Raw genomic sequence first — 101,143 nt, 5'->3', positions numbered from 1 at the left:
ACCGTGCCCGCTTTAGATTTTGATTTTGCTCTTCAACACTCAAGCCGGCCGGTAGGCCGCTGTGCTCTTGCTGTTGATCTTGCTTTTGATCTTGATCTTAGGCGCCCCATTAAACCACGCTGGCCGAACGCAGGCTTTGGAGCGTGGGTAACCCGGCAGGACGCCGGGTTAGCCGTCCTGGGCCAAGGATGGCCCATGACGGCGGCCCACGGTCCAAAGCCGGAGTGAGGGCACACCGAGCCTAGGCGAGGTGCCGAGTGGTGGGGCAAGAGCGTTTTGCTTACTTTTGCGCTGTTCAAAAGTGAGCCGCTGTAAGAGCGGAACCATAAGCAGCCGTTACCTAAATAACGGATATACACGCCTCAAGGACTGTAATACCCCACAGCCACCATGAGATGCCCGGTTTTGCGCAAATACGCATGCTTGTTCTCAACCTTCCCCGTCACCGGATTTTTCCAGCGGTATCGATATTCCCCCTGATCCTGCTCGGCCATGACCGCCAGGATCGGCTCGCCCACCGGCTTCCCGTCGGGGTCCTTGATCTTGCTGAAATCCGTATTCACCAACCGCGGAGTCGTGCCATGGGCCACGTAGCGGTGGGTATCGAGGTCAACCACAAACACATACAGATCATCCTGCAAAAAGCCGCCCTGCATGGCGTTGATCGCCTTGAGCGTCCCCGCCTGATCCTTCTCCAACGCCTTGACCGCCTTGTCCCGCAAAGACTTCGCATGTTCCGGCGTGGCCCTTGGCAAGTAGTAGCCAACGGCCAAAATCCGCTGCCCAACACGCTGGTAATACACATGCTTGCGCTCCACCTTACCGTCATTCCAGTTCTGCCAACGGTAATCGGCCTGCTGAATGCCACTGCCTTCAGGCACCGCCAGCGCGTCCTTGAACGACTTGTTCAAATCCGGCCCCAGCACCTCGGAAACATTGCGCCCGATCAACGCAGAAGAGGGCCCGCCACTTGCCAGCAGCACGCCCTTGGTGTTGACCACGAACACATAACGGTCCTGATCGACGAATTCACCCTGTCGGCTGAACGCCGCAAAGGCTTTGTCGCCATTGCTCTGGTAATACGCCAAGGCCTTTTCCAACAAGGCCTTGGCGGCTTGGGCATCCGCCTCCTCAGCGGTGGCGGCGTGCACCTGGCCAAAACACAACAGCAGCAGCCAGGTGGCTCGGAGCATTGCCTTCATTACCCGTCCCTCGTTCTTGTTGGTGTGCCAAGAGCGTAGACGGTTTACCGGCAAATCAGAACGGTTTGGTCGGTAGGTATTTGCCATCCAGGGTGATCACCGCGCGCGAGCCGCCGTCCGGGTCTTCGACCTTCTTGATGTCCAGCTTGAAGTTAATCGCGCTGATGATGCCGTCGCCAAACTGCTCGTGCACCAGGGCCTTGAGGGTCGAACCGTAGACCTGCAGCATTTCATAGAAGCGGTACATGGTCGGGTCCGTCGGCACACCGCCGGGGAAGCTGCCACGCAGGGGCACGGTTTGCAGCAGGCGGCTGGCGTCCTGGTCGAGACCGAGCTTGTCGCAGACCACATCGGCAGCGTCTTTCGGCAGTGGATGCTGGCCGAGCAGGGCGGCGGTGACGAACGCCAGGCTCAGGCCGGTGCCGTCGGTGAGGTCCTGCCACGACAGATTCTTGCGCGCCTTGATGTCGATGACGGTGTCGGCCAGGGCCAGGCGTGGGGATTGGGCGAATTGGGATTGCAACATGATGATTTCCTCTTGGGGTTGAATAAGGTTCAGGCGGCGTGGGCGCGGGTGGTGGGGTGGTCGAGCAGGGACACGAAGCGCCCGCTGCGGCCATCCAAGGCGTCGATGCCGCCGCTTTCGATGTCGTAGACCCAGCCGTGCAGGCTCAGCCGGCCTTGTTCCAGGGCCAGGGCCACGGAAGGGTGGGTCTTGAGGTTGGCCAGTTGGGCGACCACGTTTTCCCGCACCAGTGAGTTCAGCCGGTCGGCATCGGAGGCGTGAGTACGGGCGGCGTTGATCACCTTGGCCGACTCGGCATGGCGCAGCCAGTTGGCCACGGCGGGCAAGTGATCAAGGCATTTGCAGGTGGAAATGGCGGTCATGGCGCCGCAGTCGGAGTGGCCGCAGATCACAATGTCGCTGACGCCGAGAACGGCTACCGCGTATTCGACGGTGGCCGACACGCCTCCGGGCTCTGGTCCGTAGGACGGCACGATGTTGCCGGCATTGCGGATCACAAACAGATCCCCGGGTTCCTGCTGGGTCAACAGCTCCGGGACTACGCGGCTGTCGGAACAGGACACGAACAGCGTGCCGGGGTTCTGTGTGGTCGCCAGGTGTTTGAACAGATCGCTGCGTTGGGTGAAGGCTTCACCCTGGAACTTGCGGAAGCCGTCGATGAGGTCTTGCATGGTGGTTCTCCTTGCGTCGCTGATGGGGCAAGGATGGAAGTTTTCAGCTATAGCGTCCAAGACCGGCTTATTATGGTTTCTATAAGCAAAACCTATAGTTGGAGCGCCACCCATGTTGCTGCGTCATATCCGCTACCTGTTGGCCGTCGCCGAGCACCGCAATTTCACCCGGGCGGCCGAGGCGCTGCATGTGTCGCAGCCGACCTTGTCGCAGCAGATCAAGCAACTGGAAGAAACCTTGGGCGCACCGCTGCTGGATCGCTCCGGTAGAAGCGTCAGCCTCACCGACGCGGGTGAGGCCTATGTGCGGTTTGCGCGCCTGGCGTTGCAGGATTTGCAGGCCGGCACCCGCGCCATGCATGACGTGCAGGACTTGAGCCGTGGCAGTCTGCGCCTGGCCATGACGCCGACGTTTACCGCTTACCTCATCGGGCCGTTGCTGGCGCGTTTTAACGGTTTGTATCCGGGCATAACGGTGAGCGTCGAGGAGCTGACCCAGGACCGCATGGAGGCAGCGCTGACGGAGGATTTACTGGATATCGGCATCGGTTTTACCGGCGAGCATTTGCCGGATATCGAGTGTGAAGGGGTGTTTGTCGAGGCGTTGAGTGTGGTGGTGAGTGCTGGCCATGCTGATATCGGCCAACAGTCGTGGCTTCAGCAACCGCTGGTGTTGCTGAACTCAGGCTTCGCCACGCGCCGCTATATCGACGAGTATTTTCGCAGTCAGGCGGTGAAACCGCTGATTGCCATGGAGGCCAATTCCATCAGCGCGATTATCGAAATCGTACGGAACACCCGGCTGGCGACCATCCTGCCCAGCGCAATTGCCCAGGTACAGCCGGGGTTGCAGGCGGTGCCGCTAAGCCCGGCGTTGCCGCAACGCACGGCGGCGTTGCTCAGTCGCAAGGGGGCATACCGTAGTGCCGCGTGCAGGGCATTTGTTGAATTGGTCAGGGCGCAGCCAACCACTGATTGATGATGCCGTCATACACGCCCGTCACCGTGCTCAAGTGCAGCCACTGGTCCACATAACTCTTCCAGGCCACATCATCGCGAGGCAGTAAAAACGCTTTCTCGCTGTACTGCATGTACCGCTCGGGGTTCACCGCGCACAGCCCCGGCTTGAGTTTTTGCTGATACCGGGCTTCGCTGGCGTCGGTGATCATCACATCGGCCTTGTTGGCCAGCAGCTCTTCGAAAATCGTCACGTTGTCCGGGAACAACGTCAGCTTTGCCTTACCCAAGTGCGCCCGTGCGAACACCTCATTGGTGCCGCCCGCAGGCTCGATCACCCGAACCTGCGGCTGGTTGATCTGCTCCACCGTCTGATAGCGCTGCACATCGGCGCAACGCACCAGCGGGATCTTGCCGTCGACGCCCAATGGCTGGCTGAAAAATGCCTTTTTCTGCCGCTCGAGGGACACCGAAATACCGCCCACCGCAATATCACAGCGCTGGGCCAGGAAGTCCGGCATCAGGGTTTTCCAGGTGGTCGGCACCCACTTCACCTGCACCCCAAGGCTCTTGGCCAGGGATTGGGCCATGGCGATGTCGATGCCTTCGTAGCTGCCGTCCGGGCGCAGATAGGTGTAGGGCTTGTAGTCGCCGGTGGTGCAGACGGTCATTTCACCGCGCTGGAGCACTTCATCCAGGTGCGACACGGGGCCGTCGGCCAGGGCCTGGGCGGACAGGCCAGCCAGCAGGGAAAGGGTCAGCAAAGCTTTCATGCGGTCGGGTCCTTGGGCATGGGCAGGGCCGCCATTATTTGCAAATGTTTAGCCATGGCACAACCAAACTCCGTCAAGACTGGATTTAACGGCTTAACCTCGCGTGTGAGGCTGCCCGGCATCTCTTCACTGTGATTTGCGCATGGACGGTTCCCCCGACACACACCCTGAGACATCGCCAGGCGCTGCTGCGTCCAGCCGTCCGGATCGTCGTCGGATCACCGCTGATGCGCTTCCCTCCGAGCTCGCCTTCTGGGCGCTGTGGCACTGCCGCCACGCACGCCCACCGGACACCTTTCTCCTACGTTGATTTGCCCCATGGATGCCCCGCGCATCTGCCCGGCAGCGCCTGTGCGCCTGCCTGACGCGAACGTATGAGAATGCCCATGAGCACGCCCTTTGCCACCTTGCACGAAGCCCACTCCTTTCTTGAACAGAACCCGGATATCGAGATGTTCGAGCTGTTCATCCTCGATAACAACGGGGTGCCCCGGGGCAAGCTGTTGCACCGCGATGAACTGCTGGCGGTGTATGAAAGTGGCCGGCCGCTGCCGAGTACCATCCTCGGCCTGACCATCAATGGCGACGACGTGGAGAACTCCGGGCTGGTCTGGGAAGTCGGCGATATCGACTGCCGTGCCTACCCGGTCAGCGGCAGTTTGCAGCGCATGCCGTGGCGGCTGATTCCGACGGCGGCGGTGCAAGTCAGCATGCACCCCACCGAAGGCATGCCCGCCACCGTGGCCGATCCCCGGCACTTGCTGGCCAAGGTGATCGACGACCTCAAGGCCGACGGCTATTACCCGGTGATGGCGGCGGAGCTGGAGTTCTACTTGCTCGACCAGAAGCCCGACAGCAACGGCCGCCCGCAACCGGCGCGGGATGTCGATGGCGGCCGCCCACGCTCGACCCAGGTCTACGGCCTGCGAGAACTGGAGCAGATCGAACCGTTCCTCGCCGACCTCTACAGCGCCTGCAAACTCCAGGGCATCCCGGCGCGCACGGCGATTTCCGAATACGCCCCGGGCCAGGTGGAAATCACCCTGGAGCATCGCAGCGATGCCCTGCAAGCCATGGACGAGGCGGTCCGTTACAAGCGCCTGGTCAAGGGCGTGGCCCACAAGCACGGGATGACCGCGTGTTTCATGGCCAAGCCTTTCGATGACCTGGCCGGTACCGGCATGCACATGCACGTCAGCCTGGCGGACCGCGACGGCAATAACCTGTTTGCCAGCGAAGCGCCCGACGGTACGCCGCTGTTGCGCCATGCGGTGGGCGGCATGCTCAGTACGTTGCTCGACTCGTTGCTGATGTTCTGCCCGAACGCCAACTCTTATCGGCGCTTCCAGACCAACAGCTACGCGCCGCTGGCCGCCACTTGGGGCGTGGACAACCGCACCGTCACGCTGCGAGTACCCGGCGGGCCGGCGTTTTCCCGGCATATCGAGCACCGTATCTGCGGTGCCGACGCCAACCCGTACCTCGCGGCAGCCGCGATTCTGGCCGGTATTCACCGGGGCATCCGCGAACAGCGCGACCCCGGCGCGCCGGTGGAGGGCAACGGTTACGCCCAGGCCAAGGAATTGCTGCCGACCGATTGGCTGACCACCTTGCGTGCGCTTGAAGGCTCGGCTTGGGCGCGGGAGGCGTTTGGCCGCGAATTCCTTGGCGTGTACCTGGCGGTCAAGCGGGCCGAGTACCGCCAGTTCATGGGCGAGGTGGGCGAGCAGGACTGGCGCTGGTATTTGCACCAGGCCTGAAGATGAAGGCGTTGATCACAGACAGTTAACAGACAGGCTGCGCGCTGGATACTGGATCGGTATGAACGGTGAACAATCCTTCGACCTTTTTTTCACGAGCCAGTGGTTAAGCTGCGAATGTCTGATCCATTAACAGAGTCGTGTGATGCCGTCGCAACCGCCGTCTTCCATCGAGATTGAATTTGCCGAACGCACAGGCCAGGAGCATGCCCGGGTCTGCGCGGACACACGTCCGCCGGGTCTGCTGCGGCGCCTGGGGTTATGGCGCGATGAGCGGTTGGTGCGCCGCGCGCTGAAAATCGCCGGCGAGCCGGGGCTGATCCTCGACCTGGCATGCGGTACCGGGCGGTTTTGGCCAGTGCTGGCCGAGCACAGCAACCGGGTGATCCTCGCGTCGGACAACTCCCAGGACATGCTCGACCACGCCCGCACTCACCACGCGCCGGGCTTGCTCAAGCGGATCAAGACCTTCCAGGGCTCGGCGTTTTCCATCGGCCTGTCGGCCAACGCGGTGGATTGCATTTTTTGCCTGGAGTTGTTTCGCCATGTGCCCACGCCAGAAGGGCGCCTGGCCCTGCTCGGGGAGTTTCACCGGGTGAGCCGTGACACGGTGATCGTCTCGGTCAACAGTGACAGCGGCTACCGGGCTGTGCAGCCCGCACTGGCGGCAGTTGCCAGCCATCGGGCGCAGGTGGAAGCGGAGTTTCGCCAGGCCGGTTTCAAGGTCCTCAATCAGCAGGAATTCCTGCCCGGCTCGGCCATGTGGCGCGTGTACGTCCTGCGCAAGAGAGGATAAGCACCGGCTGTCGGACTATTCTTCAGCTCCTGTAAGAGTTTTCATGGCGGATGCTGTACTGCGAATGCTCGCAACTCCCTTTCGCGATATATACTGCGCGCCATTCTTCAAGGGAGAGCCGTGTGGCCATCGATATTCACTGGATCTGCGACAACGATAGCCTCGGCCAGCACTGCGCCGAATGGCAGCAGTTGCCATTCGTCGCCCTCGACACCGAATTCATGCGGGTCGACACCTTTTATCCCATTGCCGGGCTGATCCAGATTGGTGATGGCGTTCGCGCTTACCTGATCGACCCCCTGACCATCGACAACTGGCAACCCTTGGCCGCCTTGCTGGAAAACCCGGCGGTGATCAAGGTGGTGCACGCCTGCAGCGAAGACCTGGAAGTGTTGCTGCGCCTGACTGGTAGCCTGCCGGTGCCGTTGTTCGACACGCAACTGGCGGCGGCCTACCTGAACCTCGGTTTTTCCATGGGCTATTCGCGGTTGGTGCAAGCCGTCCTCGATATCGACCTGCCCAAGGGTGAAACCCGCTCGGACTGGCTACAGCGGCCGTTGTCCGAGACGCAAATCAGCTACGCCGCTGAAGACGCGGTGCACCTGGCGGAGGTCTACACACGCCTGCGCCCTAAACTGTCCGACGACAAATACGCCTGGGTCCTGGAAGACGGTGCCGAACTGGTGGCCAACCTGCGCCGCGAAGTCGACCCGTATGAGGTCTACCGCGACGCCAAACTGGCCTGGAAACTGTCTCGTGCCCAACTCGCGGTATTGCGCGAACTGTGCGCCTGGCGTGAACAGCAAGCCCGCGCCCGGGACCTGCCGCGCAACCGGATCATTCGTGAACACTCGTTATGGCCCCTGGCCAAATCCCAGCCGGATAACCTCGCCGCGTTGGGCAAGATCGAAGACATGCACCCGCGCACCGTGCGCCAGGACGGCGAGTTCCTGCTGGGCCTGATCAAGCGTGCCGGTAGCGTCCCCATGGACCAATGGCCACCGGCGGTTGCCGAGCCATTGCCGGTGGACGCCGCCACGCTGATCAAGCAACTGCGCGCCCTGGGCCAGGCCGAGGCTGAACGCCTGGACATGGCGCCGGAACTGATGCTGCGCAAGAAAACCCTCGAAGCCCTGGTCAAGAGCGGCTACCCCGAGGGGCCATACCAATTGCCAGATTCGCTGCGTGGCTGGCGCCGCGAATTGATGGGCCAGGCGCTGCTGGACAGCCTGGCCACTGCCGGAGAACAGCCTTGAAACGTATTTGCTCCATCTATCGCAGCCTCAAACGAAACGAGATGTACCTCTACGTGCTGAAAAGCGATGCACTGGAGCGCGTGCCGGAAAGTCTGCTGGCTGCCTTCGGCAAGCCGCACCATGCCTTTGACCTGGTACTGAGCCCGGAGCGCAAGCTGTCCCGCGAGGACATTACCGTGGTTCTGGAGAACCTCGAAAAGCAGGGTTACCACCTGCAAATGCCGCCGGCCGAGGACGAGTACATCGAACACTTGCCCGAAGAGCTGCTGCGACGTAATGACCCGATGTGATCGGTCAGTGCCCCTTCCGGGGCACATCATCAATGGAATTCAATTTTTGGCGGTGGCCGCAACGGACAGCGAACTGCGCCGGCGGCCGCCTGCAGTGTTTTTGAAAGGTTTGAACCATGCGCGTTCTGATTGCTGAACACGATCACCCGCTGTACGCCCGGCTGCTGCGCGAAGCGGCGCCGGACCTTGAGGTCATGACCAGCGGCGACTCCGCGGAATTGTCGCGCCTGGCGGCCGATTGCCCGGTGTGGCTGGGCCAGCCGGACCTGCTGGCCACCTTGCTGCGCCAGGGCCACCAGCCACAATGGCTGCAGTCCACCTGGGCCGGCATCACGCCGCTGCTGGCCGAAGGCCTGCCCCGGGATTATCGCCTGACCCGCGCCGTAGGCATTTTTGGCCAGGTGATGGCCGAATACGTGCTGACTTACATGCTCGGCCATGAGCGTGAAGTGCTGGCGCGGCTGGTCAGCCAGGTTGAGCGCAAGTGGGATAACCGCATGGGCCAGAGCCTGGCGGGGCGCAAGGTGCTGATCGTCGGTACCGGCGATATCGGCCGTAGCGTTGCGCAATTCCTGCTGCCGTTTGGTGTTGAGTTGTATGGCATCGCCAGCGAAGCCCGCGAGCAGGCGCCGTTTATCGAAGTCGCCGGGCTCGAAGAGTTACCGCGCCTGGTGGGCGAGGTGGACTATGTGGTCAACCTGCTGCCCAACACGCCGAACACCCATGATTTGTACGACGCCGCGTTGTTCAAGCAATTCAAGCCGACCGGGTTGTTTATCAACGTCGGGCGCGGTGTAGCGGTGGTCGATGCGGACCTGGTGGAAGCGTTGAAGGAAGGCCATCTGGCCGGCGCGGTGATTGACGTTTGCCGTCAGGAGCCATTGCCCCAACGCCATCCGTTCTGGACCGCCTGGGGCTTGCTGCTCACCGGCCACAGCTCGGCGCCGACTTCGCCGGGGATGATGGTGCAGTTGTTTGTCGAGAATTTGCGGGCGTATCAGGCGCAGGAAACGTTGCGCGGGGAAGTGAGTTTCGAGCGCGGTTACTGATAGTGCGCTAGCCCGGCAGGCATGTTGCCGGGCGTTTACAAATTTCTGCAAACACTAATCAGATGTCGGTTTTACAGGTCGTATGTGAGTCTCGTACCCCTCTTTAGATGGGTACATTCTCATGTTGAATGCTGGCACTGTGTCTCTCCCTCCACGGGTCACTCCGCAACTTTCCCTTCTTTCCACCGAGCCGGCGGCGCTCCCTCTATTGCCCTCTGCTCTGGTCGCCGCGGCCGATTTCAACGCGCAGTCCCGCGCCCCAGTCCCCCGGCAATCCGGTCTCACCGCGGCGTTGGGCGACCGCGAGAATCTGCGGACACTGGGCCAGAAGCTCAACGAAATCGCCAGCCGTCTTGGCGTGAATGCCAGCCCTCAAGCGGTGCTGGCCGCGCTGCAAACGACACCGATGCAAATACACCCCGACTCGTCCTACCCGATCCGGGCGGGTAAAGCGGCGACGGTAGAGACCTTTCTCAGAAGTATCGGCTTGGGGTTGCCCACCAATCATTTTCAACTGACCGGTCATGCCCACGCGGTGAGTGACAGGGCACTGGAGCATCCGCTCGGCAATTTTGGCGGCGGGTTGTCCTGGCCTGTTCCCATGAGCGCCGGTGAACAGCGCAGGGTGCTGGCGGCGGCTACCGACCATGGCAGCCAGAACCCCAATGCACCGCACATCGGCGCAAGCGTGGGTATACTGGAATATCTGAACGCGAACCGGCCGTTGTCGGACGAGGCATTGGCTGATCCTGCCAAGGCACTCGAAACCCTCGTCAGCTCCACCCGCGGGCAGGCACTGGGGCAAGCCATCCAGGATCAGCTCGGGGGCGTCGCAACCGATACCAGCGTGAACGAATACGCACTGAGCGCAATCCACCTGCTGCTGGACCCCGAGTCCATTACGGCGCCGCACCGAAACCATGTGGCAGGTTTCGACCTCGCGCAACACGCCCACTGGGGCAGGCCGGCTTCGACAGTGCTCGAGCGCCTGAGCACTTACCTGCACGAAAATTACAAGACCAGTCCCGAGATGGCCAAGGCCGGCGCCTATTTGTTACTGGCACGAAAGGCCCCCGAGTTTTTGATCAAGGGCATTCCCGACCGCGTGACTTACGGCAGCCCGGCCTGGGTAAGCCTCGCGGTCGCAGCTGCGGCCATAGAAGCGCAGTTCCCCGGGAAGGTGGCGCACATGAACTTTGCCCAGGTCATGTCCAGCGCTGAAAACGCGATCGTGACGAATCGAGCGGCCGCCGAACACGCACAGAAGGCGGCATTGGTGGATTGGGGCGTGGCCAACGGGATTGTCACTCGGCAGCCCAGTGACAGTTACAGCGACGTCGAGATAGACCGTGCAAGGACGGCATTCAACGCACAACTGAAGTTGACGCTTGCGGCTACCGGGTTATTGGAAGCCGATATCCCAAGCCGTAAAGACATTGCACTGGTCCACCTGAAAGAGCGGTTTGGCGAGCATGTACCCTTTGAAGAGAAACGACTGAAGGTCGTTGACTCGAAACAACCGTCAGCCCAACCGCTTTACGATCCGAACCGGGCACCCGCAGGGCTTTACTCGTTGCTGGACATCGCCATGAGCGGACTTGGCCACTACACATGGGAAAGCAGGGACCCGCACATTGCAGAGGCGATCAAAGGCAAGCGCCTTGATTTCGGCGTGAACAAAGTCTTCAACGAACAGTTCGAGCAAGCGATCGCCTCTCGCAAGCAAGGGGTTCGCAGCGCTATCAGGCACCTTGTCGCAACACTTCCATTGGCCGACAGAGAAAACCTTGAGTTTGGAAAACTCGAGTTTTTTCAGAAAAACACCTATGAACTTGGCGTCGACTTCACCTCAAAAAAAAGGCGGGGGGCGGACAATAAGTTGTGGGTCAAGGCGACCGGAAGAAATGGCGACACCGTTTATGAAATTGACTTGAAAGCAGCTGCTATCAGCGCGGTGCCAGCTTCTGAATTAACAACAAAACGAGAGCGGCAAGCCAACAAAACGTTCAAGACGGAACACTTCAATCCCAAGGCCGTGAATGAGGCTGCCCTTGGCCCGAAAAACCAGGCGGGCTTATCGACGCCGCCCATCAGTTTTTCCAGTACGCGAACGCAGCACATCGCCGACGCTTTTGTTGAGCACCTCGATCTCGACAGTGATGACGTCAAGGCTTATGCCCGGGGCGTGACCTCGTTCGATAAGCAGATGGCAACCGAGTGGAACGTCACCAACTTTTTTCTCGACCTGATTCCGCTTAGGTCAGCCATTGCGAACTTTTCCAAGGGCAACCACCTGGAAGGTGCCAGTGACCTGGCGCTGGATGTGTTTGGTTTCGTCACGGCGGGCGCGGGTGTGGCGGCGAAAGTGACGAAGGCGGGGGCCAAGGTCGCCAGCGCTGCCGCCAAGGCCATTCAAGTGGCAAAGGTCGTCGGTGTGGCGGCCATTCAGGCATTCAACCCGTTGGATGGCTTCAGCGATCTGGTCGCCGGCGGTGCCCGGCTGCTGGGCAAAGGCGCCAACCTTGTACGCGCGACGGGTGCAGAGGTGGTCAACAAGCTCAAGGGCGCGAGTGGCAGCTATGACCTGTTGAAAGCGGCCAGCAAACACCATGACGCAGCGGCGACGGGTACTTTCAAGGTCGCGGGGCAAAACGTTGATGGAGGTGCGGTACTCCAGAACGGTCGATGGTATGCGTTTGATGTGGATAGGATGCGGCCGTACGGCAGCCCGCTTGAAGGTTTCACCGCAAAAACGAGTGCGATGGATGGCGCGATTATCACGACGCCTGCCGAGTCAGGCAGCGCCCTGAACAACCGGTTGTTTGGCGACTACGGCGTGGCTGAATCGAACATTTCCGGGCTTGCGCGCGACAGTCAGGGGATCTATGCGGCGGCAGACGGTCACGTGTCTCATATCCGCCATACCGATACCGCCGGCAACACGGCGGTCTACGAAGTACGGCAAGTGACTCGCACCGCCGACGGTGCCGTGCAGGCACGGATTTATCACAATAATCGGCAAACGCCGCTGTTGGTGCAGCACCTTCAGGGCGACCAATGGCAGCGCCTGGGTGCCCGCGGCGGCAACCCGCCTTCGGTGGCATCGGACCTGGGCCCAAAAATTGGCGGGGGCGGCGAGGGGACGATCTACGAAAGTCTCGACGGTAAAAGTGTTTATAAGGACTATGGCCCTTCATCCATGACGGCTGCCGACGACTTTGTCGATAACGAGACCCTGTGCCTGAACAGCTATTACGGTGACGGCTTTGCAACGACGATATTTGAGGATGGTCGTCGTTATTTGAAAATGGGCAAACTGGACGGGGTGGATGTTAATACCCTGGCGAGGGGAAGTTTGCCCCCAGAGGCGCGGCTTTTACTGGATGACGCGTTTCGGCGTATGGAGCAGAAAAATCTTTACCACAACGATCTGCAGCTGAGCAATTTCCTGTATTCGGCGAGGGATAATAAAATTTATCCAGTGGACTTGAACGCCAACGGGCTTGAAGACATGACACCGTTTCTCGCCAGTTTGTACAAGCGTGATAGAGACGAGCTGCGCAGGGCCTATTACGCGCTGATCGCCAAGGCGTAGCTACACTTGTGGCGGGTGCACCCTGCTGTGATGGCAGCAGGGTTTTGAAGCGACCGTCAAGGGTTGTCAGAGCGTGTCAGTCCTGGTGATTGAAGTCGCCTTCGGACACCAGCTCGTTCAATGGACGACGCGGGCTCGGGGTTTCCCGGGCTTGCAGGTAGTCGGGCAGGGTCGACTTGTCCCCCAACTTGCCAATCGCCACGGCTGCGTGCAGGGCGTAACCTTCAGGAATCTTCAGTTCCTTGCGGGTCAGCTCTTGGTCGAAACCGGCCATGCCGTGGGTGTGCCAGCCGCTGAGGCTGGCTTGCAGCGCCAGGTGGCCCCAGGCCGAGCCGGTGTCAAAGGTGTGCCACAGCGCCGGGGTTTCTTCGGTGGCGCCGGGGACGGTGAAGGTCGTCTTCGACGCGACGATTACCAGGGCCGAGGCATGCTGCGCCCAGCCACGGTTGAATTCGTTCAGCAGGCCCAGGAAACGCTCCCAGTTTGGCGTGTCGCGACGGGCGTAGAGAAAACGCCATGGCTGAGAGTTGTAGGCCGAAGGGGACCAGCGCGCGGCTTCGAAGAAGCTCAACAGGGTCTCCACCGGGATGCTTTCGCCGGTGAAGGCGCGCGGCGACCAGCGGTCGGTGAATTGTGGGTGGATCGGGTAGTCGGCGACGCGAGGGTTGCTGCTCATTGGGCTGATCCTGATGAAAAACGGGGTTCAAAACTACTTCGCCACCGGGTGGCTGACAAGTCTTGTTGTACCGACAGTCGTAAGCGCTTGGCCCCGGGAGCCATGGGCACTAGACTGGCGGCCTTTTAACATACCGATATTGATGTAGAGCCATGGCCGCCAAAGTCGAACCTTTCTGGATCCGCAAAACCCTCGAACAACTCGACCAGGATGAGTGGGAGTCGTTGTGCGACGGCTGCGGCCTGTGCTGCCTGCAAAAGCTCGAGGATGAAGACGACAACAGCGTCTACTACACGCGTATCGCCTGCAAACTGCTGGACCTGAAAACCTGCCAGTGCACCGATTACCCCAACCGTCGCGACTCGGTGCCCGATTGCATCCAGCTCACTCCGGGGCAGGCCGATCAGTTCAAATGGCTGCCGCCTACCTGCGGTTACCGGTTGGTGAGTGAGCGCAAGGACTTGCCGCTGTGGCATCACCTCGTCTGCGGCGATCGCGACGCCGTGCACCAGGAACGCATTTCCCAGTCCGGACGCATGCTCAGCGAAGGCAGCGTGCCCGAGGATGACTGGGAGGATTACCTGATTTTTCGCGCGGGCTGAGAAGGAGTGTGTATGACGGTTGGAGCCAGGCTGGCGGCAAGCCTGCTGTTATTGGCATTGAGTACGTCGGCTTGGGCGAAGAAAGTCGACCTGGACTACCACGTCAAGCTGCTGCCCCAAAGTGATCAGGCAGAGGTGCGCCTGAGCCTGTCCCAGGGCTCGGCGGTGCGCAGCCTCAACTTCGACCTGGGCCGCGACGGCGACTACAGCGATTTCAAGGCCGATGGCCAGTGGCAAGTGATGCCGGGCAATACGCCGGGCGCCAGCCGTGGTCTGTGGCAACCCAGTGCCGACAAGGCCAGCCTGACCTACCGCGTTCGCCTGACCCACGCCCGCAAGAAGGGCGTTTACGAAGCACGCATGACCCCTGGCTGGGCGCTGTTTCGTGGCGAAGACCTGGTGCCCACCGCGCGCCTGGATCAGCAGGACGGCATTGAACTGGTGTCGCGCCTGGTGTTTGAACTGCCCGCCGGCTGGAAAAGCGTCGAGACGTCCTGGCCGCGCATCGGCAAGAACAAATTCCGCATCGATAATGTTTCCCGCCTGTTTGACCGGCCCACCGGCTGGATGCTCGCGGGTACGTTGGGCAGCCGCAGGATGCGCCTGGGGGAAACCGAAATCACCGTGGCGTCGCCCAAAGGGCAGGGCATGCATCGCATGGATGTGCTGACCTTGCTGACGTTTGTCTGGCCGCAAGTGCAAGCGGCATTCCCGCGGCACCCGGCGAAACTCCTGGTGGTGGGCGCCAGTGACCCGATGCGGCGCGGTGCGTACTCGGCGCGGGACTCGATCTACCTCAACAGCCGAACACCGCTGGTCAGCGAAAACGGCAGCAGCCCGTTTATCCGCGAAGTGGTGCAGGCCATCGGTCGCTTCAACGACCAGCAGGGCAGCGACTGGATCAGCGAAGGTTTGGCGCAGTACTACGCCATTGAATTGATGCGCCGTGCGGGCGGCATCAGTGACGACCGCTATGCCGCGCTCCAGACCCGGCTGGCCAAGGAAGGCAGGGACGTGACCACCCTGCGGGTCGAGCACGCCAGTGGCGCGACGGTGTCACGGGCAGTGGTGTTGTTGCAGGAGCTGGACCGCGAGATTCGTGTGAAAACCCACAACAAGCGTTCGCTGGATGATTTGACCCAGGCGGTGATGCGCATGAACAGCATCAGCACAAAGGAGTTTGTGCAGCTGGGGGAGAGCATTATTGGCGAGTCGTCGGTAGTACTCGATACTAAACTGCTGCACTGAAACCAAGGTGGGAGCGGGCTTGCTCGCGAATACGATGTATCAGAAACACATTCAGTGACTGACACTCCGCTTTCGCGAGCAAGCCCGCTCCCACATTTGATCGAGGTTAACCCACAGTTTTGCTGGCGTTTTCAGCCGCCACTTCAGCCTTGGTCTTGAGGTTTTTCAATTCCTCACCGGCGCGTTCAATCTTGGTCCGCACGGTGTTCATTTCCTGGCGGCTGCGCTCCAGCAACTCTTTCGCCGAGCTGTGCCCGCTGATCCCGCGTGCCAGGGCCACGCCGCCAATCGCCACCTGGATCAAACCGAAAAAGCCACCACGGCGCAGGCCTTTGCCCATCATCACCACGCCGCCGGCCAGGGAGCCGATGCGTTCCCAGCCCTGGACGTTTTGCGTGGGTTGGCGCTCGAACGGTGTGGACCGGATAACGGGTCGCAGGGTTTTGCTGTCGCTCATGATCTGTCTCCAACAAGGGCTTATTGATATGCAGCTGACTGCACACAGGCCGTGGATGTTCCCGGAAAATCAGTATTTGGGGCCTGAGCGGGTGTTGTTGCCCTTGGCCAGGCGGTCGTAAAGCACCACGTTGACGGTGGCGGCGAGGTTCATGCAACCGGTGGTCGGGATGTAGACCACGTCTTCACACCAGTCACGAATCTCCTTGTCCAGGGAGCCGTCTTCCGGGCCGAAGATATACAGCGCGCGGTCGGGGTGGGTGTATTCGGGGAGAGGGCGGGCGCCTTCCACCAGCTCGACGGCGACGGGGATGCAGCCCAGAGGCAGGATCTTTTTCAGGTCGTCGATACCGATCAGCGGAATGTCGTGGTGGACCTTCTTGGTGTCGGTAATAAAGTCCCGGGCCCGCTCATAGCGCTTGCCGGTGTAGAACACCGAGGCCACGCCGTAGCAGCCGGCGGCGCGCATCACCGAACCGACGTTTTCGGGGGATTTGGGGTTATACAGACCGATGCAGCTGTAGCGTTTATTGCCCACGGGAAAGGGTGCCTTCGAGAAAAGCGGCGATTATACGGCCTCGGGCTAATGTATTGCTTGGGCGATCGCTATCACGGGCGAGCCCGGCTCCCACATTTGGAATGCAATCCCCTGTGGGAGCCGGGCTTACCCGCGATGAGGCCGTCACATTCAGCGAAGATACTCAGTCGTCTTTCTTCATCAACCCGGCCAACGCCGCAAACGGGTTATGCGTCGCCTTGGCAATCGTCGGGCTGCTGGTGGAGCCTTCGCCGAAATACTGCTGGTCGGTATAGCGCGAGTGTTCGTTGTCGTGGCAATACAGGCACAGCAACTCCCAGTTGGAGCCGTCCTGGGGATTGTCATCATGGTTGTGGTTGCGGTGGTGCACGGTCAGTTCGCTCAGGCGCTTGCCGGCGAATTCACGGGCGCAGCGGCCGCACACGTGGGGGTACATCTTCAGGGCTTTGTCGCGGTAGCCCATTTCCCGGTCGCGCTGGGCATCGGCGAGGATGCGATCCAGCTTGGCGGTGTGGGAGGGCGGATTGGTCGAGCTCATCATGGCTCCTGTCTTTTAGTGGATCACGGATAGTGTTGATTCTAGCTGCTTGCGGGGTAATAAACCTCCGGCTTTTTCAGCTGCAGTACGCGCAGGTGGTGGGGATTGTTTGTAGTATCGGCGAACTGAATTCATAAGGAGCGGTACTCATGCGGATGCATACAGGATGGTGGGCGTTGCTGTTATTCGCCGTCAGCGTCCAAGCCCAGGCGTTTTCCACGCCCCAGCCGGGCCAGGTGATTGATGTGGCGCTGGAGCAGCTCCACCCTACCCAGGCGGTGATCGGCTTTGATCAGATCCATTACAAGCTGGGGGTGTTTGCCGAATCACCCAAGAAGGTGTTCGACGAATACTGTGAAACCAATGGCCAGGGTGAAGCCAGCAAGGTGCCTAAAGATGCCGACCTGCATAAACCAGGCAGCTTTACCTGCAAAGACCCGGTGGGGACTCACCCGGCGGACATGAAAACCGTGGTGGTCGGCCCTGCTGGCCAGCTGTACCTCACTGACGGCCACCATTCGTTCAGCACGTTGTGGGAGCAGCCAGGGGCCGGCGCCAGACTGAAAATGTGGGTGCGGGTCACTGATAACTTCAGTGACAGCCCTGACCTGGCTACGTTCTGGAAGCGCATGGAGCAGGGGCGCAAGGTCTGGCTCAAGGACGGCCAGGGCAAAACCATCACCCCTGAGCAGATTCCGGCGCACCTGGGTTTCAAGGATCTGGGCGACGATATGTTCCGCAGCCTGGTGTATTTCTCCCGCAAGGCATCCTACGGCAAGCCGACCTCTGGCGCGGTGGTGCCGGAATTCCTGGAGTTTTACTGGGGAGGGTGGTTGCGCACGCAGATTGACCTGAGCGCGTTCAACCTGAACAAGCAGGGCGGGTATGAAAAGGCCATTGAAGCGCTAGCCAAGCGCATGGTCAGTCTGGCGCCCGATGCGCCGGTAGGGGACAGCGGCTTCAACGCCGGGCAGTTAGGGGGATTTACTTCACTCAACCGCAAAGAGCTGGATGACACCTTCAAGAAGAAAGTGCCCTACGTTATCGACAGCAGGAGCAAGTAAGTGACGAACCGACAGGGGCGGCCTGGCGCCGTTTCTGTCGGGCGTATAACGGCTGAATATACAGTAATGGTCGGGCAAATATCGATTTAAATGCCCTCGGGGATTTAAATAGGATTTGGGTAATAAAGTGTTGGAGTAACGTTGCCGGTTTCTTTAATGTGGCGCCTCTTGGCCAGCTGCCGTTAGTGTGTTCTGCAGTAGCGCCAGATGTTCAATGCCTCAGGTCTTTCCTGACGACTTTTAGTTTCCCGTCAACCGGGTTCCCCTTCACGATATCAACCCCATGTGGCGGATGTTGTGGCGTTTCAAATCAGAGTCGCTCGTCCAGAGCGCGCTGCTTCAAATAACCGAAGTCGGGTAGGTTGAAGTGTCTGATGATCGTCGTACGAACAATAAAAAATTCGACGAGTTGCCCTGCTTATATAACTTGCAGGTTCAGGCTCATTGTCCTGCGTAAGTTATGAAGTTATGGCGCTCGTTAATAAACTTCTGATGTTCATCTCGCTGATATTCGCGCTACGTGAATACAACTGCCTGCTTCAATCAAACATATGCAATTTTTTGTAGAGGCTGTTGTGTCTAAAGGTGTTGTTCTGGCGGTTTCCGCTTCCTTCCTGTTTGGCGTGCTGTATTTCTTTACCTCCCTTCTTGAACCCTTGGATGGTCAGCAGATATTTGGCTGGCGAATGCTCATTTCGCTGCCCTTCATGACGTTGCTGCTGTGCCTCTCCGGAGACTGGAAGTGGGTGCCGTTGATCTACAAGCGGCTGCGGGAGAAACCCGCGCTGCTGCCCTGTGTCGTGGTCACCAGTGCGCTGGTGGGGGTGCAGTTGTGGATCTTCATGTGGGCGCCACTCAATGATCACGGCCTGGATGTGTCGCTGGGCTATTTCCTGTTACCGCTGAGCATGGTCATCACCGGCCGCATCGTTTACGGCGAACGCCTTTCACATCTGCAAAAGATTGCCGCAGCGCTGGCGGCGGTGGGTGTGGCCAATGAGTTGTATCGCACGGGCGGGTTCTCCTGGACCACCCTGGTCGTGTGCGTGGGTTATCCGCTGTATTTCGTACTGCGTCGGCGCTGTGGCACCGATAACCTCGGCGGACTGTGGCTGGACATGGTGCTGATGATCCCGGTCGCGCTGTGGTTTGTCCTCGGTGGCGAACCCATCGGCGAGACCCTGGCGCAACGCCCGGCGCTCTATTGGCTGGTGCCACTCATGGGATTGGTCAGTGCGGCGGCGGGTTATTCCTACATCCGGGCCAGCCGGCTGTTGCCGTTCAGCCTGTTCGGTTTGCTCAGTTACGCGGAGCCGGTGCTGCTGGTGGCCGTGTCGTTGATGCTGGGAGACAGCCTCAAGCCGGGACAATGGATGACCTACCTGCCGATCTGGCTGGCGGTGGTGGTGTTGGTGCTGGAAGGCTTGAGGCATTTGAATCGACTGCGCCGGTCGATCTGACGGCAACCCGCGCAGTGAATGTTTAGCCCTTGAGCTTCTCGGCAATCCAGATGGTATGCCGCGTGCCCTTGTTGCCATGGGCAAACACCTGCACTTCCTCGGCCTTGAAGCCGGCCTTGCGCAGTTTGTCGCTGAACTGCTTGTCGGCGCTGGCCGACCACACCGCCAGCACGCCCTTGGGCCGCAGGGCCTTGGCGCAGGCGCTGAGGCCACCGGCGGAATACAGCCAGCTGTTGGCTTTTTGCGTCAGGCCTTCGGGGCCGTTGTCCACATCCAGCATGATCGCGTCAAAGCCCTGGGGCTCGGCCTGCAGCACCTTGGCCACGTCTTCCATACGGATCACGGTGCGCGGGTCCAGCAGCGGGCGGCCGGACTTTTCCCCCAGGGGCCCACGATTCCACTCGACCACGCCGGGCACCAGCTCGGCAACCACCACCTCGGCAGTCTTGCCCAAATGCTTGAGCGCTGCCGCCAGGGTAAAACCCATGCCCAGGCCGCCAATCAACACCCTGGAGCCGGGCCGACCGGCAACCTTGCGGCACGGAATCTCCGCCAGCGCATCCTCGGAACCGTGCATGCGCGTGTTCATCAACTGGCCACCGTCACCGCCCTGAATCTTGATGACAAAATCCTCACCGTATTCGAACAGGCACAAGGCACCGCCGTTGTCGGGGATCGGAGTGGTGTCCAGCAGAACGAAACGTTTCATGGAAATCTCATTGGGAAGGGCATTCTTGCGCGGTTGGGAGTAGCCTTACGACTTTACGGTCAGGCCATGGAGCCATCGATGAAGTGCAGCATTCTAACGGTCATTGTGTGGAGCGCGCTCGCCCTTGGCGGTGTGGCCCAGGCTCAGGAGTCGCAAACCGTACCGATTACCCCGGCGCCGACGGCGGGTTCGCCGGGTACTGCAACGCCCACACCTTACCCGCAAGTCACGCCACCGGCGACGCCAAAGGCGGCCGGCAGCGGTGAGCCATTGTTGACGCCGATCGTGCTGCCCACGCCGCCGAAGGACCAGACGATCCCGGGCTTGCAGCAAAACGATATCAAGCCCAAGACCCCAGGCGGCTAAAACTGCTGGGACAGCAATTGCCCGTCCGCCATGCGCAGGCGCCTGGACAGGGCGATAGCAATCGCACGAATGATCTTGGCCGCGATTTTCGGTGCGTCGTTGAGCATCTTTTCCAGGGAATCCTTGCCCAGGTTCAACAGCACGCAATCGCTGGCCGCCACACAACTGGCAGAACGGCGCTCGCCATCGAGCACGGCCATCTCGCCAAACGCCCGCCCACTGCGCAAGGTGGCGATGGTCAGCCGCTGGCCTTCATGGTTGGTCTTTTGCACCGCCACCTGGCCTGAGTGGATGATGCACATGAAGGTGCCGGCGTCGCCCTCGAGGAATATCGCTTCACCGCGGGCGATGCTGCTGATGTTGAAATAGCCCGCCGCCACATGGAAATCTTCCGGCAGCAACGGGTCGAACAGGCCGCAATCCATCAGCATGTCGCGGATTTCGTTATTGAGTAAGGTCGGTTCTGGCATGAGGCTTACAGTCTTTGTCCATAAATCGTGCAGGGCGCGCCCGGCGGTCAGGTGTTCAGACCCGCCCGCCAGGCGGAGTTCCTTAAATCAGCCCCAGCGCCTTGAAAACAAATGCATATTCGAGTGCTACGTCACGTAATCCCTGATAACGCCCACTCATGCCGCCGTGGCCCGCACCCAACTCGGTCTTGAGCAGCAGCAGGTTATCGTCGGTCTTGGTGTCGCGCAGCTTGGCCACCCACTTGGCCGCTTCCCAATATTGCACGCGGCTGTCGTTGTAGCCGGCGATCACCAGCGTGGCCGGGTAGGCCTGGGCGCTGACGTTTTCGTACGGCGCGTAAGCCTTGATCCGCTCATACACCTCCGGCTCTTCAGGGTTGCCCCATTCGTCGTACTCGGTGATGGTCAGCGGCAACTCCGGGTCGAGCATGGTGTTGAGCACGTCGACGAACGGCACTTCGGCAATCGCCGCCTGGAACAGCTCCGGGCGTTGATTGAGCACCGCGCCGATCAACAGGCCGCCGGCGCTGCCGCCGCTGATAGCCAGTTGCTTGGAGGTGGTCAGGCCTTGGGCGATCAGGTGTTCGGCGCAGGCGATAAAGTCGCTGAAGGTATTTTGCTTGTACTCCTGCTTGCCGGCGCGGTACCAGGCTTCGCCCAGTTCGCCGCCGCCGCGTACATGGGCAATGGCAAAGGCCACGCCACGGTCCAGCAGGCTCAGGCGGGCGTGGGAGAACCACGGGTCGAGGCTCTGGCCATACGCGCCGTAGCCGTATAGGTACAGCGGCGTCGGCTTACCCAACTGGTCGCGGCGGACGACAAGACTGATCGGCACCTGAGTGCCATCGGCCGACGTCGCCCACAACCGTTGGCTGACGTAGTCGTCGGCGTTGAACACACCGAGCACCGGGGTTTCCTTGAGCACCTGTTGCGCGCCGCTGGCCAGTTCCAACTGGCGCACCTGGGCCGGACGGTTCAGGGCCTCATAGCGCAGGCGGATCTTGTCGCTGGCAAATTCCAGGCTGTTCTGCACATAGAGGCTGTAGGCCGCGTCCGGCAATTCCACCCGATAAGGTGCTTGGCCTTGTGGGTGCACTTCGATGATCGGCAAACCACCGATGCGCAGGCTCAGGGTCATGGCCCGGGCGTTGAGGCTCACGCCATCCAGCATCACTGCGTCGTCGTGGGGGATCAGGTTCTGCCAGTCGTCCTGGGTCGGCACGCTGCCGGTGTCGGCGGCCTGGAACAGGGCGAAGTTGATGCCGTCGCGGTTGCTGCGGATAAACCAGGTCCATTGGTCGTCCAGCTTGCCGTGGTCGACGTCGTATTCATGGCCTTCGACCCGTGGCGCCAGGCAGGTAAAGGCCTGCTGCGGCTGCTCGGCGTCCAGGGCCCAGATCTCGCTGGTGGTCTTGCTGCCCAGGGCCAGCAGCAACTGGCGCTCGGAACTTGAGCGGTAGCAATGCAGGAAGAAACGGCCGTCGGGCTCGTGGAACACTTCTTCGGCGGCGGTGCCGTCCAGGCGATAGCGATACAGTTTGTGCGGGCGGTGGGTGTCGTCCAGTTCAGTGAAAAACAAGGTCAGGCTGTCGTTGGCCCAGGTCATGCTGCCGTCGCAGTCTTCGAACTCCAGTTCGCTGACCTTGCCGGTGGCCAATTCCTTCACGTAGAGGGTGTAAATCTCTTCGCCGTTGGTGTCCAGGCTGTAGGCCAGGCGCTGGTGGTCGGGGCTGATGCTGAAGGCACCAAGGGAGAAAAAGCCGCCATTGGCAAGCACGTTCGGGTCCAGCAGCAGCTCTTCCGCGCTTTCGTCGACCTGTTGGCTGTCATCCGCCGGGCGCGGGCAGCGGTAGTGGCGGGCATATTCGTCACCGGCGGTGGTGCGGGTGTAATACAGGTACGGGCCCCAAGGCGAGGGCAGGGACAGGTCGGTTTCGAGGATGCGGCCCTTGATCTCTTCGAACAGGGTTTCGCGCAGCGCCTGTTGGTCGGACAGTTGAGCTTCTTGCCAGGCAATTTCCGCCTTGAGGTAATCGAGCACCTCGGCGCTGTCCCGCGCTTGCAGCCAGGCGTACGGGTCGGTGCCGGGGGCCTTGCGGGCGATCGGGGCGGCAGTGATGTGGGTCGCTGGGGGCATGGATCACTCTCTGTCTGGCGGTTGGCCGACGGCATTGCAGCCTCGGCACTGAAAAGCCGTTATCATAGCGGCCTGTTTGCCTACCTTGCCATGGACACCATGACCGAGAACGACTATCTGATCGCTTGGGGCCTCTACGCCTTCGCAGCCCTGGGTTGCCTGTTGGTGTGGTTTGCCATGACCCGCTGGATGTGGCGCTGGCTGCGCGAACCGCTGCGGCTGCTGATGGCGGTGCTGCTGTTCAGCCCGACCATTGTCGACCCGGTGAAGACCCAGTTCGCCCCGGCCGTGGCCATCACCGCCCTGGACCTGGTGCTCAAGGTCGGCAACAACGCCTGGCGGGCGATTTCCGATCTGTTCATGTATTCCATGATCGCGTTTGGCGTGTACCTGGTGTTTGTGCTGATCCGCTGGCCCATCGAGCGTGCCTCCAGGGCCCGCCGTGAGCAGAAGGCCGCCGCTGCGGCAGCCGCTGCCGCCGAGCCGGAGGATGACGACGAACCCTTCGCCGATGAGCGTTACGGTCGCCCGGCACCTGTCAGCGGTATGCGGGTCGAACCGCGCCTTTAACGTTGTACGCCCTGTATCGAGAAGCCTGGCATGTGTGAATTATTGGGCATGAGTGCCAACGTACCGACCGATATCGTGTTCAGCTTTACCGGGCTGATGCAACGCGGCGGACGGACCGGCCCCCACCGCGACGGTTGGGGCATCGCCTTCTACGAGGGCCGTGGCCTGCGGTTGTTCCAGGACCCGGCGGCCAGCAGCGAATCGGAAGTCGCGCTGCTGGTGCAGCGTTATCCCATCAAGAGTGAAGTGGTGATTGGCCATATCCGCCAGGCCAATGTGGGCAAGGTGTGCCTGTCCAATACCCACCCGTTCGTGCGTGAACTGTGGGGCCGCAACTGGTGCTTCGCGCATAACGGCCAACTGGCGGACTTCAACCCCCGCGCCACGTTCTACCGCCCGGTGGGTGATACCGACAGCGAGGCGGCGTTCTGCGATTTGCTCAACCGAGTCCGTGAAGCGTTTCCGGAACCGGTGGACATCGAACAGGTGCTGCCTGACCTGATCGCCGCCTGCAGCGAATACCGCAGCAAGGGCGTGTTCAACTGCCTGCTCAGCGACGGTGACTGGCTGTTCTGCTATTGCTCGACCAAACTGGCACAGATCACCCGACGCGCGCCGTTTGGCCCCGCACGGTTGAAAGATGTCGACGTGATCGTCGATTTTCAGGCCGAAACTACCCCCAATGACGTGGTGACGGTGATTGCCACCGAACCCCTGACCGAAAACGAGACCTGGACCCGCTACGAACCGGGCCAGTGGAGCCTGTGGCGACGCGGCGAATGTGTCAGCCAAGGCAAAACGGAATAAGGACGTCGAATATGTTGCTCAGCTATTTGCGACTGGTGTTGTTTGCCGTGGGTCTGTTGGTCGGTGTGCAGGTACCGGGATTCATCAGTGACTACGCCAAGCGCGTCGAAGCCCATCTGATCGAGGCCCAGACCGGCCTGCGCGGCTTTGATGCTACGGCGCAGCAGTTCTTCAACGGCGATTTGCAGGCGCTGGTGGCTCATTACCGTGCCAGTGACGACCCGGTGTTTCGCAGCGATGCCAACAGCCTGGGCACGTTGCTCGACCGCCAGGTAGCGCTGGATAAACAGTTCCAGGCGATGCAAGGCCCGTGGTACATCCGCGCGCTGCAAGTGGCCGTGGCTGCCGACCCGGCAATTCGCCAGGAAACCTGGAACGGCTACAGCTACATGCTGTTACTGACCCCGGAAGCCATGGGCTGGGGCCTGGGTGGGGCGATGCTGTTGTCGTTTGGCCTGGAATGCCTGTTCCGCCTGATCGACTGGGTGGTGTTGGGCGGCAAGCGCCTGCGCCAGAGCCGGCCGATTGAAGAGCGGGACCTCAAGGGGCTTTAAAGGCTGACGCGGTCAAATTGTGGGAGCGGGCTTGCTCGCGAATGCAGTGCGTCAGTGACATATAGGTTGGCTGGTACACCGCATTCGCGAGCAAGCCCGCTCCCACAGTTTTAAATCGGTTCCTTCAGTGGCATGGGTTTGCTCAGCACCATCAAACTCTCGCCGACCTTCTGCGCATACCGCTCCACCACGCTCTGGCACAGCGCCACAATCTCCTCCACCAACTCCACGCCTATTCGCCACGACACCACCACCTGCAAGTTCGGTGGTCGTTGCTCCATGGGCAGCATGGTCAATTCTCCTCGTGCCAACTCTTCGCTGACCAATACGGGCGGAAACGCACCAATCCCGAACCCGTCCCGCAGCAGGCGGGTGATCGCCGACACCGAGTTCACACAGCTCATTCGTGGCGCGGCTACGCCGTTCGCCTGCATCAGGCTGAGCACGTCCTGGTGCGGACAAGAGTTTTTCGAGTAGGTGATGATGCGCTCCTGGGCCAGTTCGGAGAGGGACGCGTAGTCGCGGTTGTAGATCGAGTGGCTGGCAACGATCCAGCCCATGGGATGGCTGGCCAGTTCCAGGCTGCGCACGGTTTCCTGGCGCAGCAGGTCGGTTTGCAGGATCAGGTCGAGAAAGCCTTTTTGCAACTGATCGCTGAGGTTCAGCGCGGTATCGGCGACCAACTCGATTTCCACCCGTGGGAAGTGGTCCGTCAGTTCTGCCACCAGCGCGCTTAGCCAAGTGTGGATCACCGTGTCCATCACCCCGATGCGGATACGCCCGACCTTGCTGCTGGTGGTTTCCAGGGACTGCTTGAGCCCTTGCATGGTCGCCATCATCTGCTCGGCATAATCGAGCACCTTCAAGCCCTCCGGCGTCAGGCTCACCCCCCGGGAGTCGCGCAGGAACAGCTTCACCCCCAGCTCGCTTTCCAGCACGGCGATGCGACTGGAGATCGAGGCCTGGGTCGTGAACAGCTTCTCCGCCGTCAGGCGAAAGCTCTTGAGCTTGGCCACCCAGACGAAGGTTTCGAGGAACTTCAAATTCATGGGATCAACTTTTCTTATGCATGGATCGGTTTTTATTAGTTGGACGCAGCGTGTCGCAAACGCCAAAAATCGAGCTGTCTCACGATAAGCGTCGTTGGGGTTCAGGACAACATCGTTGCGAGATCTTGGTAAAAGATCCCACACTACAAAAAAACAAAGCCTACAGGAGCCCTACCGTGAGCCGCCTGCTATTGAACTGCGACATCGGCGAAAGCTTTGGCAACTGGACCTTGGGTCTGGATGCCGAGGTCATGCCTTTCATTGATTGCGCCAACGTTGCCTGCGGCTTCCACGCCGGCGACCCGAGCATCATGCGCAAGACCGTCAGCCTGGCCTTCAAGCATGGCGTGCAGGTGGGCGCACACCCGGCGTACCAGGACCTGCAGGGTTTCGGCCGCCGCTCCATGGCCTACACCCCGCAGGAAATCCAGGACCTGTTGCACTACCAGATCGGCGCCCTCGACGGTATTTGCCGGGCCCAGGGTGGGCGGGTCAGCTACGTTAAACCTCACGGCGCGATGTACAACGACATGATGGCCAAGCCGGCGCAATTGCGTGCGGTGATCCAGGCCGTGGCGGCCTACGACGCCAGTCTGCCGTTGATGCTGATGGCCACCCGCGACAACAGCGCTGCCCAGGCCCTGGGCGACGAATATGGCGTGACCCTGTGGTTCGAAGCCTTCGCCGATCGTGCTTATGACAGCGCTGGCCATCTGGTCTCCCGCCAGTTGCCGGGGGCGGTGCACCACGATCCGGAAAAGATCATCCAGCAGGCCTTGATCATCGCCCGGGGTGAGCATCTGGTCGCCAGCGACGGCAGCCCGTTGCACCTGCAGGCCAATACCTTGTGTGTACACGGCGATAACGCCAGCTCGGTGGCCGCCGTGCAGCGCATCCGCGAGGCGTTGACCCCAGCATGAAACCACGGATTGAAGTCGTAGCCATCGACAGCCTGATGGTGCGCCTGTTTGATGTGATCGCCGAAGACAACATGCCCTGGATGCTCGCCGCCACCCGCCGTTTGCGGGAAGGTTTTGGCCCGGCGCTGGTGGACCTGGTGCCGTCCTACACGACCCTGATGGTGCATTACGACCTGATGGCGCTGAGCCCGGCCCAGGCGCGGGAGTTGATCGATCAGGCGCTTGAAGCGCTGCAGCCAGAGCCCAAGGGCAGCGGGCAATGCCATGTGTTGCCAGTCTGGTATGACCTGAGCGTCGGCCCCGAACTGCCGTTGCTCGCGCAGCGCAGTGGGCTGGCGGTGGAGGAGGTGATCCGTCGCCACAGCCAGCACGAATATCAGGTGTTCGCGTTGGGCTTTGCGCCGGGGTTTGCCTTTATGGGCCTGGTGGACGAACTGCTCGCAGCTCCACGACTCAATACGCCGCGCAAGCGGGTGGCGGCCGGCAGCGTGGGGATCGCCGAGCGGCAGACGGCGGCCTATCCGGTGGTATCGCCGGGTGGCTGGAACCTGATCGGCCGCACACCGGCCAAGCTGTTTGATCGAGAGCGCGAGGGCTACAGCCTCATGCAGCCGGGGGACACCGTGCGTTACGAAGCGGTCAGCCATAGCGAATTCATCAACCTGGGTGGCGATGACACACCGTTGGAGGCCCAGGCATGAGCCGCTTGTTGATCGAGGCCAGCACCCCGCTGTGCTTGTTGCAGGACGCTGGACGTTTTGGTGTGAGGCATTTGGGCGTGACCCAGGGCGGCGCGCTGGATTGGGTGTCGATGTCGTGGGCCAATTGGTTGCTGGGCAATGCCCTGGATGCGCCGGTGGTAGAAATCACCTTGGGTGGCTTCACCGTGCAGGCCGAGGACTATTGTCTGCTGGCGTTGGCCGGGGCGGATTTGGGCGCTTATGTCGATGAAAGAGCGATCAGCCCGGGGCGCAGTTTTATTCTGCAAAAAGGCCAGCGTTTGCGGTTTACCCAGCCGTTCAGCGGCGCGCGGGCTTACCTGGCAGCGCCGGGCGGGTTTGATGCGCCGCACGTGCTGGGCAGTTGCGCTACGGTGGCGCGTGAAGAACTGGGCGGGCTGGATGGCTTTGGCCGAGCGCTGGCTGAAGGTGCGCAGTTGAGCTATTCAGGTGTGGGCGGTGCGATGCGGGTGTTGTCTGCGGAGCAATTGCCGAAACTGGATTCGAAGGCGCCACTGGAGGTGATCCTCGGGGCGCAGATCGGCCAGTTCGGCGGGCAGAGTCTGTTTGACGTGTTCAACAGTGAATGGACCCTCGACAGCCGTGCCGACCGCATGGGCATGCGCTTGCTCGGCACACCGCTGGAATATCAGGGACCGTCGCTGATTTCGGAAGGCATCCCGCTGGGCGCGATCCAGGTGCCACCGGATGGGCAGCCGATTGTATTGCTCAATGATCGGCAGACCATTGGCGGTTATCCGCGACTGGGTGCGTTGACGCCATTGGCGCTGGCGCGGCTGGCGCAGTGTTTGCCGGGGGAGAAGGTGAGGTTGGCGCCGGTGATGCAGGAGACCGCGCATCGGCAGCAGGTGGAGTACTTGCAGCGCTTTATGAACCGCTAAAAGCATCGCAGGCAAGCCAGCTCCCACAGGGAAATGCATTCCAAATTGTGGGAGCTGGCTTGCCTGCGATTGCGTAAGTGGGTTCACCCATTATTTGGAGAGAAAGCGCATCCCTTCCTCAAGCCCGCGCAACGTCAACGGAAACATCTGGTCCTCGATCAAGTCTCGGACTATCCCGGTGGACGCCGTATAGCCCCAAGTGTCTTTCGGGTACGGATTAATCCAGATCAGCTTCTTGTACTTCTCCATGAACCGCTGCATCCACACATACCCGGGCTCTTCATTCCAGTGCTCGACGCTGCCGCCGGCCTGGGTGATTTCATACGGCGCCATGGCCGCATCGCCGATAAAGATCACTTTGTAGTCGGCGCCGTACTTGTGCAGCAGGTCCTGTGTCGAGGTGCGTTCCGAACCCCGGCGCATGTTGTTCTTCCACACCGATTCATAAATGAAGTTGTGGAAGTAGAAATACTCCAGGTGCTTGAACTCGGTCTTGCACGCGGAGAACAGCTCTTCGCAGGTCTTCACATGGGCATCCATCGAGCCGCCGATGTCGAACAGCAACAGCAGCTTGATGGTGTTACGCCGCTCCGGGCGCATCTGGATATTCAGCAACCCGGCATCGCGTGCCGTATGGTCGATGGTGCCGTCGATGTCCAGCTCTTCCGCCGCCCCCTGACGCGCGAACTTGCGCAGGCGGCGCAGGGCGATCTTGATGTTGCGGGTGCCCAGTTCCACCGAATCATCGAGGTTCTTGTACTCGCGCTGGTCCCAGACCTTGACCGCTTTGCCCTGGCGCTTGCCGGCATCACCCACGCGAATGCCTTCGGGGTTGAAACCGCCGGAGCCGAACGGGCTGGTGCCGCCGGTGCCGATCCATTTGTTGCCGCCGGCGTGGCGTTCCTTCTGTTCTTCTAGACGCTTCTTGAACTCCTCGATGAGCTTGTCGAGACCGCCGAGGGACTGGATCTGCGCGCGCTCTTCGTCGGTCAGCGAGCGTTCAAATTCCTTGCGCAGCCAGTCTTCGGGAATCAGTGCTTGCAGGTGATCGTCGAGTTTTTCCAGGCCATTGAAGTAGGCGCCGAAGGCCCGGTCGAACTTGTCGAAATGCCGTTCGTCCTTCACCAAAATCGCCCGGGCCAAGTAGTAAAACTCGTCCATGTCGGCGAAGGTCACGCGCTGTTTCAGCGCGTTGATCAGGTCCAGCAGCTCACGCACCGAGACCGGCACCTTGGCTGCACGCATTTCATTGAACAGGTTGAGCAGCATGGCAATCGCCCTTATCGGTTACCGCGACGGCTCATGAACGCCAGGCGCTCCAGCAACTGCACGTCCTGCTCGTTTTTCACCAGGGCACCGGCCAGGGGCGGGATGGCCTTGGTGGGGTCGCGCTCGCGCAGTACCGCTTCGCCGATGTTGTCGGCCATCAGCAGTTTCAGCCAGTCCACCAGTTCGGAAGTGGACGGTTTTTTCTTCAGGCCCGGTACCTTGCGCACGTCGAAGAACACATCGAGTGCCTCGCTGACCAGGTCCTTCTTGATGTCCGGGTAGTGCACGTCGACGATCTTTTGCAGGGTGGTGCGGTCCGGGAAGGCGATGTAGTGGAAGAAGCAGCGGCGCAGGAACGCGTCCGGCAGCTCTTTTTCGTTGTTGGAGGTAATGATGATGATCGGGCGTTTCTTGGCCTTGATGGTCTCGTCGATTTCGTAGACGTAGAACTCCATCTTGTCGAGTTCTTGCAGCAGGTCGTTGGGGAATTCGATGTCGGCCTTGTCGATTTCATCGATCAGCAAGATGACCCGTTCCTCGGACTCGAAGGCTTCCCAGAGCTTGCCCTTTTTCAGGTAGTTGCGTACGTCATGCACCTTGTCCACGCCCAGCTGCGAGTCACGCAGGCGGCTCACCGCGTCGTACTCGTACAGGCCCTGATGGGCCTTGGTGGTGGACTTGATGTGCCAGGTGATCAGCTTGGCGCCAAAGGATTCGGCCAGTTGCTCGGCGAGCATGGTCTTGCCGGTGCCCGGTTCGCCCTTGACCAGCAGTGGCCGCTCCAGTGTGATGGCGGCGTTGACGGCCAGTTTCAGGTCATCGGTGGCAACGTAGGCCTGGGTGCCTTCGAACTTCATCTATCAATCCTCGAACGTGACGCCGAACGGTCGGGGACCGAAGCGGGCGAGTAATCAGCTTTGCCCGACTATACCGCGCAGCCCCGGCGACTGTGAACGCAGACGGGCTATTCAGTCTCTGAATGGGCAGTCACGTTGAAGATCAATCTGTCGAGGGCTTGGGCTGTTCATAGCGGGCGTTGAAAGCCTGGACGAAACCGTTGCGCAAAATCTGCAAAAACGCCTGGAACGCGCTGATATCTTGCTGGTGCACGTTGCCGCTCAGCTCCACGCGGGTGGCAAACTGGTTTTTGTTCTGGTTTTTCAACACGGTCTCGCTGGCGCCCACCACGGCCTCCCAGATTGAGCGGAAGATGCTCTTGTCCTTGTTCTCGACATCCTGTTGCCAGTTGAACACCTCGACGTTGCGCAGCAAAGGCTTGATGTAGCCGGTCAATTGGCCTTTTTCGGCCTGGGCTTCGACCACCAGATCGCCGGTGCCCGCGTTGAAGTCGAATTTGCCGTAGGCCGAGGCGAAGTCATTCATGCGCTTGAGTTGGATATCCCGGGCCCGGAAGCGGAATTCGAAGTTTTCGAAATTGCTCAAGGGGTCAAACGTCGCGGTGGCTTCCAGCGGCGCCTGGCCCAAAAACAGTGCCTTGCCATCGAAACGCGCGTCGCGCTGGCCTTTGACGTCCACCACGTTGGTCAGGTTGTAGAAGGTCGCGTTGACCTGAGTGGCATACATGTTCACCGGCGGTTTCGAGCTGAAGTTATGGAAGGCGATTTTCCCATCGTTGATGTGCACCTCATTGAGGGTGATCGGCAACAGTTTGCTCAGTTGTTCCCGCCAGTCGGTGCCCTGACCGGTCTGGGATGCCTGCTTGTTGGTGCCGCCGTCGACGAAATTCAGTTCCGGCTTGATGAACTGCGCCTCGGCCACCACCGCGTGGTCGTACCACAGCGAATGCCAGCTGACCGACAGGTCGATCACCGGCGCCTTGACGAACGGTACCGGCACCTTGCCGTCGACCTTGACGATCTGCAACCCGTTGATTCGATAGGCGCCGCGCCACAGTGCCAGGTCGACATCGGTGACTTGGCCGCGGTAATCGCCCATGTCGGCGAGTTTGTCATTCAGGTAGTTGCGCACCAGATAGGGCAGGGCGATATCCAGGACGACCAGCAGTACCACGACCCCGGCGAGGGTCCAGAGGGGCCAACTGTAGCGACGTTTCATGGGAATTTTCTCCATCCGTGTAGGCGATTGACTGCTGCCGTCGCCGGACGTTCGCTTGACTGGACGCCTCGCAACACGAGGCATACCCTTGGGGCCTTCCTGAAATTGCCTTAAGGACCCGTCATGAGCCGCATTTTTGCAGACAACGCGCACTCCATCGGTAACACGCCCCTGGTTCAGATCAACCGCATCGCCCCGCGTGGCGTGACTATCCTGGCCAAGATCGAAGGGCGTAACCCGGGGTATTCGGTGAAATGCCGGATTGGCGCAAACATGATCTGGGACGCCGAAGGCAGCGGCAAACTCAAGCCGGGCATGACCATTGTCGAGCCGACGTCCGGCAATACCGGCATCGGCCTGGCGTTTGTTGCCGCCGCTCGTGGTTACAAGTTGTTGCTGACCATGCCCGCTTCCATGAGCATCGAGCGCCGCAAAGTGCTCAAGGCCCTCGGCGCCGAACTGGTGTTGACCGAGCCGGCCAAGGGCATGAAGGGCGCGATCGAAAAGGCAGGCGAAATCCTCGCCAGCGACCCGGCCAAGTATTTTATGCCGGCCCAGTTCGAAAACCCGGCCAACCCGGCGATCCACGAGAAAACCACCGGTCCGGAAATCTGGAATGACACCGATGGTGCCGTGGACGTGCTGGTGGCAGGCGTAGGCACCGGCGGCACCATCACTGGGGTGTCGCGCTATATCAAGAACACCCAGGGCAAGCCTATCTTGTCGGTGGCGGTGGAGCCCATCAGCTCGCCGGTGATTACCCAGGCGCTGGCCGGTGAAGAGATCAAGCCCAGCCCTCACAAGATCCAAGGCATTGGCGCCGGCTTTGTGCCGAAGAACCTCGACCTGTCGATGGTCGACCGAGTCGAACTGGTCAGCGATGAAGAGTCCAAGGCCATGGCTTTGCGCCTGATGCAAGAGGAGGGGATTCTCTGCGGTATCTCCTGTGGCGCGGCAATGGCCGTGGCGGTGCGCCTGGCGGAGAAGCCGGAAATGCAGGGCAAGACCATCGTCGTGGTGCTGCCGGACTCCGGCGAACGCTACCTGTCGAGCATGTTGTTCGCCGATTTGTTTACCGATCAGGAAAACCAGGCTTGATTCAAATCAGCGCGATGGCGCGGCCCTTATGCATAATTGGCCCGTTATCGCGCACCGCTAGATGCTGATTGTTGGAGTGCGCGGGTTTTTCCCGAGGCCCGGAGTGTTTATCATGGCCGGCTGCTACGTCTGGTTTCCCGATAACGGGAGGCTAATGGCCAGACGCCTATTTCCAGGAGTTGCTGCATGACCTTTTCTTTGGCCGCCAAACTGTCGGTGTTGCTGCTGTTTATCGGCAGTACGCTGTACGTGCATTTGCGTGGCAAGGCCCGCTTGCCGATGTTGCGTCAGTTCGTCAACCATTCGGCGCTGTTCGCCCCGTATAACGCCTTGATGTACATCTTCTCCGCAGTGCCGTCCAAGCCGTACCTGGACCGCAGCAAGTTTCCGGAGCTGGACGTGCTCAAGGACAACTGGGAAGTGATTCGCGAAGAGGCCATGCACCTGTTCGACGAGGGTTACATCCGCGCCGCCGAGAAGAACAACGATGCCGGTTTCGGCTCGTTCTTCAAGAAGGGCTGGAAGCGGTTCTACCTCAAGTGGTACGACAAGCCGTTGCCGTCGGCTGAACTGCTGTGCCCGAAAACCGTGGCCCTGGTAAGCAGCATTCCCAACGTCAAGGGCGCGATGTTTGCGCTGTTGCCCGGTGGCAGCCACCTCAACCCGCACCGTGACCCGTTTGCCGGTTCCCTGCGTTACCACCTGGGTCTGTCCACGCCGAACTCCGACGACTGCCGCATCTTCGTCGACGGCCAGGTGTATGCCTGGCGTGACGGTGAAGACGTGATGTTCGACGAGACCTACGTGCACTGGGTGAAGAACGAAACCGAGCACACCCGGGTGATCCTGTTCTGCGACATCGAACGCCCGCTGAGCAGCCGCCTGATGACGCGCATCAACCGTTGGGTCAGTGCCCAACTGGGCCGCGCTACCGCGCCGCAGAACCTGGATGACGAACGCGTTGGCGGGATCAACCAGGCGTATGCCTGGAGCAAGCGCTTCAGCGACAGCTTCAGCGGCGTGGTCAAGCAGTGGAAGCGCAAGCATCCGAAGGCTTATCGCATCCTGCGGCCGGTGCTGGCAGTGGTAGTGCTGACGGCGTTGGGGTATTGGTTGTTTGGTTAAGGCTTTTGCAGGCATAAAAAAACCGCTCGATTGAGCGGTTTTTTTATGCTTTTGATTTGTTGGGGTTGCCCGCTAAAAGGCTGGGCTCATCAACGTTGGTCGTCATGGCTGCACTGAGAAAACGGCGCTGATTGGCGGTGACTGCTAGTGCTGGTGCTCCAAGCTCTTTTATCAGCTTCGATGATGACTTCTGGGTGACGGAGTTTTTAGGAGCTGCTCCCATATTAGCCTCCACTGTTGATCATTAATTGAGCATGGTTAGGATGCTAAGCCCGCCTTTGAGCGGTATAACTGATAGCGCAGAGAATCGCGTTTTTTTGGCATTGGTCATCATGAGTTAAAAGCCCCCCGGATTCGGAGCGGATTGGTTTTTCCCAAGGCTAGTGGTGTTGACCCAAGCTGTCCTTACTGGCCTTTTGGCGAAGTCATTGCAAAGCATGTCCCCAGCTGGTTATAGTCGGCCCCAGATGTTTTCAGACACCTTGTCCATCCCCTCAAAAAAGATCAGCACATGCCAGCTTCCTTGCGCATAGCGGTAGTCGATTCAGCGGTCAACGCTGTGGTCCTGCCGTGCGGGAGCCAGCAGCCAGTGCAGATCAGTCACTACCCCCCACCTGTCAGTAGCACGCCGGTGTACGCAGTCGTATCACCGCCGGGTGTTGGCATTTCGGGCTGATCAGCTGATGGCTGTTCCCCTGTGCCCGCCTGAAAAAAACCTACTGAATTTCAGCCTTTGCTGAGTTGGCTTTTTGCCTGATTACAGGTGGTATCCATGTCTGTTCTTTCGAAACAATCCGTGGCCGCGGCGGCCTCGACGAGCCTGTTTGTCTTGCTGTGGAGCAGCGGGGCGATTTTCTCCAAATGGGGCCTGGCCCATGCTTCGCCCTTTGCGTTTTTGCTGATCCGTTTTGCCATCGCCCTGGCGGGGCTGGTGATACTGGTCCCGATCCTCAAGTTGAAGTTGCCGCGCCCCGGCAAGCCGATGCTCTACGCGGCGGCCACCGGGCTGGTGTTGTTGGGGGCTTACCAGATTTTCTATCTGCTGGCCCTGGACCTCAAAGTCACGCCCGGCATGATGGCAACCATCATGGGCGTGCAACCGATCCTGACCGTGGTGTTGATGGAGCGTCAGCGCTCCTGGAGCCGGATGTTCGGCCTGGCGCTGGGGTTGGCGGGGTTGATCATGGTGGTGTACCAGGGCATCGGCATGTCCGGGATGTCCCTGGCGGGTATGCTCTTTGGCCTGTTGGCCCTGGCCAGCATGACCTTTGGCTCGATCATGCAGAAGCGCATCACCGATAACCCGCTGGGTACGCTGCCGGTGCAGTACTTCGCTGGCTTGTTGTTGTGCTCGGTGTTTGTGCCGTTCCAGCCGTTCCACTTTGAACACAGCAGCGGCTTTTTCGTGCCGGTGCTGTGGATGGGCTTGGTGGTGTCGCTGCTGGCGACGCTGTTGCTGTACCGGCTGATCGCTCGAGGCAACCTGGTGAATGTCACCAGCCTGTTCTACTTGGTGCCCGCGGTGACGGCGGTGATGGATTACCTGATCTTCGGCAACAAGCTGGCAATCCTGAGCTTGCTGGGGATGGGGCTGATCATTGTCGGATTGGCTTTTGTGTTCCGTAGGAGCTGATCAACCTCAGCTGTAGGAGCCGAAACGCTCCTACAGCTTCCCGGCCAATTTCCCTGGCCGAAGCACTAGCCACAACGCCCCCGCAATCAACAACCCGCCATACAGATGCGCCATGGACAGCGGCTCATCCAGCAGCAACGCACCCCACAACACCCCGAACGGCGGAATCATGAAGGTCACGGTCATCGACTTCACCGGGCCGATGGAGGTCAGCAAGCGGAAGTACAGGATGTAGGCAAACGCCGTACATACCAGCCCCAATCCCAGCAACGACAACCACACAGGCCAGCCACCCCAACTGGCCGGTGGATGGCTGATGGCACTCCAGGCAAACAGCGGCAGCAGGAACAGCGTGGCCCCGAGCATGCTGCCCAAGGCTGCGAGACGACTGTCCAGCCCGCCCCGTTGATCGAGCCAGCGCCTTGCCAGGAAGCCCGCAAAGCCATAACAGGTAGTCGCCAACAAGCACGCCAGAGCCCCCATCAGCAGTTCCATGTCGAAGGCCACCGGCCCGGCGCGGGTCAGGATGCCAACGCCGAACAGCCCCAGGCACACGCCGGCAATTTTCGACGGCGTCAGACGCTCACTGAAAAACAGCCCGCCAATCAGCACGCCCATCAGCGGCGTCGTGGCATTGAAGATCGCCGAGTAACCGGCCGGCAGCACTTGGGCCGCCACCGAATACATGGTCGCGGGAATGCCCGAGTTGATGACGCCCAGCAACAGGACCGTCTTGAACTTGCCCTGGAAATCCCAGCTCACCCGCATCATGGCGAGGATCACCAGCAGGCCGGTGGCGGCAATCGACACCCGGAAAAATGCCGTAGGAATGGTGCCGATTTCCGGCGCGATAATTCGCATGAACAAAAAACTCGCGCCCCAGATAGCGGCCAGCACCAACAGGTGGAGGGTGTCGACAGGTCTCACGGAAAAACTCCTGTTTGATAAGGGCGGAAGTGTTGCCCACGGACCTGTCTGACACAATCGCTAATACATGTTTTACAGCACGAAGCGCGTTACCAAGCCATTGAGGTCCACCGCCAGCCGCGACAGTTCCTGGCTGGCCGCCGAAGTCTGGGTGGCACCGGCGGCGGTTTGTGTCGACAGATCCCGAATGTTCACCAGGCTGCGGTCCACCTCTCGGGCCACCAGTGCCTGCTGCTCGGCGGCGCTGGCGATCACCAGGTTGCGCTGGCTGATCTGCGAGATCGCCGCAGTGATTTTCTCCAGCGCACTGCCGGCGCTGTTGGCCCGCTGCAAGGTCTGGCCGGCGTGTTCGGCGCTGCTGTTCAAGGCCCCGACGGTGTCCTGGGTACCTTGCTGGATGCCGTTGATCATCTGCTCGATTTCTTCGGTGGAGTCCTGGGTGCGCTGCGCCAGGGAGCGCACTTCGTCCGCCACCACGGCAAAACCGCGACCGGCCTCGCCTGCGCGGGCCGCCTCAATTGCCGCATTAAGTGCCAGCAGGTTGGTCTGCCCGGCAATCCCGCGAATCACTTCCAGCACCTTGCTGATGTCCTGGGCCTGCACGGCCAGGCCTTCGGCCTTGGTAGAGGCCCCGAGCACCTCGTCCACCAGGTTCTGGATCGAGCTGATGGTTTCGCTGATCTGGTAGTGGCCGTGTTTGCTGTCTTCGTCGGAGGCCTTGGACGCTTCGGCGCTGGACACCGCATTGCCCGCCACTTCATCCACTGCCGCGCTCATTTGCGTCACGGCAGTGGCGGCCTGTTCGATTTCATCGTTCTGCGCTTGCAGGCCGCGGGTGCTTTGTTCCATCACCGAACTCATCTCTTCCGCCGCCGAGGCCAACTGCTGCGACGACTCACTGATGCCACGGATGGTGTCTTGCAGGTTGGTCTGCATGGTGGCCAGGGCCGTCAACAGTTGCGCCGGCTCATCCTTGCCTTCCACAACGATCGGCCGGCTCAGGTCGCCGGAGGCGATGGTGCGGGCCACCGTCAGTGCCTGGCCAATCGGTGCGGTGATGCTGCGGGTCAGCAGCCAGGCCAGCAACAAGGTGGCGAGCAGGGCGGTGACGATGATGCTGCCGACCACCCATTGGGCGCTGGTGTACATCTGGGCTGCCGACTCTGCGGCGTCTTCCACACCTTTTTGATTGAAGGTGATCATGTCTTCCAGGCTTTTATTGAGGACCATGCCTTGAGGCGCCAGCCGGCTGTTGAGCAGGTCCATGGCGTTTTGCTGTTGGTCCTGGTCGACCAGTTGAATCATCTGGGCGACGATCGTCATGTAGGTCACAACGTTGGCTTTCAACTGCTTGAGCAGGTCGCGTTCTTGCTCGTTGCTCAGCAGGGTTTCGTGACGGTTCAGCAGTTCTTCAAGGTCGCCACGCTGGCGGGTGATAAGGTTTTTGCTGTTGTCACGCACCCGGGACTCATCGGTGGTGAGCAAGCGCAACGCTTCCAGGCGGATGCTGGCGACATAGGCGGCGCTGTCGTGAATGTTTTCAATACTCGGCATCCACGACTCTTCAATGATCAGCGCGCTTTCCCGCAGCTTGGCCATCTGTCCCAGGCCAAACAGGCCGACCACTATCAACAGGCTGGCCAACACCCCAAAACTCAGACTGGCGCGCAGACCGATCCCCATATTCCTCAATGACATCTCAATGCTCCTTGGGCGATTAGAACCTGTTCCCGGACCGGTCTTCTGACCTTGTTAGGTGGGAGAGGGCGCGCTATATAGCAAAGAGCCATCATGTAGGGTAATCAGGGTTTCCCTTACGTTGGATCCAATGCTCTTAAGGAAAGTGAGGTCCAGCGTGCTAGAGCAAATACTCGGGTTTTCCAAGGGGCACCCGAGGGAGGCCCGTGGTTAGAGGCCTTCAGATGAAACGTTTAACTTGGCAAGGATGACTTCGAGGTTTTTTATTGACCGAATGGTCGAATTAATAAAATTGAAAATAAATGTACAAAATGAACAAACCTGTACAAGTCTGAACGGAAAATGTCCCTTCTCCTGTCCCTGCACACTGGCTAAGCTCAGCTCATTCCAAATGCCCGCAGAGGTTTCCCAAATGCCGCAGCAAACGCCCGCCCTCGACATTGCGCAGATGATCCTCGACGGCTTCGACGACTACCGCGAGCACTTCCGCCAGATCACCGATGGCGCCCGGGAGCGTTTCGAAAAGGCGCAGTGGCAGCAAGGGCAGGCGGCTTCGGCAGCGCGCATCAACCTGTATGAAGACAAGGTCAGCGAAGTCACGGCGCGACTGCGGGCGGCCTTCGAAGAGGCCGTGTTGCTCGACATTGCCGCTTGGCCGCTGGTGAAAAGCGCCTACATCAGCCTGATCGACCTGCGGTTTGACGATGAGCTGTCCGAGACCTGGTACAACTCGACGTTTTGCGGTCTGTTCAGCCATGACCTGATCAGCGACGGCTGCATGTTCATTCACACCACCCGGCCCAGCCTGCGCCGCGCCCGGGCGGCGCAAACCCGCACCTACAAGCCGGGGGGCAAGCTGGCGGGCATGCTGGAACAGATTTTCGCCGACTACCGTTTCAGCGAACCCTACGCCGACTTGCCCGCCGACCTGCGCCGCCTGGAAGCGCAATTGCGCGAAAACCTGCCGGACTGGGTGTGCAAAGACCCGGACCTCAACGTCGAACTGTTTTCCTCGGTGCTGTACCGCAACAAAGGCGCTTACCTCGTCGGACGCATCTACACCCGCGACGAACAGTGGCCGCTGGTAATCCCGCTGCTGCATCGGGAAGGGCGCGGCATCCAGATCGACGCGCTGATCACCGACGAAGCGGATGTGTCGATCATCTTCTCGTTCACCCGCTCCTATTTCATGGTGGATGTGCCGGTGCCGGCGGAGTTTATCGGCTTCCTCAAGCGCATCCTGCCGGGCAAGCACATCGCCGAGCTGTACACCTCCATCGGCTTCTACAAACACGGCAAATCCGAATTCTACCGGGCGCTGATCAACCACCTCGCCACCACCGACGACCAGTTCATCATGGCCCCGGGCGTGCGCGGCATGGTCATGAGCGTGTTTACCCTGCCGGGCTTCAATACCGTGTTCAAGATCATCAAGGACCGGTTTTCGCCGTCGAAGAACGTCAATCGCGCCACGGTGATCGAGAAGTACCGGCTGGTGAAAAGTGTCGACCGGGTAGGGCGCATGGCAGACACCCAGGAGTTCGCCGACTTCCGTTTTCCGTTGAGCAAGTTCGAGCCCGAATGCCTGGCCGAGCTGCTTGAAGTCGCCGCCGGCACCGTCGAAGTGGAAGGCGATACGGTACTGATCCGCCACTGTTGGACCGAGCGGCGCATGACCCCGCTCAACCTCTATCTCGAAAACGCCAACGAAGCCCAGGTGCGTGAGGCGCTGGAAGACTACGGCCTGGCGATCAAGCAACTGGCGGCGGCGAATATTTTCCCTGGCGATATGTTGCTGAAGAATTTTGGCGTCACCCGCCATGGTCGCGTGGTGTTCTACGACTATGACGAAATCTGTTTCCTGACCGAGGCCAACTTCCGCCACATCCCGGCGCCGCGTACCCCGGAAGATGAAATGGCCTCCGAGCCCTGGTATTCCATCGGCCCGCTGGATGTGTTTCCGGAGGAATTCCCGCCGTTCCTGTTTGCCGATGCTGGCCAGCGCCGGCTGTTCGACGAACTGCACGGCGAGTTGTACAACGCCGACTACTGGAAAGGTCTGCAAGACGCGATTCGCGCCGGCAAGGTGATCGATGTGTTTCCTTACCGGCGCAAGGGCCTGGACAATGAATGAGGGGAGCGCGTGGCGGCGCTTTTCTGCGACAATCCGCCCCCTGCCTACATAGACGACCTTTGCGTACCTGATGACTGACCAAGCGCCCGCTATCGACCAACTGCTGAAAAACCTCGATCACGCCATGCTCGCCGACCGCCACCGCTTGCGGCGGCAACTGCTTGAGCTGCGCAAGAAACCCGATGAGGAAAAACTTGCGCAGTGGGTGACGCGGATGCAGGCCTCCTGCGCCCAGGTGACGGCGCGGCGTGCCAGCCTGCCGGTGATTCGCTATGACGACAGCCTGCCGATCGCCGCCAAGCGTGACGAGATCAAGGAAGCGTTGCTCAAGCATCAGGTGCTGATCATTGCCGGTGAGACCGGCTCGGGTAAAACCACCCAGTTGCCGAAAATCTGCCTGGAAATCGGTCGCGGCCAATACGGCCTGATCGGCCACACCCAGCCGCGGCGGATTGCAGCGCGCAGCGTGGCCAGCCGGGTTGCGGAAGAGTTGGCGACGCCGCTGGGCTCGCTGGTGGGTTACCAGGTGCGGTTTGAAGATCAGAGTGATTCCAACACCCTGATCAAGCTGATGACCGACGGCATCCTGCTGGCCGAAACCCAGAACGACCGCTACCTCGAACGCTACGACACGATCATCGTCGACGAAGCCCACGAGCGCAGCCTGAACATCGACTTCCTGCTGGGCTACCTGAAAACCCTGCTGCCGCGTCGTCCGGACCTCAAGGTCATCATTACTTCGGCGACCATCGACCTGGAGCGCTTTTCCAAGCACTTCGACGATGCGCCGATTGTCGAAGTGTCGGGCCGCACCTTCCCAGTGGAAACCTGGTATCGCCCGCTGACCCTGGAGCAGGACGAAGAGGGCAACCGCGTCGAGGACGACCTGACCGTCGACCAGGCGATTCTCGCCACCCTTGATGAGATCGCCGCCTTTGAACGCAGCGAACGCAAGAGCCCCGGCGATGTGCTGGTGTTCCTGCCCGGCGAGCGCGAGATTCGCGACGCCGCCGACATGCTGCGCAAGGCCCAGCTCAAGCACACTGAAATCTTGCCGCTGTATGCGCGCCTGTCGCCGGCGGAGCAGCAGCGGATTTTCCAGTCCCATCCGGGCCGACGCGTGGTGCTGGCGACCAACGTCGCGGAGACCTCACTGACCGTGCCGGGCATTCGTTATGTAATCGACAGCGGCACCGCGCGCATCAGCCGCTACAGCTACCGGGCCAAGGTCCAGCGCTTGCCGATCGAGGCGATTTCCCAGGCCAGCGCCAACCAGCGTAAAGGCCGGTGCGGGCGGGTTGAGCCTGGGATTTGCGTACGCCTGTACAGCGAAGAAGACTTTATCGGGCGTCCGGAATTTACCGACCCGGAAATCCTGCGCACCAACCTCGCGGCCGTGATCCTGCAGATGCTGCATCTGCGCCTGGGCGAGATCACCGATTTCCCGTTTATCGAGCCGCCGGATGGCAAGGCCATCAGCGACGGTTTCAACCTGCTGCAAGAGTTGTCCGCCGTCGACCGTAACAGCCAGCTCACCGCGATGGGCCGCCAGTTGGCGCGTTTGCCGGTGGACCCGCGCATGGGCCGCATGTTGCTGGAAGCTGCCAAGCTCGGCAGCTTGCAGGAAGTGCTGATCGTCGCCAGCGCCATGTCGATCCAGGACCCGCGCGAGCGTCCGCCGGAACGCCAGCAAGCCGCCGACCAGGCTCACGCACAGTGGAAGGACCCGGATTCGGACTTCGCCGGGTTGGTGAATCTGTGGCGTGGTTTTGAAGAGCAGCGCCAGGAATTGACCGCCAGCCCGTTGCGTAACTGGTGCCGCAAGAACTTCCTGAATTACCTGCGCCTGCGGGAGTGGCGTGATTCCCACCGCCAGTTGAGCCTGATCTGCCGCGACATGCAGCTGACCGTCAACAAGGAGCCGGCGGATTTCCCGAAACTGCACAAGGCGGTGCTGTCCGGCCTGCTGAGTCAGATCGGCCAGAAGACCGAAGACGGCGATTACCTCGGCGCGCGTCAGCGGCGTTTCTGGATTCACCCTTCCTCGGGCATCGGCAAGAAGCGCCCGCAGTGGCTGATGACCGCCGAACTGGTGGAAACCACCAAGCTGTATGCACGGATGGTGGCCAAGATCGACGCCGACTGGATCGAGCCATTGGCTGGGCACCTGATCAAGAAAAACCACTTCGAACCCCATTGGGAGAAGAAGCGCGGCCAAGTGGTGGCGTTTGAGCAGATCACGTTGTTCGGGTTGATCATCGTCGGGCGCCGGCCAGTGCATTACGGGCCGATTGATCCGGTGACGTCCCGCGAGCTGTTTATCCGTGAAGGCCTGGTGCGCGGCGAGATTCAGTCCCGGGCCCGCTGCCTGACGGCCAACCAGCAACTGCTGGAACAGCTCGACGAGCTGGAAGCCAAGGCCCGCCGGCGCGATATCCTGGCGGACGAGGAAACGCTGTACGCCTTCTACGATGCGCGCCTGCCCGCCGAGATCCACCAGACCGCGACCTTCGACAGTTGGTACAAGGTCAACAGCCAGAAAGACCCGCAGCTGTTGATCATGCGCGAAGAAGACGTACTGGCCCGCGAGGCCAGTGAAGTCACTGCCGCCCATTACCCGGACACCTTGCACCTGGGCGACCTGGCCCTGGCCTTGAGTTATCACTTCGAGCCCAACCATCCCCGGGACGGCGTAACTTTGCGCGTGCCGGCGCCGCTGTTGCCGGCCTTGCCGCCCGAGCGCCTGGAGTGGCTGGTGCCGGGTGTGATCGAGGCCAAGTGCATTGCCCTGGTGCGCAACTTGCCCAAGGCCCTGCGCAAGAACTTCGTGCCGGTGCCGGACTTCGTCAAGGCCGCCCTGCAACGCATCGAATTTGGCCAAGGCTCGTTGCCCCAGGCATTGGGGCGCGAGTTGCTGCGCATGACCGGGGCACGGGTCAGCGATGAAGCCTGGGCCGAGGCCGCACAACAGGTGGAAAACCACCTGAAAATGAACCTGGAAGTGGTCGACGGCCAGGGCAAGTTCCTCGGTGAAGGCCGCGACCTGGCCGAGCTGACTGCACGTTTCGCTGAAGCCAGCCAGGCCGCATTGGCCGTACCGCAGACCGCGAAAAGCCAGCAGCCGGTGGAAGCCAAGGTCTTCGCGGCGGTGGCTGAGAAAACCCAGCAAAACATCGCCGGCCTGTCGATGACGGTGTATCCGGCATTGGTGGAAGAAAACGGCACGGTCAAGGAAGGACGTTTCTCCACCGCCGCCGAGGCGGAGTTCCAGCACCGTCGGGCCTTGCAGCGTTTGCTGCTGCAGCAACTGGCCGAGCCGGCAAAATTCCTGCGGGGCAAGTTGCCCGGCCTGACCGAGTTGGGGCTGATGTACCGCGAGCTGGGGCGTATCGAGGCCCTGGTGGAAGACATTCTGTTGGCCAGCCTCGACAGCTGCGTGCTGGAAGGCGAAGCCAGCCTGCCACGTGACGGCGCCGGCCTGGCCGCCTTGGCCGAGCGCAAGCGTGGCAGTTGGGCCGAACATGCCGAGCGCCAGGCGCGCTTGACCCTCGACATCCTGAAACTGTGGCATGGCCTGCAAAAACGCTTCAAAGGCAAGATTGACCTGGCCCAGGCCGTGGCTCTCAATGACATCAAGCAGCAATTGAGCAACCTGGTGTATCCCGGTTTCGTGCGGGAAACCTCGGCGCAATGGTTCAAGGAGCTGCCGCGTTTCCTCAAGGCTATCGAGTTGCGCCTGGAGAAACTGCCGAGCCAGGTGCAGAAGGATCGGGTCTGGAGTACCGAACTGAGTGGGTTGTGGAGCCAGTATCAGAATCGCCTCAACAAGCACGCCCAGGAAGGCAAGCGCGACCCTCAGTTGGAGCTGTATCGCTGGTGGCTGGAGGAATACCGGGTATCGCTGTTTGCCCAGCAGTTGGGCACCAAGGTACCGATTTCCGACAAGCGCCTGAGCAAGCAATGGAGCCTGGTCGAAGCGTGACCACAATCCCGGGGACAGGCGCCCGTCGAGCAAATGGCGCCAAACCCCAGGCTTTATGGCAAACTTCGCGGTTATAAATGCCGGGATCGTCGAATTGGGCTGGCGCAGCCATGGCGCGATGGAATAAAGCGTTACCAGTTTGAAGGCCGCTGGGCGGCATAAAACTACTTACGGTTTGGTACGACGGTACCAATACCCTTCTGCCTGAACAGATTTAGAGGAACGACCGTGCATAACGTCGTCATCAGCGGCACAGGCCTGTACACCCCGGCCAACAGCATCTCCAACGAAGAGCTGGTGCAGTCTTTCAATGCTTACGTGCAACAGTTCAACCTGGATAACGCCGCAGCCATCGAACGCGGTGACGTCGAGCCGCTGACCGAATCCAGCGCCGCCTTCATCGAAAAGGCCTCGGGCATCAAGAGCCGCTTTGTCATGGACAAGGCCGGCATTCTCGACCCACAGCGCATGGCGCCACGCCTGCCGGAGCGCTCCAACGACGAGTGGTCGATCCTCTGCCAGATGGCCGTCAGTGCTGCCGAGCAAGCCTTGCAGCGCGCCGGCAGGACCGCCGCCGACATCGATGGTGTGATCGTCGCCTGTTCCAACCTGCAGCGGGCGTATCCAGCGATTGCCATTGAAGTCCAGGAAGCGCTGGGTATCCAGGGTTTCGGCTTTGACATGAACGTGGCCTGTTCCTCGGCGACCTTCGGCATCCAGAATGCCGCCAACAGCATCCAGCTGGGCCAGGCCCGGGCGATCCTGATGGTCAACCCGGAGATCTGCACCGGCCACCTGAACTTCCGTGACCGCGACAGCCATTTCATCTTTGGCGATGCCGCCACCGCCGTGATTCTCGAGCGGGCCGACCTGGCCACTTCCGAGCACCAGTTCGACGTAGTGAGCACCAAGCTGCTGACCAAGTTCTCCAACAACATCCGCAACAACTTCGGTTTCCTCAACCGCGCGGCGGAAGAGGGCATCGGTGCCCCCGACAAGCTGTTCGTGCAAGAAGGCCGCAAAGTCTTCCGTGATGTCTGCCCGATGGTCGCCGAGTTGATCGGCAAGCACCTGTCGGAAAACCAGCTGAATGTCGGCGACGTGAAGCGCTTCTGGCTGCATCAGGCCAACCTCAGCATGAACCACCTGATCGTCAAGAAACTGCTGGGCCGTGAGGCTTCGGTGGAAGAAGCGCCGGTGATCCTCGATACTTACGCCAACACCAGCTCCGCGGGTTCGGTGATTGCGTTTCACACCTACCAGGACGACTTGCCCAAGGGCGCTGTGGCCGTGCTCAGCTCGTTTGGCGCCGGGTATTCGATTGGTAGCGTGATTCTGCGCAAACGCTGATCATGTTTTGAAATCGAGGTCTTGAATGGCAGCAGCGGACGACGCGCACCTGCTTGAACGATTGCTCAAGGGTGAGCAGCGGGCCTACAAGGAGTTGGTCACCACCTACCAAAGCGCGATGCGTGCCGTGGCCTATGCCATCGTTGGCCAGCGCCATGCCGATGAGGTGGTCCAGGACGCCTGGCTGTCGGTGGTGCGCAACCTGGCGAAGTTCGAGGGGCGCTCCAGCCTCAAGACCTGGCTGCTGACCATCACGGCCAACTCGGCCAAAGGCCGCTACAAGCAGAATCGCCGGGAAGTGCTGCTCGATGACCTGCCATCGCCCCACGGCACCATCGGCGATGACCGCTTTGTGCCTGACGATGGCCACTGGGCCGTCGCGCCGTTTGCCTGGCATCAGGACACTCCCGAAGCGCTGCTCACCGAAGACGAGCTGCGCAAATGCCTGGAACACACGCTGGCCAGTCTTTCCGAGCTGCAAAGCAGCGTACTGCTGCTGCGCGAACGTCAGGGGCTGGAGTTGGAGGAGATTTGTAATCTTCTGACACTATCGCTCTCCAATGTTCGTGTGCTGCTGCATCGAGCACGGCTTAAAGTCTTCGCCACGGTGGAGCATTTTGAGGAAACCGGCGAATGTTGACCTGTAAAGAACAAGTGGCGCGTTCCAGTGACTATCTCGATGGGCAACTGACCTTTCGCGAACGTCTGCTGGTGCGTCATCACCTGATGTTCTGCCCCAACTGCCGGCGCTTTATCCGGCAGATGCGCTTGATGCAGGCGACGCTGAAGATCCTGCCCGAGCCGCCCATCGACGATGTTGATGCGTTGGCCGAACGCCTGGCCGCCGAGCGTTCCCGCGACCAGTAATACCCGTCACTTTTCACACAAAAACGAAGCCCGCATCGATAAATGATGTGGGCTTTTTTTTGCTCAAAAAATAAACAACATGAAAAAATATTCATTTTTCTCGATTGTTTTTACATTTCGCAACATCTGGCATTTTTACCATTTTTATAGGCTGAAGCCTTGATTTACGTAGGCTTCGTCTTATTTCGAATGGCTATTAAAAAGTTCCCGAGTAACAAAATCTTTATGTTCCAGCAACCCGGCTGAAATATCCCCTCGCCAAGATCGCCCCCCAACACCAGCGGCTCTAAACCGCGTTTTTTACCAATGCACAAGACCATCAATTAGGGGAATTCTTCGATGATCCGTAAGCACTTCGCCGGTTTCTCGGCCAGCGCCTTGGCCCTGGCTGTCACCGCCCAGGCTTTCGCCGGTACTGTCACAACTGACGGCGCCGATATCGTTGTCAAAACCAAGGGCGGCCTTGAGGTTGCAACCACCGACCAGAATTTCAGCTTCAAGCTGGGTGGTCGTTTGCAGGCCGATTACGGCACGTTTGATGGCTATTACACCAAGAACGGTGACTCGGCTGACGCGGCCTATTTCCGCCGCGCCTACATCGAGTTTGGCGGCACCGTCTACAAGGACTGGAAGTACCAGGTCAACTACGACCTGTCCCACAACTCCGGCAACGCCGATGATGGTTACTTCGACGAAGCGTCCCTGTCCTACACCGGCTTCAAGCCTGTCGTGATCCGTGCCGGCCGCTTCGACGAAGACTTCGGCCTGGAAAAAGCCACCAGCTCCAAGTGGGTGACCGGCATCGACCGCAACGCGGCGTATGAAGTCGCTGACTGGATTCACTCCCACGCCAACGGCATGGGTATCCAGGCCAGTTCGGTCGTCGGTGACATGGCTTACCTGTCGGCCAGCGTTTCCTCCAAGGACATCAACGACAAGAACGGCAAAGGCGTGAAGCAATTCAACGCCCGTGCGGTGTTCGCACCGATGCATGACACCGGCAACGTGCTGCACTTGGGCCTGGATTATGCGGTACGTGACCTGAAAGACACGGCCTTCGACTCGCGTATTCGTCCACGTCTTGGGGTTCGTGGCGTTTCCACCAACGGCGGCAACGATGCCGGTGCCAACGGCAACCGAGCGACCTTTGGTGGCGGTGTGGGCCTGGATTCCGGCAGCCTGACGGCGAACGACGCCTACGACACCGACACCGTGTTCGGCGGCGAATTTGCATTCGCCCGTGGTCCGTTGTCCCTGCAGGGCGAATACCTGAACCGCAAGCTGAAGGCCGACAGCAGTGCCTATCAGGACGTGAAAGCCAGCGGCTTCTACGGCCAGGTGGCGTACACCCTGACCGGCGAATCCCGTGTCTACAAACTCGACGGGGCCAAGTTCGACACCATCAAGCCCGAGAACAAGCAGTACGGCGCGTGGGAAGTGTTCTACCGCTACGACAACATCACCGTGGATGACAAAAACGTGGTGCGCAACACCGCCACTCGGGAAGTGGGCGATGCCAAGGCCAACCTGAACATCATTGGGGTGAACTGGTACGCCAACGAAGCGGTGAAAATCTCTGCCAACTACATCAAGGCCAAGACCGACAAAATCGTCAACGCCGCCGGTGACGACAGCGGTGACGCCATCGTGGCCCGCGTGCAGTACGTGTTCTAAGCAACCCGCAATACCGCTCCAAAGCGCTTTTTCTTCATCCGTCAAAGCGCTCCTCATTTGGTTTGCCCCGCCGTTTGGCGGGGCTTTTTTTTTGCGTCGAGTCTTGTAGGCGCGAGCTTGCTCGCAAAGAACCAGAGATCACCGCGTTCTGTCAGAATGCTCGCGTTATCGTTAACGACCATCGCGAGCAAGCTCGCTCCTACACAAAGCCGTGACCGTCGGGGAATGGGATGCCGTTACAACGTTTGAATAACCTGTCCGAGATTGCGCCCGATGAATGGAATGGGTTGGTCCCCGCTGATCAGCCGTTTCTGCGCCATGCATTCCTCAGTGCCCTGGAAGACAGCGCCAGCATCGGCCCGCACTCCGGGTGGCAGCCGGAGCATTTGCTGCACTATGAAGGTGGCCGGCTGATTGCCGCGTTGCCCAGCTATCGCAAATGGCATTCGTACGGCGAATACGTGTTCGACCACGGCTGGGCCGATGCCTGCGAGCGGGCGGGCATCGACTATTACCCGAAATTGCTGACGGCCGTGCCCTTCAGCCCGGTCAGCGGCCCGCGCCTGTTGGCCGCCCGCGCCGAGGACGGCTTCGAACTGCTTAAAAGCCTGCCCGGTTACCTGGAAATCGAAGGCCTTTCCAGTGCCCATATCAACTTTACCGACGCCCTGACGGATACCGCGCTGGCTCAACAGCCAGGCTGGCTGCAACGCCTGGGCTGCCAGTTTCACTGGCAGAGCCGGGGTTACCGTGACTTTCAGGATTTCCTCGATGCCCTGAGTTCACGCAAGCGTAAACAGATGCGCAAAGAGCGCGAACAGGTAGCGGGGCAGGGCATTGAGTTCGAATGGTTGCAAGGCCATGAGTTGAGCGAGGCGCAGTGGGATTTTGTCTACGCCTGTTACGCCAACACCTACGCCATACGCCGACAATCGCCGTACCTGACCCGGGCGTTTTTCAGCCTGCTGGCCGAGCGCATGCCCGAGGCGATTCGCGTGGTGCTGGCCAAGCAAGGTTCACGGCCGGTGGCCATGGCCTTCAGCCTGATCGGCGGCGACAGCTTTTATGGGCGTTACTGGGGCTGCCTGGCCGAGTTCGACCGGCTGCATTTCGAGACGTGTTTCTATCAGGGCATGGACTACGCGATTGCCCATGGCCTGCAGCGCTTTGACGCGGGTGCCCAGGGCGAGCACAAGTTGATTCGCGGGTTTGAGCCGGTGATCACGCATTCCTGGCATTACCTGCGACATCCGGGTTTGAAGACCGCGGTGGCGGATTTCCTGGAGCGCGAAAGCGTGGGGATCCTGGCGTATGCCGAGGAGGCGAGGGCAGCCCTGCCTTACCGGCAGGGCTGAACCCGTTTGGCTCAGGCGGGTTTTTCCGTGCCCAGCCATCGATAGGTAATGCCGCCGACCACTGCACCGAGGATCGGCGCCAGCCAGAACATCCACAACTGCTGGAGCGCCCAACCGCCGACAATCAGCGCCGGGCCGGTACTGCGCGCCGGGTTGACCGAGGTGTTGGTGACCGGGATCGAGATCAGGTGGATCAGCGTCAACGCGAGGCCGATGGCGATCGGCGCGAAACCCGCCGGCACGCGGCGGTCGGTGGCGCCGAGGATGATCAGCACGAACATCGCCGTCATCACCAGCTCACACACAAAGCCTGCCGTCATTGAATAACCACCGGGTGAATGCTCGCCGTAGCCGTTGCTCGCCAGGCCTGAGGCCAGTTCGAACCCTGGCTTGCCGCTGGCTATGAAGTACAACAACGCAGCGGCGACGATGCCACCAAATACCTGAGAGATGATGTACGCCGGTAACTCCCTGGCCGGAAATCTTCCGCCCACTACCAGCCCCACTGACACTGCCGGGTTTAGGTGGCAACCGCTGATGTGCCCGATGGCAAATGCCATGGTCAGTACCGTGAGCCCGAACGCCAGGGCCACACCGAGCACCCCGATCCCGACGGGCGACGATGCGGCCAGTACCGCACTGCCGCAGCCACCCAACACCAGCCAAAACGTACCCAGTCCTTCCGTAACGGAACGCTTGAACAGTGACATGAACACATCCTTAGTAGATTGCTCTATCTGATTAACGGGTCTGTGACGCTTCCCTGCTGCCTTAAATCAGGGCCCTCCTGGGGCCTGATTGGAGTACAGCAGGATTGTGTCGCAAGACCAGTGAGATAGAGAAAACTGTCAGAATTGTTCGGAATTGAGGGTACAGTTAACCAACGGAATCAGTCTATTCCGACGAACCCCCCGGTCTGGTGTTGCCACAATCGCGCATACAAACCGCCCTGTGCGAGCAATTCGGCATGGCTGCCGCTTTCGGCAATCTGGCCTTTTTCCAGCACCACCAGCCTGTCCATTCTGGCAATGGTGGAAAGCCGGTGGGCGATGGCGATTACCGTCTTGCCCTGCATCAGGGTTTCCAGGCTTTCCTGGATTGCCGCTTCCACTTCCGAATCCAGCGCGGAGGTGGCTTCGTCCATGATCAGGATCGGCGCGTCCTTGAGCAGCACCCGCGCGATAGCGATCCGCTGGCGTTGCCCGCCGGAGAGTTTGACCCCGCGTTCACCGACGTGGGCGTCCAGGCCGGTACGGCCCTCGGCGTCCGACAGTAACGGGATGAACTCGTCGGCGCGAGCCTTGTGCACCGCGGCCCAAAGCTCTTCATCGGTGGCGTCCGGCTTGCCATACAGCAGGTTGTCGCGGATCGAGCGGTGCAGCAGCGAGGTGTCCTGGGTGATCATGCCGATCTGTTCGCGCAGGGTTTCCTGGGCGACTTCGGCGATGTTCTGGCCGTCGATCAGGATGCGTCCGCCTTGCAGGTCGTACAGGCGCAACAGCAGGTTGACCAGGGTAGATTTACCCGCGCCGGACGGACCGATCAGGCCGATTTTTTCACCCGGTTTAATGTCCAGGTTCAGACCGCTGATGATTCCGCTCTTCTTGCCGTAGTGGAAGTCCACCTGATCGAACCGCACCTCGCCATGGGGCACTTCCAGGCGCGGGGCATTCTCGCGGTCGGTCACTGCCAGCGGTTGGGCGATGGTTTTCAGGCCGTCCTGAACCATGCCGATGTTTTCGAAAATGCCGTTGACCACCCACATGATCCAGCCGGACATGTTCACGATACGAATCACCAGTCCGGTGGCCAGGGCAATGGCGCCCACTGAAATCAGGGATTGGGTCCACAGCCACAGGGCAAGGCCGGTGGTAAAGACAATCAACAGGCCGTTCATGGTGGTGATCACGATGTCCATGCTGGTCACGACGCGGCTGGCCAGCTGGGTTTTCTCGGTTTGCTCGACGATGGCTTCCTTGGCGTAGTTCTGCTCGTAATTCGTATGAGCGAACAGCTTCAAGGTGGTGATGTTGGTGTAGCCGTCGACAATCCGTCCCATCAATTTGGAACGTGCCTCGGAGGAAATCACCGAGCGTTCCTTGACCCGTGGCACGAAGTACCGCAGGGCCAGGCTGTAGGCGATGATCCAGGTGATCAGCGGGATCATCAGGCGCCAGTCGGCTTCGGCGAACAGCACCAGGGCGCTGATGGCGTAGATCGCCACGTGCCAGATCGCGTCCACGGCGGCCACTGCGGAGTCGCGCAGGGAGTTGCCGGTTTGCATGATGCGCTGGGCAATGCGCCCGGCGAAGTCGTTCTGGAAGAAGTTCAGGCTCTGCTTGAGCACGTAGCTGTGGTTCTGCCAGCGGATCAGGCTGGTCATGCCCGGGCTGATGGTCTGGTGCACCAACAGGTCATGCAGGGCGCCGAAGATCGGGCGCAGCAGCAGGGCGACCACGGCCATCCAGATCAGCTCATTGGCGTGGATCTGGAAGAAGTTGGCGGGCGGCGTGCCCTGAGCCAGGTCGATGATGCGGCTCAGGTAGCTGAACAGCGCCACTTCGATCAGCGCGCCGATCAGGCCCACCACCAGCAAGGCGGCAAAGCACGGCCATACCTGGCGCAGGTAATAGATGTAGAAGGGCAGGACTTTATCGGGAGGGGCCGCGCTGGGAGCGTCGCGGAAGATGTCGATCAGTTGTTCAAAACGACGATAGAGCATTAGGTATGACGCCCGCGCGGCGGGCTCTCCTGTTCAAATGTGCGCGGTGCCTTGGGGGCACCGCGCGAAACTCCCTGTAGCCTTCAGTCGATGCGCTTGGCCGACTTGATCAGGACAGGATCGATTGGCACGTTCTGCATGCCCTGTTTGGTGGTGGTTTGCGAGTTGACGATGATGTCGACCACGTCCATGCCCTTGACCACTTTGGCAAATACCGCGTAACCCGCATCACGGCCCGGGTCGAGGAAGGCATTGTCTGCAACGTTGATGAAGAATTGGCTGGTGGCGGAGTTCGGGTCGTTGGTACGCGCCATCGACAGGGTGCCGCGCACGTTATGCAGGCCGTTGCTGGCTTCGTTCTTGATCGGTGCTTCGGTCGGCTTTTGCGACATTTGCGACGTGAACCCACCGCCCTGCACCATGAACCCCGGGATTACCCGGTGAAAAATGGTGTTGGTGTAGAAGCCTTTGTCGACATAGGCCAGGAAGTTCTTGGTACTGATCGGGGCCTTGACCGGGTCCAGTTCGATTTCAATGTCGCCATTGGTGGTGGTGATCAAGACGTGAGGTGCCTTGGCGGGTTCGGCCGCCATCAGGTTGGCAGCGAACAGTACGGAACCGGCAAAGAAGGCGATTTTTTTCAGCATGGGTCAGTGATCCTGGGTTGTGGTTTCGACTGTCTTGAGAAAATCGAGCAGGGTGTTATTGAAGTGTTCGGGTTGATCCAGCGGCGTGGCATGGCGTGAATCTTCGATCACCACCAGCCGCGCATCGGGCAGCAGTTTTACATAGATTTCTTTCTGCGCCACGGGGGTGTAGTCGTGGTCGGCGCTGATGACCAGGGTTGGACAGGAGATTTTCGAAAGTTGTTCCTGTACGCCCCAGCCAACAATTGCATCGAAGCTGGCGAGGTAAGCACGTTTGTCGTTTTTTGCCCAGCGTTCAGCCATCTTGCGCCGCAGTTCGGCTTGTTCGGGCTTGGGAAACAGCATGTTGCCCAGGGCTTTGCCGATGGTGCTCAGGCTTAGGGCGCGTGCCAGGCTCCAGCGCTTGGCCCACTGCCAGTAATCGCCGGCCGTGCGAACCTTGACCTGAGGCGCACTGTTGACGATGCACAGGCTCTTGAGCATTTGCGGTTCATCCACCGCCAGTTGAAAGGCAATCATGCCACCCATGGACAAGCCGACCACGTGGGCCGGGGGCAGTTGCAGGTGTTCGATCAAGGCCACCAGGTCGGCGGTGAAGCCGGCGATGCTGTAGCGCTCCCGGGGTTTGTCGGAGCGTCCGTGACCACGCACATCCACCACGATCAACCAGTAGTGCTGTGACAGTACCGGCACTTGCAGCTCCCAATCTAGGCAACTGGAGCCCAGGCCGTGGATCAGGATCAGCGGAGCGCCATGGCCATATTCCTCGTAATGCAGGGTGCAACCTTCATGTTCGAAATAGGCCATGGGAACTCCTTGTTCAGGCTTGCTGCGGTGCGGCGAACGGCGCGTCCAGTGGGGCAGTGTCGAAGGTGCGCAGCAACTCGACAAGAATCTGCGTGGCCGGGCCCAGGGGTTTGTCCTTGTTCGAGTAAAGATAGAAGGTCGGGTTGCGGCTGCCACCTCGTTCCAGGGGGAGTAGCTTGAGCAGGCCTTCCTTGAGTTCGCGTTCGATCAGGTGCCGGGGCAACCAGGCGAAGCCCAGGCCGCTGCTGACAAAGGTCGCTGCGGTGGGCAGGCTGCCGACGGTCCAGCGTTGCTCGGCGCCGAGCCAGCCGACGTCCCGTGGCTGCTGGCGGCCGGAGTCGCGGATCACCACCTGCATATGGCTTTCCAGGTCCTGGAAGCTCAGTTCGCGGTGCAGTTGGTGCAGCGGGTGTTCGGGGTGGGCCACGGCGACAAATTCGACGTCGCTCATTTCCGTCCCCAGGTAACCCGGAATGATGAACCCGCTGATGGCGAGGTCGGCCATGCCGTCCATCAACAGTTCCTCGACACCGGACAACACCTCCTCGCGCAGGCGTACCCGACAGCCACGGCTTTGCGGCATAAAGGCGGTGAGGGCGCGCACCAGGCGGGCGTTGGGGTAGGCCGCGTCGACCACCAGCCGCACCTCGGCCTCCCAGCCTTGTTCCATATGGTGGGCCAGGTCTTCAAGCTGGCTGGCGTTTTTCACCAGTTGCCGGGAGCGGCGCAGCAGCACTTCACCCGCTTCGGTGAGCACCGCCTTGCGCCCGTCGATGCGCAGCAGCGGCACGCCGAGTTGGTCCTGCATACGGGCCACGGTGTAGCTCACCGAGGATTGCGAGCGGTGCAGCGCTTCGGCCGCCTGGGCGAAGCCGCCATGGTCGACCACGGCTTGCAGGGTGCGCCATTGATCAAGGGTAACGCGGGGCGCTTTCAAGATGAGCTCCTCTTGTCCTAAGCTGGCGGTCCTTATTGGAGACTGCCGAATGAGAAAATTCTGTTGTGTGCTGCTGACGCTGCTGCCGTTGAGTGCGTTTGCATTCAGTACCGATGTGACGAAAGACATTCAGGGCGTGAAGATCGATTACAGCGCGTCGGACGTCGACAGCAACATCAGTTCGATCCAACTCACCAACTACGGCCCCAATGACGCGGAGTGCAAGGTACGCTTTACCAATGGTCCGGAAGCGCCGCGTACCCGCAAGGTCACGGTCGCAGCAGGGAAAACTACCAACACCACGGTCAATTTCAGCCGTGCCATTATCAAGATGCGTATCCAACTGACCTGCGCACCGAAATAAGGCAAAAGCGGAGGACGCCTACAGCAATACTCCGCTTATAAACAAATTTCTAGATGGGTTATAGCAATTTTTTACGCTTTTTAATCGAACGGGCTCTGATTAACCTTCACTCCATCGCCTTACAGCATTCACCGATGGAGCTTACATAATCATGGCCCGTGTTCTGATCATCGAAAGCAGCGCCCGTCAGCAGGACTCAATCTCCCGCCAACTGACCCAACAATTCATCAGTCAATGGAAAGTCGCTCACCCGGCTGATCAGATCACCGTACGTGACCTCGCCATCAACCCCGTGCCGCACCTGGACGCCAACCTGCTGGGTGGCTGGATGAAACCTGCCGAACAGCGCAGCACGATCGAACAGGCTTCCCTGGATCGCTCCAACGAACTGACCGATGAGCTGCTGGCCGCCGATGTGTTGGTGATGGCCGCACCGATGTACAACTTCGCGATTCCCAGCACTCTAAAGGCCTGGCTGGACCATGTGCTGCGTGCCGGTGTGACCTTCAAGTACACCGCCACCGGCCCCCAGGGCCTGCTGACCGACAAGCGCGCCTTTGTACTGACCGCCCGCGGCGGCATTCATGCCGGCGGCAGCACCGACCACCAGGAACCGTACCTGCGTCAGGTCATGGGCTTTATCGGCATCCACGACGTCACGTTCATTCACGCCGAAGGGGTGAACCTGGGCGGTGACTTCCAGGAAAAGGGCGTGAACCAGGCCAAGGCACTGCTCGCCCAAGTGGCGTGAGATGTTAATCGTCAGATAATCGCCCGCTGTTTAGATAGCTCCACGCAACCCTTCAAGTACGCGTATCGAACCTCCCTTTGCACTTTTTGCTCCTGAGTGCTCCCGCCCGACTGACGCTTTTAGCGAGGTCGGGTTTTTTTTGCCTTGAGTTTCGTAAAGCCCCGAAAACCGCTAATGTCGCGCCCATTCAAAATGAGGCGAGCATGGGCTATCTACTTGTTGTGACGCTGATCCAGGCGTTTTCCTTCAGCTTGATCGGCGAATACCTGGCCGGTCACGTCGACAGTTACTTTGCGGTGCTGGTGCGCGTGCTGTTGGCCGGGCTGGTGTTTATCCCACTGACCCGCTGGCGCTCGGTAGAACCGGCGTTCATGCGCGGCATGCTGTTGATCGGCGCGCTGCAGTTTGGCGTGACTTACGTATGTCTGTATTTGAGCTTCAGAGTACTGACGGTGCCGGAGGTGTTGCTGTTCACCATCCTCACGCCGTTGCACGTGACCCTGATCGAAGACGCCCTGAACCGCCGCTTCAATCCGTGGGCGCTGGTGGCCGCATTGGTAGCGGTGACGGGAGCGGCGGTGATCCGCTTTGACCAGATCACCCCGAACTTCTTCGTGGGCTTCCTGCTGCTGCAACTGGCGAACTTCACCTACGCTGCCGGGCAGGTGCTTTATAAGCACTTGGTGGCCCGCCATCCGAGCGATCTACCGCACTATCGGCGCTTTGGTTACTTCTACCTCGGCGCGTTGGCGGTGGCATTGCCGGCGTTCCTGATGTTCGGCAAGGCCAATTTCCTGCCGGAAGCACCGTTGCAATGGGGCGTTTTGGTGTTCCTCGGGCTGGTCAGTACGGCACTGGGCATGTACTGGTGGAACAAGGGCGCGTGCATGGTCAATGGCGGCACATTGGCGGTGATGAATAACCTGCATGTGCCGGTGGGGTTGTTGCTGAACTTGCTGATCTGGAATCAGCATGAGCCGCTCGGCAGGCTGTTCCTGGGTGGCTCGGTGATCCTGGCGGCGGTGTGGATCAGCCGGTTGGGCCTGCGGTCGTCGGCGCCAACTGCGTCACCAAAAAATCAATGAACGTGCGGGTCTTTTGCGGCACGCGTCGCGCTGACGAGTAAACCGCGTTGATGGTGATTGCCGGCGCCTGCCATTCGCAGAGCACCGGCACCAGGCGTCCGGCGTTCAGGGCGTCTTCGACGATAAAGTCCGGCAACAGGGCGATGCCCATCCCGGCTTCTGCCGCCTGGGCCAGCAGGTCGCCATTGTTGGCGTGTAGAGGGCCGGTAACGTTGACCCGCTGGGTTTCCTGGCCCTTGCTCAGTTGCAGGCTGACGCCGCTTTGCAGATAGCCATAATTGAGGCATTGGTGCTGGCGCAGGTCTTGCGGGGTTTGCGGTGTGCCCGCGCGTGCCAGGTAGGCTGGCGCTGCCACCATGATTCGTGGTGCCGGCGCCAGTTGGCGAGCGATCATCGTTGAGTCTGGCATGCTGGCGATACGGATGGTCACATCGAACCCGCCGCGTACCGGGTCCACCTGCTGGTCGCTGAGCACCAGTTGCAGCTCGATATGCGGATGCTGTTCATGGAACAGCGGAATCAATCTTCCCAGGCGGTGCAGCCCGAACGACATCGGCGCATTGACCCGCAACACTCCCCGTAGCTCCCCTATGCCGTCTCTGGCTCTCTGTTCGGCCTCATCCAGGGCGGCCAGTACTTCACGTGCCGCTTCAAAATACTCGGCCCCGGCCTCTGTCAAATGCAGGCTGCGGGTGGTGCGCTGAAGCAGTTGCACGCCTATGGCTTCTTCCAGAGCCTGAATCTGTTTGCTGACTTTTGAGCGCGGTACGTCCATGGCGCGCGCGGCGGCCGCAAAGCCGTTCTCGCCGACGGTGACGACAAACGCGCGCATGCATTCAATGCGATCCATGATTGTCCCTTTTTTAGAATCAATGATTCTCAATTTTAGGTAATTGTCTCGATTTTATCCAGCCCGTAAAGTTACTTCCAAGCCGCCAGCAAAGCTTCAAAGCGGCGCTGAACGCACCCCTTACCGAATCGAAAACATTAAAAGGAAGTCACCATGTCTATTCGCGAATTGCTCAACCCAACCAACTCCACCCTGATCTTGATCGACCACCAGCCACAGATGGCCTTTGGCGTGCAGTCGATCGATCGCCAGACCCTGAAGAACAACACGGTGGCGCTGGCCAAGGCCGCCAAGATCTTCAACGTGCCGACCATCCTGACCTCGGTTGAGACCAAGAGCTTCAGCGGCTACATCTGGCCGGAGCTGTTGAACGTGTTCCCGGACCAGCAGCCGATCGAGCGCACTTCGATGAACTCCTGGGAAGACAAGGCACTGGTGGCCGCGGTGAAGGCCACCGGCCGCAAGAAGCTGATCATGGCGGCCCTGTGGACCGAGGTTTGCCTGAACTTCCCGGCCCTGGAAGCCCTGGCCGAAGGCTACGAGGTGTACATCGTCACCGATGCCTCCGGCGGCACCAGCAAAGAAGCGCACGACATGTCGGTGCAGCGGATGATTCAGGCCGGCGCGGTACCGGTCACCTGGCAGCAAGTGCTGCTGGAGTACCAGCGTGACTGGGCTCACAAAGAGACTTACGACGCGGTGATGGGCCTGGTCCTGGAGCACAGCGGTGCTTACGGCATGGGCGTGGATTACGCCTACACCATGGTGCACGGTGCGCCGCAGCGTCAGGTCAAGTAAGGCTGAACGCAAAAAAAAACGGCACAACGCAGGTTGTGCCGTTTTTTGTTGTTACATCACTGCCTTTTCCGCCGGGGGCAGGTGACTGGCCCCCAGCACCGCCGGCAACATCCCCGCCCGCAAGTCACCGCCACTCGGCTGCTGGTACAGGCTCAAGCCAAACTCCGGCAGTACTGCCAGCAGGTAATCGAAGATATCGCCTTGGATCCGCTCGTAGTCAGCCCATGCGGTGGTGCGGGTGAAGCAGTAGATCTCCAGCGGAATGCCCTGGGCCGTGGTCTGCATCTGCCGCACCATGCAGGTCATGTTCGGCTGGATTTCCGGATGGCTTTTCAAATAGGCCAAGGCATACGCGCGGAAGGTGCCGATATTGGTCATGCGCCGACGGTTGGCCGACATCGCGGCGACATTTCCCTGGGCTTCGTTCCAGGCCTTGAGCTCGGCCTTCTTGCGGCTCATGTAGTCGGTCAGCAGGTGTACCTGGGAAAGCCTCAGCTCTTCGTCGTCGCGGATGAAACGCACGCCGCTGGCATCGATGTACAGGCTGCGCTTGATTCGCCGGCCACCGGAAGCCTGCATGCCGCGCCAGTTCTTGAACGACTCGGACATCAGGCGCCAGGTGGGAATCGAGACGATGGTCTTGTCGAAGTTCTGCACCTTCACGGTGTGCAGGGTGATGTCCACCACGTCACCGTCCGCGCCGACCTGGGGCATTTCGATCCAGTCGCCGACCCGCAGCATGTCGTTGCTGGTCAACTGCACGCTGGCGACGAACGACAGCAGGGTGTCCTTGTAGACCAACAGGATCACTGCCGACATCGCACCCAAACCGGAAAGCAGCAAGAGCGGCGAGCGGTCGATCAAGGTGGCGACGATGATGATGGCGCCAAACACGAACAGCACCATTTTCGCCAACTGCACGTAGCCCTTGATCGAGCGGGTGCGGGCGTGTTCGGTGCGGGCGTAGATATCCAGCAGGGCGTTGAGCAGTGCACTGATCGCCAGCACCATGAACAGAATGGTGAACGCCAGGGCGACATTGCCGATGAACAGGGTGGCGGTCTTGCTCAAGTCCGGCACCAGGTACAGGCCGAACTGGATCACCAGCGACGGCGTCATCTGCGCCAGGCGGTGGAAGACTTTGTTGTGCCGCAGGTCGTTGAGCCAGTGCAGCGCGGGTTGCCGGCCCAGCAACTTGACGGCGTGCAGGATGAGGTACCGAGCCACTCGTCCGAGCAGCAATGCCACCACCAGCAACACCACCAGCGCCAGGCTGGAGTGCAGCAGCGGATGTTCGTCGAGGGTGCCCCAAAGGTCTTTGACGTTGAGCCAGAGCTGTTTGATATCCATGGGTAAACGCGATTCTTCTGTAGGACGTGACGGGGCGATTAGAGCATTTAAGCAAGTCAAAGTTGTCGTTGTGGACAAATTCTCTGACAAAAAAGCGGCTGATTAACGCAGTTCGCGTAAAGAAACTCGGCCTGAGCGCCCGAAACCGTTACCCTATGCAGCTGTTTTTTTGTATTTCTTCGAGGTAGCACCCGTGTTTTCCCAATTCGCCCTGCACGAACGCCTGCTCAAAGCCGTGGCCGAGCTTAAATTTGTCGAGCCAACGCCTGTGCAAGCAGCGGCCATCCCGCTCGCGCTCGAAGGGCGTGACCTGCGGGTGACGGCTCAAACCGGGAGTGGCAAGACCGCCGCTTTCGTCCTGCCGATTCTTAACCGTCTGATCGGCCCGGCGAAAGTCCGTGTCAGCATCAAGACCCTGATCCTGCTGCCGACCCGCGAACTGGCCCAGCAGACCTTGAAGGAAGTGGAGCGCTTCTCGCAGTTCACCTTCATCAAGTCCGGCCTGATCACCGGCGGTGAAGACTTCAAGGTCCAGGCTGCCATGCTGCGCAAGGTGCCGGACATCCTGATCGGCACCCCGGGCCGGATGATCGAACAACTGAACGCCGGCAACCTGGACCTCAAGGAAGTTGAAGTCCTGGTGCTCGACGAAGCCGACCGCATGCTCGACATGGGCTTTGCCGACGACGTGCAGCGCCTGGTGCAAGAGTGCGTGAACCGCCAGCAGACCATGCTGTTCTCGGCCACCACCGGTGGTTCGACCCTGCGTGACATGGTTGCCAAGGTCCTGAACAACCCTGAGCACTTGCAGGTCAACAATGTCAGCGACCTGAACTCGACCACCCGTCAGCAGATCATCACCGCTGACCACAACGTGCACAAAGAGCAGATCCTCAACTGGTTGCTGGCCAACGAGACCTATCAGAAGGCCATCGTGTTCACCAACACCCGGGCCATGGCCGACCGTATATACGGTCGCCTGGTGGCTCAGGAGTACAAGGCGTTCGTCCTGCACGGTGAAAAAGACCAGAAGGACCGCAAGCTGGCCATCGACCGCCTCAAGCAAGGCGGCGTGAAGATCCTGGTGGCCACCGACGTTGCCGCCCGCGGCCTGGACGTGGATGGCCTGGACATGGTGATCAACTTCGACATGCCCCGCAGCGGCGACGAATACGTACACCGTATCGGTCGTACCGGGCGTGCTGGCAACGATGGCCTGGCGATCTCGCTGATCTGCCATGGCGACTGGAACCTGATGTCGAGCATCGAGCGCTACTTGAAGCAGTCGTTCGAGCGCCGCACCATCAAGGAAGTCAAAGGCACCTACGGCGGGCCGAAGAAGGTCAAGGCGTCGGGCAAGGCTGTTGGCGTGAAGAAGAAAAAGGTCGACGCCAAGGGCGACAAGAAGAAGGCCGGTGCCAAGTCGCCGACCAAACGCAAGATTGCCAACCGTCCAAAGACCGACAACCTGTCGTTGGTCAGCAAGGATGGCATGGCGCCTCTGAAGCGCCGCAAGCCGGAAGCACCGGCTGCCGAGTAAGGCTTGAGCCATAAAAAAACCGGACAATGTCCGGTTTTTTTTCGCCTCAGTTTTTGGCTTTTGCAGCGGCCTCGTCCATTTCCTTGAGGCGCTGTTCGATCAGTTGGCACTTGTCGGGCAGGTCTGCGCTGGCGGTTTCCAGCTTCATGTTCTGCAGCTCTTCGTTGATCTCCTTGGCCTTCTCCGGGTTCTGTTGGGTGAGCTTGGTCACCTCCTTGGCCAGTTGTTCACGCTTGGCGGTGGCTTCTTCCAGCGTGCAGGCCCAGGCGGGCAGGGCGGCGAGCAGCGTGGCCGCGACGGCCATATTCAGCAGGGTTTTCATGATTCGGACCTCCATGGCGATGATGTTCGGTTGAGGGTTGCGAACGCTTAAAAGTTCAGCGAAATCGCGCCTGTCCGCTAGGCTGAACGGACGATGGGTCCGGCATGTCACACCTTTGAAGGGCCTATTTCGTGTGCCTTCAGGAGGAATCAGGATGACGACTTACGATTGGGATTTGATCGAACGATTGCTGCATGAGGTACAGAACGGTGGCGCCAACTTCGCCCCGCGCAAATATGCCGAAGAGGAAGCGACTAGAAGGGCTGCTGCCGGAGAGCACATCGGTAATCTCGATGAGTTTAAAAAGCTCGCAGCGGATTACGAGGCGTTATTGTTCAAGCACGGCTTTATTGAGTCGAGGTCAGAGGAAGAGTGCGGCAATGGTGAGAATTTCAAATTGACCCTGCGCGGCTCTCAGCTGCTGAGCCTGATCGACAGCAGCATCCCCGGCGATAATCACCCGCGGCAGGTGCTGGACGAGCAGGCGGATGCGCTGGATCCGGCGACGTTTGACGAAGTGTCGTCGAAAGCACAGATTGCCTGATGTCTACGGGGTGCCAGCCTTTAGGCATTTAAGGGCCTTGAAGTCGCTGCGCACCTTGTCGATCTTCTGCGTGAGCTTCTGGCGTTGCTGTACGGTGCTTTGCGCCATCAGGTCGACGATCAAACTACGGGCTGCGGTTTCGGTCTGGGCGTAGGCCTGGCGGTACTCCGGGGTCCACAGGCTTTCGCGGTCCACCAGCAGTTGCTCGATCTTCTGTGGGAAATCGCTGCTATGGCGGTCTTTGACCGCTGCGATAAATAGCGTTTGCCAGTGGGCGCGGTTGCCAATCCATTGTTGGTTCTGCTCACCCAAGGCGATCGACCAGGCGGTGACGCGATTCTGCTGGCTGACGCTTAACGGCCCGAGCCACGCATCGAGGCGCTTGTTCATACGCTCGGCGCGCTCCTTGATCTGCTGCTCGAGGGGCGGTTTCAGGTATTCGTCCTGACGCTTGCGCAGGTCCTTGGCGAATGCCTGCTCCATATCCTGTACTTGCTGGTCGTCCAGCCCCTGCAATAGCTCGACGGCGGACGGCGTGATCGCCCGGGCGCTTTCGGCAATGGCTTGCTTGGCCTCGGTAGTCCGGGTTTGCAGGGCTGCGTCGGTCACCTGGTTGTTGTCGACCATCTGTTGCAGGCGGTCGAGCCAGTCCAGGTAGCCCGGCAATTGAGTGGTGCAATGCCAAGCCAGGTGTTCCTTGAGTTTGTCGTTGAACCTGCTCTTCTGCCCGGCATTCATCTCCAGGTAGTCGCTGAGGGTCCAGGGGATGATCACATCCAGATTGCGATAGGCCAGGCCTACCCGATTGCAGCCGGCGAGTACCAGGCTGAGGGTCAGCAACATCACCAGAAGTTTTAACCGGCGCAGCATGAGCGAGTCCTTGCGCAGACGAGAGTATTGCATCTGAACCCGTCAGTGCAGCGACAGTTCAGCCCATCAATAAAACGCCCGCTCTGCTTTCAGGGTCAATAGTCCGTCGCATTGCGAGTTGTGTCCGGAGTAGGCTGAGCAATCGCCGCCGCTGAGGCTGGAGTCGCTGTAGATCAGGTTCAGGTCGACGCCCATCCACGGCCGGGAGAATTGCACTGACCAATCGCTGAAACTGCGGATGGAGCTGCCATCGGCGACTGAGACCGGAGTGCCCAGTTGGTGGGTGGTGTACTTCATGCTGACGCCGATGCCAAAAGGCTTGGTGCCGCCGAGGTCGGCAAACAAGGTGCTGTCCTGGCGGTCCGGGTCGTTGCTGAAGGAGGCGCCGAAGCGGTTGCCCAGCACGGTCAGGCCGCCGTAGAACTCCTGGCTGTCGAGGGGGCTCAGCTTGGGATAGCTGTAGTGAATCATCCCCAGTTCGTAGCCCAGGGTCTGGTCAAAAGGGCGCTTGAAGCCCAGGTAGGAATCGACTTCCAGATTGCTGGTAGGGGAAATCCCCATACTCGGTGAGAATTGGCCGAGGTACAGGCCGCTGCCGTGGCTCAGGTCCAGACCGCCGTGGAACGAGTCGCTCCCGGGTGCGGTGGGTTTTACCAGGCCTTGGGCCATGCTTCGGCTGGGTGTCGTGCCCAATTTCAGGTCGAAATCACCCAATTCACGCTGGAAAACCTGCGCTTCGGCAAGGGGGCAGGCCAACAGGGCACCGGCCAGGAAAATGCAGGATTTGAGCATGCTTCACTCCATGAAAAGCGAGGAGCAGTAACGGGAAAAATCAGGCAAATGCCCGATCTAGACGTGTGCAAGCATACCGGCGATGGTTCGCAGATGAAGCCCGTTCGTCGATTGGTGTAAAAGGGGGTGGATCAGAGGGTGTTGCGGGCTCTAGTCCTAGCGCCTTGAAAGGCAAAGCGCTTAGGGACCAGGTGTGATGCGCCAGTATTACTTTTTACCCAGGGTGATCTGCTTGGACGGGCCGAAAGTCTGGCCGCTTACGCCTTTGGCAATCTGCTGGATTTCGCCGCCCTGCTTGAGGAATGCAGCGATTTGGCTGTTGATCGATTCGCTGGTTTCAACGGCGGGAGCTGGCTTTGCTTTGCTGTTGGATGCTTTTACGCGCATGGCGGCCACTAACCTGTAGAAAATTAACTTGGCCATGTATCGTACATGAAATGCTTGACAATTGCTTGGCAAATATCCCCCTGAAATATACGGCGGGCTTATGAATTGTCTGCAATGAATGATTGAAATAGTCACCTAACTTGCTGTTTTAAATCGAAACCGAGCAAGAAAACATGCCCGGGGCGCCTGCAGAATTCAGGCTGATGATCTGACGAGCGGAGCGCCGTCCGGCAAACCCATGATTTTTCAGGGCTGTACGCCGCTACACGGGACCGCCGCCGTCAACTCGGGTAGAATGCCGCCCACGCAATGAGGGTATTTGAGATGGCTTTAGTCGGGCGCTACAACAGCTTGCAAGTGGTTAAACACACTAACTTTGGTTTGTACCTGGATGGTGATCAAGAGGGCGAAATCCTCTTGCCCAACCGTTATATCCCCAAAGATATTCCCAGTGAAGATGAAGACTGGCTCAACGTTTTCATTTATCTGGACAGCGATGACAAACTTATCGCGACCACCGAAAAACCAAAAGTACAGGTGGGTGAATTTGCCAGTCTGAAAGTGGTTGAAGTCAACAGCATCGGTGTATTCCTCGATTGGGGCCTGCCGAAGGATTTGCTGCTGCCTTACTCCGAAGAAAAGCGCCAGCTGACCGCGGGTGAATATTGCGTGGTGCATGTCTACCTCGACAAACACACCAAGCGCATCACCGCCACTGCGCGCCTTGACCGCTACCTGGACAAGACCCCGGCCACCTACAAGGTCGGCCAGGAAGTTGATTTGTTGGTGGCCGAGGCCACCGACATGGGCTTCAAGGCCATTATCAACAACAAGCACTGGGGCCTGATCCACAAGAACGAAGTGTTCAAGTTCCTGCGCCCGGGCAAGGAAGAGAAAGGCTTCATCAAGGAAATCCGCGCCGATGGCAATATCAGCCTGAGCCTGCAGCCGGTCGGTGAAGAAGCGGCCTCCAGCCTGAACTCGAAGATCCTCGCCAAGCTGCGTGACAACAACGGCACCTTGCCGGTCAGCGATAAAAGCGATCCGGCAGTGATCAGCAGTTTGTTCGGTGTCAGCAAAGGCAACTTCAAGAAGGCCATCGGTGCCCTCTACAAACAGGGTCACATCGTGATCCATGCGGATCGCATTGAACTAAGCTGATCCGGGTTTGCTCTTTTGTAGGAGCACGTTCGCTCCTACAAAAGGCCCGCCAGGATGTCCAGGAAAACACTCTTCGCCTACATCGGCACCTTGCTTGCTTTTCTGATCCTCGACGGTCTTTGGCTCGGCGTCCTGATGGGGCCGACCTACAAAGCGCTGCTCGGCCCACTGATGCTCGACCAGCCGCGCCTGTTCCCGGCCGCGGCGTTCTATCTCCTCTACGTATTCGGTTGTGTGGTGTTTGTCGTCCTTCCGGCTTTGGCGAGCGGCGGCTGGCAGCGTGCCGCGCGGCTGGGCGCATTCCTGGGGTTGGTGGCTTATGGCACTTATGATCTGAGCAATTGGGCGACTTTGCAGGGCTGGTCCGCCGGGCTAGCCATCATGGATATTGCGTGGGGTACCTTCCTCAGCGCCGTTTGCTGCACCGTCGGCTATCAATGTGCACGCAGGGTGCGCAATTGATTGTGTACAGGATTGGTCTGCACCATTCCTGAGCGAGCCTGCAGCGTCTAATCATCCCTGCTCCATTGTGTAACCTTCTGAAGACCGTTGTTTCAGAGGGATTGTGCCGAGTTTTAATTCATTGGCACGCATTCTGCTCATCAACTCGTATACAAACGATGCCGCCTCCCGTACGCACTCCCGTCGCGGGTGGCAGGCCGGTATTTACGAGGAGCCCTGCGATGACCGAACAATTACCCAAAGGCTACAGCCCGCGCCTGTACAACCAGGACCTGGGGCCGCTGCCGCAAAAATGGAACTGGTACAACATCTTCGCCTTCTGGATGAGCGACGTGCACAGCGTCGGCGGCTACGTATTCGCCGCCAGCCTCTTCGCCCTGGGGCTGGCCAGTTGGCAAGTGTTGATTGGCTTGCTCGCCGGGATTTGCATTGTGCAATTGATCGCCAATCTGGTGGCCAAGCCGAGCCAACAGGCGGCGGTGCCTTACCCGGTGATCTGCCGGCTGGCCTTTGGGGTTTTTGGGGCGAACATCCCGGCAGTGATTCGCGGCTTGATCGCGGTGGCCTGGTACGGGATCCAGACGTACCTGGCGTCCAGCGCACTGATCATTGTGGTGCTGCGCTTTTTCCCACAGATGGCGGCATACGCAGAGCCGCATTTTGCCGGTCTGTCGTACTTGGGCTGGTTTGGTTTTCTCAGCCTGTGGACGCTCCAGGCGCTGGTGTTCTGGGCCGGCATGGAATCCATCCGTCGTTTTATCGACTGGGCGGGGCCCATCGTCTATGCGGTGATGTTTGCCCTGGCCGGCTGGATAGTCTGGAAGGCGGGCTGGGCGAATATCAATTTCACCCTGGCGGAAAAGTCCCTGTCAGGCTGGCAAGCGTTTGGCCAAATCATCGTGGCGACCGCCTTGGTGGTGTCGTACTTCTCCGGGCCAACCCTGAATTTCGGTGATTTCAGCCGCTACTGCCGGACGATGAAGGACGTACGTCGCGGCAACTTCTGGGGCCTTCCGGTAAATTTCCTGGCGTTCTCCTTGGTCACCGTGGTGATCGTCTCGGGCACCTTGCCGGTGTTTGGTGAAATGCTCCACGACCCAATCGCTACCGTTTCGCGCATCGACAATGACATGGCCGTGCTGCTGGGGGCGTTCGCCTTCGTTACCGCGACCATCGGCATCAACATCGTGGCCAACTTCGTCTCGCCGGCCTTTGATTTTGCCAACGTGGCACCGAGCAAAATCAGCTGGCGTGCCGGTGGAATGATTGCGGCGGTGGCGTCGATCTTCATCACTCCATGGAACCTGTTCAACAACCCGTTGATGATCCACTACACCCTCGACATCCTTGCCGCGTTTATCGGGCCGTTGTTCGGGATTCTGCTGGTGGATTTCTACCTGATCAAAAAACAGAAGATCGACGTGGATGCGCTGTTCGATGACAGCCCGAGCGGACGCTACTACTTTGACGGCGGCGTAAACTGGACGGCGGTCAAGGCACTGGTGCCCGCGACGCTGGTGGGCGTCGCGATCACCTTTACCCCGGCGCTACAGGGCATGGCCAACTTCGCCTGGTTTACCGGCTGCTTCCTGGGTGGGCTGTTTTTCCTGGTGCTGGCGCGGCGTGAACAGGTTCGCGCGCCTGTGCCGATGATTGCCGGCTGACCAGTACCGATCCGGCCACTAGCAATCCGGCGCCGGCGACCACCAGCGCCGGTTGCAGGCCACCGCTGAGGTGGCTGCTCACCGACGCCAGCAACGGCCCGCTCAATTGGCCGATTGCAAAGCTGGCGGTCAGCAACCCGGTGCTGCGCTGGTAGCCGTGGGGGGCGACCTCACGCAAGCGCGCCATCACCAGTTGCATGCACGCCAGGAATGGCCCGCCGCACAGCAACACTCCCAGCGCCAGGCCCCAACCGTTGCCCAGCAGGCAGGCAAACACCCCGGCCGCTTGCAGCCAAAGGGTGGTCATCAGCCAGCGACGGGTGGTGTGCGGGTCCTTGCGGCGCAAGCTCGCGACCACCACGCCAATCGCAGCAGCCAGGCCAAAGCAGGGCCAGAACAGGTCCGCCTGCCAGGCGCCTTTGAATTGCGCGCTGGCCATCTGTGACAGGAACGTCGCCGGGATGATGTAGCCAAGGCCATACAACACGTAGATCCAGCACAGGTGAGTGATGCTGCCGTTGCTGGCCACGTCGGTGTGGCTGGCAACGGGGGAGCTGGTGGCGGAAGGCTTGGGCAGGAACGGCAGGATTGCCAGCAGCATGACCAGCGCGACCACGCCATACACCAGCCACAAGGTCGCAGAATCTTGCCCCAGCAGGTTGGAGCCCAGCGCCAGCAGCCCGGTCAACAGAATCCCCAGCCCCGGCCCGGCAAATACCAGTGCACCCAAGCGTGGGCGCCCGGCGGCAATGGCCAGTGGCTGGCTGAGGCTAGTGATCATCACCAACGCCCAGGCGCTCGCCACGCCGGTACCGAAGCGCAACAGCAGATGCGGCCAGAACCCATGGGCCCAGTACGACGCTAGGGTCAGCAGCACACATAACCACAGCCCACCGTACAAACGTCCGCGTACATGGTGATGGCTGCGGGCGAATATCGAATCCACCGCGCCGACGAAATAGCCCAGGTAGTTGGCCGCCGCAATCAGGCCAGCGCCGGTCAGGTCGATCTGGCCTTCGCTGAGCAAATGCGGCATTTGCGGGGTGAGTGCGAAGCGGCCAATGCCCATGGCCATCATCAAGGCGATAAAGCTGGCTAGTAAGCGGATCAGCGGTGACATGATGTTTTTTCCTGGGAGCAGCGAGTGACCATCAGGCTAAAGCGGATTGACTTTCTGTAAAAATGAATAATAGTGAGTAACTTGTTCAGTTTTGGAGAAAGGTGATGGAGTTTAGTCAATTGCGGATTTTCCAGGCCGTGGCCGAGGAGGGCTCCATCACCCGTGCCGCCGAGCGTTTGCACCGGGTGCCGTCCAACTTGTCGACCCGGCTTAAACAAATGGAAGAACAGCTCGGCGTCGAACTGTTCGTGCGCGAGCGTCAGCGTTTGCAGCTTTCTCCCGCAGGCAAAGTATTGCTGGACTACAGCGCGCGCCTGCTGGCCCTGCATGACGAAGCCCATGGCGCGGTGCAGGGCGGGCAACCGGCCGGCGACTTTGTGCTCGGCAGTATGTACAGCACGGCGGCGATTCATTTGCCCAAGCTGCTGGCGCGTTACCACAAGGCCTATCCGATGGTGAACCTGCAGGTGCAGTCGGCCCCCAGTGGTGAACTGCTGGAAGGATTGATCACCGGGCGCCTGGACGCCGCGCTGGTGGACGGGCCGTTGACCCTCGCCACCCTCGATGGCGTGCCGCTGTGCGAAGAGCGCCTGCTGCTGATCTGCGAGGCGGATCACCCGCCCGTGCGTGGGCCGCAGGATGTTGCCGGCCGCTCGGTGTTCACTTTCCGACGCAGTTGCTCCTACCGGGCGCGCCTGGAAGCCTGGTTTTCCCACGACCGCGTGGCTATGGGCCGGGCTATCGAGATCGAGTCCTACCAGGGCATGCTGGCCTGTGTGATCGCCGGATCCGGGGTGGCGCTGATGTCGGAATCGATGCTCGACAGCTTGCCGGGCAAGGACAGCGTGTCCATTCATCCGTTGGCGGAGCCATTTGCCAGCGCCACCACTTGGTTAATGTGGCGCAAGGGCATGCTCGGCGCTAACCTCAATGCGTGGATTGATCTGCAACACGAGGGCAAGGTGCTACCGGAAACCGAAACCAGAGCGATCGCTTGAACGATCCGTCAGGATTTTGATCAATTCAGTAATAGTTCGTTGTGGTTTCGTTCAAGCAATACGTAGGACTTAAGACTACTATCTGTAGGAAGCGGCCACAGAATTCCAGCCGCTCGGCATTACCCCAAGGGGGCACCATGAAAGAGAAACTGCAAAACTGGCTGCACGACCTCGGCGTCGCACTCGGCTTGATCGAGCCACCGCTGCAACCGGTGCCAATCCGCACCGATGACGAGCAGCGTCGCCCACGTCGCAGGTAAGTCCTGGAAAGCGCTCAAGCACGTTTGTTTGGGCGCGGTCAGGTGGTCTTCCCACGTATTGAAGTCATGATTGATCATGACCTGTCCCTGTGTACTTCTATTCTTCGTCTGGCCTTGGCCGGACGTTTTCGTTTCTGGGGGTTGGTGAGTTTCTCAAAAGCGCCTGCTTTCAGAAACCCTTCAAGAACCCTTCAAGGATTTTGTTTAATCACGCCACGGTGATACGGATAAGTCGTCCGAACTTGTAAGCGTCAATCAGACCTCGGTGTTAAGCGTCGGAAGTGGACTACCTGTTTATCAGAGTTGACTGGCTTATTGGATTCTAAAGATAAGCGTAGGTTGAGTTTCATCACGAAAAGATTTGTATCGTTTGTAGTTCTACAAACTCCCAACTTTATTGAATTCCGATCTCCGGGGCATGAGTCAGTCAGAATTGTTGGAGACAAAACTATGATGTTCTCTTCCGTTCCGCCAGTCGCCGCTTCACTTATCGCCACTACCGAAAATATTTTGCATATCGCACCTGCGTCGAGAGGCTGGAAGGCTGACGCACCCAGCAACGTAGTGTTTTTCCCTCCGACATTAACCAAGCAAGCTCTGCTTATACAGATTGGACTTCTGCGACCATCAACGATCATTATCGCGGACCAAGTTATCGATGCCGACGTCATCGGCCAATGGCGTATATCTCATCCATTTGGAAACCTCCACTTGGTCCGTCGTGGTGCGAGTCTGGATAAGGTGCGTCTTGATCTTTGCGAGTCCAACGATATTCAAGTAATCAATACACCAGGCATTAACGCGCCGCATGTCGCCGCCTATATTGCGCACTGGTTGACACTGGCGGATGGCTCCATGCCCCGTGATATCTGTGTGCTGGGATACGGCAATGTAGGGAAAGAGCTTGTTAAGTTACTACTTGATCAAGATCCGGGTGTTCGGATCAAGGTGTTGGATCGACGTGATGGAGTAGCGGGCAATATCGGGAAAGCCTCTTCCGATTGTAGAGTCTCATTTGCCGCTAACTGGCTCGACGCGCTGGAGGGTGCCTATGCGGTCGCCATATGCGTGTCCTTGAATGATGAATCCGCGCATCGCATTGATCGGACCCTCATTCAACGTCTGCACAGACAAGCTCGCCTGGTCTGTGTCTCCAAGCCGGATGTCTTTAGCGATGATGCTTTGCAGACCCTGGCAATGGCTGAAGACATCCAGCTGGTATTGGACTACGGCCCCCGGACATTGGATGCGTTTCGGATGCGCGCACAAGCGCTCGGCTGCTGTGTCTCCACGTGGCGCAAGCCGGCGACGCTGACGACACAGGCGGCCACCACCGAAGCCTGCCATTGCGACCTCGACTATGCGGTCTCTGTGCAACTGAGCTTGATGGCCTTGCGCGGCCTTGTCAGGCGCAAGCTTGCACACTCATTGACGATCCCCTCTCAGCAGGCCGATGCCGGTGCGCCGCGCGTGTCGATCATCGGCAGAGGTATCAACGGCCTGCTCCAGGCTGTGACGTTCCGCCTGGCGAATTATCAGGTCATGGTTTACGGAGGAAATCAGGAGCGCGATGGCGCCAGTCACAAGCAGGTGAACATGCGTCATCTGTCAGCAACGGAGACGACTGCAAAGCCGCTGCATAACGATTATCTGACTCCCGGAAATCAGTACTTGGCCGTTGAGTGCAATCGAGCAGGCATCGAGCTGTTTGAAAAGCTCCTGGCCGACAACCCGTCGTTGGCGCGATTCGCGCGGTCGCGGATTGTGCGCGCCTATGTAGACGGCGCCAGTGGCGTAGAGGCCGCGATCAGCGAGCAACGCGATATCGAAAACAGGCCTTGGCCGAGTGGCAAGCCGGGACGTGAACTTGCAGAGATCGGTCAACTGCAATTCCAGGCAACGTATGGCGTCCCTGGGGTCTGTCGGGCGATTGAGGTGTCGGGCTACGATCTGGAGTTCAGCCATCTTATGGAGGAGATGGCGTCGCTTTTGCAGGGCTCCGGGGTCCAGTTCATGCCCCAGCGCCTAAGCCCGATCCAAATTGCTGACCTGAGTAGAGAGCACTTCGTCGTCACCGCCATGGGGGTAGAGGAGCCGGAGGTAGTTGCGATTATTGGCTGGTTTTTCAAGCTTCGCGCCGTTGGTAATGAAGGTGTCGAAATGCGCGGACTCAAGCTGCAGTACGATCTGCCAATCGGCGTCATGAATTGCCGGTTGGACGGGGACTGCATTCTTGTCTCAGGCGGGCAGGTTCCGCCCGATTCGACGCCGCAGTACAAGGAGCAGATACGGGCGGCGTGCCTGGCTGCTGTTTCTCGGCACTTTCCACAGTCCTACGCCAGGGCGATCGAACGTGGCGACTTGCAGCTTATCGAATGTGCCAGGCCCGGCACCGCAGATGGACTTTCAATCGTCCATTGGTCCGCCTACAACCGAATTGTGGCGGGGGCAACTTACGCCGCAGGTACAACCCAGGGATTGGTTTGGGCCTCTTTGGTGCAGGCCGTCATCCAGGCAAGAGCGCCGGCGGTTTCGGCAATGTGGGAATAAAAAAAACGGGTGCGACATCCGACGTCGCACCCGCTGAAGAAAGCTTCTTTCAAATGTTTTTTCAGATCGCCCGAGCGGCTACGGCCTCCGGACGACGCGACAGCAAGCTCACCACCACAAAACTCACAAGACCCACACCCAGGCTGTAGTAGATCGGCGTGTTGGCATCCAACCCATCCTTAATCATGAACACCAGTGCGGTCACAAAGCCCAGGGTCATGGAGGTGATCGCTCCGGACGTCGTCGCACGTTTCCAGAAAATCGCGCCGATCAGCGGAATCAACATACCGCCCACCAACAGGTTGTAAGCCAGGGTCAGCGCGCTGATCACATCGCTCACCACCAGTGCGATACCCAGTACGGCGATACCGGTCAGCAAGGTAAACAGGCGGTTGATCTTCAGGCTCGACTGTTTACCGCCCCGCAGGCGCGGCAGCAGGTCTTCGGTCAATACGGTGGACGCGGCGAGCAAGCCGGCACTGGCGGTGGACATCATCGCGGCCAGTGCGGCGGCGATCACCAGGCCGCGGATACCGTCCGGCAACGAGACTTTGACGATGGCGGCAAACGCGTTGTTGACGTTGTCCAGGTCCGGGATCAGTACATGGGCGGCCATGCCGATCAGCGCACAGGCCAGGCCGTAAAGGATGCAGTAGAAACCGGCGAATGTACCTGCGTACTTGGCGACCTTTTCGTCACGGGCGGTGAACACCCGTTGCCAGATGTCCTGGCCGATCAGGATGCCGAAGAAGTAGATCATGAAGTAGGTGATGATGGTGTCCCAGCCGATTTCAGTGAAGCTGAAATTCGACGCGGGCAGCTTGGCCACCAATTCATCCCAGCCGCCGACGCGGTACAGGCAGATTGGCAGCAGGATAAACATCAGGCCGACGGTCTTGATCACGAACTGCACGATGTCGGTCAGGGTCAGCGACCACATGCCGCCGATGGTCGAGTACACCACCACCACACCACCGCCCACCAATACCGAAATCCAGAACGGCAGGTCGAACAGCACTTGCAGCACGGTGCCTATGGCGAGGATCGAGGTCACGCCGATCATCAGCGCGTAGGCCAGCATGATCACTGCGCTGGCCTGGCGGGCCATGGGGTTGTAGCGTTTTTCCAGGACCTGGGTCACGGTGAAGATTTTCAGCTTCAGCAGCGGCTTGGCCAGGAACAGGTTCAGCGCAATGATCCCGGCACCCAGCGCGGCGCATAGCCAGAAACCGGAAATGCCATGGACATAGCCCAAGCGTACGGTGCCGACGGTGGACGCACCGCCCAACACCGTGGCGGCCATGGTACCCATGTACAGCGTCGGGCCGAGGTTGCGGCCGGCCACCAGGTAATCTTCATGGGTCTTGGCGCGGCGCATGCCGTAGTAGCCGAGCACCAGCATGCCGGCGGCGTAGATGAGGACGACGAATAGATCTAAAGCCATGACGGCGGGTCTCCGATTATCTTTTTTATGTGGGGCTAAGGGGCGCAATGTGGCGAGGGAGCTTGCTCCCGTTGGGCTGCGCAGCAGCCCCAATCCATTCCAGGCAATTCATCAGGCGGCCTCGCGACTGCTGCGCAGTCGAACGGGAGCAAGCTCCCTCGCCACAGTCGGCCCGTAAACGGAAGCGGGTTCAGGGAACACGCGAAGCAACGTCAGGTACACCAGCGAGGCAAGGCCAAGCGTCACCGGCAAGCTGATGTCGATGCCGTCGGCGAGGTTGCCCAGCGGCCCGACAAACTGTCCCGGCAGGTTGACGAAGCACAGGCCCACCAGTGCACTCGGGATCCAGGCCCCCAGGCCGCGCCAATTCCAGCCGTGGCTGAACCAGTAGCGCCCGCCGGTTTCACCGCGGGTGAACACTTGCAGGTCGTCCGGGCAGTAATAGCCCCGGCGCACGATCAGGCCGATGATCATCATCACCATCCACGGCGTGGTGCAGGTGATGATCAGCACGGCGAAGGTCGATACGCTCTGCACCAGGTTGGCGGCGAAACGTCCGATAAAGATGAAGGCAATCGACATCACCCCGATCAGCAGCGTCGCCTTGACCCGGGACAGCAGGCGCGGGAACACGCTGGACATGTCCAGCCCGGTGCCATACAGCGAGGTGGTGCCGGTGGACATGCCGCCGATCACCGCGATCAGGCACACCGGCAGGAAAAACCAGCTGGGTGCTACCGCCAGCAGGCCGCCGACGTAGTTGTTGGCCGCGATGTAGTCCGGTGCCTTGACCGCCACGATGGTCGCGGTGGCCAGGCCGAACAGGAACGGGATCAACGTCGCGATCTGCGCGAACACCACCGCCAGCATGATCCGCATCTTCGAGGTTTCCCGCGGGATGTAGCGCGACCAGTCACCGAGGAATGCGCCGAAGGAAATCGGGTTGCTCATGGCCACCAGTGCCGCACCGATAAACGCCGCCCAGAAACCGGTCTGGCCGAGGGCAACGGTGCCGGCGAAGTGGCTGTCGAAAGCGGGGGCGAAGGCGAAGATGCCCAGCAGGAACAGCAGGCTCGCCGCCCATACTGCAATGCGGTTGACCCACAGCATGAAGCGAAAGCCGTAGATGCACACCGTCAGTACCAGAATGGCGAACACGCCGTAGGCCAGGCCCAGGGTCAGGTCGGTTTCCGGCAAGCCCACCAGACGTTTCGCACCGCCCACCAGCGCATCGCCTGAACTCCACACCGACAGTGAGAAGAACGCGATAGCGGTCAGCAGCGACAGGAACGAGCCGACAATCCGCCCGTGCACGCCAAAGTGCGCACCGGAAGACACGGCATTGTTGGTGCCATTGAGCGGGCCGAACAGGCCCATGGGCGCGAGGATCACCGCACCCACCAGCACGCCCAGCACAATCGCCCAGACGCCGGCCTGGAACGACAGGCCAAACAGCACCGGAAAGCTCCCCAGCACCGCAGTGGCGAAGGTGTTGGCACCGCCGAAAATCAGGCGAAACAAATCCTTCGGCCCGGCGGTACGTTCGTGGTCCGGGATCTGTTCGACGCCGTTGGTTTCTATGTTGCGAATACTGTTTTCGTTGTTTTTATTATTCATGATCTGCTCCGATCACATTGGCTAATGGGGCGGCAGCCCTTCCGGCATAGCGGACAAATGTTCGTGACAGGCCAGCCACAGGCCTTCTTTTTGTTGTGTGCGATCCCCTTGTCGCTTGAAGACAATGGTCTCGCGTTCCTGGCTAAAGAATTGCTCCCCGTTCATGCGCAGCTCGGTGGCCACGTCATGCACAAATACCGCGACGTCACCGTGCAGGCTGACGAACGCGTTGCTTGAGGTGCAGGACAGCACCTCAAATCCCTCGTCCCGGCGCCAGCTGTCCCACAACACCTGATAGGCATCGCGGCTCAGCAACGGTTGGGGGAGGGTGTAGAACACGAAGCTGGCGTCGGCACTGAACGCACCGAAATAGGCATCGCGATCATTGCGGGCGAAGGCCGACACCAGGTCGGCCGCGGCTTTTAATACCTCGGCCTGGGCGCTCATCAGCGGTGCGCCACGCCCGGCAGTACGCAGAGCATTTCGTACAGCAGGTTGGCGCCGAGCAGCGAGGTGTTGCCGGTGGTGTCGTACGGCGGCGAAACTTCTACCAGGTCGCAACCAATCAGATCCAGGCCTTGGCAGCCACGGATGATTTCAATCGCCTGGATCGTGGTCAAGCCACCGATTTCCGGGGTGCCGGTGCCAGGCGCCCAGGCCGGGTCGATGCCGTCGATGTCGAAGCTCAGGTACACCGGGCCGCCGCCGACTTTCTCGCGCACTTCCGCCATCAAGGGGGCCAGGGAGTGGTGCCAGCATTCTTCGGCCTGGACCACACGGAACCCCTGTTTGCGGCTCCAGTTGAAGTCTTCGGCGGTATAGCCCTGGGCGCGCAGGCCGATTTGCACCACGCGGTCGCAATCCAGCAAGCCTTCCTCCACGGCGCGGCGGAAGGTGGTGCCGTGGGCGATTTTCTCGCCGAACATATGGTCGTTGACGTCGGCGTGGGCATCAATGTGGACCAGCCCGACCTTGCCGTGTTTCTTGTGGATCGCCCGCAGGATCGGCAGGGTGATGGTGTGGTCGCCACCCAGGGTCATAGGGATCACGTTGTGTTCGAGGATCTCGTCGTAGGCTTCTTCGATGATGCGCACGGCGTCCAGCAGGTTGAAGGTGTTGATCGCCACGTCGCCGATGTCGGCAACCGACAGCGAGTCAAACGGCGCGGCGCCGGTGGCCATGTTGTAAGGGCGGATCATCACCGATTCAGCGCGGATTTCCCGCGGCCCGAAACGGGTGCCGGCACGCAGGGAGGTGCCGATGTCCAAGGGCACGCCGACAAAGGCGGCATCCAGGCCCTTGGCCGATTGCAGATGGGGAAGACGCATCATGGTGGCGATGCCGGCGAAGCGCGGCATTTCGTTGCCGCCCAGTGGTTGGTGGAAAATCTTGTCCACGGGATTGCCTCATCGTTGTGTTTATTAGAGGCCGATTCTGCGAAATGCACGGGAAGGGAAGAATCGGCAGGGGCAAATACTTAGTTCAGATTTTTCTAAACTAATGCCTGAGGTAAACTCGGCTCCCACAGGTTTTATGTTTGCTTCTGGAGAGCCCATGGCCAACGCCTTGCCCGACCTGAAACTCCTGCGCATCTTCGTCAGCGTCGTGCGGCACCAGGGTTTCGCCAATGCCCAGCACGAACTCAACCTGTCGACCTCGGCCATCAGCACTTACATGAGCCAATTGGAAGCCGCGTTGGGTCTGGTGCTGTGTCATCGCGGCCGGGGCGGGTTCAGCCTGACCAGCAAGGGCGAATTGTTCCATCAGGAAACCCTGCGCCTGCTGGGCGAGCTGGAAGGCTTCGAGCAATACGCCGCCGCGCTCAAAGGCGAACTACGCGGCACCCTAAAACTCGGCGTACTCGACTCCACCGTCAGCGACAAGGCCTTGCCGTTTGCCGAAGTCATCGGCGCCTACAGCCAGGAACACCCGGCGGTGCATCTGCACTTGTCGGTGATGAGCCCTTACGAATTGCAGTTGGGGGTACAGGACAATCGCCTGGATCTGGCCATCGGTGCCTTCTCCAACCGCATGAGCGGGCTGATCTACATGCCGCTGTACCGCGAACAGCACTGGCTGTATTGCAGCACCCGTCACCCGCTGTTCAACGAGCGGCGCATCCCGGAGCAAGTGATCACCCAGCAACGCATGGTCGGTCGTGGTTACTGGAGCCAGGCCGAACTGGCGCGCCACGGCTTCAAGCACAGCGCCGCCACGGTCGAAAGTATGGAGGCGCAACTGATCCTGGTGCTGTCCGGCGCCTACATCGGCTACCTGCCGGAACACTACGCCCAGGCCTGGGCCGACAAGGGGGATTTGCGGGTGCTGCTGCCGGCGACCTTTGGCTACCAGGCGCCGTTCTCGATGATCATGCGCCGGGGCCGCAGCCGCGAACCATTGATCCAGACCTTCCGCGATTTACTTAAAGCCCAGCTCAACCAGGCCTGAAAACCATGTCCAGACCCCAATGCCCCCGCTGCCTGCGGCCCACTGCTCATTGCCTGTGCCCGCTGATCCCCCGGCTGGATAGCCGCACTCGGGTGTTGCTGTTGCAGCATCCGAGCGAGGTGAATCACGCCTTGAACACAGCGAGGTTGGCGGCGCTGGGGTTGGTGAATGCGCAGTTGGTAGTCGGCGAGGTATTTGAAGATTTGCAGGCGTTGTTGAATCCGCCGGGTTATCAGGCGCGATTGTTATTCCCTGCCGAGGATGCGCAACCGTTACAGGCCTACACGCCATCCGACGAACCGTTGCTGCTGGTGGTGCCGGACGGCACCTGGCGCAAGGCACGCAAGTTGTTGCACCTCAATCCGTTGTTGGCAGCATTGCCAAGAGTGACGCTGGCGGAAGGCGCTGTGTCCCGGTACCGGTTGCGCAAGGCGCCGGGGCCCGGGGCATTATCGACGGTGGAGGCCATCGTGCAGGCGTTGCAGGTGCTCGAAGCGCCCACCTCATTCGAACCGCTGCTGAAACCGTTTGAGGCATTGATCGAAGGGCAAATTGCCGCGATGGGCGATGAAGTGTTTCAGAGAAACCACGGCCCCGCCTGACTTATTCCATTAAGCGATAAGCACCACACTTTGCGTGATATGGCCCGCCAGCCTTTCCCGGTATGATGATCGCCCCCGCAGTCTGGATTGCGAATACGCCATGACCTTGCAGTACCCCACCATCGCCGATTGCGTCGGCAACACCCCGCTGGTCCGCTTGCAGCGCCTGCCGGGCAACACCAGCAATACCTTGCTGCTCAAGCTCGAAGGGAACAATCCGGCCGGCTCGGTCAAGGACCGCCCCGCGTTGTCGATGATCACCCGCGCCGAGTTGCGTGGGCAGATCAAGCCCGGCGACACCCTGATCGAAGCCACCTCCGGTAATACCGGGATTGCCCTGGCCATGGCTGCGGCGATCAAGGGCTACAAGATGGTCCTGATCATGCCCGACAACGGCAGCGCCGAGCGCAAGGCGGCGATGACCGCCTATGGCGCCGAGTTGATCCTGGTCACCCAGGAAGAAGGCATGGAAGGTGCTCGTGACCTCGCCGAGCGTATGGCCGCCGAAGGCCGTGGCCTGGTGCTGGACCAGTTCGCCAACGGCGACAACCCCGAGGCGCACTACACCACCACCGGCCCGGAAATCTGGCGCCAGACCCAGGGCACCATCACTCACTTCGTGAGTTCGATGGGCACCACCGGCACCATCATGGGCAACTCGCGCTACCTCAAGGAGCAGAATCCCGAGATCCAGATCGTCGGCCTGCAACCGATGGAAGGCTCGGCGATCCCGGGGATCCGTCGTTGGCCCGAAGAGTATTTGCCGAAGATCTACAACGCCGCTCGGGTTGATCGCATCATCGACATGGCCCAGCGTGAAGCCGAAGACACCACCCGCCGGTTGGCCCGTGAAGAAGGTATCTTCTGCGGCGTGTCGTCCGGTGGTGCCGTGGCCGGGATGTTGCGCTTGTCCCAGGAGTTGGAAAACGCGGTGATCGTCGCGATCATCTGTGACCGTGGCGACCGTTACCTGTCGACCGGCATTTTCGACGCGCCCAACTGATGGCCAAGCACGAGAGAGGCCTGCGCTTCCAACCGACGGGCGGCAGCCGCGCCCCGCAGATTCCTGTAGGCAAGAAGCAGCGCCTGACCATCGAGCGCCTGGCCAACGACGGCCGTGGCATCGTGTTCTTTGAAGGCCGCACCTGGTTTGTGGTGGGGGCGCTGGCCGGCGAAGAGGTGGAAGCGCGGGTGTTGGGCGCCCACGGCAAAGTGGTCGAGGCCCGCACCGAGCGCGTATTTACCGCCAGCGAACTGCGCCGCCCGGCACCCTGTGTACACGCCGGCCGTTGCGGCGGTTGCAGCCTGCAACACCTGCCCCATGACGAACAGCTCGCCCTGAAACAGCGCATGCTCGCCGAGCAATTATCCCGCGTGGCCGGTGTCGAACCCCAGGAGTGGGCCGCGCCTTTGAGCGGGCCGGAATTCGGCTATCGCCGCCGTGCCCGCGTGGCCGTGCGCTGGGATGCCAAGGCGAAGAAACTTGAAGTCGGCTTTCGCGCCGTGGCCAGCCAGGACATCGTCGCCATCGACGATTGCCCGGTGCTGGTACAGGCCTTGCAACCGATCATGCAGCGGTTGCCAAACATGTTGCGACGCTTGAGCAAACCTCAGGCGTTGGGGCATGTGGAGTTGTTCAGCGGGTCGTCGATCGCCGTGTTGTTGCGACACATGGCGCCCTTGTCCGAAGCGGACCTGACGATCCTGCAGGAATTTTGTACTTTTCATGAAGCGCAATTGTGGCTGCATGGAGAGGGTCAGCCGCAACCCTTCGAACCGGACCAGGCCTTGGGCTATCGTCTGGAACAGTGGGATTTGCAGTTGGCGTACCGCCCGGGAGACTTTGTGCAGGTCAACGCCGGGGTCAACGAGGCGATGGTCGCCCAGGCCCTGGAATGGCTGGCGCCAAAGCCCGACGAGCGGGTGCTGGATTTGTTTTGTGGTTTGGGCAACTTCGCCTTGCCGCTGGCCCGCCAAGTGCGGGAAGTGGTGGCGGTGGAAGGCGTGCAGGCCATGGTGGACCGGGCGGCACACAATGCCGTCAGTAATAATTTGCATAATGTGCAGTTTTTTCAGGCCGATTTGTCTCAGCCTTTGACCGACGCGGAGTGGGCCAAAGAGGGCTTTTCTGCGGTACTCTTGGACCCACCCCGCGATGGTGCCCTGGAGGTTGTGCGCAAGCTCGCTACCCTGGGGGCTGATCGCCTGGTGTATGTGTCCTGCAATCCGGCAACGCTGGCGCGGGACACGGTCGAGTTGGTCAAGCAAGGCTACCGGCTAAAACGTGCCGGGATCCTCGACATGTTTCCCCAGACGGCCCATGTCGAGGCCATGGCGTTATTTGAAGCGGGCTAGGATGCCCGTTTAATCCGACTGGCCTGCATCTCCTGGGCCTGTGACCTGCCAGGGAGCGTGCACAAGCTTTTTTGTAAAGCAGGTCAGCGATGATTTTGACGCACTAAAGGTGCGTCGTAGGGAAGGTAAGCAAGATGGTACAGGTGAGAGCACACCAGCCGATCAACACCGACGGCAGTATCAATCTCGAGGCATGGCTGGATCATGCCATCAGTGTCGACCCGGCACTGGACCGTGAAGCCTTGAAAGCAGCCTGCGAGTTCGCTCGTGAGTCTGAACAGCAAGACAATGCGGCCAAGAACCTGTGGGCCGAAGGCACTTCAAGCTTTCGCACCGGGTTGGAAATCGCCGAGATCCTCGCCGATCTCAAGCTCGATCAGGATTCACTGATCGCAGCGGTGCTGTATCGCGGCGTGCGCGAAGGGCATATTCAATTGTCCACCGTCAGCCAGCGTTTCGGCACCGTGGTGGCCAAGCTGATCGACGGCGTGCTGCGTATGGCGGCGATCAGTGCCAGCCTCAGCCCGCGCCAGTCCATGGTGCTGGGCACCCAGGGCCAGGTGGAAAACCTGCGCAAGATGCTGGTGGCGATGGTCGACGACGTACGCGTCGCGCTGATCAAGCTGGCTGAACGCACCTGCGCGATTCGTGCAGTGAAAACCGCTGATGACGAAAAGCGCAACCGCGTCGCCCGCGAGGTGTTCGACATCTACGCGCCCCTGGCCCACCGCCTAGGCATCGGCCATATCAAGTGGGAACTGGAGGACTTGTCCTTCCGTTACCTCGAACCCGATCAATACAAACAGATTGCCACGCTGCTCCATGAGCGGCGGCTGGACCGTGAGCGTTTCATCGCCGACGTGATGAGCCAGTTGCGCACGGAGTTGCAGGCCACCGGCGTTGAAGCCGACATCAGCGGCCGGGCCAAACACATCTATTCCATCTGGCGCAAAATGCAGCGCAAGGGCCTGGCCTTCAGCCAGATCTACGACGTGCGTGCCGTGCGCGTGCTGGTGCCGGAAATGCGCGACTGCTACACCGCACTGGGTATCGTGCACACGCTGTGGCGGCACATCCCCAAGGAGTTCGACGACTACATCGCCAACCCCAAGGAAAACGGTTACCGCTCGTTGCACACGGCAGTGATCGGCCCCGAGGGCAAGGTGCTGGAAGTACAGATCCGTACCCATGCGATGCACGAAGAAGCGGAGCTGGGTGTATGCGCTCACTGGCGTTACAAGGGCACCGACGTCAAGGCCGGGTCCAACCAGTACGAAGAGAAAATTTCCTGGTTGCGCCAGGTGCTGGAATGGCATGAAGAGCTGGGCGACATCGGTGGTTTGGCCGACCAGTTGCGGGTGGACATCGAACCCGATCGGGTCTACATCTTCACCCCCGACGGCCACGCGATCGACCTGCCCAAGGGCGCCACGCCACTGGACTTTGCCTACCGCGTGCACACCGAGATCGGCCACAACTGCCGTGGCGCGAAGATCAATGGGCGCATCGTGCCGCTCAACTACAGCCTGCAGACCGGTGAACAGGTCGAGATCATCACCAGCAAGCACGGTACGCCGAGCCGCGACTGGCTGAACCCGAACCTGGGCTACATCACCACCTCCCGGGCGCGGGCGAAGATTGTCCATTGGTTCAAATTGCAGGCGCGCGACCAGAACGTCGCCGCCGGCAAGACCTTGCTCGAACGCGAATTGGCGCGTCTTGGCCTGCCGCAGGTGGACTTCGACAAGCTGGCCGAAAAGGCCAACATGAAGATCGCCGAAGACATGTTCGCCGCCCTCGGTGCCGGTGATTTGCGCCTGGCGCAGTTGGTGAATCTGGCCCAGCAACTGGTTGAGCCGGAGCGTGGCAGCGAGCAGCTGGAACTGATCCCGCGTAAAGCCACCGGCTACAAGCCGGGCAAGCGCGGCGATATCCAGATCCAGGGTGTCGGCAACCTGATGACGCAAATGGCCGGCTGCTGCCAGCCATTGCCGGGCGACGCTATCGTCGGTTACATCACTCAGGGACGCGGGGTGAGCATTCACCGCCAGGACTGTGCCTCGGTGTTGCAATTGGGCGGGCGCGAGCCGGAGCGGATCATCCAGGTCAGCTGGGGCCCGGTGCCGGTGTTGACCTATCCGGTGGACATCGTCATCCGTGCCTACGACCGTTCCGGCCTGCTGCGCGACGTGTCGCAGGTGCTGCTCAATGAGCGGATCAACGTGCTGGCGGTCAATACCCGCTCGAATAAAGAGGACAACACCGCGTTGATGTCCCTGACTATCGAGATTCCTGGGCTGGACGCGTTGGGGCGGTTGCTGGGGCGTATTTCCCAGTTGCCGAACATCATTGAGACCCGGCGTAATCGCACGCCATGAGTAGCTGGATGAGCGCGGACTAAAATGTGGGGGCGGGCTTGCTCGCGAAGGCGGTGTGTCTGTCAAATATCAGGCAACTGACACGACGCCTTCGCGACCAAGCCCGCTCCCACATTTGATCCTCAGCGTTTCCACTTCTGCGGAAAGAGACTGATGTATTCACTTGAAGACCTGCTGCACCTGATGAACCGCCTGCGCGACCCGCAATACGGTTGCCCGTGGGACATCAAGCAAACCTACGCCACCATCGTCCCCCACACCCTGGAAGAAGCCTACGAAGTCGCCGACGCCATCGAACGCGGGGATTTTGATCACCTGCAAGGTGAGTTGGGCGACCTGTTGTTCCAGGTGGTGTATTACAGCCAGTTGGCGCGAGAAGAAGGGCGCTTTGAATTTGCCGGGGTGATCGACAGCATCACCCGCAAACTGATTCGCCGTCACCCGCATGTGTTCCCCACCGGTGATTTGTATGCGCCGCTGGATATCCCGCAGTTGAGCGAAGAGCAAGTCAAGGAACGCTGGGAAGCGATCAAGGCCGAGGAGCGTGCGGAAAAGTCCGACGCGCCACAGCAATTGTCCCTGCTGGATGACGTACCCACGGCCTTACCCGCGCTTTCCCGTGCCGCCAAATTGCAAAAGCGCGCCGGGCAGGTGGGTTTTGACTGGCCGGCGGCGTTGCCGGTGGTGGATAACGTACGCGAAGAGCTGGATGAAGTGCTGGAAGCCATGGCCGATAACGACCCGGCAGCCATCGCGGATGAGGTGGGCGACCTGCTGTTTGCGGCGGTCAACCTGGCCCGTCACCTCCAGGTCGACCCGGAAGCGGCCCTGCGTTTAGCCAACGCAAAATTCGAACGACGTTTCCGATTTATCGAACAGGCATTGCGCGAGACCCACCGTCCCATAGAAGATTGCACCCTCGAAGAGTTGGACGCCCTGTGGGGCGAAGCCAAACGCCAGGAAAAGAATCTGTCCAGCTGCGGCTGAGCCGTTGCCCAAGTGAGTAAGCACCATGAGCATTTCCCTTCGCGACCAGTTGCTCAAAGCAGGCCTGGTCAACCAAAAGCAGGCCAAGCAGGTCGGCAAAGAGAAACAGAAACAGCAGCGGCTGGTGCATAAAGGCCAGGTCGCAGCCGACGATACCCAGGCGCGCCTGGCCATCGAAGCGCATGCCGAGAAGGTCAAGCGTGACCAGGAGCTGAACCGTCAGCAGCAGGAAAAAGCCGAGGCCAAGGCCCGTGTTGCCCAGGTCAAGCAACTGATCGAAACCTCGCGCCTGCCCAAGTTGACCACCGAGGACTACTACAACTTCGTGGATGACAAGAAGGTCAAGCGCCTGTCGGTCAACACGCTGATGCGTAACAAGCTGAGCAATGGCTCCCTGGCGATCGTGCATCACGGTGGCGGTTACGAGGTGATCCCGCGCGAAGCTGCGCTGAAGATCCAGGAGCGGGCGCCGGAGCGTATCGTCCAGATGAACGTCCTGACCGAAAGCCAGGTGCCGGATGAGGATGATCCGTACGCCGCCTACCAGATCCCTGACGATCTGATGTGGTAATGCGTTAGAAACCACATTGTGGCGAGGGGGCTTGCTGTGGCGAGGGAGCTTGCTCCCGCTGGGGTGCGAAGCGCCCCCAAAATCCCAACCCCCAAAAACACAAACCCCGCTCAAAAGGCGGGGTTTGTGTTTTTAGATATTCCAGCTGCGTGGGGCTGGCTACCTACAGGATTTCAGAGTTTCAGGAGCTTTGCGCCTGGCGTTTCATCTCAAGGGTCTCGAGCTCGTTTTTATAATTATGAGCTTCGGTCTCGTCGTGAAACATGCCGACCAGCAGGTCTTGCTGGTGTACATCCCAGATGTGAATCCCGTGGGCTACTGCTTCATGGGACATATGTTCATCGTCGCGTTCAGTTACTTTTACAGTCATCTGCTTGCTCCAATCTCTGGTTGATCTGCGGCAAGGCGTCGCAGGCCTTTGTTATATGATTTGTTAGCTTGCTAAGTAAATAACCAGGAATTGCAACACACCTTTACAGGATTTGCAGTAATCGCCCGAGCCCACGGAAACCGCGACATTGCGTCGCAGGGCGCTGAGTTATATGACAAAAGTTTCATGTTGGCGTCAGGTGACAGGCGAAAAAAAGCCCCGCATGCGCGAGGCTCTTTCACTGTGCTGAGGATCAGCTGCCTTTGACAGCCTTGCCGTCAACGGTACCGTCTTGCAGCATGATGTTGTATTCCTTGCCGTCGGTCTCGACCTGACGCAGGGCAACCAGGATGCCGCCCCAGTCCTTGGCAAACCACATTTGGGTAATGCGCTTGCTTTGAGTCGGGTCACGCACGCGCTCGACCTTGATTGCATCGATGGAGCCGGCTTTGGTCTGGACCTTTTCCGGGCCGATCACGCGGAAGTCGTAGGTGTCGACATCAGTGCCTTCGACGACGTTGTAGCTCATGCTTTTCTTGCCGGCTGCAACATCGCGCTGCAATGCCAACTGGTAGGTCGACTTATCGAGCATGCCGCTTTGAAGGGCCACGTTGACCGGGTCCTTGTTTTCAAAGCCGGTGACTTTCTTGGCCGTCTGATCGAAGTCGAGGTTGATCTTCTTCGTCTTGCCGAGGCCGCCGCGTTCGAAGGTGTAGCTCACCGGCTGCAGGGCATCTTTGTCGAAGCGAATCACGCTGGTTTCAGTCAGGCTGGCGATCATCATGGAAGCCTTGAAATTCAAGGTCCAGCTGCCGTTGTCATTCTTGGTCAGGCTACGCTCTGCCGAACCACTCATGGGCAACTGCTTCCAGTCGGCGGTGTAGCTCGCGGAGAAAGGGTGAAGGTCTGCCGCTTGCACGGCAGGCAAGGCGAACAGCGCAAAGGCGAAGAGCAGGGCGCGACGCATAAAGTCTCCTAGGTTCGAATCAAGTGGCCGCTGGCCGCAAGTAACTGACCGTCCAATAATGCACCGTGGTCGCCAAGAATCAACCGCCCCTCAGCGAACCAGCGAACAGCCAGCGGGTAAATCCTGTGTTCCTGGGTGTGAACCCGTTGCGCAAGTGTCTGCGCAGAGTCCTCAGACTCTACCGGAACTACTGCCTGTACGACCAGAGGCCCGCCATCGAGTTCCTCGGTAACAAAGTGCACGCTGCAGCCGTGCTCGGTGTCGCCGGCCTCCAGGGCACGCTGGTGGGTGTGTAACCCTTTGTATTTGGGCAGCAGGGACGGGTGGATATTCAGCAGTCGCCCGTTGTAGTGGCGCACGAAGTCAGCGCTGAGAATGCGCATGAAGCCGGCCAGTACCACGAGCTTGGGATTGAAGGCGTCGATCAGTTCGATCAAGGCGCTGTCGAAGGCCTCGCGACCTTCGAAGGTCTTGTGATCCAGGGAGCGGGTGTCGATACCCGCGTCCCTGGCGCGTTGCAGGCCGTAGGCGTCGCTGCGGTTGGAGATCACCGCAGCGATGCGCACCGGGCTGTCGCCGGTACGCGTGCTATCGATCAGGGCCTGCAAGTTACTGCCGGTGCCGGAGAGCAGCACCACGACATCACAGGTCTGGGACATCAATGAGCCTTGAGGTTCTTCAGTTCAACCTGGGCAGCGCCTTCTGGGGCGGTAGCGATCTGGCCGATGACCCAAGGCTGCTCGCCGGCTTCACGCAGGACGTTCAGCGCGGTTTCAACGTGCTCTTGAGCCACGCAGATGACCATGCCCACGCCGCAGTTCAGCACGCGGTGCATCTCGGTTTCGTTGACGTTGCCTTTCTCTTGCAGCCAGTCGAAGACCGCCGGGCGCTGCCAGCTGGCCACGTCGACAATCGCCTGGGCGCCTTTAGGCAGTACGCGCGGGATGTTGTCCAGCAGGCCGCCACCGGTGATGTGGGCCATGGCCTTGACCGCGCCGGTGTCCTTGATCAGCTTGAGCAAAGGCTTTACGTAGATACGGGTCGGTGCCATCAGCAGGTCGGTCAAAGGCTTGCCGTCGAGCTGGATGGTTTCGATGTCGGCACCGGACACTTCGATGATCTTGCGGATCAGCGAGTAGCCGTTGGAATGCGGGCCGGACGATGGCAGGGCCAGCAGGGCGTCACCGGCGGCGACTTTGGAGCCGTCGATGATTTCGGATTTTTCGACAACGCCGACGCAGAAACCGGCCAGGTCGTAGTCTTCGCCTTCGTACATGCCTGGCATTTCAGCGGTTTCGCCGCCGACCAGGGAGCAGCCGGAGAGTTCGCAGCCAGCGCCAATACCGGTAACCACTTGGGTCGCGGTCTCGACGTTGAGCTTGCCGGTGGCGTAGTAGTCAAGGAAGAACAGCGGCTCGGCGCCACACACCACCAGGTCGTTCACGCACATGGCAACCAGGTCGATGCCGATGCTGTCGTGCTTGTTCAGGTTCAGTGCCAGGCGCAGCTTGGTGCCCACACCGTCGGTGCCGGAGACCAATACAGGCTGCTTGTAGCCGGCCGGGATCTCGCAGAGGGCGCCAAAACCGCCCAGGCCGCCCATGACTTCGGGGCGCGCAGTGCGCTTGGCGACGCTCTTGATGCGTTCGACCAATGCTTCACCGGCGTCGATGTCTACACCGGCGTCCTTGTAGCTCAGGGAGGGTTGCTTGCTCATGATCCAGGCCTTTAGGGGGGATTCAGGGGTAACGACCGAATGCGGCGGGTATACCGAAACCTGAAGTTTCAGCATGGCCTGCCATTGACGGTCTGCGAAGGCGCGCGATTTTATCAGGCTTGAAGGGCAGCGGCCATCCTCGGGCCGACGGGCAGGGGCAATAGCTGTTAAAAAAATCGCTAATCGAGTCGGTCACGGGCCGTATTAAGGTATAGCCTTTAACTCGCTATCGTTATGACAGTACAAAAACTTACCGAGACCCTGTGAATGTTTTGCCGGTCGCTGTGGTCACAGCCTTGCTCAACAGTGTTCACGCGGTCTGTTCCAACCGCTTATTTTGCCGTTCGGGAATCTTCTTTCATGGGTCTGAGTAAATATTTTTTTGTGGGCTGCTTGTCGTTGGTCAGCCTGGCGAGTCATGCCGAAACCCTCAATGGCCTCTATCAAGTGCTGGAGCCAGTCAGCAGCCAATCTCCCCAGGAGCGTGATCAGGCTACCCAGCGTGCCCTGCAAACCCTTGTGATCCGCCTGACCGGCGACGCCAAGGCCGCTGATGGCCCAGGCCTGGCGGCGATTCGCAAGGACCCGCAACAGATCATCAGCCAATACGGCTACGACGCCGGCCCTCCGGAAAGTCTGCAAGTGGATTTCGACCCCGTCAGTACCGATCGCGCCTTGCGTGGCGCAGGCTTGGCGCTGTGGGGCAGCAATCGGCCGTCGATCCTCGGTTGGTGGCTGAACGACTCCGTCGAAGGCAGCAGCCTGGTGGGCGATGGCCAGGCCGTCGCCCAACCGCTGCGTCGCGCGGCCCAGCACCGTGGTTTGCCTTTGCGCCTGCCGCTGGGTGACTTGGACGAACAAATCGTCGCCACCGCTCCGAATCTTGAAAGCCCCGACGCCACGCCACTGCGTGCCGCGTCCGAACGTTATGGCGCCGACGCCTTGCTGGCGGTGCATGCCCGCGAAGACGGCGGCCAATGGTCGGCCAAGTGGCGTCTCTGGTTGGGCGATAAAAGCGAGCAGGGCACCGCCACCGGTACTGACACCGCCGCGCTGGCCGACGCCGTGCTGCTGGCCGTCAGCGAACGCCTGGCCCCGCGCTTTGCGGTCAAGGCCGGCGCTGCCACCAGCGATCAGTTGCTGGAAGTGCAGGGTATGAACCTTGAGCATTACGCCGCCCTGGGGCATCTGCTGGAGCCGTTCGGTGCCCAGCCGGTGCGGGTGGATGGCAGTCGCATCGTCTATCGTGTGAATGGCAGCGCCGAGCAGTTGCGCACTCAGTTGAGCCTGGCCAAGTTGCAGGAAATCCCGGCGGGTGAAGCACCGGCTCCGCAGCCGGTGGTGGAAGGTGCACAACCGGCGCCGGTCGAGCCGACGCCGCAACTACGTTTTCATTGGTAAACCTTCCTTCTTATATAGAAGCAGGAAGCAAATAACAGAGGGAAGGGTTTATGGCGGATACGCGTCGTTGGGTGTGGCTTGGCGGGATTGTCCTGCTGTGCGTTTTTGTGTTCCTGCTGCATTCGATCCTGACGCCGTTCCTGGTCGCGTTACTGCTGGCCTATCTGTTCGATCCCGTGGTGGATCGCCTGGAAAAGATCGGCCTGTCACGTACCTGGGGCGTAGTGGCGGTGTTTGCGTTGTTCACCTTGATCATCACGGCGCTGGTGCTGGTGCTGGTGCCGATGCTGGCCAAGCAGTTGTTCAAGCTCTATGAACTGGCGCCGCAGATGCTCGACTGGCTGCAACACACGGCCATGCCGTGGGCGCAGGCCAAGCTGGGGCTGGCAGACGGGTTCTGGAAGTTTGACAAGGTCAAGGCCGCCATCAGTGAGCACATGGGCCAGACCACTGACATTGTCGGCGTGGTGTTGAGCCAGGCGACGGCTTCGAGCCTGGCGCTGATCGGCTGGCTGACTAACCTCGTGTTGATCCCGGTGGTAGCGTTCTACTTGCTGCGGGACTGGGACATCATGATGGCCAAAATCCGCGGCCTGCTGCCACGCGACCGTGAGGAGCGCATCGTCTCCCTGGCCGAGGAGTGTCATGAGGTGCTTGGCGCCTTCGTTCGGGGCCAGTTGTTGGTGATGCTGGCCCTGGGGATCATCTATGCGGCGGGGCTGATGGCTATTGGTCTGGAGCTGGGGCTGTTGATCGGCCTGATCGCTGGCCTGGCGGCCATCGTGCCGTATATGGGTTTTGTGATTGGTATCGGTGCGGCGCTGGTGGCCGGGCTGTTCCAGTTCCACGGCGACCTGTATCCGATGCTCGGGATTGTCGCGGTGTTTATGGTCGGTCAGGCCCTGGAAGGCATGGTGCTGACGCCGTTGCTGGTGGGGGACCGGATCGGTCTGCACCCGGTGGCAGTGATCTTTGCGATCCTGGCGGGCGGCGAGCTGTTCGGCTTTACCGGGATCCTGCTGGCGCTGCCGGTAGCGGCGGTGATCATGGTGTTGGTGCGCCATGTGCACGACCTGTACAAGGACTCGGACATGTACGCCGGGGTCGACGAGCCGGAGTTGTAACCGCAGTATCACAAACCCGGCTCAAGGCCGGGTTTGTCATTTATCGGCTCTGGCGTTTCGCCATTGCGTCAAACAATCCTCACCAAATCCAACAAGTTAACGCAAACCTTTGATTTTGCTTGTGGTCTGCTGCATTGTGCGCCCGGCGTCACGGGTATAAACTTTGCAAACTTTACACAGAGGTCACTAACGGTTCGATTGGAACCGTTCAGTCAGCATGAAACCGATTCAGCTGCCCCTAGGTGTGCGTCTGCGTGACGACGCCACCTTTATCAATTACTACCCAGGCGCCAATGCCGCTGCACTCGGCTATGTCGAGCGGCTCTGCGAAGCCGACGCCGGGTGGACCGAAAGCCTGATCTACCTCTGGGGCAAGGACGGCGTGGGGCGTACCCACTTGTTACAGGCCGCTTGCCTGCGCTTCGAGCAGATGGGTGAGCCGGCAGTTTACTTGCCGTTGGCGGAGCTGCTGGACCGTGGTATCGAGATCCTCGACAACCTTGAGCAATACGAACTGGTGTGCCTGGATGATTTGCAGGCGGTAGCGGGGCGGGCGGATTGGGAGGAGGCGCTGTTCCATCTGTTCAACCGTTTGCGGGACAGTGGTCGGCGCTTGTTGATTGCTGCATCCACCTCGCCACGTGAGCTGCCGGTGAAGCTGGCTGACTTGAAGTCGCGGCTGACCCTGGCGCTGATTTTCCAGATGCGCCCGTTGTCCGACGAAGACAAATTGCGTGCCCTGCAACTGCGTGCTTCCCGCCGTGGATTGCACCTGACGGATGAAGTCGGGCATTTTATCCTCACCCGTGGCACCCGCAGCATGAGTGCACTGTTCGACTTGCTCGAACAGCTCGATCAGGCCTCCTTGCAGGCTCAGCGCAAGCTGACCATCCCCTTCCTGAAGGAAACCCTCGGCTGGTAGCCAGCCCTTTAAAATCGCGGCTTTCGGCAAATTACAGGCGCCAGAAAACCTGCGTTTGTGCCGTTTTGGCCACGCAAATGGGGTCTATAGGGTGTTAAGGGCTTAGATGTCATAGTTCAAACAAGAAGTCACATAGATCACGATTGAATTTGCAAATCGATGTGATAGAAGGCATAGTCTCGGCTTCTTTACACATCAGCCACGGTCGTGCCCATGCTAAATCGCTTCGCACCCCTCGTGCCTCTCGCACTCGTTACCCTGTTGTTTGGTTGCGCCACCCACACTCAAAACGTGGCTGAGCAGCAGAAACCAGCACAACAGTCCCAGGCAAAATTCGTAGCATCTCAGTCTTCCACTGTTTACCAGGAAGCTTTCTATAAAGAAGAGCAGGCTACCGAAAAAGAACTCGCCGACTTCGCCGGCGCCAAGCCTTACCAGCTTCCAGTTCTGGCCGACAGCATTCTCGAACGCGGCATGTCCCTGATCGGTACCCGTTACCGTTTTGGCGGTACCTCTGAAGCCGGTTTCGACTGCAGCGGTTTCATCGGCTACCTGTTCCGCGAGGAAGCCGGCATGAATCTGCCGCGCTCCACCCGCGAAATGATCAACGTTGATGCACCGTTGGTCGCACGAAACAACCTCAAGCCCGGTGATCTGCTTTTCTTTAGTACGGCTGGCCGTGGTCGCGTCAGTCACGCCGGTATCTACCTGGGCGATAACCAGTTTATCCACTCCAGCAGCCGCCGCAGCGGTGGTGTGCGAGTCGACAACCTGGGTGACAGCTACTGGAGCAAAACCTTCATCGAAGCCAAGCGCGCCCTGGCGATGGCCCCGACTACCGTTACCGCTAGCAAGTAAAGTTAAAGTGATACTTGAAGTTTGACGTGTAAGCGCTAGAATCCCTGGACATTGTTGTAAATCGATCGCGCGAGCTTTGCTTGCGCGTTCTGTTTTTCAACGTTCGGCAGCGAAAGCCGCATCCAGATCAGGATTGTTCTGCCCATGTCGACCTCGGCCCGCCTAATTCTTCTGGTTTGCGCCGCGCTGCTCAGCGCCTGCGCAAGCCGTCCTCCGCCTGCTCCCGTGGCCGTCAAGCCCAAGCCGGTGTTCAACACCTACGCCACCCAAAGTTTCTCGCCTGCTGCCGAAGACGTGCTTTTTCGTGCGCTGGGCCTGGTCGGCACGCCTTATCGTTGGGGCGGCAACACGCCGGACTCGGGGTTTGATTGCAGTGGCTTGATCGGTTTCGTCTACCGTGACGCGGCGGGCATCTCTCTGCCGCGCACTACCCGCGAGCTGATCGTGATGCGCGCTCAGGATGTGAGCGAAAACAACCTGCAGACCGGCGACCTGATTTTCTTCGCCACCGGTGGCGGCTCGCAGGTCAGCCACGCCGGGATCTACGTAGGTGAGGGGCGCTTTGTGCATGCGCCGCAAACCGGCGGTACGGTGAAGCTGGACACGCTGTCCAAGGCTTATTGGCAGAATGCCTACCTGAGCGCCAAGCGTGTGTTGCCGGCGGAGCACCTGGCACGAAACCCCTAGGAAAACACGAAACCAAATGTGGGAGCGGGCTTGCTCCCACATTTGTTTTGCGGTGTTTGCGAAGTTGGCTATTTAGCCGCCGACACCCGCCATACCTTGTTCCCCACATCATCCGCCACCAGCAAATCCCCCTGCTTGTCGATCACCACGCCGACCGGACGGCCCATGGCTTTCTCGTCGCTGTTGAGGAAGCCGGTCAGCACATCCACCGGCTGACCTTTTGGCTTGCCGGCCTCAAACGGCACGAAGATCACCTTGTAGCCACTGTGAGGCTTGCGGTTCCACGAACCATGTTGGCCGATAAATGCGCCATGGCTGAACTGCGCCGGTAACTTGCTGCCCTCGGCAAAGGTCAGCCCCAAGGAAGCTGTGTGCGGACCCACCGCGTAGTCCGGGGCAATCGCCTTGGCCACCAGCTCCGGGTTCTGCGGATTCACGCGCACATCCACGTGCTGCCCGTAGTAACTGAATGGCCAGCCGTAGAAGGCGCCATCCTTGACCGAGGTGATGTAGTCCGGGACCAGGTCGCTGCCGATTTCATCGCGCTCATTGACCGCCGTCCACAGCTTGCCGCTTTGCGGTTCCCAAGCCATGCCGTTGGGGTTGCGCAGGCCGGATGCGAAGATGCGGTGCTGGCCGGTAGCACGGTCCACTTCCCAGATCGCGGCCCGGCCTTTTTCGGCTTCCAGGCCGTTTTCCGCGACGTTGCTGTTGGAGCCCACGCTGACGTACAGCTTGCTGCCGTCCTGGCTGGCGACCACGTTCTTGGTCCAGTGATGGTTGATGCTGCCGCCCGGCAAGTCGGTCACCGTGGTGCCGGCTCCCTTGATCGAGGTTTCGCCTGGCTGATAGGGGAAACGCAGCAACTTGTCCGAATCGGCGACATACAGGTCGTTGCCCACCAGTGTCATGCCGAACGGCGAGTTCAGGTTCTCCAGGAACACCGTGCGGGTTTCGGCTACGCCGTCGTGGTCGGCGTCCCGCAGCAGGGTGATGCGGTTCGGGCTCGGCACGCCGGCCCCGGCACGGCCCATGACTTTCTCCATCACCCAACCACGAATGCCCTTGGCATCATCCGGCTTGGGCGGTGCGTTGGTTTCCGCCACCAGTACATCGCCATTGGGCAGTACGTACAGCCAGCGCGGGTGATCCAGGCCTTCGGCAAACGCTGCCACTTGGGTGCCTGCCGCCGGGGTAGGCTTGACGCCTTCGGGCCAGCCGATGGCCGGGGCGATGTTCACCGTGGGGATCAGGGTTTTATTCGGCTCCGGCAGTTTGGGCGAGGGCCCGGTGCCGTCGGACACCTGAAGGGTCGAGCTTTCACCACAGGCGGCGAGGGTGCCGGCGACCATGATCAGTAGGGCAAGTCGGGTCTTGTGCATGGTTTTCTCCTTAATACCTGTAGTGGTAGAGGAGCGCAGCGGCCCGATGGTTCACGCGCATGTCCGGCTTTAATTGACGCTCCACCCCCAACCCACTAACCTTCGCGGCTTGTTTCAGGTGCTCTGTGGCGTACGCGCCGACTGAGTGAAACAGGGAAGCCGGTGAGTGAGCGCATTTTTCTACAGTGCCGCCACGATCCCGGCGCTGCCCCCGCAACGGTAAATGAGTCAAGACGGTGCCTTAAGCCACTGTATCGCCCGCGATATGGGAAGGCGCACCCTCGGCATCCGATGCCACTCATGAGCCCGGAGACCGGCCTGATCCATCCAACAGCATCACGGTGGGCGATGCTTGGCTGTCTGTATGTGTCTTTTTCCTGCCCGCCGTTTTTGTCCAGCCCCAACGGAGAGCTGCCATGACTGAATCCCCCGATCGTGACGAACGCCACCTGGCGCGCATGCTGCGCAAAAAAGCCGTGATTGACGAGCGCATTGCCAATTCACCGAACGAGTGCGGATTGCTGCTGGTGCTCACCGGCAACGGCAAAGGCAAGAGCAGCTCTGCCTTTGGCATGCTCGCGCGAGCCATGGGCCACGGCATGCAGTGCGGTGTGGTGCAGTTCATCAAGGGCCGCAACAGCACCGGCGAAGAACTGTTCTTCCGCCGTTTCCCCGAGCAGGTGCGCTTCCACGTAATGGGCGAAGGTTTTACCTGGGAAACCCAGGACCGTGCGCGCGACATCGTGGCCGCCGAAGCCGCCTGGGCGGTCTCCCGAGAAATGCTGCAGAACCCGGCCATCGGCCTGGTGGTGCTGGACGAGCTGAACATCGCCCTCAAGCACGGCTACCTCGACCTGGACCAGGTACTCAGCGACCTGCAGGCCCGCCCGCCGATGCAACACGTGCTGGTCACCGGCCGTGGCGCCAAACCCGAATTGATCGAAATGGCCGACACCGTGACGGAAATGGGCATGCTCAAGCACGCCTTCCAGGCCGGTATCAAGGCGCAGAAAGGCATCGAACTTTGAATCAGCCCCGTCACTGTCCTGCTGTCCTGATCGCCGCACCGGCGTCCGGCCAGGGCAAAACCACCGTCACCGCCGCGCTCGCCCGTTTGCACCGCAACCTGGGGCGTAAGGTGCGGGTGTTCAAATGCGGCCCGGACTTTCTGGACCCGATGATCCACGAGCGCGCCAGTGGTGCGCCGGTCTATCAATTAGACATGTGGATGGTGGGCGAGCAGGAAAGTCGCCGGTTGCTGTGGGAAGCGGCGGGGGAAGCCGACCTGATCCTGATCGAAGGCGTGATGGGCCTGTTCGACGGCACGCCCTCCAGCGCCGACCTGGCGCGGCACTTTGGTGTGCCGGTACTGGCGGTGATCGACGGCACGGCCATGGCCCAGACCTTCGGCGCCCTGGCATTGGGCCTGGCGCGTTACCAGCCGGACCTGCCGTTTGCCGGTGTGCTGGCCAACCGTGTCGGCACGCTGCGCCATGCGCAACTGCTTGAAGGCAGCCTCACCGAAGGCCTGCGCTGGTACGGGGCACTGTCCCGGGAAACCGGCATCGAGTTGCCCAGCCGCCACCTCGGCCTGGTGCAGGCCAGTGAACTGAACGACCTCGACTTGCGCCTCGACGCCGCCGCCCAAGCCTTGGGCAGCAGCTGTGAGGTAGCGCTGCCACCGCCGGTGGAGTTCGCCGCACCCGAGGTGATCGAGACTGAGCCGTTACTGGCCGGCGTACGCATCGCCGTGGCCCGTGACGAAGCCTTCGCCTTTACCTATGGCGCCAGCCTCGACCTGCTGCGGGCGATGGGCGCCGAACTGTGCTTCTTCTCGCCGATTCGTGACCGCGCATTGCCCGAAGCTGACAGCCTCTACCTGCCCGGCGGTTACCCGGAACTGCATCACCAGGCGCTGTCGGAAAATACCGCGATGCTGGACGCCATCCGCGCCCATCACGCTGCTGGCAAACCGCTGCTGGCCGAATGCGGCGGCATGCTCTATCTGCTGGACTCGCTCACCGATGTCGACGGCACCCGTGCCGAACTGGTCGGCCTGCTCCAGGGCGATGCCGTGATGCAAAAGCGCCTGGCGGCACTGGCCCTGCAAAACGTCGAACTGCCAGAAGGCCTGTTGCGCGGCCATACCTACCATCATTCGTTGACCAGCACCGAGTGGCAGCCGATTGCCCGGGGCCTGAGCCCGAATGGTGGGCGTGGCGCCGAGGCGGTTTATCGTCAGGGCCGGATGACGGCTTCCTACGTGCACTTTTACTTCCCGTCCAACCCGACGGCGGTGGCTGCGCTGTTTGCGCCAGGTCTTGAGACCGCCATCGCAGGCAAGCCAGCTCCCACACTTGACCGAGTTGAAACGCAATCTACGGTGGGAGCGGGCTTGCCCGCGATGAGGCCATGACGGACAACGCCTTTCCGGAAGCCGACCGCGAAGCCGTCTACCGCGCCATCGCCGAACGCCGTGACATGCGCCACTTCAGCGGTGGCACCGTCGCGCCTGAATTGCTCCACCGCCTGCTGCAAGCCGCCCACCAGGCGCCGAGCGTCGGGTTGATGCAGCCCTGGCGGTTTATCCGCATCAGCGACCGCAACCTGCGCGGCCAGATCCAGCAGTTAGTGGAAGAAGAACGGGTACGCACCGCCGAGGCCCTTGGCGAGCGCTCCGACCAGTTCATGAAGCTCAAGGTCGAAGGCATCAACGACTGCGCCGAAGTACTGGTGGCGGCATTGATGGACGATCGCGAACGGCATATCTTCGGGCGCCGTACCTTGCCGGAAATGGACATGGCATCGTTGTCCTGTGCTATCCAGAATCTATGGCTGGCAGCCCGCGTCGAAGGGCTGGGCATGGGCTGGGTCTCGCTGTTCGAGCCCCAGGCCCTGGCCGACCTGCTGGGCCTGCCGCCCGGCGCCAAGCCGCTGGCCGTGTTGTGCCTGGGCCCGGTGACCGAGTTCTACCCGGCACCGATGTTGCAGCTCGAAGGCTGGACCGAACCACGGCCACTGAGTGACATGTTGTATGAGAATGTTTGGGGAGTGAGTCAATGAGTGTGGCCTTGCTGAGTGTCGCTGCGGTGGCGCTGGATGCGCTGCTGGGCGAGCCCAGGCGCTGGCATCCGCTGGTGGCGTTCGGTAATTTTGCCGGGCGTATCGAGCAGCGTTTCAACTCCGGCGGCCGTGGCTGGCGCAGCCATGGCGTCACGGCATGGGTGATCGCGGTGGTGCCGCTGACCCTGTTGGCCACGGCCCTCTCGTGGGCGCCTTACATCGGTTGGGTCCTGGAAATCCTCGCGCTGTATTGCGCCCTCGGCATGCGCAGCCTCGGCGAACACGTGCTGCCGGTGGCGCAAGCGTTACGCAGTGATGACCTGGGCGAGGCCCGCAAGCGTGTCAGCTATCTGGTGAGCCGCCAGACCAGCGAGCTGGATCGCACCGAAGTCGCCCGTGCAGCCACCGAATCGGTGCTGGAAAACGGCAGCGACGCGGTATTTGCCGCCTTGTTCTGGTTTGTGGTCGCAGGCGTGCCCGGCGTGGTGCTCTATCGCCTGAGCAACACCCTGGATGCCATGTGGGGCTATCGCAATGAACGCTTTGAGCGTTTCGGCTGGGCCGCAGCAAAGATCGATGACGTGCTCAACTACATTCCGGCGCGCCTGGTGGCGTTGACCTACGCGCTGCTGGGCAAAACCCGCCTGGCCCTCAAATGCTGGCGCACTCAGGGCCCGACCTGGGACAGCCCCAATGCCGGCCCGGTGATGGCGGCGGGGGCTGGCGCCCTTGGGGTGGAGCTGGGTGGCGCAGCGATTTATCACGGCGAGCTGCATCAGCGCCCGCAACTGGGCGAAGGTCCGGCCGCGGATGCGGATTCCATCGAGCGCGGCTGGCAACTGGTGCAGCGCGGCGTGTGGCTGTGGTTGCTGATTCTGTGTGTGGGGGCTGAGTTTTATGCTTGAGCACGGTGGCCGCTTGCGCAAGGCGGCGTTGCAATACGGCATTGCAGAGGCCGATTGGCTGGACCTGTCCAGTGGCCTGGCGCCATGGCCGTTTCCGATTCCGGAAATCCCGCTGCGGGCCTGGGCGCGCCTGCCTGAAACCGATGACGGCCTGGAACAGGCCGCCTGCGAATATTACGGCGCGACCCACGTACTGCCCGTGGCCGGCTCCCAGGCCGCGATCCAGTTATTGCCGCGACTGCGCCGGACGGGCAAGGTCGGTGTGCTGTCGCCGTGTTACGCCGAACACGCCGAAGCCTGGCGTCGCGCCGGGTACATCGTGCGCGAAGTACTGGAGCAGGAAGTCGACTTCTTCCTCGAGAGCCTCGACGTGCTGGTGGTGGTCAACCCCAACAACCCCACTGGCCTGAGCCTGACGCCGCAACGCCTGCTGGACTGGCATGCACGCTTGGCCCAGCGCGGTGGTTGGCTGGTGGTGGATGAAGCCTTTATGGACATCACCCCGCAGTTGAGCCTGGCAAGCCAGGCCCACCAAGTCGGCCTGATCGTGCTGCGCTCGTTCGGCAAGTTCTTCGGTCTGGCCGGCGTGCGGCTGGGGTTTGTGCTGGCCGAGCGCAATCTGCTCAAGCTGCTCGCCGAACAGGTGGGGCCGTGGGCCGTCAGCGGGCCGACGCGGGTGCTTGGGCAAGTGTGTCTGCGCGATACCGTCGGCCATGCGCAACAGCGGCTGCGTTGCGAGTCGGCCAGCCAGCGTCTGTTTGACGTACTTGAACGCCATGGCTTGCGGCCTCAGGGCGGCTGCGGGTTGTTTCAGTGGATGATCACGGACCGAGCAGAGCAGCTGCATGAATTCATGGCCCAGCGCGGCATTCTGTTGCGCCTGTTTGTCGACAACAGCAGCTTGCGTTTCGGCCTGCCGGATACCGAGGCCGACTGGTTACGGCTGGAACAGGCGCTGAGCGCCTACAGGGAAGCCTCATGAGTACCTTGATGGTGCAGGGCACCACATCCGACGCGGGCAAAAGCACGTTGGTGACCGCGCTGTGTCGCTGGTTGGTGCGCCAGGGCATACCGGTGGTGCCCTTCAAACCGCAGAACATGGCACTCAACAGCGCCGTGACTGCCGAAGGCGGCGAAATCGGCCGAGCGCAGGCGGTGCAGGCCCAGGCGGCGAACCTGGCGCCCCACACCGACATGAACCCGGTGCTGCTCAAACCCAACAGCGACACGGGCTCCCAAGTGATCATCCACGGGCGCGCCGTGACCACCATGAATGCCGTGGCTTATCACGATTACAAAGCCATCGCGATGCAAGCGGTGCTGGCCTCTCATGCGCGGTTGAGTGCGGCTTACCCGGTGGTGATGGTCGAGGGCGCGGGTTCGCCGGCCGAGATCAATCTGCGGGCGAACGACATTGCCAACATGGGCTTTGCCGAAGCGGTGGACTGCCCGGTGCTGCTGATTGCCGACATCAATCGCGGCGGGGTGTTTGCGCACCTTGTGGGCACTCTGGAATTGTTGTCACCCACCGAACAGGCGCGGGTCAAAGGTTTCATCATCAATCGCTTTCGCGGCGATATCGCGCTATTGCAGCCGGGGTTGGATTGGCTGGAAGCGCGTACAGGCAAACCGGTGGTGGGGGTGTTGCCGTATGTGATGGATCTGCATCTGGAGGCTGAGGACGGTATCGACCAGCGCCAGATCGACAAGGCGGCGCAAGTGCTCAAGGTGGTGGTGCCGGTATTGCCGCGGATCAGTAATCACACGGATTTTGATCCGTTGCGGTTGCATCCGCAGGTGGATTTGCAGTTTGTGGGGCCGGGGCAGGCGATTCCTGCGGCGGACCTGATTATTTTGCCGGGCTCGAAGAGTGTGCGCAGTGATTTGGCGTATTTGCGGGCCAACGGGTGGGACACGGCGGTGGCTCGGCATCTGCGTTATGGCGGGAAGGTGTTGGGGATTTGTGGTGGGTTGCAGATGCTCGGGGAGCAGGTGCATGACCCGCTGGGGCTGGAAGGGCCTTGCGGTTCGAGTGTGGGGTTGGGGTTGTTGGCGTTCAGTACGACCCTGGAGGAGGAGAAGCAACTGCGTAACGTGCGGGGGCGGTTGTTGCTGGAGGATGCCGAGGTGAGTGGGTATGAGATCCACGCGGGCGTAACCAGTGGCGCTGGTTTGGTGCGGGCTGCGGTGCAGTTGGACGATGGGCGTCGGGATGGGGCTCAGAGTGAGGATGGGCAGGTTCTTGGGACCTATTTGCATGGGGTGTTTGAGGCTCCGGCGGCCTGTAGTGCTTTGTTGCGTTGGGCCGGGTTGGAAGATGTGCAAGAGGTGGATTATCACGGGTTGCGGGAGCGGGATATTGAGCGGTTGGCGGATTTGGTAGAGCGGCATTTGGATACGGCTTTGTTACGCTCGTTGTGTGGGGTCTGATTTTTGGATCGTGTGAATATCCGTTATTTAGGTAACGGCGACTTATGGTTCCGCTCTTACAGCGGGTCACTTTTGGCAAACGCCCC

The 101,143-nt window shown here is 60.3% G+C and carries 97 protein-coding genes and 1 riboswitch; of the genes, 58 read left to right on the top strand and 39 right to left on the bottom strand.

The window, feature by feature from the left end; genetic code table 11:
• Positions 1-362: 362 nt before the first annotated feature.
• The 3 genes from K0H47_RS03200 to K0H47_RS03190 are packed head-to-tail and all read right to left on the bottom strand — an operon-like array spanning position 363 to position 2,399.
• Complete coding sequence (locus K0H47_RS03200; RefSeq protein ID WP_063032554.1) at positions 363-1,202, bottom strand: cache domain-containing protein; 840 nt, start codon at positions 1,200-1,202, stop codon at positions 363-365.
• Between the two features lie 55 nt (positions 1,203-1,257).
• The gene (gene cynS, locus K0H47_RS03195; RefSeq protein WP_003210659.1) at positions 1,258-1,728 is read right to left on the bottom strand and encodes a cyanase; all 471 of its coding nucleotides are present in this window, start codon (positions 1,726-1,728) and stop codon (positions 1,258-1,260) included.
• Positions 1,729-1,757: 29 nt separating this feature from the next.
• On the bottom strand, positions 1,758-2,399 hold the full coding sequence (locus tag K0H47_RS03190) for a carbonic anhydrase (RefSeq protein WP_063032552.1): 642 nt from the start codon (positions 2,397-2,399) through the stop codon (positions 1,758-1,760).
• Positions 2,400-2,511: 112 nt separating this feature from the next.
• Here K0H47_RS03190 and cynR point away from each other — a divergent pair, with 112 nt between their 5' ends.
• Positions 2,512-3,378 carry a transcriptional regulator CynR gene (cynR, locus tag K0H47_RS03185; protein ID WP_177070684.1) on the top strand — a complete coding sequence of 289 codons (867 nt, stop codon included), beginning with the start codon at positions 2,512-2,514 and terminating at the stop codon, positions 3,376-3,378.
• Here the strand turns inward: cynR and K0H47_RS03180 are convergent.
• Positions 3,353-4,129 carry a transporter substrate-binding domain-containing protein gene (locus tag K0H47_RS03180; RefSeq protein WP_063032548.1) on the bottom strand — a complete coding sequence of 259 codons (777 nt, stop codon included), beginning with the start codon at positions 4,127-4,129 and terminating at the stop codon, positions 3,353-3,355. The genes cynR and K0H47_RS03180 overlap by 26 nt on opposite strands.
• 386 nt (positions 4,130-4,515) lie before the next feature.
• Between K0H47_RS03180 and K0H47_RS03175 the strand changes: the two genes are divergently transcribed.
• From K0H47_RS03175 to K0H47_RS03150, 6 genes are all read left to right on the top strand, one after another.
• Positions 4,516-5,889, top strand: coding sequence for a glutamine synthetase family protein (locus K0H47_RS03175; protein WP_017479194.1), 1,374 nt, complete (start codon positions 4,516-4,518; stop codon positions 5,887-5,889).
• A 145-nt stretch (positions 5,890-6,034) separates the two neighbouring features.
• Positions 6,035-6,685, top strand: a complete 651-nt coding sequence (locus tag K0H47_RS03170; RefSeq protein ID WP_063032546.1) for a class I SAM-dependent methyltransferase — start codon at positions 6,035-6,037, stop codon at positions 6,683-6,685.
• A 122-nt stretch (positions 6,686-6,807) separates the two neighbouring features.
• Positions 6,808-7,941: a ribonuclease D gene (gene rnd, locus K0H47_RS03165; protein WP_063032544.1), complete on the top strand. Its 1,134-nt coding sequence runs from the start codon at positions 6,808-6,810 to the stop codon at positions 7,939-7,941.
• Positions 7,938-8,231: a YcgL domain-containing protein gene (locus tag K0H47_RS03160; RefSeq protein WP_003210667.1), complete on the top strand. Its 294-nt coding sequence runs from the start codon at positions 7,938-7,940 to the stop codon at positions 8,229-8,231. The genes rnd and K0H47_RS03160 overlap by 4 nt, the downstream gene beginning before the upstream one ends.
• A 116-nt stretch (positions 8,232-8,347) precedes the next feature.
• Positions 8,348-9,280 carry a D-2-hydroxyacid dehydrogenase gene (locus K0H47_RS03155; RefSeq protein ID WP_063032542.1) on the top strand — a complete coding sequence of 311 codons (933 nt, stop codon included), beginning with the start codon at positions 8,348-8,350 and terminating at the stop codon, positions 9,278-9,280.
• Positions 9,281-9,401: 121 nt separating this feature from the next.
• Entirely contained in the window at positions 9,402-12,875 is a 3,474-nt protein-coding gene (locus tag K0H47_RS03150) for a hypothetical protein (RefSeq protein ID WP_219271924.1), read from the top strand.
• Positions 12,876-12,951: 76 nt separating this feature from the next.
• Here K0H47_RS03150 and K0H47_RS03145 read toward each other — a convergent pair whose 3' ends face one another.
• Positions 12,952-13,551: a nitroreductase family protein gene (locus K0H47_RS03145; protein WP_063032540.1), complete on the bottom strand. Its 600-nt coding sequence runs from the start codon at positions 13,549-13,551 to the stop codon at positions 12,952-12,954.
• Between the two features lie 152 nt (positions 13,552-13,703).
• Between K0H47_RS03145 and K0H47_RS03140 the strand changes: the two genes are divergently transcribed.
• Positions 13,704-14,153: a YcgN family cysteine cluster protein gene (locus tag K0H47_RS03140; RefSeq protein WP_010176530.1), complete on the top strand. Its 450-nt coding sequence runs from the start codon at positions 13,704-13,706 to the stop codon at positions 14,151-14,153.
• 12 nt (positions 14,154-14,165) lie between these two features.
• Positions 14,166-15,401: a hypothetical protein gene (locus K0H47_RS03135; RefSeq protein WP_063032539.1), complete on the top strand. Its 1,236-nt coding sequence runs from the start codon at positions 14,166-14,168 to the stop codon at positions 15,399-15,401.
• A gap of 106 nt (positions 15,402-15,507) precedes the next feature.
• On the opposite strand, the gene K0H47_RS03130 is transcribed toward K0H47_RS03135, so the two are convergent.
• The 3 genes from K0H47_RS03130 to K0H47_RS03120 all read right to left on the bottom strand — a co-directional run bounded on the left by K0H47_RS03130 (position 15,508) and on the right by K0H47_RS03120 (position 16,933).
• Positions 15,508-15,858, bottom strand: a complete 351-nt coding sequence (locus K0H47_RS03130) for a DUF2892 domain-containing protein (RefSeq protein ID WP_063032538.1) — start codon at positions 15,856-15,858, stop codon at positions 15,508-15,510.
• Positions 15,859-15,927: 69 nt separating this feature from the next.
• Positions 15,928-16,395, bottom strand: a complete 468-nt coding sequence (locus K0H47_RS03125; RefSeq protein ID WP_063032537.1) for an RNA methyltransferase — start codon at positions 16,393-16,395, stop codon at positions 15,928-15,930.
• Positions 16,396-16,558: 163 nt separating this feature from the next.
• Positions 16,559-16,933, bottom strand: a complete 375-nt coding sequence (locus K0H47_RS03120) for a YajD family HNH nuclease (protein ID WP_003210675.1) — start codon at positions 16,931-16,933, stop codon at positions 16,559-16,561.
• A 149-nt stretch (positions 16,934-17,082) separates the two neighbouring features.
• Between K0H47_RS03120 and K0H47_RS03115 the strand changes: the two genes are divergently transcribed.
• Positions 17,083-17,997 carry a ParB/Srx family N-terminal domain-containing protein gene (locus tag K0H47_RS03115; protein ID WP_063032536.1) on the top strand — a complete coding sequence of 305 codons (915 nt, stop codon included), beginning with the start codon at positions 17,083-17,085 and terminating at the stop codon, positions 17,995-17,997.
• 575 nt (positions 17,998-18,572) lie between these two features.
• Positions 18,573-19,457 carry an EamA family transporter RarD gene (rarD, locus tag K0H47_RS03110; protein WP_219271923.1) on the top strand — a complete coding sequence of 295 codons (885 nt, stop codon included), beginning with the start codon at positions 18,573-18,575 and terminating at the stop codon, positions 19,455-19,457.
• A 22-nt stretch (positions 19,458-19,479) separates the two neighbouring features.
• Here rarD and K0H47_RS03105 read toward each other — a convergent pair whose 3' ends face one another.
• On the bottom strand, positions 19,480-20,166 hold the full coding sequence (locus tag K0H47_RS03105) for a spermidine synthase (protein WP_063032534.1): 687 nt from the start codon (positions 20,164-20,166) through the stop codon (positions 19,480-19,482).
• A gap of 78 nt (positions 20,167-20,244) precedes the next feature.
• Here K0H47_RS03105 and K0H47_RS03100 point away from each other — a divergent pair, with 78 nt between their 5' ends.
• Complete coding sequence (locus K0H47_RS03100; protein ID WP_063032532.1) at positions 20,245-20,532, top strand: hypothetical protein; 288 nt, start codon at positions 20,245-20,247, stop codon at positions 20,530-20,532.
• On the opposite strand, the gene K0H47_RS03095 is transcribed toward K0H47_RS03100, so the two are convergent.
• Positions 20,529-21,002 (bottom strand): cyclic nucleotide-binding domain-containing protein, encoded by a 474-nt coding sequence (locus tag K0H47_RS03095; RefSeq protein WP_063032530.1) that lies wholly within the window; start codon positions 21,000-21,002, stop codon positions 20,529-20,531. The two genes, K0H47_RS03100 and K0H47_RS03095, sit on opposite strands and share 4 nt — an antisense overlap.
• Before the next feature lie 82 nt (positions 21,003-21,084).
• Positions 21,085-23,139: a S9 family peptidase gene (locus tag K0H47_RS03090; RefSeq protein ID WP_219271921.1), complete on the bottom strand. Its 2,055-nt coding sequence runs from the start codon at positions 23,137-23,139 to the stop codon at positions 21,085-21,087.
• 21 nt (positions 23,140-23,160) lie between these two features.
• Here K0H47_RS03090 and K0H47_RS03085 point away from each other — a divergent pair, with 21 nt between their 5' ends.
• From K0H47_RS03085 to K0H47_RS03075, 3 genes are read left to right on the top strand one after another with little or no spacing between them, the layout of a single operon-like run.
• Positions 23,161-23,709: a hypothetical protein gene (locus tag K0H47_RS03085; protein WP_017479180.1), complete on the top strand. Its 549-nt coding sequence runs from the start codon at positions 23,161-23,163 to the stop codon at positions 23,707-23,709.
• Positions 23,710-23,739: 30 nt separating this feature from the next.
• Entirely contained in the window at positions 23,740-24,516 is a 777-nt protein-coding gene (locus tag K0H47_RS03080; RefSeq protein WP_003210683.1) for a class II glutamine amidotransferase, read from the top strand.
• An 11-nt stretch (positions 24,517-24,527) separates the two neighbouring features.
• Positions 24,528-25,070 (top strand): DUF2937 family protein, encoded by a 543-nt coding sequence (locus K0H47_RS03075; protein WP_017479178.1) that lies wholly within the window; start codon positions 24,528-24,530, stop codon positions 25,068-25,070.
• A gap of 110 nt (positions 25,071-25,180) precedes the next feature.
• Here K0H47_RS03075 and K0H47_RS03070 read toward each other — a convergent pair whose 3' ends face one another.
• Positions 25,181-26,119 carry a LysR family transcriptional regulator gene (locus K0H47_RS03070; RefSeq protein ID WP_219271920.1) on the bottom strand — a complete coding sequence of 313 codons (939 nt, stop codon included), beginning with the start codon at positions 26,117-26,119 and terminating at the stop codon, positions 25,181-25,183.
• A gap of 176 nt (positions 26,120-26,295) precedes the next feature.
• Here K0H47_RS03070 and K0H47_RS03065 point away from each other — a divergent pair, with 176 nt between their 5' ends.
• The 3 genes from K0H47_RS03065 to K0H47_RS03055 are packed head-to-tail and all read left to right on the top strand — an operon-like array spanning position 26,296 to position 28,660.
• Positions 26,296-27,039, top strand: coding sequence for a 5-oxoprolinase subunit PxpA (locus K0H47_RS03065; protein WP_093200652.1), 744 nt, complete (start codon positions 26,296-26,298; stop codon positions 27,037-27,039).
• Positions 27,036-27,740 carry a 5-oxoprolinase subunit PxpB gene (pxpB, locus tag K0H47_RS03060; protein ID WP_177026445.1) on the top strand — a complete coding sequence of 235 codons (705 nt, stop codon included), beginning with the start codon at positions 27,036-27,038 and terminating at the stop codon, positions 27,738-27,740. Before K0H47_RS03065 ends, pxpB begins: the two co-directional genes overlap by 4 nt.
• Positions 27,737-28,660: a biotin-dependent carboxyltransferase family protein gene (locus tag K0H47_RS03055; RefSeq protein ID WP_219271918.1), complete on the top strand. Its 924-nt coding sequence runs from the start codon at positions 27,737-27,739 to the stop codon at positions 28,658-28,660. The genes pxpB and K0H47_RS03055 overlap by 4 nt, the downstream gene beginning before the upstream one ends.
• A gap of 90 nt (positions 28,661-28,750) precedes the next feature.
• Here K0H47_RS03055 and K0H47_RS03050 read toward each other — a convergent pair whose 3' ends face one another.
• The 3 genes from K0H47_RS03050 to K0H47_RS03040 form a co-directional block, all read right to left on the bottom strand.
• A complete protein-coding gene (locus K0H47_RS03050; RefSeq protein ID WP_003210689.1) occupies positions 28,751-29,929 on the bottom strand; it encodes a VWA domain-containing protein in 1,179 nt (392 codons plus the stop codon).
• A gap of 11 nt (positions 29,930-29,940) precedes the next feature.
• Positions 29,941-30,786, bottom strand: a complete 846-nt coding sequence (locus K0H47_RS03045; protein ID WP_003210690.1) for a MoxR family ATPase — start codon at positions 30,784-30,786, stop codon at positions 29,941-29,943.
• A 142-nt stretch (positions 30,787-30,928) separates the two neighbouring features.
• The gene (locus K0H47_RS03040) at positions 30,929-32,005 is read right to left on the bottom strand and encodes a DUF748 domain-containing protein (protein ID WP_201142840.1); all 1,077 of its coding nucleotides are present in this window, start codon (positions 32,003-32,005) and stop codon (positions 30,929-30,931) included.
• A gap of 123 nt (positions 32,006-32,128) precedes the next feature.
• Between K0H47_RS03040 and cysK the strand changes: the two genes are divergently transcribed.
• Positions 32,129-33,103, top strand: coding sequence for a cysteine synthase A (gene cysK / locus K0H47_RS03035; RefSeq protein WP_063032516.1), 975 nt, complete (start codon positions 32,129-32,131; stop codon positions 33,101-33,103).
• A gap of 186 nt (positions 33,104-33,289) precedes the next feature.
• Positions 33,290-34,228: an aspartyl/asparaginyl beta-hydroxylase domain-containing protein gene (locus K0H47_RS03030; RefSeq protein WP_017479171.1), complete on the top strand. Its 939-nt coding sequence runs from the start codon at positions 33,290-33,292 to the stop codon at positions 34,226-34,228.
• A 43-nt stretch (positions 34,229-34,271) separates the two neighbouring features.
• Here K0H47_RS03030 and K0H47_RS03025 read toward each other — a convergent pair whose 3' ends face one another.
• Positions 34,272-34,451 (bottom strand): hypothetical protein, encoded by a 180-nt coding sequence (locus K0H47_RS03025; protein ID WP_177070673.1) that lies wholly within the window; start codon positions 34,449-34,451, stop codon positions 34,272-34,274.
• Between the two features lie 549 nt (positions 34,452-35,000).
• Here K0H47_RS03025 and K0H47_RS03020 point away from each other — a divergent pair.
• On the top strand, positions 35,001-35,861 hold the full coding sequence (locus K0H47_RS03020) for a DMT family transporter (RefSeq protein ID WP_177026442.1): 861 nt from the start codon (positions 35,001-35,003) through the stop codon (positions 35,859-35,861).
• A 30-nt stretch (positions 35,862-35,891) separates the two neighbouring features.
• On the opposite strand, the gene K0H47_RS03015 is transcribed toward K0H47_RS03020, so the two are convergent.
• Positions 35,892-36,788, bottom strand: a complete 897-nt coding sequence (locus tag K0H47_RS03015) for a DMT family transporter (RefSeq protein ID WP_063032512.1) — start codon at positions 36,786-36,788, stop codon at positions 35,892-35,894.
• Positions 36,789-36,860: 72 nt separating this feature from the next.
• A complete protein-coding gene (locus K0H47_RS03010; protein WP_374106744.1) occupies positions 36,861-38,471 on the bottom strand; it encodes a methyl-accepting chemotaxis protein in 1,611 nt (536 codons plus the stop codon).
• Positions 38,472-38,898: 427 nt separating this feature from the next.
• Between K0H47_RS03010 and aceK the strand changes: the two genes are divergently transcribed.
• The 7 genes from aceK to K0H47_RS02975 all read left to right on the top strand — a co-directional run bounded on the left by aceK (position 38,899) and on the right by K0H47_RS02975 (position 49,848).
• Positions 38,899-40,620 (top strand): bifunctional isocitrate dehydrogenase kinase/phosphatase, encoded by a 1,722-nt coding sequence (gene aceK / locus K0H47_RS03005; RefSeq protein WP_219271915.1) that lies wholly within the window; start codon positions 38,899-38,901, stop codon positions 40,618-40,620.
• Positions 40,621-40,690: 70 nt separating this feature from the next.
• A complete protein-coding gene (hrpA, locus tag K0H47_RS03000; RefSeq protein ID WP_219271913.1) occupies positions 40,691-44,602 on the top strand; it encodes an ATP-dependent RNA helicase HrpA in 3,912 nt (1,303 codons plus the stop codon).
• 228 nt (positions 44,603-44,830) lie between these two features.
• Positions 44,831-45,952, top strand: a complete 1,122-nt coding sequence (locus K0H47_RS02995; RefSeq protein WP_201142833.1) for a beta-ketoacyl-ACP synthase III — start codon at positions 44,831-44,833, stop codon at positions 45,950-45,952.
• A gap of 25 nt (positions 45,953-45,977) precedes the next feature.
• Positions 45,978-46,592, top strand: a complete 615-nt coding sequence (locus K0H47_RS02990) for an RNA polymerase sigma factor (protein ID WP_017479164.1) — start codon at positions 45,978-45,980, stop codon at positions 46,590-46,592.
• Positions 46,586-46,819 (top strand): anti-sigma factor, encoded by a 234-nt coding sequence (locus tag K0H47_RS02985; protein WP_093200614.1) that lies wholly within the window; start codon positions 46,586-46,588, stop codon positions 46,817-46,819. The genes K0H47_RS02990 and K0H47_RS02985 overlap by 7 nt, the downstream gene beginning before the upstream one ends.
• A 339-nt stretch (positions 46,820-47,158) precedes the next feature.
• Entirely contained in the window at positions 47,159-48,493 is a 1,335-nt protein-coding gene (locus tag K0H47_RS02980) for an OprO/OprP family phosphate-selective porin (protein WP_219271912.1), read from the top strand.
• A 230-nt stretch (positions 48,494-48,723) separates the two neighbouring features.
• Positions 48,724-49,848, top strand: coding sequence for a GNAT family N-acetyltransferase (locus K0H47_RS02975; RefSeq protein WP_219271910.1), 1,125 nt, complete (start codon positions 48,724-48,726; stop codon positions 49,846-49,848).
• An 11-nt stretch (positions 49,849-49,859) separates the two neighbouring features.
• Here K0H47_RS02975 and aqpZ read toward each other — a convergent pair whose 3' ends face one another.
• The 5 genes from aqpZ to K0H47_RS02950 all read right to left on the bottom strand — a co-directional run bounded on the left by aqpZ (position 49,860) and on the right by K0H47_RS02950 (position 54,961).
• Positions 49,860-50,558, bottom strand: coding sequence for an aquaporin Z (gene aqpZ, locus K0H47_RS02970; RefSeq protein ID WP_093200604.1), 699 nt, complete (start codon positions 50,556-50,558; stop codon positions 49,860-49,862).
• Positions 50,559-50,737: 179 nt separating this feature from the next.
• Entirely contained in the window at positions 50,738-52,570 is a 1,833-nt protein-coding gene (locus K0H47_RS02965) for an ABC transporter ATP-binding protein (protein WP_063032496.1), read from the bottom strand.
• Positions 52,571-52,653: 83 nt separating this feature from the next.
• Positions 52,654-53,217 (bottom strand): peptidylprolyl isomerase, encoded by a 564-nt coding sequence (locus K0H47_RS02960; protein WP_063032494.1) that lies wholly within the window; start codon positions 53,215-53,217, stop codon positions 52,654-52,656.
• Between the two features lie 3 nt (positions 53,218-53,220).
• On the bottom strand, positions 53,221-54,024 hold the full coding sequence (locus K0H47_RS02955) for an alpha/beta fold hydrolase (protein ID WP_219271908.1): 804 nt from the start codon (positions 54,022-54,024) through the stop codon (positions 53,221-53,223).
• A gap of 13 nt (positions 54,025-54,037) precedes the next feature.
• Positions 54,038-54,961, bottom strand: coding sequence for a LysR family transcriptional regulator (locus tag K0H47_RS02950; RefSeq protein ID WP_003210710.1), 924 nt, complete (start codon positions 54,959-54,961; stop codon positions 54,038-54,040).
• A 49-nt stretch (positions 54,962-55,010) separates the two neighbouring features.
• On the opposite strand from K0H47_RS02950, the gene K0H47_RS02945 reads away from it, so the two are divergent.
• From K0H47_RS02945 to K0H47_RS02935, 3 genes are all read left to right on the top strand, one after another.
• On the top strand, positions 55,011-55,325 hold the full coding sequence (locus K0H47_RS02945; protein WP_063032490.1) for a hypothetical protein: 315 nt from the start codon (positions 55,011-55,013) through the stop codon (positions 55,323-55,325).
• A gap of 151 nt (positions 55,326-55,476) precedes the next feature.
• A complete protein-coding gene (locus K0H47_RS02940) occupies positions 55,477-56,076 on the top strand; it encodes an FMN-dependent NADH-azoreductase (protein WP_063032488.1) in 600 nt (199 codons plus the stop codon).
• A gap of 203 nt (positions 56,077-56,279) precedes the next feature.
• On the top strand, positions 56,280-57,161 hold the full coding sequence (locus K0H47_RS02935; RefSeq protein ID WP_063032486.1) for a carboxylate/amino acid/amine transporter: 882 nt from the start codon (positions 56,280-56,282) through the stop codon (positions 57,159-57,161).
• Here K0H47_RS02935 and K0H47_RS02930 read toward each other — a convergent pair.
• On the bottom strand, positions 57,106-58,011 hold the full coding sequence (locus tag K0H47_RS02930; RefSeq protein WP_218263643.1) for a LysR family transcriptional regulator: 906 nt from the start codon (positions 58,009-58,011) through the stop codon (positions 57,106-57,108). The genes K0H47_RS02935 and K0H47_RS02930 overlap by 56 nt on opposite strands.
• Before the next feature lie 153 nt (positions 58,012-58,164).
• Here K0H47_RS02930 and K0H47_RS02925 point away from each other — a divergent pair, with 153 nt between their 5' ends.
• Positions 58,165-58,809 (top strand): hydrolase, encoded by a 645-nt coding sequence (locus K0H47_RS02925; RefSeq protein WP_063032481.1) that lies wholly within the window; start codon positions 58,165-58,167, stop codon positions 58,807-58,809.
• 51 nt (positions 58,810-58,860) lie between these two features.
• Here K0H47_RS02925 and K0H47_RS02920 read toward each other — a convergent pair whose 3' ends face one another.
• Entirely contained in the window at positions 58,861-60,159 is a 1,299-nt protein-coding gene (locus tag K0H47_RS02920) for a mechanosensitive ion channel family protein (protein WP_063032480.1), read from the bottom strand.
• A gap of 193 nt (positions 60,160-60,352) precedes the next feature.
• Between K0H47_RS02920 and K0H47_RS02915 the strand changes: the two genes are divergently transcribed.
• A complete protein-coding gene (locus tag K0H47_RS02915; RefSeq protein WP_063034035.1) occupies positions 60,353-61,699 on the top strand; it encodes a DEAD/DEAH box helicase in 1,347 nt (448 codons plus the stop codon).
• Between the two features lie 46 nt (positions 61,700-61,745).
• Here the strand turns inward: K0H47_RS02915 and K0H47_RS02910 are convergent, their stop codons facing one another.
• Positions 61,746-62,021: a hypothetical protein gene (locus K0H47_RS02910; RefSeq protein WP_219271906.1), complete on the bottom strand. Its 276-nt coding sequence runs from the start codon at positions 62,019-62,021 to the stop codon at positions 61,746-61,748.
• A 154-nt stretch (positions 62,022-62,175) separates the two neighbouring features.
• Here K0H47_RS02910 and K0H47_RS02905 point away from each other — a divergent pair, with 154 nt between their 5' ends.
• Positions 62,176-62,565: a hypothetical protein gene (locus K0H47_RS02905; protein WP_063032476.1), complete on the top strand. Its 390-nt coding sequence runs from the start codon at positions 62,176-62,178 to the stop codon at positions 62,563-62,565.
• A gap of 3 nt (positions 62,566-62,568) precedes the next feature.
• Here K0H47_RS02905 and K0H47_RS02900 read toward each other — a convergent pair whose 3' ends face one another.
• The 3 genes from K0H47_RS02900 to K0H47_RS02890 all read right to left on the bottom strand — a co-directional run bounded on the left by K0H47_RS02900 (position 62,569) and on the right by K0H47_RS02890 (position 64,614).
• Positions 62,569-63,435, bottom strand: coding sequence for a DUF6279 family lipoprotein (locus K0H47_RS02900; protein WP_219271904.1), 867 nt, complete (start codon positions 63,433-63,435; stop codon positions 62,569-62,571).
• Between the two features lie 66 nt (positions 63,436-63,501).
• The gene (locus tag K0H47_RS02895; protein ID WP_201142828.1) at positions 63,502-64,227 is read right to left on the bottom strand and encodes a TorF family putative porin; all 726 of its coding nucleotides are present in this window, start codon (positions 64,225-64,227) and stop codon (positions 63,502-63,504) included.
• A gap of 207 nt (positions 64,228-64,434) precedes the next feature.
• Positions 64,435-64,614: a hypothetical protein gene (locus K0H47_RS02890; RefSeq protein WP_003210722.1), complete on the bottom strand. Its 180-nt coding sequence runs from the start codon at positions 64,612-64,614 to the stop codon at positions 64,435-64,437.
• Positions 64,615-64,938: 324 nt separating this feature from the next.
• Here K0H47_RS02890 and K0H47_RS02885 point away from each other — a divergent pair, with 324 nt between their 5' ends.
• From K0H47_RS02885 to K0H47_RS02875, 3 genes are all read left to right on the top strand, one after another.
• Positions 64,939-65,775 carry a S1 RNA-binding domain-containing protein gene (locus K0H47_RS02885; RefSeq protein ID WP_017479141.1) on the top strand — a complete coding sequence of 279 codons (837 nt, stop codon included), beginning with the start codon at positions 64,939-64,941 and terminating at the stop codon, positions 65,773-65,775.
• Positions 65,776-65,829: 54 nt separating this feature from the next.
• Positions 65,830-66,237, top strand: coding sequence for a DUF2177 family protein (locus K0H47_RS02880; protein ID WP_219271902.1), 408 nt, complete (start codon positions 65,830-65,832; stop codon positions 66,235-66,237).
• Between the two features lie 221 nt (positions 66,238-66,458).
• Positions 66,459-67,901 (top strand): NCS1 family nucleobase:cation symporter-1, encoded by a 1,443-nt coding sequence (locus K0H47_RS02875; protein ID WP_219271900.1) that lies wholly within the window; start codon positions 66,459-66,461, stop codon positions 67,899-67,901.
• Here K0H47_RS02875 and K0H47_RS02870 read toward each other — a convergent pair.
• The gene (locus tag K0H47_RS02870) at positions 67,813-69,021 is read right to left on the bottom strand and encodes an MFS transporter (protein WP_219271899.1); all 1,209 of its coding nucleotides are present in this window, start codon (positions 69,019-69,021) and stop codon (positions 67,813-67,815) included. The two genes, K0H47_RS02875 and K0H47_RS02870, sit on opposite strands and share 89 nt — an antisense overlap.
• A 104-nt stretch (positions 69,022-69,125) precedes the next feature.
• Between K0H47_RS02870 and K0H47_RS02865 the strand changes: the two genes are divergently transcribed.
• From K0H47_RS02865 to K0H47_RS02860, 3 genes are all read left to right on the top strand, one after another.
• Positions 69,126-70,019, top strand: a complete 894-nt coding sequence (locus tag K0H47_RS02865; RefSeq protein ID WP_219271897.1) for a LysR family transcriptional regulator — start codon at positions 69,126-69,128, stop codon at positions 70,017-70,019.
• 137 nt (positions 70,020-70,156) lie between these two features.
• A complete protein-coding gene (locus K0H47_RS30975) occupies positions 70,157-70,279 on the top strand; it encodes a PA1414 family protein (RefSeq protein ID WP_003210728.1) in 123 nt (40 codons plus the stop codon).
• A gap of 450 nt (positions 70,280-70,729) precedes the next feature.
• Positions 70,730-72,829 carry an FAD-dependent oxidoreductase gene (locus K0H47_RS02860; protein ID WP_219271896.1) on the top strand — a complete coding sequence of 700 codons (2,100 nt, stop codon included), beginning with the start codon at positions 70,730-70,732 and terminating at the stop codon, positions 72,827-72,829.
• A gap of 61 nt (positions 72,830-72,890) precedes the next feature.
• Here K0H47_RS02860 and K0H47_RS02855 read toward each other — a convergent pair whose 3' ends face one another.
• The 4 genes from K0H47_RS02855 to speB all read right to left on the bottom strand — a co-directional run bounded on the left by K0H47_RS02855 (position 72,891) and on the right by speB (position 77,287).
• A complete protein-coding gene (locus K0H47_RS02855; RefSeq protein ID WP_063032460.1) occupies positions 72,891-74,273 on the bottom strand; it encodes a sodium:solute symporter in 1,383 nt (460 codons plus the stop codon).
• Between the two features lie 111 nt (positions 74,274-74,384).
• Complete coding sequence (locus tag K0H47_RS02850; protein WP_177026433.1) at positions 74,385-75,890, bottom strand: cytosine permease; 1,506 nt, start codon at positions 75,888-75,890, stop codon at positions 74,385-74,387.
• A gap of 21 nt (positions 75,891-75,911) precedes the next feature.
• Positions 75,912-76,337: a nuclear transport factor 2 family protein gene (locus tag K0H47_RS02845; protein ID WP_003210732.1), complete on the bottom strand. Its 426-nt coding sequence runs from the start codon at positions 76,335-76,337 to the stop codon at positions 75,912-75,914.
• Positions 76,337-77,287, bottom strand: coding sequence for an agmatinase (gene speB, locus K0H47_RS02840; protein WP_003210733.1), 951 nt, complete (start codon positions 77,285-77,287; stop codon positions 76,337-76,339). The genes K0H47_RS02845 and speB overlap by 1 nt, the downstream gene beginning before the upstream one ends.
• A gap of 157 nt (positions 77,288-77,444) precedes the next feature.
• Here speB and K0H47_RS02835 point away from each other — a divergent pair, with 157 nt between their 5' ends.
• The 7 genes from K0H47_RS02835 to K0H47_RS02805 all read left to right on the top strand — a co-directional run bounded on the left by K0H47_RS02835 (position 77,445) and on the right by K0H47_RS02805 (position 85,231).
• Positions 77,445-78,338: a LysR family transcriptional regulator gene (locus tag K0H47_RS02835; protein ID WP_003210734.1), complete on the top strand. Its 894-nt coding sequence runs from the start codon at positions 77,445-77,447 to the stop codon at positions 78,336-78,338.
• Positions 78,339-78,343: 5 nt separating this feature from the next.
• The gene (locus tag K0H47_RS02830) at positions 78,344-78,940 is read left to right on the top strand and encodes a tRNA-uridine aminocarboxypropyltransferase (protein ID WP_219271895.1); all 597 of its coding nucleotides are present in this window, start codon (positions 78,344-78,346) and stop codon (positions 78,938-78,940) included.
• Positions 78,941-79,040: 100 nt separating this feature from the next.
• Entirely contained in the window at positions 79,041-79,943 is a 903-nt protein-coding gene (gene cysM / locus K0H47_RS02825; RefSeq protein WP_017479132.1) for a cysteine synthase CysM, read from the top strand.
• Positions 79,943-81,295 carry a 23S rRNA (uracil(1939)-C(5))-methyltransferase RlmD gene (gene rlmD, locus K0H47_RS02820; RefSeq protein WP_219271893.1) on the top strand — a complete coding sequence of 451 codons (1,353 nt, stop codon included), beginning with the start codon at positions 79,943-79,945 and terminating at the stop codon, positions 81,293-81,295. The genes cysM and rlmD overlap by 1 nt, the downstream gene beginning before the upstream one ends.
• 134 nt (positions 81,296-81,429) lie before the next feature.
• On the top strand, positions 81,430-83,673 hold the full coding sequence (gene relA, locus K0H47_RS02815; protein ID WP_219271891.1) for a GTP diphosphokinase: 2,244 nt from the start codon (positions 81,430-81,432) through the stop codon (positions 83,671-83,673).
• 153 nt (positions 83,674-83,826) lie between these two features.
• Positions 83,827-84,660, top strand: a complete 834-nt coding sequence (gene mazG, locus K0H47_RS02810; protein ID WP_063032452.1) for a nucleoside triphosphate pyrophosphohydrolase — start codon at positions 83,827-83,829, stop codon at positions 84,658-84,660.
• A gap of 25 nt (positions 84,661-84,685) precedes the next feature.
• Positions 84,686-85,231 carry a DUF2058 domain-containing protein gene (locus K0H47_RS02805; RefSeq protein WP_093200557.1) on the top strand — a complete coding sequence of 182 codons (546 nt, stop codon included), beginning with the start codon at positions 84,686-84,688 and terminating at the stop codon, positions 85,229-85,231.
• 181 nt (positions 85,232-85,412) lie between these two features.
• Here the strand turns inward: K0H47_RS02805 and K0H47_RS02800 are convergent, their stop codons facing one another.
• The 4 genes from K0H47_RS02800 to purM all read right to left on the bottom strand — a co-directional run bounded on the left by K0H47_RS02800 (position 85,413) and on the right by purM (position 88,285).
• Complete coding sequence (locus tag K0H47_RS02800) at positions 85,413-85,601, bottom strand: hypothetical protein (RefSeq protein ID WP_008438187.1); 189 nt, start codon at positions 85,599-85,601, stop codon at positions 85,413-85,415.
• Positions 85,602-85,854: 253 nt separating this feature from the next.
• The gene (locus K0H47_RS02795) at positions 85,855-86,568 is read right to left on the bottom strand and encodes a DUF3108 domain-containing protein (RefSeq protein ID WP_003210742.1); all 714 of its coding nucleotides are present in this window, start codon (positions 86,566-86,568) and stop codon (positions 85,855-85,857) included.
• Positions 86,569-86,576: 8 nt separating this feature from the next.
• Complete coding sequence (gene purN / locus K0H47_RS02790) at positions 86,577-87,227, bottom strand: phosphoribosylglycinamide formyltransferase (protein ID WP_219271890.1); 651 nt, start codon at positions 87,225-87,227, stop codon at positions 86,577-86,579.
• Positions 87,227-88,285 carry a phosphoribosylformylglycinamidine cyclo-ligase gene (purM, locus tag K0H47_RS02785; RefSeq protein ID WP_063032448.1) on the bottom strand — a complete coding sequence of 353 codons (1,059 nt, stop codon included), beginning with the start codon at positions 88,283-88,285 and terminating at the stop codon, positions 87,227-87,229. Before purM ends, purN begins: the two co-directional genes overlap by 1 nt.
• 360 nt (positions 88,286-88,645) lie before the next feature.
• Here purM and K0H47_RS02780 point away from each other — a divergent pair, with 360 nt between their 5' ends.
• The 5 genes from K0H47_RS02780 (at position 88,646) to K0H47_RS02760 (ending at position 93,277) form a co-directional block, all read left to right on the top strand.
• The gene (locus tag K0H47_RS02780) at positions 88,646-89,686 is read left to right on the top strand and encodes a DUF2066 domain-containing protein (protein ID WP_063032446.1); all 1,041 of its coding nucleotides are present in this window, start codon (positions 88,646-88,648) and stop codon (positions 89,684-89,686) included.
• Between the two features lie 50 nt (positions 89,687-89,736).
• The gene (locus K0H47_RS02775; RefSeq protein ID WP_063032444.1) at positions 89,737-90,810 is read left to right on the top strand and encodes an AI-2E family transporter; all 1,074 of its coding nucleotides are present in this window, start codon (positions 89,737-89,739) and stop codon (positions 90,808-90,810) included.
• 217 nt (positions 90,811-91,027) lie between these two features.
• Entirely contained in the window at positions 91,028-91,732 is a 705-nt protein-coding gene (hda, locus tag K0H47_RS02770) for a DnaA regulatory inactivator Hda (RefSeq protein ID WP_010176467.1), read from the top strand.
• A 213-nt stretch (positions 91,733-91,945) separates the two neighbouring features.
• Positions 91,946-92,590, top strand: a complete 645-nt coding sequence (locus K0H47_RS02765) for a C40 family peptidase (protein WP_063032442.1) — start codon at positions 91,946-91,948, stop codon at positions 92,588-92,590.
• 144 nt (positions 92,591-92,734) lie between these two features.
• The gene (locus K0H47_RS02760; protein ID WP_003210749.1) at positions 92,735-93,277 is read left to right on the top strand and encodes a C40 family peptidase; all 543 of its coding nucleotides are present in this window, start codon (positions 92,735-92,737) and stop codon (positions 93,275-93,277) included.
• 68 nt (positions 93,278-93,345) lie between these two features.
• Here K0H47_RS02760 and K0H47_RS02755 read toward each other — a convergent pair whose 3' ends face one another.
• Complete coding sequence (locus K0H47_RS02755; RefSeq protein ID WP_219271888.1) at positions 93,346-94,659, bottom strand: sorbosone dehydrogenase family protein; 1,314 nt, start codon at positions 94,657-94,659, stop codon at positions 93,346-93,348.
• 99 nt (positions 94,660-94,758) lie between these two features.
• Positions 94,759-94,996, top strand: a riboswitch (cobalamin riboswitch).
• Positions 94,997-95,075: 79 nt separating this feature from the next.
• Here K0H47_RS02755 and cobO point away from each other — a divergent pair.
• Genes cobO through K0H47_RS02725 form a run of 6 tightly spaced genes read left to right on the top strand, consistent with a single transcriptional unit; the run spans position 95,076 to position 101,057 of the window.
• Entirely contained in the window at positions 95,076-95,687 is a 612-nt protein-coding gene (cobO, locus tag K0H47_RS02750) for a cob(I)yrinic acid a,c-diamide adenosyltransferase (protein ID WP_003210751.1), read from the top strand.
• The gene (locus K0H47_RS02745) at positions 95,684-97,075 is read left to right on the top strand and encodes a cobyrinate a,c-diamide synthase (protein WP_219271886.1); all 1,392 of its coding nucleotides are present in this window, start codon (positions 95,684-95,686) and stop codon (positions 97,073-97,075) included. Before cobO ends, K0H47_RS02745 begins: the two co-directional genes overlap by 4 nt.
• Positions 97,072-97,722, top strand: a complete 651-nt coding sequence (gene bluB, locus K0H47_RS02740; protein ID WP_177026428.1) for a 5,6-dimethylbenzimidazole synthase — start codon at positions 97,072-97,074, stop codon at positions 97,720-97,722. The genes K0H47_RS02745 and bluB overlap by 4 nt, the downstream gene beginning before the upstream one ends.
• Positions 97,719-98,627 carry an adenosylcobinamide-phosphate synthase CbiB gene (cbiB, locus tag K0H47_RS02735; protein WP_219271884.1) on the top strand — a complete coding sequence of 303 codons (909 nt, stop codon included), beginning with the start codon at positions 97,719-97,721 and terminating at the stop codon, positions 98,625-98,627. Before bluB ends, cbiB begins: the two co-directional genes overlap by 4 nt.
• Positions 98,620-99,609: a threonine-phosphate decarboxylase CobD gene (gene cobD, locus K0H47_RS02730; RefSeq protein WP_177026426.1), complete on the top strand. Its 990-nt coding sequence runs from the start codon at positions 98,620-98,622 to the stop codon at positions 99,607-99,609. Before cbiB ends, cobD begins: the two co-directional genes overlap by 8 nt.
• Positions 99,606-101,057, top strand: a complete 1,452-nt coding sequence (locus tag K0H47_RS02725) for a cobyric acid synthase (protein ID WP_219271882.1) — start codon at positions 99,606-99,608, stop codon at positions 101,055-101,057. The genes cobD and K0H47_RS02725 overlap by 4 nt, the downstream gene beginning before the upstream one ends.
• The last annotated feature ends 86 nt before the right edge of the window (positions 101,058-101,143 follow it).

This window comes from Pseudomonas sp. Xaverov 83, from assembly GCF_019352905.1.
In the GTDB taxonomy this organism is placed as follows: domain Bacteria; phylum Pseudomonadota; class Gammaproteobacteria; order Pseudomonadales; family Pseudomonadaceae; genus Aquipseudomonas; species Aquipseudomonas yamanorum.
This window is presented reverse-complemented; position numbering and strand designations above follow the sequence as displayed.

Excerpts from the sequence above, each read along its gene's own strand:
- K0H47_RS03200 (WP_063032554.1), bottom strand. The coding sequence starts at position 1,202 with ATGAAGGCAATGCTCCGAGCCACCTGGCTGCTGCTGTTGTGTTTTGGC.
- cynS (WP_003210659.1), bottom strand. The coding sequence starts at position 1,728 with ATGTTGCAATCCCAATTCGCCCAATCCCCACGCCTGGCCCTGGCCGAC.
- K0H47_RS03190 (WP_063032552.1), bottom strand. The coding sequence starts at position 2,399 with ATGCAAGACCTCATCGACGGCTTCCGCAAGTTCCAGGGTGAAGCCTTC.
- cynR (WP_177070684.1), top strand. The coding sequence starts at position 2,512 with ATGTTGCTGCGTCATATCCGCTACCTGTTGGCCGTCGCCGAGCACCGC.
- K0H47_RS03180 (WP_063032548.1), bottom strand. The coding sequence starts at position 4,129 with ATGAAAGCTTTGCTGACCCTTTCCCTGCTGGCTGGCCTGTCCGCCCAG.
- K0H47_RS03175 (WP_017479194.1), top strand. The coding sequence starts at position 4,516 with ATGAGCACGCCCTTTGCCACCTTGCACGAAGCCCACTCCTTTCTTGAA.
- K0H47_RS03170 (WP_063032546.1), top strand. The coding sequence starts at position 6,035 with ATGCCGTCGCAACCGCCGTCTTCCATCGAGATTGAATTTGCCGAACGC.
- K0H47_RS03155 (WP_063032542.1), top strand. The coding sequence starts at position 8,348 with ATGCGCGTTCTGATTGCTGAACACGATCACCCGCTGTACGCCCGGCTG.
- K0H47_RS03150 (WP_219271924.1), top strand. The coding sequence starts at position 9,402 with ATGTTGAATGCTGGCACTGTGTCTCTCCCTCCACGGGTCACTCCGCAA.
- K0H47_RS03145 (WP_063032540.1), bottom strand. The coding sequence starts at position 13,551 with ATGAGCAGCAACCCTCGCGTCGCCGACTACCCGATCCACCCACAATTC.
- K0H47_RS03140 (WP_010176530.1), top strand. The coding sequence starts at position 13,704 with ATGGCCGCCAAAGTCGAACCTTTCTGGATCCGCAAAACCCTCGAACAA.
- K0H47_RS03135 (WP_063032539.1), top strand. The coding sequence starts at position 14,166 with ATGACGGTTGGAGCCAGGCTGGCGGCAAGCCTGCTGTTATTGGCATTG.
- K0H47_RS03130 (WP_063032538.1), bottom strand. The coding sequence starts at position 15,858 with ATGAGCGACAGCAAAACCCTGCGACCCGTTATCCGGTCCACACCGTTC.
- K0H47_RS03120 (WP_003210675.1), bottom strand. The coding sequence starts at position 16,933 with ATGAGCTCGACCAATCCGCCCTCCCACACCGCCAAGCTGGATCGCATC.
- K0H47_RS03115 (WP_063032536.1), top strand. The coding sequence starts at position 17,083 with ATGCGGATGCATACAGGATGGTGGGCGTTGCTGTTATTCGCCGTCAGC.
- K0H47_RS03105 (WP_063032534.1), bottom strand. The coding sequence starts at position 20,166 with ATGAAACGTTTCGTTCTGCTGGACACCACTCCGATCCCCGACAACGGC.
- K0H47_RS03100 (WP_063032532.1), top strand. The coding sequence starts at position 20,245 with ATGAAGTGCAGCATTCTAACGGTCATTGTGTGGAGCGCGCTCGCCCTT.
- K0H47_RS03095 (WP_063032530.1), bottom strand. The coding sequence starts at position 21,002 with ATGCCAGAACCGACCTTACTCAATAACGAAATCCGCGACATGCTGATG.
- K0H47_RS03090 (WP_219271921.1), bottom strand. The coding sequence starts at position 23,139 with ATGCCCCCAGCGACCCACATCACTGCCGCCCCGATCGCCCGCAAGGCC.
- K0H47_RS03080 (WP_003210683.1), top strand. The coding sequence starts at position 23,740 with ATGTGTGAATTATTGGGCATGAGTGCCAACGTACCGACCGATATCGTG.
- K0H47_RS03075 (WP_017479178.1), top strand. The coding sequence starts at position 24,528 with ATGTTGCTCAGCTATTTGCGACTGGTGTTGTTTGCCGTGGGTCTGTTG.
- K0H47_RS03070 (WP_219271920.1), bottom strand. The coding sequence starts at position 26,119 with ATGAATTTGAAGTTCCTCGAAACCTTCGTCTGGGTGGCCAAGCTCAAG.
- pxpB (WP_177026445.1), top strand. The coding sequence starts at position 27,036 with ATGAAACCACGGATTGAAGTCGTAGCCATCGACAGCCTGATGGTGCGC.
- K0H47_RS03055 (WP_219271918.1), top strand. The coding sequence starts at position 27,737 with ATGAGCCGCTTGTTGATCGAGGCCAGCACCCCGCTGTGCTTGTTGCAG.
- K0H47_RS03050 (WP_003210689.1), bottom strand. The coding sequence starts at position 29,929 with ATGCTGCTCAACCTGTTCAATGAAATGCGTGCAGCCAAGGTGCCGGTC.
- K0H47_RS03045 (WP_003210690.1), bottom strand. The coding sequence starts at position 30,786 with ATGAAGTTCGAAGGCACCCAGGCCTACGTTGCCACCGATGACCTGAAA.
- K0H47_RS03040 (WP_201142840.1), bottom strand. The coding sequence starts at position 32,005 with ATGAAACGTCGCTACAGTTGGCCCCTCTGGACCCTCGCCGGGGTCGTG.
- cysK (WP_063032516.1), top strand. The coding sequence starts at position 32,129 with ATGAGCCGCATTTTTGCAGACAACGCGCACTCCATCGGTAACACGCCC.
- K0H47_RS03030 (WP_017479171.1), top strand. The coding sequence starts at position 33,290 with ATGACCTTTTCTTTGGCCGCCAAACTGTCGGTGTTGCTGCTGTTTATC.
- K0H47_RS03025 (WP_177070673.1), bottom strand. The coding sequence starts at position 34,451 with ATGGGAGCAGCTCCTAAAAACTCCGTCACCCAGAAGTCATCATCGAAG.
- K0H47_RS03020 (WP_177026442.1), top strand. The coding sequence starts at position 35,001 with ATGTCTGTTCTTTCGAAACAATCCGTGGCCGCGGCGGCCTCGACGAGC.
- K0H47_RS03010 (WP_374106744.1), bottom strand. The coding sequence starts at position 38,471 with ATGGGGATCGGTCTGCGCGCCAGTCTGAGTTTTGGGGTGTTGGCCAGC.
- aceK (WP_219271915.1), top strand. The coding sequence starts at position 38,899 with ATGCCGCAGCAAACGCCCGCCCTCGACATTGCGCAGATGATCCTCGAC.
- hrpA (WP_219271913.1), top strand. The coding sequence starts at position 40,691 with ATGACTGACCAAGCGCCCGCTATCGACCAACTGCTGAAAAACCTCGAT.
- K0H47_RS02990 (WP_017479164.1), top strand. The coding sequence starts at position 45,978 with ATGGCAGCAGCGGACGACGCGCACCTGCTTGAACGATTGCTCAAGGGT.
- K0H47_RS02985 (WP_093200614.1), top strand. The coding sequence starts at position 46,586 with ATGTTGACCTGTAAAGAACAAGTGGCGCGTTCCAGTGACTATCTCGAT.
- K0H47_RS02980 (WP_219271912.1), top strand. The coding sequence starts at position 47,159 with ATGATCCGTAAGCACTTCGCCGGTTTCTCGGCCAGCGCCTTGGCCCTG.
- K0H47_RS02975 (WP_219271910.1), top strand. The coding sequence starts at position 48,724 with ATGCCGTTACAACGTTTGAATAACCTGTCCGAGATTGCGCCCGATGAA.
- aqpZ (WP_093200604.1), bottom strand. The coding sequence starts at position 50,558 with ATGTCACTGTTCAAGCGTTCCGTTACGGAAGGACTGGGTACGTTTTGG.
- K0H47_RS02965 (WP_063032496.1), bottom strand. The coding sequence starts at position 52,570 with ATGCTCTATCGTCGTTTTGAACAACTGATCGACATCTTCCGCGACGCT.
- K0H47_RS02960 (WP_063032494.1), bottom strand. The coding sequence starts at position 53,217 with ATGCTGAAAAAAATCGCCTTCTTTGCCGGTTCCGTACTGTTCGCTGCC.
- K0H47_RS02955 (WP_219271908.1), bottom strand. The coding sequence starts at position 54,024 with ATGGCCTATTTCGAACATGAAGGTTGCACCCTGCATTACGAGGAATAT.
- K0H47_RS02945 (WP_063032490.1), top strand. The coding sequence starts at position 55,011 with ATGAGAAAATTCTGTTGTGTGCTGCTGACGCTGCTGCCGTTGAGTGCG.
- K0H47_RS02940 (WP_063032488.1), top strand. The coding sequence starts at position 55,477 with ATGGCCCGTGTTCTGATCATCGAAAGCAGCGCCCGTCAGCAGGACTCA.
- K0H47_RS02935 (WP_063032486.1), top strand. The coding sequence starts at position 56,280 with ATGGGCTATCTACTTGTTGTGACGCTGATCCAGGCGTTTTCCTTCAGC.
- K0H47_RS02930 (WP_218263643.1), bottom strand. The coding sequence starts at position 58,011 with ATGGATCGCATTGAATGCATGCGCGCGTTTGTCGTCACCGTCGGCGAG.
- K0H47_RS02925 (WP_063032481.1), top strand. The coding sequence starts at position 58,165 with ATGTCTATTCGCGAATTGCTCAACCCAACCAACTCCACCCTGATCTTG.
- K0H47_RS02920 (WP_063032480.1), bottom strand. The coding sequence starts at position 60,159 with ATGGATATCAAACAGCTCTGGCTCAACGTCAAAGACCTTTGGGGCACC.
- K0H47_RS02910 (WP_219271906.1), bottom strand. The coding sequence starts at position 62,021 with ATGAAAACCCTGCTGAATATGGCCGTCGCGGCCACGCTGCTCGCCGCC.
- K0H47_RS02905 (WP_063032476.1), top strand. The coding sequence starts at position 62,176 with ATGACGACTTACGATTGGGATTTGATCGAACGATTGCTGCATGAGGTA.
- K0H47_RS02900 (WP_219271904.1), bottom strand. The coding sequence starts at position 63,435 with ATGCTGCGCCGGTTAAAACTTCTGGTGATGTTGCTGACCCTCAGCCTG.
- K0H47_RS02895 (WP_201142828.1), bottom strand. The coding sequence starts at position 64,227 with ATGCTCAAATCCTGCATTTTCCTGGCCGGTGCCCTGTTGGCCTGCCCC.
- K0H47_RS02890 (WP_003210722.1), bottom strand. The coding sequence starts at position 64,614 with ATGCGCGTAAAAGCATCCAACAGCAAAGCAAAGCCAGCTCCCGCCGTT.
- K0H47_RS02885 (WP_017479141.1), top strand. The coding sequence starts at position 64,939 with ATGGCTTTAGTCGGGCGCTACAACAGCTTGCAAGTGGTTAAACACACT.
- K0H47_RS02880 (WP_219271902.1), top strand. The coding sequence starts at position 65,830 with ATGTCCAGGAAAACACTCTTCGCCTACATCGGCACCTTGCTTGCTTTT.
- K0H47_RS02875 (WP_219271900.1), top strand. The coding sequence starts at position 66,459 with ATGACCGAACAATTACCCAAAGGCTACAGCCCGCGCCTGTACAACCAG.
- K0H47_RS02870 (WP_219271899.1), bottom strand. The coding sequence starts at position 69,021 with ATGTCACCGCTGATCCGCTTACTAGCCAGCTTTATCGCCTTGATGATG.
- K0H47_RS02865 (WP_219271897.1), top strand. The coding sequence starts at position 69,126 with ATGGAGTTTAGTCAATTGCGGATTTTCCAGGCCGTGGCCGAGGAGGGC.
- K0H47_RS30975 (WP_003210728.1), top strand. The coding sequence starts at position 70,157 with ATGAAAGAGAAACTGCAAAACTGGCTGCACGACCTCGGCGTCGCACTC.
- K0H47_RS02860 (WP_219271896.1), top strand. The coding sequence starts at position 70,730 with ATGATGTTCTCTTCCGTTCCGCCAGTCGCCGCTTCACTTATCGCCACT.
- K0H47_RS02855 (WP_063032460.1), bottom strand. The coding sequence starts at position 74,273 with ATGGCTTTAGATCTATTCGTCGTCCTCATCTACGCCGCCGGCATGCTG.
- K0H47_RS02850 (WP_177026433.1), bottom strand. The coding sequence starts at position 75,890 with ATGAATAATAAAAACAACGAAAACAGTATTCGCAACATAGAAACCAAC.
- K0H47_RS02845 (WP_003210732.1), bottom strand. The coding sequence starts at position 76,337 with ATGAGCGCCCAGGCCGAGGTATTAAAAGCCGCGGCCGACCTGGTGTCG.
- K0H47_RS02835 (WP_003210734.1), top strand. The coding sequence starts at position 77,445 with ATGGCCAACGCCTTGCCCGACCTGAAACTCCTGCGCATCTTCGTCAGC.
- K0H47_RS02830 (WP_219271895.1), top strand. The coding sequence starts at position 78,344 with ATGTCCAGACCCCAATGCCCCCGCTGCCTGCGGCCCACTGCTCATTGC.
- cysM (WP_017479132.1), top strand. The coding sequence starts at position 79,041 with ATGACCTTGCAGTACCCCACCATCGCCGATTGCGTCGGCAACACCCCG.
- rlmD (WP_219271893.1), top strand. The coding sequence starts at position 79,943 with ATGGCCAAGCACGAGAGAGGCCTGCGCTTCCAACCGACGGGCGGCAGC.
- relA (WP_219271891.1), top strand. The coding sequence starts at position 81,430 with ATGGTACAGGTGAGAGCACACCAGCCGATCAACACCGACGGCAGTATC.
- mazG (WP_063032452.1), top strand. The coding sequence starts at position 83,827 with ATGTATTCACTTGAAGACCTGCTGCACCTGATGAACCGCCTGCGCGAC.
- K0H47_RS02805 (WP_093200557.1), top strand. The coding sequence starts at position 84,686 with ATGAGCATTTCCCTTCGCGACCAGTTGCTCAAAGCAGGCCTGGTCAAC.
- K0H47_RS02800 (WP_008438187.1), bottom strand. The coding sequence starts at position 85,601 with ATGACTGTAAAAGTAACTGAACGCGACGATGAACATATGTCCCATGAA.
- K0H47_RS02795 (WP_003210742.1), bottom strand. The coding sequence starts at position 86,568 with ATGCGTCGCGCCCTGCTCTTCGCCTTTGCGCTGTTCGCCTTGCCTGCC.
- purN (WP_219271890.1), bottom strand. The coding sequence starts at position 87,227 with ATGTCCCAGACCTGTGATGTCGTGGTGCTGCTCTCCGGCACCGGCAGT.
- purM (WP_063032448.1), bottom strand. The coding sequence starts at position 88,285 with ATGAGCAAGCAACCCTCCCTGAGCTACAAGGACGCCGGTGTAGACATC.
- K0H47_RS02780 (WP_063032446.1), top strand. The coding sequence starts at position 88,646 with ATGGGTCTGAGTAAATATTTTTTTGTGGGCTGCTTGTCGTTGGTCAGC.
- K0H47_RS02775 (WP_063032444.1), top strand. The coding sequence starts at position 89,737 with ATGGCGGATACGCGTCGTTGGGTGTGGCTTGGCGGGATTGTCCTGCTG.
- hda (WP_010176467.1), top strand. The coding sequence starts at position 91,028 with ATGAAACCGATTCAGCTGCCCCTAGGTGTGCGTCTGCGTGACGACGCC.
- K0H47_RS02765 (WP_063032442.1), top strand. The coding sequence starts at position 91,946 with ATGCTAAATCGCTTCGCACCCCTCGTGCCTCTCGCACTCGTTACCCTG.
- K0H47_RS02760 (WP_003210749.1), top strand. The coding sequence starts at position 92,735 with ATGTCGACCTCGGCCCGCCTAATTCTTCTGGTTTGCGCCGCGCTGCTC.
- K0H47_RS02755 (WP_219271888.1), bottom strand. The coding sequence starts at position 94,659 with ATGCACAAGACCCGACTTGCCCTACTGATCATGGTCGCCGGCACCCTC.
- cobO (WP_003210751.1), top strand. The coding sequence starts at position 95,076 with ATGACTGAATCCCCCGATCGTGACGAACGCCACCTGGCGCGCATGCTG.
- bluB (WP_177026428.1), top strand. The coding sequence starts at position 97,072 with ATGACGGACAACGCCTTTCCGGAAGCCGACCGCGAAGCCGTCTACCGC.
- cbiB (WP_219271884.1), top strand. The coding sequence starts at position 97,719 with ATGAGTGTGGCCTTGCTGAGTGTCGCTGCGGTGGCGCTGGATGCGCTG.
- cobD (WP_177026426.1), top strand. The coding sequence starts at position 98,620 with ATGCTTGAGCACGGTGGCCGCTTGCGCAAGGCGGCGTTGCAATACGGC.
- K0H47_RS02725 (WP_219271882.1), top strand. The coding sequence starts at position 99,606 with ATGAGTACCTTGATGGTGCAGGGCACCACATCCGACGCGGGCAAAAGC.